The sequence below is a fragment of the Mesorhizobium sp. M0174 genome, from assembly GCF_040322275.1.
Taxonomy (GTDB): domain Bacteria; phylum Pseudomonadota; class Alphaproteobacteria; order Rhizobiales; family Rhizobiaceae; genus Mesorhizobium.
Genome location: NZ_JAMYTB010000004.1, coordinates 54,944 through 165,710, shown reverse-complemented (window position 1 = coordinate 165,710; position 110,767 = coordinate 54,944). Strand labels below are relative to the sequence as shown.

Genomic DNA, 110,767 nt, shown 5'->3' with positions numbered 1-110,767 from the left:
CGGCCACACGCCTTCGTTGAGCCCGCCGACGACCAGCGTGTCGACATCCTGAAGCCGCGCTTCCAGCACCCCCCAGATGGCGATGTTCCTGTCGGTGCCCTGTGCCGGCTTGACCATCTCGGGCGCGATCAGCGCCTCCATCACGTCAGGCCATTCGTCAGCCGCGAAGGAGAACGACACCGAGGCCGCGACCAGCCCGCGCAAGAGCTCGGCAAGCTTTTCGCCGGCATCGCCGGCATAGAGTTCGCTCAGGCTGCCGTCGGCGGCGCGTCCGAGGCTTTCGAGCGCAACGACGCTGGCACGCACAAGCGTGGCAAGATCGGCATTCTCCTCGCCGCGAAAAGCAACCAGCGGCGCCAGCGCAGCCGCTAGCCGGATCAGCAGCTCGCGCGCCTGTTCGATGCGCCTGACCGAGAGGCGCGATCGCCAGAAAGGCGGGCGGCGATTGCCGCCGCCGTCGAATTCGAGGAGCCGCGTGTCGAAGAGCTGCGGCAGCGACGCGACGTCCGGACGCCCGGTGCCACCGCGCAGCGCCACGAGTTCGACGATTTCGGCCGCATGGCGCACGCTTGCCCGCTCTCGGTCGAGGCCAAGCAACGGATGCTTGAGCAGCGACAGCAAGGCGACCGGGTCGCCCGGGCGGAAGGCTGCCTGAAGCGCCAGCCTGAGCAGGCTGGCGGCTGGCGTGTTGATGAGCGGCGTGCCCCCGGAATCGTCGGCGGCGACGCCGAAGCGCAACAGCTCGACCGAGACGCGCCGCGCCAGCGCGCGATCGCCGGTGACCAGCGCGGCGCGCTGGCCGGGCCGTTCGACGGCCTGTTTGAGCGCGACGGCGATCGCCACGGCTTCATCGCGTTCGCTGGCGGCTTCGAGAAGCGTCACGTCAGCGAAGGCCTCGGCAATATCACCGGCCGTAAAGCGGGCGCGCGTCTCGGCCCAGAGCTCGGTAGTCTCCGCCGGGCGAAGCGCTTCGCCGACGAGTGCGGCGCGCAATGCAAGCGGCCGCGGCGCAACAGCAAGGTCCTCGACGTCGGCGCCCGGCACGCCGATCTTGCCGATCAACTTTGCCAGGCCGTATTGCGGGTGGCCAAGCAGGGCCGGGCGCGCACCGAGCGCACTGATGGCGGCAAAGGACGGCTCGTCCAGTGTCCGGTCGAGCCCGGGCAGCACAACGGCGCCATTGGGCAGACCGGCGATCACGGCAAGCAGCTCGGCCGTGGCTGGGATCGATCCTGTGGAGCCGGCGGCGATCACCGGCCCGGCCGGCGGATTGCGCCTGAGCCGCGCCGCCTCCAGCCTTATCAGAGCATTGCGATGCGCGGCGGGATTGGAGCGATGGCGTTCCTCGAGCAGCTTCGGCCAGTTCTCGGTCACGATGCTCAGGAAATCGAGCGTCACCTGCCACCAGCCTGCGAGATTGCCGGTCACAAGGTCGGCGAGCCTCGCCCAATCCGTGCCCTCGGTCTCGATCTCGTCCATCAGCCGCGCCAGGTCGCGCGCCAGCCAGAGGGCGTCGGCGGCGGAAGCCGGGATGACGATCTCCTCGTCGAACAATGCGGCGACATGTGCCGGCAGGCGGCGTTTCCACGCTCGCACCAGCGGCGCAAGCAGCAGCAGGCGCTCTACCGCGGCGATCGGCGGCGCAAGGTCGATGGCGGCCGAAGCTCCTGCCTCGAAGGCAGCTTCATCTTCGTCGAACTCGCCAAGCGGGCGGATGACCGGCAGGATCGCCGAGCGGCTTCCCGAGCGCGAGAGAGCATCGACGAATTCGCCGCGAAGCGCCCGCGCCGCACGGCGCGTCGGCACATAAATGGTGAGATCGGCCAGCATCAGCGGATCGCCATCGTAGGCAAAGCCGGGAACCAGGCGCCCTGCAAGCAGCGCCTCGGCCAGCGTCGGCAGGAACGGCGCTCCGGGCGGAATCGAGAAAACGCGGCGGGAGCCGCTCATTTCGACTCGGTAAGAGCGCCGGGTGCCTCAGCAACAGCATTGGGCGTGCCGGCAAGCGCGGCGGCGACCGCTGCTTCCGCCCGCGGGATCGCGTCAGGTGTGCCGACTGTGATCCAGTGACCCTGCATCTTCATGCCGAACAGGCGGCCGGCGGTGATTGCCGCGTCGAAATAGGCGTTGAGCGACAGCGGGCCGGCCGGCGCATCCTTGAAGATGCGCGGATGGATGATTGCGGCGCCGGCATAGATCAGGCCGGCCGGATTGTTGTTCGCACGCCGCAAGGCGCCGTCCGGCGCCATCAGGAAATCGGTTCCGCCGGTATGTCCGGTTGCCGACTGGAGATCCGCAAGCATCAGCAGAATGTCCCTTGTCGCGCCCTCCCATGCAAGAGCAAGTCGCCTGAGATTAGAAACGCCGCTGTCTATCCAGAAGGTGTCCGCGTTAAGCACATAGAAGGGCGCCCCTAACCAGGGCAATGCCTTAACGATACCGCCGGCAGAGTCGAGCAAGCCGCTGCTCTCATCCGAAATGACGATTCTCGGCGCACTGCGGCGGGCTACATGGTCAACGATCTGTTTCGGCAGGTAATGGACGTTGACGACGGCCTTGGCGACGCCGGCTTCGGCTAGGCAATCCAGCCCCCAGTCGAGCAATGTCTTGCCGGCGATCTTGACCAGCGGCTTCGGCATGGTGTCGGTGATCGGCCGCATGCGCTTGCCGAGCCCGGCGGCGAGCACCATGGCGGTCGTTGGCATCGGTCCCTCGTCCGACACCGCCAGGCCTAAATCCTTAGCCGTCAAATCGAGCGTTCCTCCAGCAAGCCGTGGGCGATGTAGAAATCCTGCAGCCTGGCCAGCGCCGGATGCGCCAGCGCCCGGCGAAGATAGTCGCGGATGCGCGGCAGATGCTTCAGATAATAAGGCTTGCCGTCACGTTTTTCGAGCCGCACGAAGATGCCGAGTACCTTGGAATTGCGCTGTGCGGCCATGATTGCATAGGTTTCGAGGAATTCGTCCTCGTCGAAGACGCCGGCCGCGCGCCGCGCGGCGATATAAGCGGCGAGCGTGTGCTTTTCGATTTCAGGTGAAATGGTGACGCGCGCGTCCATGGCGAGCGATGCGACGTCGTAGGCGGACGGTCCGATCAGCGCATCCTGGACATCGACGACGCCGAGGCGGTCATGACCGGAACGGTCAGCGCGCCAGATCAGGTTGGGCGAATGGAAGTCGCGCAACATAAGCGTGTATTCGCGCCCCTCGAGCCGATCGAGCACCGCATTCCATTCGCTGCGATAACCGGCGCGCAACGCCTCGCTTGGCGGAGCGCGTGAAATCGCCGGGACATACCAGTCGACCAGCAATTCGGCCTCGATCATCATGGCGTCGCGGTCGAAAGGCGGCACCTCGTGGAAGACGCCGGGGCCGGCCTGCATGCGGGCCGGCCATGTTTTGCCGTGCATCATGGCAAGCAGTTCGGCCGCCGCCGCATAACGCTCGGCCACCGGCTGGCCGCGCTTGTCGAGGAAGCCTTGGGAACCAAGATGTTCCAGCAGGAGAAAACCCTGGTCGAGGTCCTGGGCGTGGATTTCCGGGACGCTGACACCGCCGGCCCGCAAGGCCCGATCGATGGCGACGAATGCCGAAACGGATTGCGCCGTGTGGGCGATCTCGGCATAGGGTTTGCCGTCGCGGACTGGCGGTCCGAGCACCAGCCTTGGCGAGTTCATCAGCACGCGCGGCGGAAATCCGGCGAGCGTGACGATCTCGTAGGAGCGAGCCGAGGCATCACCGATGAAATGTCGTCGCTGCGCTTCGCCCCAACCGGCCTGCCCGAGAAAATCGCGCATCGCCAGCGATCGCGCCGCGCGCTCGAAGGCGGCGCCCTCTCCCGACAGTCTCGCCAGTCGGCCGTCGCCCCGCTGGAGAAGTTCGACCAGCACCGAGGTTTTCGGCAAATATGCCTCTGCCCGCTCCGGCCATTCGATCAGCGCAGCCCCTTGGGACAGCGCCTCGTCGAAGCCCAGCTCGTCCAGTTCGGATGCCGTGCCCAAGCGGTAGAGATCGAAATGATGGACCGGCACACGCGTGTCGTAGCTCTGGACCAGCGTGAAGGTCGGGCTCGGCACGTCGAGGCCGGCATCGTCGGCCAGCGCCCTGATCAGCGCCCGTGCCAAGGTCGATTTGCCGGCGCCGAGATCGCCCTTGAGAGCGAGCACGTCGCCAATGCGCAGCGACATGGCAAGATCCTCGCCGAGCCTTGCCGTCGCAGCCTCGTCGGCGAGAAAACGCTCCAGCACCAATACCGCCATCGGACGCGCTACTCGGCCGCCGCACGAATGCCCGACGGCGTGTCGGGAAAAGCGCAAACAACCGTGGTGCCCTTATCCCTGCCGGTCTCGATGCGGACGCTGCCGCCATGGAGTTCGACAAAGCTCTTGACGATCGACAGGCCGAGCCCGGCGCCACGGCGGCGGCCGCCATTGGTGCGCGGCTCGAAGCGCCGGAACACTGACTCAAGCAGGTCCGGCGGCATGCCGGGGCCGTCATCGTGAACGGAAAATTCCACGCCGTCGGCAAGCTGGCGGCAAGCGAGCGTTATGGTGCTCGCCTCCGGCGCGTAATTGGCGGCATTGCTGAGCAGATTGTAGAGTATCTGGCGGACGCGGATCTCGTCGCCGTGGAAGGTCTTCGGCGCGGCAGCCGCGTCGATCCTAAGCTTGATCGCATGTTCCTCCAGCCGATCGGCGACCAGTTCGGCGGCGGCCGTAATGGTTCGATTGATGTGAACTTCGGAAATGTCGAGTTCCATGATGCCGGCATCCACCGTCGCCAGATCGAGGATGTCGTTGACGATGGTGAGCAGGACCGAGGACGACGAGCCGACATGCCCGATATATTCGCGTTGCTTCTGGTTCAACGGACCAGTCGACGGCAGTGAAAGAAGCTCGGTAAAGCCGATGATGTTGGTGAGCGGCGAGCGCAGCTCATAGGAGACGTGCTGCACGAATTCGTTCTTGATCTGGTCGGACTTTTGCAGCGCCTCATTCTTGTCCTTCAGTGCCCGCTCGACATTGACGCTGTCGGTAACGTCGACAAAGGTCATCATCACCTGGCCGTTGGGCAAAGGGATGACGGCGTAGCGCAAAACGGTGCCGTTGTTCAATTCGGTCTGGCCGTGGCGGTCGCGGCGCTCGTCGTCGAAGCCGGTGATGGCGGCAACGAACCCGCCCCATGGACTGTCGACGGCACGGCGGTCGCAAAGTTCGCGGATCGTCGAGACATGGACGTTGGGTTTTGAGGCATCGGCATCCAGCCCCCACAGTGCCGCGAAGGCCGGGTTGGACAATCTCAGCCTGCCGTCGGGGCCGAACACAGCGACGCCTTCGGCAAGGTTGTCGAGCGTCTCACCCTGAACCCGCACAGCGGTCTGATAGCGGCTTTCAAGGTCCATCTTCTCGGTCAGGTTCTCGAATACCCAGGTGACGCCGCCCTTGGGCTGCGGATTGGCGACGACGCGAATGGTTTTGCCGTCCGGCAGATGCCACCAATGCTCCTGCGATTCAACCGCGCGGTAAGCGCCGAGCAGGCTCTCTTTCCAGCGTCGCCATTCGGGCTGCTCGGCGATCTTGCCTTCGCTGCGCAGGCGGTCGAGCAGCAAGGCGTTATCCGGCGCGCTGTGCAGGAAGCCGCTGTCGAGGCCCCATAGTTTCTGGAACGCCTGATTGAAAAACCGCAATTTCTCGTCGGTATCGAAAATCGCCACGGCGGTGTTGAGCTGATCGAGCGTGTCGGCGTGGCTCTGCACGGTCCGCTCATATTCGGCGCGAATGGCCTCGATGGCGCTGATGTCGCAGGCAAGACCAGCCGAACCATCCGCCCCGGCAAAATCGGTCACGGCAAACATACGGCGGTCGCCTTCGATCACCGTGGAGAGCGTCTGTTCGAAGACGGGGTGCGACTTGTGCTGCTCAGCGATCGTGTCGCGCGCCTGGCCTCCGAGGAATTCCTTGCCGTCACGAACCGCCGCTTCGGCATTCTCGGCCTCGACCGCTTCGGCATAGGCCCGGTTGACCCATTTCAGCCGCCCGTCGACGGCCCGCAGCCATGATGGCATCTTGAGCGCATCCAGAAGGCCGATCAGCGTCTCATGGTCGGCGGCTAAGCGCTGGTTCTCGATCTTCAGCCTGGCCTGGCTTCGCTGTGTCTCCGAAAGCGAGACGAAGCGAACCAGCACATGCGCCGCACTCTTGCGGCCGTGAACCTCGAGCGGCTGGCCGGCCTGCGATTCGATGACCAGATCGAACGGCTTTGCCTTGTCCCGCAGTGATGCGACGGCATGTTCGAGTGCGGCCGCCGAACGCGGCATCAGCCAGCGGCCGAAAGCCAGGAAGGCCGCCCGGTCCTCCGGCGCGCCGCTCTCGATCGGCAATGTCCCGACAAGCTCGGGCTTCTTGTTCTCGGCCGCCCATACCACCACGCGCTGATCGCGGGAATGGAGCAGCGCCTCCGAGCGCTGCAGCGCGGCATTGACGTCGGCGATGCGGGTCCTGAGCTCGGCATTTTCCGCCGCGGTGCGCGCCCGTTCGCGGATCAGAAAGATGGCCGACAGCAATGCCGCCCCCATGACGCCGACGAACATGGCGAGTTGCATGACCTCGACCGTGCTGACCGACAGCCCGGCCTTTTGCGCCGCGCGGGTTTGGGCATGTGCAGCAGAGCCAAGCAGCGGACCAACCAGCGCGGACGAAGCAAGCAGCACTCCGATACGGCTGCCGGCACGCCACAAAAGGCTGCCGCCTCTGGCAGCGGAGCCCGTGACCCAATCGTTATGGCCGCCGGAAACGGCCTGTCCCGCGCAAGGCGGGTTATCCCCCGGCATGTCTTGGTCCTCTTCGCCGCCTGAATGCAAGACCGCCCTGATGCGTGCGCCCGGGCCTCGTCCCCGGACCGCGAATCAGCACCATAGCGCTTGCGCGAATCGGCGTGAAGAATCAATCAGCGCAAAAATAAAGCCGGGCGAAAAGTCAATCGCCCGGCTCCAATATCTAGTGGCAAGTTTCGCCGTGGTTAATAGCGGTAGTGTTCCGGCTTGAACGGTCCCTGCGGAGTGACGCCGATATAGGCGGCCTGTTCGCCGGACAGTTCGGTCAGGCGGGCACCGAGCTTGTCGAGATGCAGGCGCGCGACCTTTTCGTCGAGATGCTTCGGCAGGACATAGACCTGGTTCTCGTACTGGCCGGGCTTGGTGTACAGCTCGATCTGGGCCAACACCTGATTGGTGAAGGACGCCGACATGACGAAGCTCGGGTGGCCGGTAGCGTTGCCGAGGTTGAGCAGGCGGCCTTCCGACAAAAGGATCATCCGCTTGCCGTCCGGGAAGGTGATCATGTCCACCTGAGGCTTGATGTTGGTCCATTTCAGGTTGCGCAGCGAGGCCACCTGGATCTCGTTGTCGAAGTGACCGATGTTGCCGACGATCACCATGTCCTTCATCAGGCGCATGTGGTCGAGGGTAACGACGTCCTTGTTGCCGGTGGTGGTGATGACGATGTCGGCCGTCGGCGCCGCGTCTTCGAGCGTGACCACCTCGAAACCGTCCATCGCCGCCTGCAGCGCGCAGATCGGATCGACCTCGGTGACCTTGACGCGGGCGCCGGCGCCCTTGAGCGAAGCCGACGAGCCCTTGCCGACGTCGCCATAGCCGCAGACAACCGCGACCTTGCCGGCCATCATCGTGTCGGTGCCGCGGCGAATGCCGTCGACAAGCGATTCCTTGCAGCCATATTTGTTGTCGAATTTCGACTTGGTGACGGAATCATTGACGTTGATCGCCGGGAACGGCAGCAGGCCTTTTTTCTGCAACTGATAGAGCCGGTTGACGCCGGTCGTCGTCTCTTCGGTGACGCCGCGGATCGCTTCCTTCTGCTTGGTGAAGAAGCCGGGCGATGCCTGCATGCGCTTCTTGATCTGGGCAAACACGATCTCTTCCTCTTCGCTGCCCGGATTGGACAGCACATCCTCGCCGGCCTCGGCGCGGGCGCCGATCAGGATGTACATGGTGGCATCGCCACCGTCATCGAGGATCATGTTGGAGGTGCCGCCATCGGCCCACTGGAAGATCTTGTCGGTGTAGACCCAATAATCCTCCAGCGTCTCGCCCTTGACGGCAAACACCGGAATTCCGGCCTCGGCAATGGCCGCGGCAGCGTGGTCCTGGGTCGAGAAGATATTGCAGGAAGCCCAGCGGATGTCGGCGCCGAGCGCTTTCAGCGTTTCGATCAGCACCGCCGTCTGGATGGTCATGTGCAGCGAACCGGTGATGCGCGCGCCCTTGAGCGGCTTCTTGTCGCCGAATTCCTCGCGGCAGGCCATCAGGCCGGGCATTTCGGTTTCGGCGATCTCGATCTCCTTGCGGCCCCAGCCGGCAAGCGCGATGTCAGCGACCACATAGTCCTTGCTACCCGTCATGGCAGTGCTCCGATGCGAATTGATTGCGGGACGCGCCCGCCCCGAAGGCATTTCGGAGGGCGCGAGTTGCCGGCCTGACTAGCAGATCGGGAGTGGGACGACAATGGGATATAAAGAAATCTTTATCCGTGCATGTCTTCAGCGGCGGCGGCCATGAGAGCGCGCAGAAGGGGTGCTGTCCAAGGTGGCCGTCCCTCAGACCTCAGATCGGCAACACTTTCAAAGCCGGAAACAAAAACCCGCCTCGGCGGGCGGGTCTTCGGGGCCAATTGCCACCATAACGAAATTAGTAGCATAGCTGCCGGCACAAAGCAAGAACAAAATACGCGACGGTCGCGCAAAAATGCGATTTCCTTCACCGCCGCAAGGTTGCGCCCGAACATGCCGTAGCAGGTGCCGTCGGCGAAGCCGTCAGCACTCCTCGCCGAAACGGGAAGCAACTAGTTGCTCCAGCGCATCGATGACCTCTTCGGCCTCCGGGCCGGTGGCGGTGACGCGTATCGAATAACCGGGGCTCGCCGCCAGCATCATCAGGCCCATGATCGAGGTGCCGCCGACCTTGACGCCGTCCTTCTCGACCTGGACCGTGGCGTTGAAGCCGCTGGCGACTTGAACGAACTTGGCCGAGGCGCGTGCGTGTAGGCCGCGCTGGTTGACGATCGGAAAGTCGCGAACGATCTTGTCCTTTTCCGGCAACAGCGCGCTCATTTGCTGCTCAGGAGTTGACTGGCGACATTGATGTATTTACGGCCGGCAGCCTGCGCCTCATCCAGCGCGGCCGTCATGTTGTCGCCCTTGCGAACGCTGGACAGCTTGATCAGCATCGGCAGGTTCATGCCGGCAATGACCTCGATACGCCCGGATTCCATCACGGAAATGGCGAGGTTAGAGGGCGTGCCGCCGAACATGTCGGTCAAAACGATGACGCCTGATCCCGTATCGACGCGGCCGACTGCCTCGATAATGTCGCGGCGGCGCTGTTCCATATCGTCGTCGGCACCGATCGCCACGGTCTCGAAATTGTCTTGTGGCCCAACGACATGTTCCACGGCATTGCGGAACTCGGCGGCCAGTTGACCGTGCGTTACAAGCACGAGTCCGATCATTCTTTGGTGGCTCCCGTCATCGCCGCTTCACAGGCGCATTTTATGCTCGCCGACCGTTCCAGGTGGCGGGAGCGCTATCTTGTCGACGCAAGGCCCGTTGACAAGCCCAAAATTGCGCCGGCCCAAGCCAATTTGACGCATTGCAGCAAAAAATCGAAATCGGATCACAGGAAAGGTGCAATCGACAGGCGCGACATCACTGCCGGCAAGGCCGCCGCTACATTGCGCCCGGCAAGATCGATGCGCGGCACTGGTACGCCGACAACGAGTTCGCTGCAGTCTTCCTGGAAGCGGGCCATTTTGCCGGCTGGCACCAGCCGGATAATGAGGTCGATCACGCAGCTTGGCTCGAACTGTATCGGTTTGGGGCCGAATCCCGGCACCTCGACGAGGCCGGCTATGCTGGCTGGTGCGCGGCAGACCAGCCGCCCGTCGCAATCTGCAGCATAGAGCTGGTCATCGCCGATCAGCCGGGAAAACAGCTCACGCTGGCTGCAATGATCGATCAGGGCGAGCGCCAGCGTCGTCTTGCCCAAACCGGACGGTCCGGTGATGAGAATGCCGCGATCGCCTATCAGGATCGCGGTGCCGTGAATATTTTCAGGCTGCACAACAGGACCAGGCGTGATTGGAATTCATCCGTCAGCCTTCCGCCGGCAGCGTCACCACGAAGCGCGCGCCCTTGATCTCGCCAGGCTTGGTGCCCGGGATGTTCTCGGCGCTCAGCGTGCCGCCATGGGCTTCAACGATCTGCCTGGATATCGACAGGCCAAGGCCCGAGTTCTGACCGAACGCCTCGCCGGCCGGCCGATCGGTATAGAACCGCTCGAAAATGCGGTCGATGTTATCGGCACGGATACCGGGTCCATTGTCGTCGATGGTGACGATGTTGAACTTGCCGGCGCGCGCCAGCGATATGGTGATGTGGCCACGTTCCTCGGGAACGAACGAGCGGGCATTCTCGATCAGGTTGGTGATCACCTGGCCGATCCTCAGATCATGACCGACGACGAAGTAGCCTTTCACGCCCTGTGGCAGTTTGGCGACCTTAAATTCGATCTCGACCGCCTTCTTGTTGCGCGTGGCCTCGCGCGAGACGGCGACCAGATCGGTGATGAACTTCTTGAGGTCGACGGTTCCTGCATCTTCCCGCGCCAGCTCGGCATCGAGACGGGAGGCATCGGAAATATCGGTGATGAGACGGTCAAGCCGCCTCACATCGTGCTGGATGATATCCATCAGCCGGCTGCGCGAATTGTCGTTCCTGGCCAGCGGCAATGTCTCCACCGCGCTGCGCAGCGAGGTAAGCGGGTTCTTCAACTCGTGCGAGACATCCGCGGCAAAACTTTCGATCGCCTCGATGCGGGCGTAGAGCGCGTTGGTCATGTCGCGCACGGCGATCGACAGATTGCCGATCTCGTCCTGGCGGTCGGAGAAGTCGGGGATTTCCTCGCGGTTCTTGACGCCGCGGCGAACCCTGACCGCCGCCGCGGAAAGCCGGCGCAGCGGGTTGGCGATGGTGGAGGCCAGCAGCATCGACAGGATGGCGGTAACCAGGGCGGCAATGCCGAACACGCGCAGGATCGCCTTGCGCTCGGCCGCGACGATCTTGTCGATGTCGCCGCCTTCGGTCGACAGCATCAGCACGCCGAGAACGGCACGGAAGCGCTGGATCGGCACCGCCACAGAAACGATCTGCTCGCCCTGCTCCGAGATCCGCACGATCGTCGACGGGCTGCCGGTAAGCGCCTTGACCACTTCCGGAAACGCGGCGCCGTTGCCACCCGGCTGCTCGCGATAGACAGGCAGCTGCTTGTTGCGGAAGAAATCGAAGACGAATTTCTGGATGCGCTCCAGAAGGTCTGGCTGTTCCTCTTCGACCGGCGGCAAATCGTAGCGAAGGATCTGGCCGCGCGAATAGAGATGGCGGGAATCGAGCAGCAGGTTGGCGTCGCGGTCGTAAATGCGGGCGCGTGTGCGCGTCGGCGAGATCAACCGCCTGAGCACCGGCGCCACGCGCTCCGGATTGATCGGAAAATCGAGGTTGTCGAGCTGATCGGAGCCCGGGCCGAGGCTTTCGCCGGCCTGCAACTCGAGCAGCTTCTCCGGATCGATGCTGATCGAATCGGTCTCGACCGTCGCCGAGGCGGCGATCGCGCCGGCGATGATCTCGCCTTGAGTCATCAGGCTCTCGACCCGGGCGTCGATCAGCCCGTCACGAAAGGTATTGAGATAGAGAATGCCGGTGACCAGGACGGCAAGGCCGGCAAGGTTGAGAAAGAGGATACGCCGCGTCAGGCTGGAAAAGATGTGATGGCCGAGAAACCGGCGCATCGGCACCGTAATTTTCGACACGAAGGCGGGCAGAATCCGCGGCGGGCGCCTGGCGGCGCCCGACCGTCTCACTCGCTCTACTTCCACTGCCATCGAATAGCAGCTCCCGCTCGGTAATTAGTGAGTAGTGAGTAGGCAGCAGGAATAGAGAAATGGTTGGCTGAGATCGCGGCGATGCATGAGTGGCCGCTCGCATCATTCAAAACTGACTACCGACTATTCCCTACTGCCTACTGCCTATTCATGCTTCGCGGAACCGATATCCGACTCCGTAAAGGGTTTCGATCATTTCGAAGTCATCATCAACGGCCTTGAACTTTTTGCGCAGCCGCTTGATGTGACTGTCGATGGTGCGGTCATCGACATAGACCTGCTCATCATAAGCCGAATCCATCAGCGCATCACGGCTTTTTACGACCCCCGGACGCTGTGCCAGCGAATGCAGGATGAGGAACTCGGTGACGGTAAGCGTCACCGGCTCGCCCTTCCAGGTGCAGGTGTGGCGCTCCTGGTCCATGACAAGCTGGCCGCGCTCAAGCGACCGGGCCTGCTGGTTGGGCGCCTTGGCCGCCGCCTCGCGGGTGCTGGCGCGGCGCAGCACGGCGCGGACGCGCTCCACCAGAAGACGCTGCGAGAAGGGTTTGCGGATGAAGTCGTCGGCGCCCATCTTGAGGCCGAACAGTTCATCGATCTCATCGTCCTTGGAGGTCAGGAAGATCACCGGCAGGTCGGATTTCTGACGCATCCGGCGCAGCAACTCCATGCCGTCCATGCGCGGCATCTTGATGTCGAGGATGGCGAGGTTCGGCGGGCGCGCCGCCAGTCCCTCCAGCGCCGATGCCCCATCCGTGTAGGTTTCGACCCGATAACCCTCGGATTCAAGGGCGATCGAAACCGAAGTCAGAATGTTGCGATCGTCGTCGACAAGCGCGATTGTTGCCATTTCAAGCGGCTCCCTCATGAGCTGTCCCTTCTTTCGTCGAGAAGGGGCTTTTGCAGGACAAATTAGGTACAAAATGTGGCACAGGCTGTATCCGCTGTCACGCGCGGCATGTCGACGGCCACAATTGTACCTCGATATGGATTGGACGAATGAACATCGCCAATCCTTTGGGCAACCATCAGTGTTTTTGCACATATAAACGATTTAAACAACTTTCAAAATATTTAAATCGATTAATGATTTGATATCATTCGCCTTTTCTGGTTTTGACGTTTTTAGCTCCTGCAATGGGGGTTCCGGAATTCGCCGGTAAAGACGCGGTAAATCGAAGAAGGGACACCCATGTCGGAAGCCGGCAAACGCAATCCTGCATGTGCAATCGATCGCATCGGCCTGAGAACCACGGGCGTGGTACGCTATAATTTCGGCGCGGCCGCGCTCTACGAGGAGGCAATCCGCCGTGGCGAGGCCCGACTCACCGCGCATGGCGCGCTTGCCGCCGAGACCGGGCAGCACACCGGCCGCTCGCCCAGGGACAAATTCGTGGTGCGCGACGAAAGCACCGCGCCGCATATATGGTGGGACAACAACAAAGCGATTTCGCCGATCCAGTTCGATACGCTGCTTGCCGATTTTCGCGCCCACGCGGCTGGAAAGGACCTTTATGTGCAGGACCTGGTCGGCGGCGCCGACGAGGAACTGAAGCTGCCGACCAGGGTGATCACGGAGCTTGCCTGGCACTCCTTGTTCATCCGCAATCTGCTCATCCGACCGGCCGCCGCCGAACTCGAGCATTTCATGCCCGATTTGACGATCATCGACCTGCCGTCGTTCCGCGCCGATCCCGCCCGCCACGGCACGCGCGGCGAAACGGTGATTGCCGTCGATCTTTCGCACATGATCGTGTTGATCGGCGGTACCTCGTATGCCGGCGAGATGAAGAAGTCGGTGTTCACCGTGCTCAACTATCTGCTGCCGGCAAAAGGTGTGATGCCGATGCACTGCTCGGCCAATGAAGGGCCCGTCGGCGACGCGGCCGTTTTCTTCGGCCTTTCCGGGACCGGCAAGACGACGTTGTCGGCCGACCCGTCGCGCACGCTGGTCGGCGACGACGAGCATGGCTGGGGACCGCACGGCATCTTCAATTTCGAGGGCGGCTGCTATGCCAAGACGATCAAGCTTTCGGCCGAAGCCGAGCCGGAGATCTTCGCCACCACCCAGCGCTTCGGCACGGTGCTGGAGAATGTGGCGCTCGACGCAGGCCGCGTGCCGGATTTCGACGACGGCGGGCTGACCGAAAACACACGCTGCGCCTACCCGCTCCACTTCATCCCCAACGCCAGCAAGACGGGGCGCGCCAGCCACCCGAAGAACATCATCATGCTGACCGCCGACGCATTCGGTGTGATGCCGCCGATCGCGCGGCTGACCCCGGCGCAGGCCATGTACCATTTCCTCTCCGGCTATACCGCCAAGGTGGCGGGGACCGAGAAGGGTGTTACGGAACCCGAAGCGACATTTTCGACATGCTTCGGCGCACCGTTCATGCCGCGGCATCCGTCGGTATACGGCAATCTGTTGCGCGAGCTCATCGCCCGCCACGGCGTCGATTGCTGGCTGGTCAACACCGGCTGGACCGGCGGCGCCTACGGCACCGGCAAGCGAATGCCGATCAAAGCAACGCGGGCGCTGCTTGCGGCGGCGCTCGACGGCTCGCTGAAAGCGGCCGACTTCCGCACCGACGCCAATTTCGGTTTCGACGTTCCCGTGACGGTTGCCGGCGTCGACCGCGCCATTCTCGACCCTAGATCGACCTGGATCGACAAGCCCGCCTACGACCGGCAGGCGGCAAGGCTGGTCGGCATGTTCGTCGACAATTTCGAAAAATTCGAAGCCCATGTCGACGCCACCGTGCTCGGCGCCGCACCACGCATGCAGGTAGCGGCTGAATAGCCGTCGCCCCTGGTGATGCTTCAAGGCCCGGCTTCGATCGGGCCTTTTCTTTTTTCGCCTGCCGCGCCATGAGTGCGGCATGAACGCCGACGACAAGATCATCATTACCGACGATGCGGTGATTAATCCGGGCGACCTGCACGAGGACTTCATCCGTTCGTCCGGCCCGGGCGGCCAGAACGTCAACAAGGTGGCGACGGCAGTGCAATTGCGCTTCGATGCCGCCAATGCGGCTGGCCTGTCGGAGCGGGTGCGCGAACGGACCATCAAGCTTGCCGGCCAGCGCGCCACCAAGGACGGCGTCATCGTCATTGAAGCCGGACGCTTCCGCACCCAGGAGCAGAACCGGGCGGACGCCCGGGCGCGGCTGACGGCACTGGTCGCCAAGGCCGCCGAACCACCACCACCGCCGCGCAAGAAGACCAGGCCGTCCAAAGGCGCGGTCGAAAGACGGCTCAAGAGCAAGGCCGGGCGCGGCTCGATCAAGAAACTGCGCGGCCGGGTCGGGGATGAGTGACAGCCGAAGCGGCTTCCGATCTCAGATCGCCGGTTAAAGCGCGCAGCCACCGTCGGAGGCGGCTTTCGGGTCGCCGTTTTCATTTGACGGTGGCATTCTGATTTCTCCAGACCAACGGATTAAGCGACGCGATGCTCGTACTGCCCAAAGGCGTCCGCCATATGCCCGGCTACCTGTCGCGCGCCATGCAGGAAGTGCTGGTGGAAAATATCAGGCAGGTCGTGCAGAACGCGCCGCTGTTCGTGCCGGCGATGCCGCGTACCGGCAAGGAGATGAGCGTGCGCATGACCAATTGCGGTCCGCTGGGCTGGGTCACCGACAAGGAGCACGGCTATCGCTACCAGCCGACCCACCCGGTGACCGGAAGGCCTTGGCCGCCGATCCCGGAGATGCTGCTCGAACTGTGGCGGGATGTATCTGCCTATGCGCACCCGCCGGAAGCCTGCCTGGTCAATTTCTATTCGCAGGATGCCAAGATGGGTCTTCACCAGGACCGCGACGAGAGCGATTTCTCCGCGCCTGTCGTCTCGGTGTCGCTCGGCGAGGATTGCCTGTTCCGGATCGGCCAGACGACGCGCGACGGCGCCACCAAATCGTTCAGGCTGAGGAGCGGCGACGTCGTCGTGCTTGGCGGCGAAGGGCGGCTCTGCTTTCACGGCGTCGACCGTATCTACCCGTCGACCTCGGCATTGCTCAGGAGTGGCGGCCGCATCAATCTGACGCTGCGACGGGTGACGATGCCGAAATAGGCTGTTCAGGTGGCCGGGGGTGCCAGTAGCACGACCGCCGTTGTAGCGTTTGGCCAGCAGCAGGGCACTGCCCGGCCAGGGTTGCAAGCCCGGAGCCTGGCGGTGCGTTGCATCGTTGCGCGCACGCCAGGCCTGGAGCGCCAACAGCCGATCTCGGGCGGTCCGGGAATCGCATCATCTCGAGCCGTTCCGCAAACCTAGACCAGCACTGGCGAATACCCAGTGGCGAAGCACCACATAGTTGACGAGCGGGACCACGATGCATGTCAGCACAATCGGGATCTGCGCCTGCAGGCCCAGAATCCCGGACAACACGGCGGGCAGAAGAAATGACACCGCCAGACCAAGCAATGTCAGCACGAAAAAGCGAGGCGCCTCGAAACGATGCGCCCCGCTGGACGCGAAGGTAAAATACTTGTGCCCGGCATAGGAGAAGAGGGCGGCGATGGCGTAAGCGAGCACCGAGGCCGAAGCCGGCCGCAGCGACACCGCGTCCCCCATCGAAAATACCGCGGCAAGCAGTGCGTAGAGCAGAGTGGCGCCAAAGCCGATAATCAGGAAACGCGCCGGCTGCTTTGCAAGTCTGAAGCCCGAACCGGCGCTAAACACGGCCGCTGCACACATATTGCGCCCCGAGCGGCAGGTGCGAGACCCAGCCCTCGACCTTGCGCGCGACGGAATTCGCGAAGGGAAACATCAGGAAATGCCTGCCTGCAACCTGTGTGAGGCCGGCCGCCTCCAGGAGACGGCCGGCTTTGCGGCGACTGATCAGGACAGCATCTTCATCGAAGGGGCAGCGGAAGACGGCCAGGCGTGTCAATGGATTGAACGGGTTGTGCTCGATCACCGACACGACGCCGCCGGGCCGGACGACGCGCCGCATCTCGGAAACAAAGCTCGGCCAATGTTCAGGCGGCACATGATGGACGACGCAAACGGCGAATGCGAGGTCGAATGTGCCATCCGCGTAAGGCAGCACGGGAGCCGTGTAGTCGGCATAGGTGACCCAGGGGTTTTCCTCACGCGCCCGGGCGATGGATTCCCTCGAAATGTCGCAGCCATGAAGGTCTGAAAAAAGCGGCTTCACGTAGGGATGCAGTGCGCCGACCCCACAGCCAACATCAAGCGCCCGAACGCAACCGTCGCGCCTTGCAATACCACGCTCGGCGATCAGGTCGGCAAGGAGGACTGACTTCGCCTGCAGGAAGAAGTCATGCTTCAGCCCGGAGAAGCTGATCGAGTCGTCGACAGTCCTGTTATAGGTGGTGCGATATTGATCGAAGAGTTCGGCCATCAACCAAACCTTCTGTCGCGTGACGCCGACAACGTCGCCTCGGTGTTTCGATTGTCGACTTCCGCCCGGAGCGCGTCCTCGAAGCCAGTAAGGCGATCAACGACATAGAGCGGCCGGCGCTTGATCTCGGAGTGGATCCCGCCGACATAGAGGCCGACGATACCGGTCATGAACAGGTTGATCCCGGACAAGAAGGAAACAATCACAACTGTCGACGTCCAGCCTTGGACAACACCGAAACTGAATGCCCAGGAAGCCACGGCAAAGAGCCCGAGCAACGCGGCTACCCCCGAGATAGCGAGCCCGGCCCAGAGCGCCATACGCAATGGTTTTTCCGAAAAGCCGATGACCCCGTGGACAGCCAGGCGGAGCATCTTCCAGAAAGGATACTTTGTTTCACCTGCGGCGCGCGCCGGTCGCTCGAATGAAACCGCCGTCTGCTTGAATCCCATCCAACCGAACATGCCGCGCACGAAACGGTTGCGCTCCGGCATCTGCTTGAACGTATCGAGAGCCTTGCGGCCGATTAGTCGGAAATCGCCAACGTCGCGGGGAATGTCGACCGAAGTCATCTTCTCCATCAGCCGGTAGAAGATGCTGGCTGTCAGCCGTTTGAACCAGGTTTCGCCTTCGCGCCGCATACGCCTCGCGTAGACGATTTCATAGCCCTCCTTCCACTTTTCCACCAGTTGGAGAACGACTTCAGGGGGATCCTGGAGGTCGGCATCCATGACCACCACGGCTTCCCCGGCAGCCGCATCCATGCCGGCCGTAATTGCAATCTGGTGCCCGAAATTGCGCGACAGTTCGATCAGCCGGAAGCGTGGCTCCTCGGCAACCATCCCACGCAGGTAGATCACACTCGTGTCGGTACTGCCGTCGTCGACGAAAATAGCCTCTGCCGGTGCGTCCAGCGCGTCGAGCAGGGCGACTATTCGCCGGATAAGGAGTGGAAGAACCGCCTCCTCGTTGAAGATCGGAATGACCAGGGAATAGCGGGGCTGCCTCGCACGAACTCCGGTACTGCTCGCGTTGATCACAGACTGCTCCCGACAGATCCGCTGGAATTGCCCATCGAACACTAGCCGGGATAGCCTAAGGCGCCGTTAACCGCGCCGTTACAGTTTCCTGAGCGCCACTTCCTCGACCAGATGGTTGGCGCCCTTGCGCAGGATGAGATCGGCTCGGGCGCGGGTGGGCAATATATTCTCGCGCAGATTCTTCAGGTTGATGTTGGTCCACAGGCCCTCGGCGATGGCGCGGGCCGCATCCTCGGAAAGTTGCGAATAGCGGTGAAAGAAGGAGGCCGGGTCGCGGAAGGCGGTTTCGCGCAACCGCATGAAGCGGGCGATATACCAGTGATGGATCAGCGCCTCCTCGGCATCGATGTAGATGGCAAAGTCGAAGAAATCCGACAGGAAAGGCACGATCTTGCCGTCCTTCGGCAGCTTGCCCGGCTGCAGGACGTTAATGCCTTCGAAGATCAGGATGTCGGGCCGGTCGATGGTCTGGAACGCGCCCGGAATGACGTCATAGGTCAGGTGCGAATAGACCGGCGCGCGGACGTTGCGCTGCGCCGATTTGATGCCGGACAGGAAACGCAGCAGCGCGCCGACGTCGTAGCTGTCGGGAAAGCCCTTGCGCTCCATCAGATTGTTGCGGCGCAGGACTTCGTTCGGCAGCAGGAAGCCGTCGGTGGTGACCAGGTCAACCTTGGGACTCGACGGCCAGCGCGCCAGCAGCTCCTTTAGCACGCGCGCCGTGGTCGATTTGCCGACCGCGACGGAACCGGCAATGCCGATGATGAACGGTGTCTTGGCCGCGTCCAGCGCGTTGAAGAAGGCCTGGCGCTGCCTGAACAGGAGTTGACTGGCTTCGACGTGAGCCGACAACAGCCGCGACATCGAAAGATAGATGCGCTCGACTTCGTGGAGATCGACCGGATCGTTCAGCGACCGCAGACGACGGATTTCGTCCTCGGTGAGCGTCATCGGCGTATCGGCGCGGAACCGCGACCATTGCTCGGCCGAGAAGAAACGATAGGGTGAATACTTCTCGGTAGGAGCGAGCTGGTCCATCGAGTTCCTCCGCAGCGATCAGCCCCGGTCCAGCCGAGACGCCTTTTCGGCGATGCCCGAACGACCGGTGCGGCGTTCAAGCTCGTTGAGCACATCGCTCAGCGGAATGTCCGCTATGCCGAGAACGACAAGCCAATGATAGATGAGATCGGCGCTTTCCGAAACAAGCGCGTCCCGGTCGGCGCTGACGGCTGCGATCACCGTTTCGACCGCCTCTTCGCCGAGTTTCTGCGCTGCCTTGCTCATGCCGCGCTGAAAGAGCTTGGCCGTCCACGAATCCGGATCGCCGGAACGCGCGCGTTCGCCAATAATCTTCTCCAGATCGGAGAGCGAGAACTCGGTCATGACGGCGTTTACAGCCTCTTCTTAGCCGGAAAAGGCTCTAGGACCGATTACCCGGTGAGTCCAGCCGCATCGGCAGTCCGGCCTGAGCCATGTGCAGCTTGGCCTCGGCGATGCTGTAGGTGCCGAAATGGAAGATCGACGCCGCCAGCACCGCGCCGGCATGGCCGTCGCGAATGCCTTCGACAAGGTGGTCGAGCGTGCCGACGCCGCCGGAAGCGATGACCGGCACGCGTACGGCGTCGGCGACCGCGCGGGTAAGGGCTATGTCGTAGCCGGCCTTGGTGCCGTCGCGGTCCATTGATGTCAGCAGGATCTCGCCGGCGCCGAGATCGACCACTCGCCGAACGAACTCGACAGCGTCGATGCCGGTCTTCTCGCGGCCGCCATGGGTAAATATTTCCCAGCGGTCGGCCTCGCTCGCAGCGGACACTTTCTTGGCATCGATGGCGACGACGATGCACTGGTTGCCGAATTTGTCCGCTGCTTCGGCGACAAAATTTGGGGTCTTCACCGCCGCCGTGTTGATCGACACCTTGTCGGCGCCGGCCAATAGCAGCTTCCTGATGTCGGCGACCTGACGGACGCCACCGCCAACGGTCAGCGGCATGAAACATTGTTCGGCGGTGCGGGCTACTACATCGAAAATGGTCTGGCGGTTTTCCGACGAGGCGGTGATGTCGAGAAAGCAGAGCTCGTCGGCGCCGGCCGCGTCATAGGCTTTTGCCGCTTCGACGGGATCGCCGGCATCGACCAGGTCGACGAAATTGACGCCCTTGACGACACGGCCGTTCTTGACATCCAGACAGGGGATGACGCGGGCTTTCAGCATCAGATCCTCTCGATCGCCGCAAGAAAGTCGACGAGCAGCTGGCCGACGACGGGCGGAACCTCGGACTGGGAATCAAAGGCCGGGTCGTATGCCGAGAGCGTAACGCCCGCGATCGGGATAGACCTGGCCAGTCCGCAGGCAAGCTGCCGTAACTGTTCCGGGCTCGGACCGCCCGGATGCGTGTAGCGGTTCACCTGCAGCACATTCGGATCGACGACGTCCAGGTCGAGATGCAGATGCGCCCGCACAGTCACTGTCGCCGTGAGCTTTCCGATCATATCGAGTGCACCGGCACATTCGGTGCGCACGATCGGCAAGGTTTCCAGCAGGCGCTTTTCGTCGGGATCGACGTCGCGGGCATCGACCAGCATGCAGCGCGCCGGGTTTATCGGCCGGAACCCCGGAATCGCTGCCGCCATCGGACGCCAGCAGAGCCCGAGAGTCGCCGCCAGCGCCATGCCGTCGAGAAAGCCGTAGGCCGACGTCTCCGGCGTGTTGAGATCGCCATGCTGGTCGATCCAGATGATCGAATCCGCAGCTTCACCGGCAACCGCACCGGCGGCGGTCAGGCAATTTCCAGCAAAGATAATGGGGAAGCGTCCTCCATCGCGGGCGAGGCCAACCTTGGTCGCGACAGCGTTGCAGACGGCGAAGCCGGTTGCGATTTCGCGCCCCTGCTCGTCTCCCACCTTGCCGATATCTTCGACGGCGACTTCATGGCCAGCCACGGTCAGGGCTTCGACGAGCCCACCGCCAACAATGGCGTCCGGACCCTGGCCGCACCCTTCGTGATAGTGCCCGCTGTCATAGGGAGCGAGGATAATCGAGACCTTCACGTTTCACACCCCTGCCATCGGTTTGCCACGCAGGATCGCCAGTGCCTCGGCCGGATCGATGCGGCCGTCGTAGAGCGCGCGACCGGAGATCGCGCCTTCGAGCTTCTGCGCATCGGGCATGGTCATGCGCACGATGTCGGCGATCGAGGCGAGCCCGCCCGAGGCGATGACCGGGATCGAAACCGCCTCCGCAAGATCGATGGTGGCGTCCCAGTTGATGCCGCTCAGCACCCCGTCGCGATCGATGTCGGTGTAGATGATGGCGGCGACGCCGGCGCCTTCGAATTTCCTCGCCAGTTCGATGACGCCGAGACTCGAGGCCTCGGCCCAGCCTTCGACCGCGACCTTACCGCCCTTGGCATCGATGCCGACGGCGATCTTGCCCGGGAATGCCTTGCAGGCCTGCCTGACCAGATCCGGATCGCGCACCGCCACGGTGCCAAGAATGACGCGGGCCAGCCCACGGTCGAGCCAGTCCTCGATCTGCGCCAAGGTGCGGATGCCGCCGCCGAGCTGCACCGGACTGCTCGTCGCCTTGAGGATGGCGCCGACCGCGGCGCTGTTGACGCTCTGGCCCTTGAAGGCGCCGTTGAGGTCGACGACGTGCAGCCATTCGAAGCCCTGCTCTTCGAAGGCGCGCGCCTGAGCGGCGGGATCGTCGTTATAGATCGTCGCAGTTGCCATGTCGCCATGCCTGAGGCGCACACATTTGCCATCCTTAAGGTCTATGGCCGGAAACAGGATCACCTTCAGGCGCCTTCGACGATGACAAAGTGGCCGGTCGAGCCGGCGAGCCTGTACTTCAAGGCCTCCTGGTATTCAGGCGAGCCGTAGCATTCCAGCGCCATTTCATAGGATTCGAATTCCACCAGCACGTGGCGATTGCCTGTCGGTCCTTCCGGGCTGATATACCGCCCGGCGCGCACCGGGAACTTCGCCCCGTATTTCGCGAAAGCCGCGGCATTGGCCTCGATGTACTGCTTGTAGATCTCGGGATCGTGGACATCGACCATTGCCATCCAATAGCCCTTCTTGCTCATGGTTCAGGGCCTCCAGCCTAGGAAATTGGTGATCAGCGCCAGGCCCAGCGCCTGGCTCTTCTCGGGGTGGAATTGCGTTCCGGCCAGGTTGTCGCGGGCGACAGCGGCCGTTACCGGGCCGCCGTAGTCGGCAACCGCCAGCACCTCATCCTCTTTCCGTGCATCGAGATGGTAGGAGTGGACGAAATAGGCGTGCAGTCCCTTGCCGCCCGTCGCAATGCCGGAAAACAGCGGATGCTTGCGCTTCAGGTCAATCGTGTTCCAGCCGATCTGCGGGATCTTCAGTGTCGGATCGGCCGGCGTGATCTCCTTGACGTCGCCGGCGATCCAGCCAAAGCCCTTTGTGACGGTCTTTTCCAGGCCCCGCTCCGACATCAGCTGCATGCCGACGCAGATGCCGAGGAACGGCCGAGCCTTGGCGATCGCCACCTCCTCCACCGCTTCCCACATGCCGGCGACCGCACGCAGTCCAGCGGCGCAATCGGCATAGGCACCGACGCCGGGCAGGACGATGCGGTCGGCGGTCCTGACCCGCTCGGCATCGGCGGTGAGTTCGATCGCGGCGGCAATGCCGGCTTCATGCGCAGCACGCTCGAAGGCCTTGGTGGCCGAGCGCAGATTGCCCGACCCGTAGTCGATGATCGCGACCCTCATCTCAGGGCTTTCCCGGAATATGGTTCAGCCCCAGTGCCAGGCCCATCTGCGCCGGCCGGGCATGTGCTGCGTCTGGGACGATACGCTGCGCATGAGTTTGTGAATCCGAATCCGCAGCGGCTTCCAACACATAGCGGATGTCGGCGTCGTCGAGCCTGTCGGCCTCGACGACACCCCATTCATGCCAGCCGCGGCGACGAAGGGCTGCAATTCGCAAGCCTTGTCCCTCCAGCCCGACAAAGAGCATGACAAGGAAGGATAAAAGCGAGCCGGCTGTTTCCAGGTCCAGCCTTTCGCCCAGCATCGAGAGCAGGCCCATGGCGACAAACGCCAATGCCGCCTCAACCCACAGCCGGTGCCAGGCCAGCCACAGCGGCGGCACCACGAAGCCGAGCCAGGCAAAGCCGTCACGGATAAAGATGGTGTCCACGCTTTCACCGCGGCCTGGCGGCTCCATCACGACATAGATGGCCATGGCGTTACCCTTTCAGGGATCCCTTGGTGGAGGGAACCGCGTCCAGCTGGCGCAGGTCGCGCTCAAGTGCCGAACGCAACACACGCGCCACGGCCTTGAAGCAGGTCTCGGCGATGTGGTGGTTGTTGGCGCCGTAATGATTGGTGATGTGCAGCGTGATGCCGGCATTCTGCGCCAGAGCGTGGAAGAATTCGCGCACCAGCTCGGTGTCGAACGTACCGATCTTCGGCGACGAGAACGAAACATTCCAGACCAGAAAAGGCCGGCCGGAGACATCGATTGCCGCCCGCGTCAGTGTCTCGTCCATGGCGAGGTCGATCGAGGCGTAGCGCATGATGCCGCGCCGCTCGCCCAATGCCTTGGCCAGCGCCTGGCCGAGGGCGATGCCCGTATCCTCGACGGTATGGTGGTCGTCTATATGCAGGTCGCCCTTGGCCTTCACGGTCATGTCGATCAGCGAATGGCGCGACAACTGGTCCAGCATATGGTCGAAGAAGCCGACGCCCGTCGAAATGTCGGATTTGCCCGAGCCGTCGACTTGAACCGACACGGAGATGTCGGTTTCCCTGGTCTTGCGGCTTATCTCGGCGGAACGGGGCGCCATGACCTCATCCTTGTTTCAGATTTGCACGTCAGGCGTTCACAGGCCTGAAAACGAAAGCCTTCTAGCAGCATGATCCGGCGATTGCCAGTTACCGCTGCGGAGCACTATCCGGCCCGGCGGATGGCCGGTTTGCAATCGTCCGGCCTATGCATACATATGGCCGATCAAGTCACTCGTAACGCACCGATCGCCTCGATGGGATCGGTGCTTGTCGGAGCAGGAAATGTCGAATGAACTGACCATGCATGCCACGACCATCCTGACCGTGCGCAAGGGCGGCAAGGTGGTGATCGCCGGCGACGGCCAGGTCAGCCTCGGCCAGACGATCATGAAAGGCAACGCCAAGAAGGTGCGCCGCATCGGCAAGGGCGGCAACGTCATCGCCGGTTTCGCTGGCGCCACCGCCGATGCCTTCACTCTGCTCGAGCGGCTCGAAGCCAAGCTCGAACAATATCCCGACCAGCTGACACGCGCCTGCGTCGAGCTTGCCAAGGACTGGCGCACCGACCGCTATTTGCGGCGGCTGGAAGCGATGATGCTGGTGGCCGACAAGTCGGTGTCGCTGGCGCTGACCGGCACCGGCGACGTGCTGGAGCCCGAATTTGGCGTCATGGCCATCGGTTCCGGCGGCAATTACGCGCTGGCAGCGGCACGCGCGCTGATGGACAGCGACAAGGGCGCAGAGGAGATCGCCCGCAAGGCGATGCAGATCGCGTCAGACATTTGCGTCTACACAAACAACAACTTCGTCGTCGAAACCCTCGATGCCGCCTGAGCGGAGCCTCCGCTATGGTTTTCGGCCGGTGACCCAGAGGGACCTGCCGATGATCGCCGGCTGGCTTGCCGAGCCGCATGTCGCCGAGTGGTGGGACGACCCAGAGACCGAGATTGCGGAGATCCGCGAGCATATCGACAGCATTTCGGTCGAGCCGCTAATTATCGAGCTGGACGGAAAGCCCATCGGCTATTTGCAGAGCTACGATCCGCATCTGGAGGACGGCCATCCCTATAGCGACCAGCCGTTCGGCACGCTCGGCATCGATCTGTCGATCGGCGTGCCGGAGCTTGTCGGGGTCGGCCACGGCTCCGCGATCGTCCGGCAGTTCGTCGAGCAGCTTTTCGAGGAAGGTACGCCGCGCGTCATCATCGACCCGGACCCCGCCAATGCACGGGCTATCCGTGCCTATGAAAAGGCCGGTTTCACGGCTATCGATCGCAGGAAGTCGGAATATGGCGATGCCGTGCTGATGGCGATTGATGCCCCAGAGGGTGATGCCGGACAGGGTGACGCAGAAGAGGGGCAATAGCAGCATGAGCGTATCCAGCGACAAAACCGTCTCGGCCTACGAAGACAGTTGGCGAATGGGGCTCCTGCTGGTTCTCGGCCTGGTTATCTTCCAGGCCGGGGTCCTCTATGGCATGGGGCGGACGCCGATCTGTACCTGCGGCTATGTCAAGCTGTGGCACGGCATCGTGCAAAGCTCGGAGAATTCCCAGCATATTTCCGACTGGTACAGCTTCTCGCACGTCATTCACGGCTTCCTGTTCTATGCGCTGGCGTGGTTCCTTTTCCCGCGCTCGCCGATCGGGCTCAGGCTGGCGTTTGCGGTCGTCATAGAGGGCGGCTGGGAGCTGCTCGAGAACAGCCCTTTCATCATCGACCGCTACCGCGCCGGCACGATCTCGCTCGACTATTATGGCGACAGCATCATCAATTCGGTGTCCGACACGCTGGCCATGGTGCTGGGGTTTGTCATGGCGCGAAGGCTTCCTATATGGGTGATCGTCACCCTCGCCCTCATCTTCGAATTCGGTGTCGGCTATCTCATCCGGGACAATCTGACACTCAACGTGATCATGCTGCTGCATCCGTTCGAGTCCATTCGGCAGTGGCAAAGTGGAATTTAGTGATATGAGCACCTTCTCTCCCCGCGAAATCGTTTCGGAACTCGACCGCTTCATCATCGGCCAGAAAGACGCCAAGCGTGCGGTGGCGATTGCCTTGCGCAACCGTTGGCGCCGCCAGCAGCTCGAGGGCCAGATGCGCGAAGAGGTGATGCCGAAAAACATCCTGATGATCGGCCCGACCGGTGTCGGCAAGACCGAGATTTCACGCCGCCTGGCACGCCTTGCCGGTGCGCCTTTCGTCAAGGTCGAAGCCACCAAGTTCACCGAGGTCGGTTATGTCGGCCGCGACGTCGAGCAGATCATCCGCGATCTGGTCGAGATCGCCATCGGGCTGGTGCGCGAGAAGATGCGCGAGGACGTCAAGGCGCGTGCCCACATCAACGCCGAGGAACGGGTGCTCGAAGCGCTCGTCGGCAAGACGGCGAGCCCGGCCACCCGCGACAGTTTCCGCAAGAAGCTGCGCGACGGCGAGCTCGACGACAAGGAGATCGAGATCGAAGTGGCCGATACCGGCAATGGCGGCATGCCTGGCTTCGAGATCCCCGGCATGCCGGGCGCCAATATCGGCGTGCTCAACATCAACGACATGCTGTCGAAGGCGATGGGCGGCAAGAAGACCAAGTTGCGCAAGACGACCGTCAAGGAGTCCTACGGGCTGTTGATCAGCGACGAGTCCGACAAGCTGCTCGATCAGGACGAAGTGGTGCGCCGGGCCCTCGAATCGACCGAGAATGACGGCATCGTCTTCCTTGACGAGATCGACAAGATCGCCTCGCGCGAAGGCGGCATCGGTGCCGGTGTTTCGCGTGAAGGTGTACAGCGCGACCTGCTGCCGCTGGTCGAAGGCACCACGGTTGCGACCAAATATGGACCGGTGAAGACCGACCATATCCTGTTCATCGCCTCGGGCGCGTTCCACGTCGCCAAGCCCTCCGACCTGCTGCCGGAATTGCAGGGCCGCCTGCCGATCCGCGTCGAGCTGCGGGCGCTGGAGAAGGACGATTTCGTCCGCATCCTTACCGAGACCGAAGCCAGCCTGATCAAGCAATATATCGCGCTGATGAAGACCGAAGGCGTCGACCTGGTCTTCACCGATGACGCGATCGATTCGTTGGCCGGCATCGCCGTCGACCTTAACGCCAGCGTCGAGAATATCGGCGCCAGGCGGCTGCAGACGGTGATGGAACGGGTACTGGACGACATCTCCTATGACGCGCCGGACCGTAACGGCACCTCGGTGACAATCGATGCCGCCTATGTCGAGAAGCATGTCGGCGACCTCTCCAGAAACACGGACTTGTCGCGTTTCATCTTGTAGGAGACTCTTGATTCTCTAAGAGGCCGGGGAATTACCCCCGGCCTCCGTCAAATTCGGCCCGGCATTCCGGAGGTGTGGCCAAATGGAAGCATCCGGCAAGCTTTCGTCCCGTCCGGTGCAGGCGTCTCTCGACTCCCGGTGGAGCATTACCCTAGTTTGCCGCCGATTATTTGGGCGGCGGCGCATGAAAAAACTGATCCTCGTCATTTTGGGGCTGACGCTGGCGACAGCCATGTTCGCCGCGCAAGCGGAAACGATGGTGCCGCCGGGCAACCGCAACACCGAGCAGCCTGACATACCGGGCGCATCGAGCCGGCGCACCCAGGCGACCAACACCACCTTCCAGGCGAAATACCGCAAAGTCTTTGCGCTGCTCCAGAACGATGCCGAGTTGCGCGGCAAGATCAAGCAGGCAGCCGCGGCCTATGGCATCGACCCAATGCATATCGTCGGCGCCATCGTCGGCGAGCACACCTACAATGTCGATGCCTACGACCGGCTGCAGACCTACTACGTCAAGGCGATCTCGTATTTGTCGAGCAAGCTCTCCTTCGCCTATGACGGCGAGGACATCACCGATTTCGTGCAGCGGCCGCAATTCGCCAAATGCGCCGGGAAGTCCGATAGCTACGACCTATGGGAGTGCCGCGAGCAGGTGTGGAACCGGTCGTTCCGCGGCAAGACCGTCAACGGCGAGAGCTTCCCCAACGACCGCTTCGGTGCCACTTTCTTCCAACCTTATTATGCCGGCCAGACTTTTGGCCTTGGCCAGCTCAATCCGTTGACGGCGCTGGAAATGAGCGACCTCGTGCACAAGGTTTCCGGCCTGCCGGAACTCGACGTCGGCGACCCCAACGCGGTCTACAAGACCATCATGGATCCTGACCTGACACTGCCTTATGTCGCAGCAACGATCCGGAAATCGATCGACGCCTATAGAAGCATCGCCGGCTACGACATCTCAGGCAATCCCGGCCTCACGTCGACGCTCTACAATGTCGGCAACCCCGAACAGCGCGCCTATGCGCTGAAGGCCGAAAACGACAAGCGCCGCGCTGCGGGCGAGCCGGAAAAATTGCCTGAGGAAAATTACTATGGCTGGCTGATCAACGACAAGCTGCCGGAGCTGAAAGCGCTGTTTTAGCCGAACGCGTTCGGCCAACTATCCACGCCCTCAGCTCACGCCGCCAGCAGTGACTTCAGCTTGACCGTTTGCGAGCCTAGCGCTTCCGGCGCCGGCTTTGCCTGCTTTGCAATCAGCATCTCGGCCAGCCTTATGTCGCGGGCGACCGCGTTGCCGGGGCCGATGCCGCTTGCCGCAACCAGCCTGCCGTCCTCGGCCAGATGAAACAGGATGAAGGCGCCGTCGCCAACGTCGCGGCGAACGATGCTGCGGCCTTCGTCCGACAGGCCGGCGATCTGCAGGGTCAATCCGTACTGATCCGACCAGAACCAAGGCACCGCCGAATGCGCCTCGCCGGCGCCAAGCATGTTCCTTGCGGCGAGTGCGCCCTGCTCCTGCGCATTGCGCCAGGCTTCCAGCCGCACGCGCCGGCCGCCATAGATAGCGAGCGGAAACGAACAGCAATCGCCGGCTGCAAAGATATCCCGGTCGCTGGTGCGAAGCTCGGCGTCGACGGCGACACCATTGTCGATGGTCAGCCCCGCCTGCCCGGCAAGTCCGGTCACCGGCACGGCGCCGATGCCGATCACGGCAAGATCGGCGACAATGTCGTGTCCACCGGCAAGCGCGATGCGCACTTCGGCGCCGTCATCGGCAATGGCCGCGATGCCCTGGCCGCACAGGATTTTTACGCCTTCGGCTTCATGCGCCTGATGGATGACCTGCGCGATCTCGGCCGGCACGCCGCGCATCAGAATGCGCGGCTGCGCCTCGATGACGGTGACCGCGGCACCCAGCCTGCGCGCCGCCGCGGCGAGCTCGAGCCCGATGAAGCCGCCGCCGACTATGGCGATGCGATTGCCGGCGTTGAGATGGGCACGAATGGCCAGCGCGTCGTTGAAGGTTCGCAGGTAGACGCAGCGCCCGCCAAGGCCCGGCATAGGCAATTTGCGCGGCACAGACCCGGTCGCCAGCAGGAGCTTGTCGTAGGCCAGGGCGGAACCGTCTGACAGGCGCACGACATGCGCCGTGCGGTCGATCGCCACAGCCAGAACCGAATGGATATGCCGGATAGAGCGCTCGGCCAGGATCGCGTCGCTGGCGATCGCCTTGATCAGGGGCGCGTCGGCGACCATCGCGTCTTTCGACAGTGGTGGGCGCTCATAGGGAAGATGCGGCTCGTCGCCGACCAAGGTTACGGGGCCATTATAGCCGAGCTCGCGCAGCGCAAGGGCGGCGCGCCCGCCGCATTCGCCGGCGCCGATGACGACCATTCCCTTCGTCATCATCAACCGATCCGGACAAGGACTTTGCCGGCGCCGACTTTGACCGGATAGGTCCTTAGGTCGACGCAGACCGGCGCGCCCCTGGCAGCCCCTGTCTTGTAGTTGAAGCGGCCATTGTGCTTCGGGCACTCGATGATGTCGTCCATGACCAGCCCGTCGGCCAGATGCACCTTCTCATGCGTGCAAAGCCCGTCGGTGGCGAAATACTCGTCGTCGGGGCTGCGATAGATAGCAAAGGTGCGGCCGCCATGGTCGAAGCGCATCACGTCCTCTCCGTCGATGTCCTCGGCGTCACAGGCCTCGACCCAGTCGCTCATTTACGGTCCCTCGATTTTGGGTGCCTCGGCATAGGCTTGTCATTCGGCAGCCACCGCAGCGGTAGCGTTGTCGTTGTGGAAGTGCTCGCGATAGGGCCTCGCCGTCGGCGGCAGTTCGCGCTTGATGAAATAATCCTCATTGCGCAGCTGGCGCAGGAAGGCCGGTATCATCTCGCGGTAGCCGGCCAGGATGGACGGTGTCGGCGCCGGCAGATCGTGCTTGATCAGCTCATGCAGCCTGGGCAGCGCATGATAGGGCACCATTGGAAACATGTGATGCTCGACGTGGTAGTTCATGTTCCAGTAAATGAAGCGGCTTATCGGGTTCATGTAGACGGTGCGGCTGTTGAGCCGGTGATCGGTGACGTTTTCAGCCAGGCCGCCATGCTGCAGCAGGCCGACCATGACATGGTGCCACGCGCCGTAAAGCCTGGGCAGCCCGACCAGCATCAGCGGCAGGAACGAGCCCGTGTAGAGCGCCAGCACAATGGTCGCGGCATAGACTGTCGTCCAGATGCGGGCAATGCCAATTGCCTTCGGCTGCTCCTGCTCGGGAATGAAGGTTCTTTCGGCCGGGCTGACGACACCGGCTGCATTGCGCAGCATGTCGCTCATCGCATGCCAGGCGTCGAGAATGCCGACGAAGTTGAGCACGACGCGCAGCAGATCGGGCGGACGCATCACCGATATCTCAGGATCGCGGCCGACGATGATGGTATCGGTATGGTGGCGCGTATGGCTCCAGCGCCAGGTCACCGGGTTGCGCATGATCATGAAGCAGGCGATCTGATAGACCACGTCGTTCATCCACTGCGTCCTGAAGGCGGTGCCGTGGCCGCATTCGTGCCAGCGTGAATCGGTGGAGGAGCCGTAGAGGACGCCGTAGACGAAGAAGAACGGCACGCACCACCAGCTGCCCCAGAACCAGACGCCGCCGGCTCCGCTCAGGATCAAGGCGCCGAGCCACATGACCGTATCGCGGATCGCCGGGCCGTCGGAGCGCTGCATCAGCTCCTTCATCTGCTTGCGTGGCACGTCCGTGTGATACCACTCGGCCGCCGCCAGCCCGCTCTCGATGGCGAGCTTCGCGTCGCGGCCGATCAGGCTGTAGTCACGCCGGGACGCTGCTGTGGCGATCGTGTTCCCGGTTCGGAGTCCAATATCCACCATGGCGGAGGCCTCGATCATAGTCGGTCCGCATTCAAATAACGCCGAAGCCTGATAGGCTCAACATCACAAAGATAGTTTCTATCATTTTACATCATAATGGCGTAAAAGCCGAACAATAGAGCGAGGCAGCGATGGCGAAACGGCCGACGATTACCGACCTGGCACGCATTTCGGGGGTCAGCGTTGCCACCGTCGACCGGGTGCTGAACAACCGGTTGCCGGTGCGCGAGGAAACCGCGCGCCGCGTCTATGAAGCGGCGACCAGCATTGGCTATCACGCAGCCGGGCTGATCAAGCAGCGGATGCGCCATGAATTGCCGGAGTATCGGCTCGGGTTCCTGCTGTTGCGGCGGGAGGACGTCTTCTACAGCGAATTTGCCCGCGAGCTTGAACTGGCGGTATCGCAGTCGCCGCGCTTTCGCGGCGTGGCGACCATCGACTTCGCCGGCTCGCTGGCGCCGGACGAGATCGTCGAGCGGATGCGCAAGCTGGCCGCCAAATCCAGGGCCGTCGCCCTGGTCGGGCCTGATCACCCGACGCTGACGGTCGCCGTCGAGGCTCTCAAAGCCAATGGCGTACCGGTGTTCTCCCTGCTTTCCGACTTTGCGTCCGGTATTCGCGAGGGCTATGTCGGCCTGGACAATCGCAAGGTCGGCCGCACCGCCGCCTGGATAATCTCGAAGGTTGCGAAGAGGCCTGGCAAGGTTGCCCTCTTCGTCGGCAGCCATCGCTTCCATGGCCATGAGCTTCGCGAGATCGGTTTTCGCTCCTTCTTTCGCGAGCAGGCGCCGGAATTCACTCTGCTCGAGACGTTGGTCAATCTGGAAGCGAACCAGATCACGCATGATGCAATGATCGAGCTTCTAGCCCGCCACCCTGATCTCGTCGGCTGCTATGTCGCCGGTGGCGGCATGGAAGGCGCGATCTCGGCGCTGAGGGAGGCAAAGCCGGCAGAGGTGCCGGCGGTTGTCTGCAACGAGATCACGCCCGACTCCCGCTCGGCGCTGGCGGATAATTTCCTGACGATGGTCATCTCGACGCCACTGGCAGCGCTTTGCCGCGAGCTTGTCGGGCTGATGGCGCATGCCATCGAGAGCGGCGCTGCGAATGCGCCGGGCCAGACCTTTCTGCCCTTCGACATCTATCTGCCGGAAAACATCTGACGTCGCGGTCATTGGCGGCAGACATGATGTAATCTATCAGAACGCTTTCAGGCTTGGCTTGCCTGAGCGTCCGTCCAAAAGCGCTTGAAATGCCGAAAATCCATCCTTCATGGCGAAATCTCGCTTGACGCCCACGCGAAATGGAATAAATATTTCACCAACTGAGCATTTTGGTTCTTTCGTTCCGGAAGATCTGTTTCAGGCAAATGCCTCCGGAACTACATGGCAATCGGGAGAGAATTCCCTGCGAGATCGGGGATTCCGGGTAGATCGGTGCAGCCGGACACCAATGTGGAGGAGAAATAAAATGAAAAAACTGCTTTTGGGCGTCGCGTTCGCGGCGCTGATGAGTTCGTCCGCCTTCGCTGCCAAGATCGGCGTGTCGATGGCGTTGTTCGACGACAATTTTCTCACCGTGCTGCGCAACGGCATGATCGAGCAGGCCAAGGGCATGGACGGCGTCGAACTGCAGGTGGAGGATGCGCAGAACGACGTCGCCAAGCAACTCGACCAGATCAAGAACTTCGCCGCCTCGGGCGTCGACGCCATCATCGTCAACCCGGTCGACACCTCGGCGACCCAGGCGATGTCGGACGCAGCCGCCGCTGCCAAGATTCCACTGGTCTATGTCAATCGCGAGCCGGTCAACGTCGACACGCTGCCCGACAATCAGGCCTTCGTCGCCTCGAACGAAGCCGATTCCGGCACGCTCGAGACCAAGGAGGTCTGCCGCCTGTTCAAGGAGGCCGGCAAGACTGAAGCCAACGTCTATGTGATCATGGGCGAACTGTCGAACCAGGCAGCAGTGCAGCGCACCAAGGACATTGACGATGTGATCGCCACGCCGGAGTGCAGCTTCATCAAGATCATCGATAAGCAGACGTCGAACTGGAAGCGCGAAGAAGCGCAGAACCTGATGACCAACTGGCTGTCGACCGGCAAGCCGTTCGACGGCGTCATCGCCAACAATGACGAAAGCGCGATCGGCGCCATCCAGGCGATGAAGGCCGCCAACATCGACATGAAGTCGGTTGTCGTCGGCGGCGTCGACGCTACCCAGGACGCGCTTGCGGCGATGCAGGCGGGCGATCTCGATGTGACGGTGTTCCAGGATGCGGCCGGCCAGGGCGCCGGCGCGCTTGACGCGGCGCTCAAGCTGGCGAAGGGCGAAAAGGTCGAGCACAAGGTCTACATCCCGTTCCAATTGGTCACGCCGGCGAATATCGACAAGTTCCTGAAGAAGAACTGAGGCAGCGGACCGGGGGGGGGGGCCCCCCCCGCTCCTCCTTCTCTCTCGGCCTGAAGAGCGGCCGAAAGAGACCGTGGCTGACGGAGGAAGCACGATTGGCACAGACATCTCAAGGCGTCGGCGGGCTCAGCTATAATGCGAAGCGGCGCGCGTGGCCGGCCGAATTCAACGTCTTCCTGGCACTCGTCATCCTGGTCGGCGCTTTCGAGCTGATCGGCCGGGTCTTCCTGGGCGACAGCTTCCTGTTCAATACCCGCGACAATATCGATGCGATCTTCAACGAAGCGCGCCTGCAGATCATCATCCTGCAGGTGTCGATCGTCGGCATCATTGCCATCGGCGTGACGCAGGTGATCATTACCGGCGGCATCGACCTGTCCTCAGGTTCGATCGTCGGCGCCACGGCAATGATCGCCATGAGCTTCGCCCAGGTGGCGACCGTCAACGGCAACCCGAACCCCAAGGCAATGTTCATAGCCCAGGGCTGGACCGACCTGCCGGTGATCGTGCCGGTGCTGGTCGCGATCGGCTGCGGACTGCTGGCCGGCCTGGTCAACGGTGCATTGATCGCCTACACCCGCATTCCGCCGTTCATCGCCACGCTCGGCATGATGGTCACCGCGCGCGGCATCGCCAAATGGTGGTCGAAGGGACAGCCGATCTCGTTTCCGACCGAGAGTTTCGCCGCCATCGGCAAGGGGCTGATGCCGGTCATCATCTTCATATCGCTCGCGGTGCTGTTTCAGCTGATCCTGAGCTACACCAAATATGGCAAGCACTGCTATGCCATCGGCTCCAATGAGGACGCCGCGCGCATGTCCGGCATCAACATCGCCAACCACAAGATCCTCGTCTACGTCATTGCCGGCGTCCTCGCCGCGCTCGCAGCCGTGGTGCTGAGCTCGAAGAATCTCACCGCCCAGGCCGGCATGGGTGTGATGTACGAGCTCGACGCGATCGCCATGGCGGTTATCGGCGGTGTCTCGCTGTCGGGCGGCCGCGGCTCGATTATTGGGACGGTGATCGGCTCGCTGATCTTCGGCGTCATCATCTCCGGCTTCACCTTTCTGCGCCTCGACGCCTATTATCAGGAGATGGTCAAAGGCGTGATCATCGTCGGCGCAGTCGTTCTCGACCAGTGGCGCCAGCGCCTGCGGGCAATGAGGGCTTGACCATGTCGGACATTGTGCTGAAGACGGAAAACCTGACCAAGTATTATGGCGGCGTCCATGCGCTGGAGGGTGCCAACTTCGAGCTGCGCAAGGGCGAGCATGTCGCTATCATGGGCGACAACGGCGCTGGCAAATCGACCTTCGTACGCCAGATCACCGGCGTCGAGCAGCGCACCAGCGGCAGGATGTGGTTCGACGGCAAGGAAGTGAATTTTGCCGGCCCGATCGAAGCCCGCGAGGCGGGCATCGAGACGGTGTTCCAGAACCTGGCGCTCGCCGACGATCTCGACGTGCCGTCGAACCTGTTCCTCGGCCGCGAGCGGGTGCTGTTCAATCTAGGGCCCTTCTCGATCCTCGATCGCAAGTTCATGCGCAAGGCGACCGAGGCAGCCTTGGTCCGCACGGCGGTCAAGATCCCCAATCTTTCCAACACCATCCGCCATATGTCGGGCGGCCAGCGCCAGTGCGTGGCAATTGCCAGAACCGCGACCTTTGCTTCCAAACTCATCATCATGGATGAGCCGACGGCGGCACTCGGCGTGCAGGAGACGATGCAGGTCGAAAACATCATCCGCACGCTGAAGGAAAATGGCGAACCGCTGATCCTGATCTCTCACAACATGCGGCAGGTGTTCGACCTGGTCGACCGCATCGTCGTTTTCCGGCGCGGCCGCATCGTCGCCAATTTGCGCAAGCAAGACACCGACGGCAACGATATCGTCTCCTACATCACCGGTGCCAAGACCGGGCAGGCGGAGCTTGCGGCGTAACGGCAACGAGGCCACCGGCGCTGACACGCCTTCCCTTCCCAACCATCCTCAAAGGAAAATTCTTCATGCCTCTTCGCTTTGCTCTTCTCGGTGCCGGCCGTATCGGCAAGGTCCATGCTCGCGCCGTTGGTTCCAATCCGCAGGCCAGGCTGGTTGCAGTTGCCGACGCCTTCGAGAAGGCGGCGACCGATCTGGCCTCTGCCTATGGCGCCGAAGTGCGCAGCATCGATGCCATCGAGAAGGCCGGCGATATCGATGCGGTCGTCATCTGCACGCCGACCGACACTCATGCCGATCTGATCGAACGCTTCGCCAAAGCGGGTAAAGCGATTTTCTGCGAGAAGCCGATCGACCTCGACGCCGCCAGGGTGGAACGTTGCCTGGCCGTCGTCGACAAGGCCGGCGCCACCCTGATGGTCGGCTTCAACCGCCGCTTCGATCCGCATTTTGCCGCCGTGCGCAAGGCGATCGACGACGGCGCCATCGGCACCGTCGAAATGGTGACGATCACCTCGCGCGATCCCGGCCCGCCGCCGCTCGACTATATCGGCCGCTCGGGCGGCATCTTCCGCGACATGACCATTCATGATTTCGACATGGCGCGCTTCCTGCTCGGCGAGGAGCCGGTGGCGGTCAGCGCGCACGCTTCGGTGCTGGTCGACAAGAAGATCGGCGAAGCCGGCGACTTCGACAGCGTCAGCGTCATTCTCGAAACCGCCTCCGGCAAGCAATGCGTCATCTCCAACTCGCGCCGCGCCACCTATGGCTACGACCAGCGCATCGAGGTGCATGGCTCGAAAGGCATGATTGCGGCCGAGAACCAGCGGCCGGTGTCGATCGAACTCGCCAATGAGAAAGGCTATACGCGGCCGCCGCTGCACGATTTCTTCATGACTCGTTATCTCGACGCTTATGCCAACGAGATCGCTGCCTTCATCGCGGCAGCGACGTCAGGCAAGAAGGCGGCGCCGAGCGGCAAGGACGGGCTGGTGGCGCTCAGGCTGGCAGATGCGGCGCTGAAATCGGCCAAGGAAGGCAAGACCGTCCGCCTCGACAAAACAATCTGACTATCAAACACAGGAGCAAGGCGATGAACGGTTCAGCCGGTCGCAATTCCGAAACATGCGCCATCGTCACCGGCGGCGCACAAGGCATCGGCTTTGCCGTGGCCGAAGCGCTGGCCGATGAGGGCTGCCGGGCGCTGGCGTTGATCGGCCGCTCGCAAGAGAAAGGCGACAAAGCTGTCGCCACTCTCAAGCGCGCAGGCGTCGCTGCCATCTTCATCAGCGCCGACGTCTCAGAGGTGGCCGACTGCAAGCGTGCGGTCGAAATGGCGATTGGCCATTTCGGTACCGTCAACGCGCTGGTCAACGCCGCTGCCACCTCGGCTCGCGGCTCGCTAGTCGAGACCTCCGAGGATCTCTTCGACCAGATATTCCAGACCAATGTGCGCGGCCCGTTTTTCCTGATGCAGGGCGTGGTGGCGCATTTGCTGGCGCGCAAGGCACCGGGCTCGATCGTCAACGTGCTGTCGATGTCGGCGCATTGCGGCCAGTCGTTCCTGGCACCCTATTCGTCGAGCAAGGGTGCGCTGGCGACACTGACCAAGAATGTCGCCAATGCCTATCGCGGCAATCGCATCCGCTGCAATGCGGTGCTGCCCGGCTGGATGGACACCGAGGGCGAAGCGATCGTGCAGAAAAAATGGCACGATGCGCCGGACGACTGGCTGGAAAGGGCCGAGGCCGCGCAGCCGATGGGTCAATTGGTGAAACCGGCACAGCTTGCCAGGTTGATCAGCTATATGATCAGCCCGCAGTCCGGCGTCATGACCGGATCGCTGGTCGACTACGACCAGAGCATCGCGGGGGCGTCGCCGGAATAGTGTCGCGGCGCACCCTGACGCTCTGGTCAATGGGCAGAACGCCCATCGCTTCGTCATCCTGGGGCGGAGCAAGGAGCGAAGCGACGCGGCGCAGACCCCAGGATCCATGCCGCGCCTTCAGAGCGCCGCAACGGTGCAGAATTCTGCTCCGCTGCACCCCTCGGCCAAGGTTACGGCATGGATCCCAGGGTCTTCGCGACGGAGCTTCGCTCCTGCTTCGCCCTGGGATGACGAAGTTGCGGAGGCTTCGACCAATCCCGAATTGGCTGCCAACAGGCCTCCAACCCCTCGGATCCCGTGCGCAGCGCTACTACGCAGCCTCATCACCCACGTGACAAGCGCCCCGGCATCGATTATATGAACCGGATGATCAACCTGACCGCCACGTATTGGTACTTTAGCAGCTCGCTGGCGGCGGGAGGATTGCGCTCGATCTGAAGATTGCAGCATCAAAAATCCGAACAGCCGCCAGACCTGGCGGCTTTTTTGTTTGCCGGCAGGTCTCCTAAAGCATGATCCCGAAAAGTGGCATCCGGTTTTCGGAAAAGATCATGCTCCAAACAAACAGGAGCAGAAAGCCGTGTTGACGACCACAGACGATCTTCGGGTCAAAGAAATAAGGGAATTGAGCACGCCGGACGAGGTGATGCGGGAGATACCGCGCACGCTGACGGCGACGCGCACCGTTGCCGCATCACGCAACGCGATCCACGCCGTGCTGACCGGCGCCGACGACCGGCTGGTGGTTGTCGTCGGCCCCTGTTCGATCCACGACCCGGCCGCTGCCGTAGACTATGCCAGTCGTCTGGCGACGCTGCGCGAAAGCCTGTCGGACCGGCTGGAGATCGTCATGCGGGTGTATTTCGAGAAGCCGCGCACGACGGTCGGCTGGAAAGGCCTGATCAACGATCCCGATCTCGACGGCAGCTTCAACATCGACAAGGGGTTGCGGATGGCCCGCAACGTGCTCTCCGCGGTCAACAATCTCGGCCTTCCGGCGGCCACCGAATTCCTCGACATGGCCACCCCGCAATATATTGCCGACCTCGTCGCCTGGGGCGCGATCGGCGCGCGCACGACCGAGAGCCAGATCCATCGCGAACTGGCGTCAGGCCTGTCCTGCCCGGTCGGCTTCAAGAACGGCACCGACGGCAATTTGCGGATCGCCGCCGAAGCCGTGAAATCCGCCGCCCAGCCGCATCATTTCATGGCGGTGACGAAAGGTGGGCGCAGCGCCATCGCTACGACCACCGGCAACGAGGACTGCCACGTCATCCTGCGCGGCGGTATTGTGCCTAATTATGACGCGGCAAGCATTGCTGCTGCCTGCGCGGAACTCGGCCGGATCGGCGTGGCGCCGCGGCTGATGATCGATGTCAGCCACGCCAACAGCAGCAAGAAGCCGGAAAACCAGCCAGGGGTGGCAGCCGAGGTGGCGGGCCAGGTCGCGGCGGGCGACGAGCGCATCATCGGCGTTATGATCGAGAGCAACCTTGTCGCCGGCCGGCAGGATGTCGTGCCCGGCAGGCCGCTTGTCTATGGCCAGAGCATCACCGATGGCTGCATCGACTGGGCAACCACCGAGACGGTGCTTTACGGCCTTGCCGACGCGGTCGAGCGGCGCCGGTCGGTGCGCCGCGCCATGATATCAAGCCGTCCGGGAGCCGCGTGACCCGGCCGGCGCCGCTGCCATGGACGTTGCGCCCTTCGGGCTCGGAATTCACGCCGCCTTCAAGCCCTCCCAGACGGTGAGCGCCGAAACCGCAACGAGAAGCAGTCCGGCCGCCCGGCCGGCAAGAGCGGTTGCCCTTGGATTGGCGACCAGCAGATCCCGGCTGCGACCGGCGGTAATTGCGAGTCCGCCATAGACAGCGAACTGCGTGGCGATCGTCATCAGCCCCATGATGATCGCCTGCATCCAGATCGGACCGTAATCCGGCCTCAGAAACTGCGGATAGACGGCAAGAACAAAGAGATAGGCCTTTGGATTGATCAGGCAGGTCATGATCCCCTGGCGAAAGGCCTTCCATGCGGAGCGGCTGCCGGCAGGGCCGTCATGGCCGACGGTGATGGAGCTGCGCATCAGCGTGATGCCGATAAAGGCCATATAGGCCGCGCCGGCAATCAGCAGCGGATTGAAGAGGACCGGCAAGAAATGCATGAGCAGGCCGACGCCGAGCGCGCCGTTCAGCGTATGCACCACGCCGCCCAGCATGATGCCGCCGGTCGCCGCAAGCCCTCTGCTGCTGCCGCCGGTCAGCGCATTGGCAAGCACGAAAAGCATGTCCATGCCGGGCACGATGATGATGCCGACAAGGAGGAGAAAGAAGAGCCAGAGGTTTGCCGCGTAGTCCATGTCAGTTGCCTGTCGCCTCATGCAGGCGAGCTGCAGAGGAACTTGTTGATTTTCAATCCGATAGGCGATCCTATAGGTCAGTCCAACTGACGAGGTGTTGTCAGTTGCCTTCGGGCCGAGTGAGGGAATGCGCAAGGCGTCGCGTCTGTTCGAGATTATCCAGATCCTGCGGCTGGCGAGGAAACCGGTGACGGCGGCAATGATCGCCGAGCGGCTGGAGGTGACGGTGCGCTCGGTCTATCGCGACATTGCCGCGCTGCAGGCGATGCGCGTGCCGATCGAGGGCGGGCGCGGCATCGGCTACATACTGCGTCCTGGCTTCGACTTGCCGCCGTTGATGTTTTCGATCGAGGAGATGGAGGCGATCGTACTGTCTCTCGCGCTGCTCGAACGCACGGGCGACAGCGAGCTCAAGCAGGCGGCCAAGCGCGTCAGCGCCAAGATCGCCGGCGCGGTGCCGCCGCCTTTGCGCCAAACGCTCGACGCCAATCAGTTGCATGCATGGGGTTTTGCCGCGCCATCGGCCTCCGCGGTCGATCTGGCGTTGGTGCGCCGTGCCATCCGCGACGAGGCCAAGCTGGACCTTTCCTACCGCGACGAACTGGGCCGAGCCACCGACCGCATCATCTGTCCGATCGCCCTCATCTACTACTCCGAAACCGCCAACATCGTTGCCTGGTGCGAGCTGCGCCAGGCAATCCGCAATTTCCGCAGCGACCGGATCGAGGATTGCCAGGCGACGGGACTATGGTTCAAGGGTGAAGGCGACGGTTTGCGGCAGGTCTGGGTGAACGGGTGGGAAACGGACACCTCAGCCGCAGGCGGCTGAAGCGGCCACTGTGAATCGGATGCCGGGGGAGGGGCTACCTCACGTCCTCCCAGCGGCTCTCACTGAACGACCTGGCCATCGCGTGCACGGTGCGCTCGATCTCCAGGCCTTCGTCGAAGTCGATGATGCGCGCCGGCTTGCCGGCCAGCCGCGTCAAAAGTTCCCTGCATTCGATGATCTTGAGGTCGTTGAAGCCAAGCCCGTGGCCGGGTGCCGGCAGGAAGGCGTCGTAGGGCTTGTGGTGCGGCGCTACCAGGATGGTGCGATAGCCTTGCTCGGTCGGCCGGTCGGCTGTCAGATAGAGCTGGAACTCATTCATCCGCTCCTGATCGTACAGGATCGAGCCCTTCGAGCCAAAAATCTGAATGGCGATCCGGCCTTTGCGGCCCCAGGCCGAACGGTTGACCAGCAGCGTGCCGGCGATGCCGTTTTCGAGATGCATCAGGATGCTGGCGATGTCGTAGGTTTCGACCGCGCGGCGCCCGCCAGAGGCGACGCGGCGTTCGGCATAGGGTTTGGCCATGTCGCACATGACGCGGGCAACGCGGCCGAACAGCACGGCGATGAGCGAAAGCGGATGCACGGCGAAATCGTCGAGCGCGCCGTAACCGGACGCCGCCTCGTGCTTCCAGAAGAACAGCGCTTCCGGATCGGCCATGAAGTCCTCGTCCATCTCGATGCGCAGATGGTTGACCTCGCCGATGATCTTCTCGTCGAGCAGCGCGCCGATATGGCGGATTGCGGGGTTCTGGATGTAGTTATAGCCGAGCGCGGCGACTTTGCCGGACTTTTGGGCTGCCGCAGCCATTGCTTGCGCCTCCGCAAAACTCGGCGCCATCGGTTTTTCACACCACAGATGCTTCCCGGCTTCGAGGATGGCGATGGCCATTTCCGGGTGGAACTGGTTCGGCGTGGTCAGCGAGATGACATCGACGTCGGGATCGTCGACCACCGCGCGCCAGTCACCGGACGCCTTGGCGAAGCCGAATTCGCTGGCACGGCGTTTGGCAAGGTCCTCGTTGACCTCGCCCAGATGAACCAGCCTTGGCTTGGCCACATCGGGAAAGACGGTGCCGACCGCGTTCCAGGCAATGGCGTGGCACTTGCCCATGAAGCCCGTGCCGATAAGACCTACCCCGACCATCCGCTTGCCTCCCTGTGTGCAAAGTTTGTGTGGATGAATTAGTCCATTTTGTCTGCAGGTGGAACGCTTGTCTCATTTTTTATGGTGTTCTTGCACAGGCCCGCTATGATGGGGCACAGAGGGAACCAGACGATGAGCCTGGGCGGAGCGACGATGGACGAACGGGTGCCGCGCGATTTCGAGACGCTGCGGGCGACGATCCTGGAGCGGCGCCAGAGCCTGCCGAAACGTATCGCCCAGATCGCCGCCTATGCGCTCGACAACCCAGACGATATCGCCTTCGGCACCGCCGCCAGCATCGCCGCTTCCGCCGGTGTCCAGCCTTCGACCCTGATCCGCTTTGCCCAGCAGCTTGGTTTTGATGGTTTCACCAGCCTGCAGTTGGTGTTTCGCGAGCGTCTGCGCGAGCGCAACTCGTCCTATGATGAAAGGCTGGCGGCATTGCGCGCCAAGGCCGAGGAAGGCGCCGGCCACCGCGCGATTTTCGATGGTTTTGTTGCCGCAGCCAGCACCTCGCTCAACGACATTTCGCGCACGCTGAATGAAGACCATTTCGAAGATGCTATCGCCGTGCTGGCCAAGGCCGAAACCATTTACGTGCTGGCCAAGCGGCGCTCCTACCCGGTCGCCTCCTACATCGCCTACGCATTGGGCAAGCTCAAGATCCGCAACCAGCTGATCGAATCGGCCGCCGGCCTCAATGCGGAGATGATCGGCTTTGCCTCTCCAAGGGACGCCGTCATCGCCATAAGCTTTTCACCCTATGCCCCGGCCACCATCGAGGAGGCGCGCGTCATTTCGGAACAAGGCGTGCCGATCGTGGCGATTACCGACTCCTCCTTTTCGCCGCTCGCCCAGTTCGCCAGGGTCTGGTTCGAGGTCGCCGAGGCCGATTTCGCCGGCTTCCGCTCGCTGTCGGCGACGATGGCCTTGGCCATGGCGCTGACTGTCGCCGTCGGCGAGAAGCGGCGCGACAGCGGCAGGAAGCGCAAGCCTTAGAGCACCTCTATTGCCGTTTCGCCTCCTGCCAAAAGCCGCGCTGCGTCGCGGGCAGGCGGCGATCCGAACTGGCGGGCATACTCCCGGCTGAACTGGGAAGCACTCTCATAGCCGACAGCGAAGGCGACACGCGCCACGTTGCCCGGCTGGGCAATCAGCAGATGGCGGGCTTCCAGCAAGCGGATTTGCTTTTGATACTGGATTGGGCTCATGGCCGTCGCCGCCTTGAAGTGACGATAGAACGCAGCACTACTCATATGGGCGATTTCGGCCAGATCCCCGACCCGGACCGGCTGATGGGGATGCGAGCGGATCCAGGCGATCGCCTGGCCAATCCGGGACAGATGGCCGTCGGCGCGCGCAAGTTCACGAAGCTTTCCGCCTTGCGGGCCTTGCAGGAGCCGAAACAGCATCTCCCGCTCGAGCATGGCCGCAAGCACGGGAATCTCCGCTGGCCGGTCAAGCAGCCGCAGCATTCGACGCAACGCGTCGAGCAGGTCGTCATCAACGGGAGAGGTGGAGAACCTGTCGCCGCCGAGGACCGGCCCGTGCTCAACGAGGAGCGCGGCGACAGCCTGCAGGTCAAGGGTCAAGCCAATGGCCAGATAAGGACGTGCGGCGCTCGCTTCGACTATCTGGCTGATGCTGGGCGTCTCGACAGTGTAGATGAAATAGCTGGCCGGGTCGTAACGAAGAGCCCGGTCGCCGATCAGAACCGTCTTCGCGCCCTGCAATACGAATAAGACCCCCGACCCCCACACACCCGGCAATGGCGCCGTCGCGACTTCGCTGCGGCCGATCGAAACGCGGGGAATTGCCGTTCTTATTCTTCGCCCGCGCGCATGGCGGCCGGCGATTTCGATCAACTCCTGCAGCGCCTCGCTCATTGCGCCAGCATCGCGCATTCGCACCGGCCGCGCAACAGCGTGAGGGGATTAGGCAAGAGCTGGAGAGTTTCCGGCGCGCGGCGCCCGCTGCCTCGCGCCATTTGTGGGTCTTCGACAGCAAACATGGAGACACGACATGACGACATCGAAAACTGCGCTGGTGACCGGCGCCAACAAGGGTATAGGCCGTGAAATCGCCCGGCGAATGGCGACCATGGGCTTCAAGGTCTGGCTCGGAGCCAGGAGCGCCGAACGCGGCATGGCGGCGGCGCAGGCATTGCGTGCCGAAGGCCACGACGTAGAGTGGCTTGAGCTGGACGTCACGAGGGATGACAGTGTGAAGGCGGCAGCCGAGGCGTTCGGGCAGGCCAGCCGCCGCCTTGACGTGCTGGTGAACAACGCCGGCGTCGCCATCAACTACGACCTGCCGCCGGGCCAGCAGCGGATCGCCGATATCCAGGCCACCTACGACGTCAATGTCTTCGGCCCGATCCGCGTGACCCAGGCATTCCTGCCGCTGCTGCTGGCAGCACCTGCTGCCCGGATCGTGATGGTGAGCAGCTCCACCGGCTCCATCGGCAGGGCGCTGGATCCCGCCACCGCGAACCACGCCATCAATATGATGAGCTACGGCAGCTCCAAGACAGCGTTAAACGCCATCACGGTGGCCTTCGCCAAGGAGCTCGCACCGCAAGGCATCAAGGTCAACGCCGCCGCGCCTGGTTACACTGCCACCGATCTCAACGGCTATAAAGGTCACCGCACGGTGCAGCAGGCGGCCGAGATCGTCATTCACCTGGCGACCTTGGACGCCGATGGCCCGACCGCGGGGTACTTCAACGATGATGGCCCACTTCCTTGGTAAATCAGCTGGTCTCAGGGGTAGACACTTGACGTTCGTCTGACTTCAAAATTTCTGAACGCGCGAGCCTTGCACACTTTTCAGCTTGGGAATGCTCGTTCCATATTGACTATGGATTGGAATTATTATTTCATATTGCTGGCGCCACGCTGCCGCTCGCGCGTGTTACCCAAGACAACAAAGCCGATGGGAGGTTCGAATGGGCGAAGCCGTGGAAGCGAAATATTCGCCGCTCGACATCATCACGATCGGCCGCGCTTCCGTCGATCTCTACGGCCAGCAGATCGGCTCGCGCCTCGAGGACATTACTTCCTTTGCCAAGTCGGTCGGCGGCTGTCCAGCCAATATCGCAGTCGGCACTGCCAGATTAGGCCTGCGCTCGGCGCTGCTCACCCGCGTCGGCAATGAGCAGATGGGCCGCTTCATCCGCGAGCAGCTGACCCGCGAGGGCGTTTCGGTCCAAGGCCTCAAGGCCGATCCGGAGCGGCTGACCGCCCTGGTGCTGCTGTCGGTCGAGGCTGAAGGCGTCTCGCCGATGATCTTCTATCGCAGCGATTGCGCCGACATGGCACTTTCGGAAGACGACATCGATGAGGCGTTCATCGCTTCGGCACGCGCGATCGTCGTCACCGGCACGCATTTTTCACGACCCAACAGCGACGCCGCCCAGCGCAAGGCGATCCGTGTCATGAAAGCCAAAGGCGGCAAGGTGGTGTTCGACATCGACTACCGCCCCAACCTCTGGGGTCTCGCCGGCCACGCCGAAGGCTTCGAGCGCTATGTGAAATCCGACCGCGTCTCGGCGCGGCTGAAGACGGTGCTGCCCGACTGCGATCTCATCGTCGGGACCGAAGAGGAAATCATGATCGCGTCGGGCGCAGACGATTGCCTGAGCGCGCTGAAAACCATCCGATCGCTGTCGGCGGCAATCATCGTGCTGAAGCGCGGCGCCATGGGCTGCATCGTCTATGACGGGCCGATCAGCGATGATCTCGAGGACGGTATCGTCGGCAAGGGGTTTCCTATCGAGGTCTACAATGTGCTTGGCGCCGGCGACGCCTTCATGTCGGGCTTCCTGCGCGGCTGGCTCGGCGATGAAAGCCTGGCGACGGCGGCGACCTGGGCCAATGCCTGCGGGGCATTTGCCGTGTCGCGGCTCCTCTGCGCACCTGAATACCCGACTTTCGAGGAATTGCAGTTCTTCCTGAAAAACGGCAGCAAGCACCTGGCGCTGCGCAAGGACGAGGCGATCAACCACATCCATTGGGCGACCACGCGCCGGCGCGACATCCCCTCGCTGATGGCGTTCGCCTGCGACCACCGCGTCCAGCTGGAGGACGTCGCGGCAAAAGCCGGCGCCGATCCGTCGCGGATCCCGGCTTTCAAGGTGCTGACCGTCAAGGCTGCGGCCAAAGTCGCGGCCGGCCGCGCCGGCTATGGCATGCTGCTCGACGAAAAATACGGACGCGAGGCGATGTTCGAATTCGCCCACCATTCCTTCACCTGGCTCGGCCGGCCGGTCGAGTTGCCGGGTTCGCGGCCGCTTCGCTTCGAGTTCTCGCAAGACATTGGTTCGCTACTGACCGAATGGCCGGTCGACCACTGCATCAAGTGCCTGTGCTTCTATCATCCCGATGATCCGGCGGAGCTGAAGACCGAACAGCAGCAGAAACTGCGCGCTTTGTTCGAGGCCGCGCGGAAAGTGGGCAGAGAACTTCTGGTGGAGATCATCGCCGGCAAGCACGGCAAGCTCGACGACATGACCATCCCGCGCGCGCTCGAGGAACTCTACGCACTCGGCATCAAGCCCGATTGGTGGAAGCTCGAACCGCGGGCATCGCACGGCGCATGGGCAAAGATCGAGGCGGTGATCCTTAAAAACGATCCGTGGTGCCGCGGGATTGTGCTGCTCGGTTTGGAAGCGCCGCAGGACGAGCTGGAAGCGGCCTTTGCCGCCACCGCCAAGGCGCCCATCGTCAAGGGCTTTGCCGTCGGTCGCACCATCTTCATCAACGCGGCCGAACAATGGCTTGCCGGCAAGATGTCGGACGATGAAGCGGTTGCCGACATGGCATCTCGCTTCGAGAGACTGACCGAGGCGTGGCTTGCCGCGCGCGGCCGCAAAGCAGCATAAGAAGGCGCGGCACAAGGACTGCGGAGGAACCGACATGACCAAGACAATCCGCCTGACGATGGCGCAGGCTCTGACCCGCTTTCTTGCTCGACAGATGACCGAGATGGACGGGAAGAAGGTGCCGATCTTCGGCGGCGTCTGGGCGATCTTCGGCCACGGCAATGTCGCCGGCGTCGGCGAGGCGCTGTACCAGGTTCGCGACGAGCTGCCGACCTTCCGTGCCCATAACGAGCAGGCAATGGCGCATGCGGCGATCGCCTATGCCAAAGCCAATTTCCGCCGCCGCTTCCTGGCTGCGACCAGTTCGATCGGCCCCGGCGCGCTCAACATGGTGACCGCTGCGGCGCTTGCGCATGTAAACAGGTTGCCTGTCCTGTTTCTGCCCGGCGACGTCTTCGCCAATCGCATTCCCGATCCGGTCCTGCAGCAGGCCGAGGATTTCTCCGACGGCACGGCGACCGTCAATGACTGCCTCCGGCCGGTGTCGCGCTATTTCGACCGCATCACCCGGCCGGAGCAGATCATGCCGGCGCTCAACCGCGCCATGCAGGTGCTGACCGATCCCGCCGAATGCGGCCCGGTGACGCTGGCGCTGTGCCAGGACGTGCAGGCAGAAGCGTATGACTACCCCGAGAGCTTCTTTGCCGAACGAATCTGGCATCAGCGGCGACCGCGTCCGGATCGCCAGGAGCTGGCCGCCGCGGTGGCGGCTCTTAAAGCGGCGAAGAAGCCATTGGTGATTGCCGGCGGCGGCGTACTCTATTCGCAGGCCTCGGGTGAACTGGCCAGACTGGTGCAGGACGCCGGCGTTCCGGTCTGCGAGACGCAAGGCGGCAAATCCTCGCTGCCCGACGATCATCCGCTGAACATGGCGGCGGTCGGCGTCACCGGCACTTCGGCTGCCAACAGGCTGGCCGAAGAGGCCGACGTCGTGCTTGCCGTCGGCACCCGGCTGCAGGACTTCACCACCGGCTCCTGGGCACTGTTCAAGAATTCCGGCAAGACCATTATCGGACTTAACGTCCAGCCCTTCGACGCCGGAAAGCACCAGGCGCTGACGCTGGTCGCCGATGCGGCGGAAGGGCTCGCCGAACTCGGCGAGGCGCTGAAGGGCTGGAAGGTGCCTGCCGCCTGGACCGACAATGCGATCAAGGGCAAAAAGGAGTGGCAGGCGGAGGCGGGCAAGGTGACTGCGTCGACCAATGCCGCCTATCCGTCCGACGCGCAGGTGATCGGCGCCGTACAGCGCGCCATGGGCTCCGGCGTGGTACTGCTCCATGCCGCCGGCGGCTTGCCCGGCGAGTTGCACAAGCTCTGGCAGGCGGGCGCGCCCGGCTCCTACCACGCAGAATACGGGTTCTCGACAATGGGCTATGAAATCGCCGGCGGACTCGGCGTCAAGATGGCCAAGCCGGACGAAGAGGTAGTCGTGATGATCGGCGACGGCTCCTACCTGATGCTCAATTCCGAGATCGCGACCTCGGTGATGCTCGGCCTCAAGCTGACCATCGTGCTGCTCGACAACCGCGGCTATGGCTGCATCAACCGGCTGCAGATGGCGACCGGCGGCGCCAACTTCAACAATCTGCTGAAGGACGCCCGTCACGAAACCTTGCCCGAGATCGACTTCGCCGCGCATGCTGCGAGCATGGGTGCGATTGCCGAAAAAGTGCCATCGATCGCCGGGCTGGAAACGGCGCTGGCGCAAGCGAAGAAGAACACGCGAACGACCGTGCTGGTCATCGACACCGACCCGCTGGTTTCGACCGAGGCCGGTGGAAGCTGGTGGGATGTCGCAGTGCCGGAAGTCTCGGCACGGCCGCAAGTGAATGCGGCGCGCAAGAAATACGAGGAAGCGCTGAGCGGGCGGGTTCTTTGAACCATCCGCGAACGCGCCTCGAAATGTCCGAAACTGGAGTGACGACTTGAAAGCCAAACTGGGCATGTCCCCCATTGCATGGTGGAACGACGATCTTGCCGAACTCAGCGATGATGTGTCGCTGGAGGAGTGCCTGCGCCAGTCGCGCTCGGCTGGCTTTACCGGCATGGAAATGGGCCGCCGCTTTCCCAACGATCCGCAAATCATGCTGCCGATCCTGAAAGAGGCCGACGTGACACTTTGCGGCGGCTGGTTCTCGGGGACGCTGGTCAATGAAGACATGGCGAAAAACAAGGATCGTATCCAGCCGATGATCGATCTGTTCAAGGCGGTGAATGCGCCCTGCATCGTCTATGGCGAAGTCGGCCGCTCCATCCAGGGCGACCGTTCGAAACCCCTCGCCAGCAAGCCCAGGCTTTCGGACGATGAGATGAAAGCCTACGCGAAGCAGCTCACGCAGTTCGGGGAATGGTGTGCCGAGCAAGGCATGCCGCTCTCCTATCACCATCACATGGCGGCGGTGGTCGAGACCGAGCCAGAGCTCGACGCCTTCATGCGCTATTCGGGAGAAGGCATTCCACTGCTGCTCGACGCGGGTCACCTGGCTTTTGCCGGGGGCGATGTGCTGCGCGCTATTGATAACCACCACCGGCGCATCAACCACGTGCATGTGAAAGACGTGCGCATGGAGGTGATCAACAAGCTGGATCGTAGCAGGCAATCCTTTCTCGATGCGGTGGCGCTTGGTGCCTTCACCGTGCCGGGAGATGGCTCGCTGGACTTTGGCGCCATCGTCCAGAGGCTCGCCGACCATGGCTATGAAGGCTGGTTCGTGGTCGAGGCCGAGCAGGATCCGAAGAAGAACCCGCCGCTCAAGATGGCGCAGGTCGGCTACAAGGAATTGATGCGGGTGATGACAGCGGCCGGCTATACGGTGGAGACACAAGGCTTTCCCAATGCTTGAGGCTCGCGAGGAAGGGCTGATCCGATGCCGGGGGTGATCCGATGAAAGACTCCGAGCACCCGTTTTTCCGGCCGCTGTGGCGGCGCGTTGCCGTTGTCGCGGTCTGCCTGGTCTGGTCGGTGATCGAATTCGCCACCGGCACGCCGTTCTGGGGCGTGATCGCGCTCGGCTTCGCCGGCTATGCCGTCTGGCAATTCTTCTATCTCTACAAGCCGGCTGACGAGGACAAGCCATCGGCGGACGCCAAACCGAAGGAATGACCATGTCTAAGCTGCTCATCAAAGCCAATAAGGGCCACGGCCGCGTCGCTCATGTGACGCCGCAAAACGCCGGCTGGACCTATGTCGGCTTCGATCTGCATCGGCTCAGACCCGGCGAGAGCGCTTCCGGGCAAACCGCGGATCGTGAGGTCTGCCTGGTGTTCGTCACCGGCAAGGGCAAGGCCAAAGCCGGCGGCAAGGATCTCGGCCTGCTGGGCGAACGCATGTCGCCGTTCGAAGGCAAGCCTTGGTCGGTCTATGTGCCGCAGGGGTCGGAGTGGTCGGTGAGCGCCGATACCGATCTCGAACTTGCCGTCTGCTCGGCGCCAGGACTGGGCGGCGGTCTGCTGGTCCGTGTCATCGGGCCCGACGATCTCGGCCAGGAGGTTCGCGGCAAAGGCACCAACACGCGCTACGTCACCAACATCCTGCCGGAGGACAAGCCGGCCGATTCCTTGCTGGTGGTCGAGGTCATCACACCCGGCGGCCACACATCGAGCTATCCGCCGCACAAGCACGACCAGGACAATTTGCCGGCTGAATCCTATCTGGAGGAAACCTACTACCACCGCCTCAACCCGCCGCAGGGCTTTGCTTTCCAGCGCGTCTACACCGACGCCGACCAGAGCGGTGCTCGTTCGCTCGACGAGGCGATGGCTATCGAGGACGGCGACGTCGTGCTGGTACCCAGGGGTTATCACCCCTGCGCAGCCTGCCACGGCTATGATCTCTATTATCTCAACGTCATGGCCGGACCGAAGCGGACGTGGAAATTCCACAACGCGCCCGAGCACGAATGGCTGATGAAGGCCTGACCACTTCCCCTTCGCCCCAACGGCTGGTCCAAGCGAAAAATCGTCGGCTAACTACCCGGCTGCGTGGTTTTGTTACCGAAAACGCCGCAAAGCTTCGTCAATTCGTCATGGAAATCACCTATGGCAGCGGGGCTGACAAGGACTTTCGATGCGCTACGCGATCTATTTCACCCCCCGACAGGACGAACCGCTGGCACGGATCGCCGCCAACTGGCTCGGCCGCGACCCATTCGGTGCCGCCACAAAGCCGGTCGAGGCAGTAGGCGAGTTGTCGGCGGCAGAAGTTGCCTTCCATACCGCTTCGGCGCGCCGCTATGGCTTTCATGCGACGCTGAAGGCGCCCTTTCGACTGGCCTCCAATGAGACGGAAACCTCGCTTCGCGCGGCACTCGACGATTTTGCCGAGGCGACGCCGGTGGTTACGATCCCGCGCCTCGTCGTCAGCCAGATCGACGGCTTCTTCGCGCTGGTGCCGGAAGCACCGCTGCCGTCGCTCAACCGCTTCGCCGATGATGTGGTGCGCGACTTCGACCGCTTTCGCGCGCCGTTGACGGAAGCCGAGATCGAACGGCGCAGCCCCGATTCGCTGAAGCCCGACGAGTTCCGCAATCTCTGCCAATGGGGTTATCCCTATGTGTTCGAGACGTTTCGCTTCCACATGACGCTGTCCGGCCGGGTCTCGTCACAGGAAAGCCCTCGTCTTCGCTTAGCAATCGACAGCCTGTTTGCGGGCGTGCTGCAAAGGCCGGTGCCGGTGGACGCGCTGACGCTGTTTGTGGAAACTGAACCTGGCGCGCCGTTCATGGTGCTGTCCCATCACGCGCTCGGGCGCCGCCCGGCCAGAAGAACTGCCTAATGACTATTTGCTCTAACCGCGTTTGTGCGACGCCAATTGGTTCCAGTTGGCTGCAAAATCCTGCAAGGACTGCTTGAAATGACCGCCGAGACTGTTCTTGACAACGCCCGCATCGTGCTCGCCGATCAGATCGTCCAAGGGTCGATCGTGCTGCGCGACGGCATGATCGCCGCCATTGATGCCGGACCCGGCCGCAGCGGCGAGGACATGGGCGGCGACTTCATCATCCCTGGCCTGGTCGAGCTCCACACCGATCATCTCGAAGGCCATTACGCGCCACGGCCGAAAGTGCGCTGGAACCCGATCGCCGCGGTGCTCGCCCATGACGCGCAGGTGGCGACCGCCGGCATCACCACCGTGCTCGACGCCTTGCGCGTCGGCATGGACGAGGATGCGGACCTGACGGCTGCCGACATACGCAAACTGGCCGACGCGATCGAGGACAGTGTCCAGCAGGACCGGCTCAGGGCCGACCATTTCATCCATCTGCGCTGCGAGGTTTCGGCGCCGGACTGCCTTCCAGCCTTCGCCAATTTCGACGGTGACGAGCGGGTCAGGCTGGCGTCGCTGATGGACCATGCGCCGGGACAGCGGCAATTCGTCGATCTCGAGACCTACGCCTACTACTATCAGCGCAAGCTGAAGCTTACGGACCGCGATTTCCAGAAATTCTGCGAAAAGCGGATGGCTGAATCGGCGAGGAACTCGAGCCCGAACCGCAGCTTCATCGCCGCGGCTTGTCATGAGCGCGGCATCGTGCTCGCCAGCCATGACGACGCGACCGTCGGCCATGTCGACGAAGCGATCGAGCAAGGTGTGCGCGTCGCCGAGTTCCCGACCACCGAGGAGGCAGCGAGGGCTTCGAAAAAGGCAGGGCTCGGCGTATTGATGGGCGCGCCGAACGTCATGCGCGGCGCTTCGCATTCGGGCAATGTCTCGGCCCGCACGCTGGCCGGCGACGGCCTGCTCGATATACTGTCATCGGACTACATTCCGTTCAGCCTGATCCAGTCGGCCTTCTTCCTCGGCGACGTGGTCGAAGGTATCTCGCTGCCGCAGGCTGTGGCCATGGTTTCGAAGAACCCGGCCGAGGCGGTCGGCCTCACCGATCGCGGTGTCATCGAGCCCGGCCGGCGCGCCGATCTGGTTCGCGTGCGCGTCGACGACCATGTCCCGGTCGTCCGCACGGTCTGGCGGCAGGGACGCCGGGTCGCATGATGGTGTCGGCATCGGTCGAGCGTGAATTGTCCGCCGCGGGATTTCCGATCCGCGACGGTGTCTTCGTCGCCGTCGTCGGGCCGAGCGGTGCCGGCAAGGACACGGTGATCGGCTATGCGCGCGCGGTGTTTGCCCGCGAGAGCCGGCTGGAGTTCGTGCGCCGGGTGATCACCCGGCCGAGCGATGCGGCCACCGAGGATCACGATACGCTCGCCGATGCTGCCTTTGTCGAGGCCGAAGCGGATGGCGCCTTCGCCATTTCCTGGGAGGCGCATGGCCTGCACTACGGCATCCCGGCCGAAGTCGACTGGTCGGTCTCCAACGGCCGTGTCGCGATCGCCAACGTCTCGCGCGCGATCATCCCTGCGCTGCGGGAGCGCTACGCCAATCTGGCTGTCGTCGAGATCACGGCTACACCGGATATCCTGGCCGAGCGGCTGGCATTGCGCGGTCGCGAGTCGCGCGGCGAAGTTCTGGCACGGCTGGCGCGCAGTGCCAATGTGGCGCTGTCCGGACCGGGTGTCACCTCGATCGACAATAGCGGCCCTCGTGAAGCCGCCGGCGAGCGCTTCGCCGAGGTGCTGCGCAAGGCCATGGCCTTCTCCGACATGTCGGGCCTTATCTAAAGTAGCGCCCATCCGATGCATTCGGTATGGGCGCTACTTGTCTAACCAATATCTTTGGAAGCCGGTACCCCCTTTTCGGGATTATGGCCTCATGCGGCGTGCCGGTCCCGACCAGCGTGACGAGTATCCGCGGCAGTGGTTATCGAAGGCTTCACTGGCGCATCCGCCGGTGTATCCAGAACTGCAACGTGATGGCGATACACCATTTCCCAGCCCTTCCAGCCGGTGAACAGCAGTATGCAGACCACTATGAACGACAAGAGCACACCCCATGGGCGGACCGCGGCTTCGGCGCCTTGGGCATAGCGAAGATAAAAATTGATCAGTGCCACAACGACCGCGGTCAGGTTGCCCAGCATGTGATACCAGGCGTCCGACAAGGCGCGAATGCGCGGCTCGTTGAGGAAGTCGATAAAACCGGCTGTCGCGGCGAGAAGGGCCATTACGATGGCTGCCCCGATCAGCCACATCGATGCCCGTGCCCAGAAAGCATCGGCAGTTCCCCAGAAAACCAGGTCGGTGACAAAGGCACCGACAAGAAACGCGACAGGAAAAGGTATCAGCATCGGGTGGAGAGGGTGAGTTCCGACCTTTGCGGTACTTACTGGATTCGTGGGCATGGGACGCCTCCGCATAGCAAAGCTTAAATAAACGCTTCGATACGGGTTTCGTTCCAAATGGAGAGATGCCTGCCAATGGCAGTCGGCGCATTTCATCCAGCTATTTTTGCGTCATTCCGCGGCAGCACCCGCCACGCCCTTACGGGTAGCTTCCAGCATCCGCCGCCGCGCCCTGAACACGCCCCATTGCTGGTCGACCAGCACGCCGATGAGGATCACCCCGCCCATGACGGCGAAGTTGAGCGAGGACGGGATGCCGAGCAGGTTGACGAGGTTCTGCAGCTCCTGCAGCAGCACCGTGCCGAGCAGGACGCCGATCAGCGAGCCTTCGCCGCCGCGCAGCGAGAAGCCGCCGAGCACCGCTGCCGCGATGGCGTAGAGTTCGTAGAACTGGCCGTGGCTCGCCGGCGAGATCGAGCGTGTGTACATGGCGAAATAGATAGCCGACAGCGCCGTCAGCACGCCGCAGATGACATAGGCGGCTATGACGATGCGGCCGGTGCGGATGCCGGAATATTTTGCCGCTTCCTCGTTCTTGCCGATGGCGTAGAGATAGCGCCCGAATACCGAACGGTGCAGCACCACCCACATGACGACGGCGATGACGATCAGCGCGATGAAACTGTTCGGCACGCCCCAGGACCGCCCCGCCGTCAGGAATTCGAGTTCCGGGAAGTTCTGCCCAAAGGCAAAGCCGGCGGTGCCGTCGGCAGTGTAGAAGCGCGCCACGCCGCGATAGATCAGCAGGCCGCAGAGAGTGACGACAAACGGCTGCAACTTCAGCCGGGTGATCAGCCAGCCATGCATCAGGCCGATGATGGCGCCGAGCGCGATGATCAGCACGAAGGCCAGCGGCCACTCCATCTCCCGCACGGCGATGAAATCGATGAAAAGCGTACCGAGTAGCGCAACCACCGAGCCGACCGACAATTCGATGCCGCCGGTGATGATGACGAAGGCTTGGCCAATCGACAGGATGCCGAACAGCCCGATCAGGTTCGAGGTGTTGGCGAGATTGATCGGCAGCAGGAAGCGCGGGTTGATGATCGCCACCACCGCGCCGACCACCAGGATCAGGATCAGCAGGCCGAGATCTTTCTTGCTCATCGTCTTCTCCCAACGCCTGCGAATTACTTCGGCTGCTTGCCGACCGCCAGCAGCAGCACGTTTTCCTGGCTGAACCGGTCCTTGTCGAGAATGCCGGAGATCTGGCCCTCATGCATGACGGCAATGCGGTCGGAAACGCCGATCACCTCCTCCATGTCGCTGGAGATCATCAGCACGGCGACCCCGGCATCGGCCAGCGCCCGCATCAGCCCGTAGATCTCGGCCTTGGCGCCGATATCGATACCGCGTGTCGGCTCATCGAGGATCATCACCTTCGGCTTCATCGCCAGCCATTTGGCCAGCACGACCTTTTGCTGGTTGCCGCCCGACAGCGTGCCGGTGCGCGTCTGCACGGAGGGCGCCCTGATGCCGAGATCGGTCTTCTGTTTTTCGGCGGTGGCGGCCTCGGCGCTGGCCGAGACCAGCGAGCGCCGCGAATGCGCCGGCAGATTGGGCAGCGAGATGTTCTGGGCAATCGACAGGTCGAGCAGGATGCCAGTCAGCTTGCGGTCTTCCGGGACGAGGAAAATACCGTTGGCCACTGCGTCGGCGGCCGAACCAAGAACCAGATCTTTTGCGTCAAGCTGGAACGAGCCGCCAAAGCTCCTGTCGATGCCGAACAGCACGCGCGCCAGTTCCGTCCGGCCGGAGCCGACGAGACCGGCCAGGCCGAGGATTTCGCCATGCCTGACGTCGAGGTCGACGGGGCGGTCAGGATAGGCGGCGGTGCGAATGGCCTTGACCGACAGCGCGACAGAGCCAGGCGGGCGCGCCGATTCTGCGGCCTTCTCGCGCTCCTTGAGCATGCGGCCGATCATCAGCTTGACCATCTGGTCGTGATTGATGGCGCTCTTCGGCAAGGTTCCGGCGAGCATTCCGTCCCTGAGCACGACGACGCGGTCGGCGACGCGCTCGACCTCGTGAAGGCGGTGCGAGATGAAAATGACACTGATGCCGTTTGCCTTCAGCGCCTTGATGACACCGAGCAGCTTGTCGGTTTCGGCGATCGGCAGGCTCGAGGTCGGTTCGTCGAGGATAACCAGCCGTGCCTTGATCGACAGCGCCTTGGCGATCTCGACCATTTGCTGCTGCGCCAGCGACAGCGCCGACACCGGCGTATCGGCCGAGAAATTGGCGCCCACGCGTTTGAGCAGCGGCGCCGCCTGCGCTCGCAGCCTGGCGCGGTCGACGAGCTTGAGCGGCCCGGCGCGCAGCGGTTCGCGGCCGAAGAAGATATTGGCGGCCACGTCGAGGTTTTCGAACAGGTTGAGTTCCTGGTGGACGAAAGCGATGCCCGAGCCGATGCTGGCCTCGACAGTCAGCCCGTCATGGGCGACGCCATCGACGGTGATGGTGCCTGTGTCCGGCCTGGTCACGCCACCGAGGATCTTCATCAGCGTCGATTTGCCGGCGCCGTTTTCGCCGACCAGGCCGATGACCTCGCCGGGCCTGACCTCCATCGAGAACCCGTCCAGCGCAACGACGCCGGGATAGGTCTTGCGCACACCGTCGAGACTCAGGAACGGAGCGTCCGCAGATGCAACGATGGATGGGTCGGAATAATTCATCACGCCTGACAGCAGCCGGTGAGCCGTTTGGTCTCAGACTGACGAGCCTCGCGAGGCCCGTCAATAGAACGCCGGCTCAAGGCGCACCTTGAGCCGGCGCAACCTAATTCGCTCAGTTTCCAGACATCGCCTTGAGGCTGGCGGCGTAGGCGTCGACATCGTCCTTGCCGATGATCTTGGTCGGGATGATGATCAGGCCGTCGGCGGGAATGCCCGACTTGTCGCCCTCGAGATAGGCAGCCATCAGCTTCATGCCCTGATAGGCCCATTCGAAGGGCTGCTGCACGACGGTGGCGGCGACGGTGCCTTCCTTGACGCCGCCCAGCGTGATCGGATCGTCGTCGAAGCCGACGACGGTGATCTGGCCGAGCTTGCCGGCATCGCGCAGCGCTTCATAGATGCGCGGCGTGTTGTAGGAATAGAAGCCGACCATGCAGGTGACGTCGGGGCTGGCGACCAGCGCGTCCTCGACGTTCTTCTTGGCGCGAGCCTGATCGATGTCGTCGCCACGCACGTCGACCAATTCGATCTTGGTGCCGGCGAGACCTTCCTTCATGCCCTGGATGCGCTCCTTGGCGTTGTCGGCGCCGAGCAGGCCGACGAAGCCGAGGCACTTGCCGCCGTCAGGCATTGCCTTCTTGGCGATCTCTGCCGCCTGCTTGCCGGCATCGACATTGGACGAGCCGATATAGGCGACACGCTTGGTCTGCGGCGCGTCGCTGTCGGTGGTGAACAACGCCGTTTCCGAGGCGATCTTGTTCAGCCCGTCGGTCGACGTCTTGGGATCGACGGCCGAGACCATGATCGCCTTCACGCCGGCCGTCACCAGATCGTCCATCAGGCGCTGCTGGATGGCGACCGAGGACTGCTCCGGATATTTGAGTTCCAGATTGTAGTTGGGCAGTTCGGCTTGAGCCTTCTTGACGCCGGCTTCCGCCGCCTTCCAGAAATCGGAAGCGCCGTTGACGACGAAGGCCAGTGTCGGCTTGTCGTCGGCCCGCGCAATTGCGCTGGCGGACAGGCCGAGCAGCAGGGCCGCAGCGGCGACGGACGCATTTCGTATCACAGATTTCATATTTAACCTCCCATTTTGACTCAGTAATTTCGCTGATGATGAACGTGCCGGCGCGGCTTGGACGCCCTCCTCCTCAAGGGTTTCCGGCAGCGAAGAACGACGCCATTCCAGCCGCGATCGTCGACTTTAGAGACTCATTCGCCGTTCGTAAATAGTCCGATTTGTCTGACATTTCCCGGAGCGGCAGGCAAGCTTCGGCTGACGGGAACCGTCCGATACCAGGCTGGCTTGCGTTCCGAACATGCGCGGTCCGATGTCGTCCGGGCATGATGGATTGACGTTATAGGGATGCCGGATATTAGTAAAGAGTATTAGTTTGGTCGAGATTCTCGCCACGAAGGAGAGAGGCCTCCCCAGCAACCGTTTTGAACCGGGGACTACATCGCCCAAGAGGTTCGATTATATCTATTAGCGGGGCTTCGCCCTATAAATGCGAGATTCGAGGGACCAATGACATGAACGAACCATTGCGTGATCCCGTCCTTGAGGGTACCAGGCGGCGCAAGCTGTCCGGGAAAAACCCCAAGGGCCGCGTTACCATGACCGACATCGCCAGGGTCGCCGGCTGTTCGCAGGCGACGGTTTCGTTCGTGCTCAACAACACGCCGGGCATCAGGCTGTCGCAGCAAACCCGAGAGCGGGTGATCGAGACGGCGCGAGCACTGGGCTATTCGCCGCCGGTGTTTTCTGCTTTGCGAGCCCCGGTTGCCGCATTCGACGGGCTGGATGGCGTGATCGGCTTCGCCGTCGACCAGTTGGCGACCAGCCCGGAGGCGGTCGTCGCCATTGAAGGGGCGCGGCAAGCCTCGTGGAACGCCGGCAATGTCGTGTTGGTGGCGCAGACCATGGGCGACGAGGTGATGGAGCCCCGGGCCATCGCGGCACTGACCAAGCGGGGCATTTCGGCGCTGATCTACATGACCATCTTCACCCGCGAGATCGTCGCGCCGGACTATCTCTACGGCCTCGACATTCCGGTCATCCTGCTCAACTGCTACACCGCCGACTATGCCTTTCCCGCCGTGGTGCCGAGCGAGATCGCCGGCGGCCAGAGCTCGACCCGGCACCTGATCAGCTATGGCCATCGCCGCATCGCCACCATCACCGGCGAGCCCTGGATGCAGGCGGCCCAGGACCGGCTGAAAGGTTACCGCCGGGCGCTGGCGACGGCCGACATCCCGTTCGACCCGGAGCTGGTCGTCGAAGGCGATTGGTCAGCGAGCGCCGGCTATGCCGCGACCGTCAAGCTCTTGGCGCTGAAGGACCGGCCGACCGCCATCTTCTGCCAGAACGACCGGACCGCGATCGGCTGCTACGAGGCGCTGAAGGAGGCCGGCCTGCACATCCCCGGAGATATTTCGGTGGTCGGCTATGACGACGAGGAGATCGCGCGGCATCTGTTCCCGCCGCTGACGACGTCGATCCTGCCGCATATGGCGATGGGACAATGGGCGATCGAGCAGTTGGAAGTCCCCGCTGCTCCCGGTCGCGGCCGGAGCCGCTATCCCGTAACCAAGCTCGAATGCCCGCTGGTCGAGCGGGAGTCGGTTGGCGCCGTGGCGGGCTGAGGCGAGCGCGCCGGCGATCGACAGTGCACAGGCTTGACATCAGGCCCGCCATATACCCGATTGATTTCATGAGATTGCAAAGCTGCTATAATTTTCAGGACTTCCGCCGGCTGGCAGAACAGCGCCTGCCAGGCCCAATCTTCAACTATATCGATGGCGGCGCGGACGACGAGACGACGCTGCGGCGCAACACGGCGGCTTTCGAGGACTGCGATCTCGTCCCTAACGTCCTTGCCGGCGTTGGACAGGTCGACATGTCGGTCACCGTCATGGGCCAGAAGCTGGCGATGCCGGTCTATTGTTCGCCGACGGCTCTCCAGCGGCTGTTTCACCATAGCGGCGAGCGCGCCGTCGCCGCGGCGGCGGAGAAGTTCGGCACGATGTTCGGCGTCTCGTCGCTCGGCACGGTTAGCCTGGAGGAAGTGCGCAAGCACAGGACGCCGCAGGTCTATCAGTTCTATTTCCACAGAGATCGCGGCCTGAACCGCGCCATGATGGAGCGCGCTAAGGCGTCGGGCGTCGAGGTGATGATGCTGACCGTCGACAGCGTCACCGGCGGAAACCGCGAGCGTGACCTGCGGACCGGCTTTTCTATCCCCTTTCGGCTTACGCTCGGCGGCATGATGCAGTTCGCGATCAAGCCGAGATGGGCTATCGACTATTTGACCCACGAAAAGTTCAGCCTGCCGCAGTTGGACGGCCATATCGATCTCGGCGGCGGAGCGCTTTCCATCAGCCGCTATTTCACGGAGATCCTCGACCCGTCGCTGGATTGGAAGGATGTCGAAGACATGGTCCGCTTCTGGAACGGCCAGTTCTGCCTGAAGGGGATCATGAGCGTCGCCGATGCCAGAAAGGCGGTCGACATCGGCTGCACCGGCATCGTTCTGTCAAATCATGGCGGCAGGCAGCTGGACGGCTCGCGCAGCCCCTTCGACCAGCTGTCCGAGATCGTCGACGCGGTGGGCGACAAGATAGACGTGATCATCGACAGCGGCGTCCAGCGCGGCACGCATGTGCTGAAAGCCCTGTCGTTGGGCGCCAAGGCCGTCGGCGTCGGGCGGTATTATCTGTTCCCGTTGGCAGCCGCCGGACAGGCCGGCGTCGAACGGGCGCTCGGCCTGATGCGAACCGAGATCGAACGCGGCATGCGGCTGATGGGATGCAGGTCGGTGGCAGAGCTTTCCAGGGAAAATGTGCGGTTTAGGTGAGGGAGCCGGGAAGCACAGCATAAGCTTTTCGAAGTGCGAACCCTATACCAACCTGCCGCCCGTTTCGAAGACGGCCTCGCCGGAAACAGCATCCGTATGTCCGCCCTCAAGCTGCCGCTGCGTGTAACGCGCTGTTAACGCCGTTCGGGAGTGACAGGATGTTGGCCGCAGTTCGAAGGTATAGTCTGCGTCTCGCTGTCAGGTGCGGAGGCGAAAATGAATTTGCTTCGGATTGCGCTCTTGTGCACGGCCATGATCGACCTTGGAATGCCGGCCGTTCACGCTGAGGATCGGCCTGTGCCGCCAAACAATAAAGCCGCAACAGCGCAGCCGCCCGTTCATTGTGAAGGCCAAAATTGTCTCCCGCCGGCGAACGATCCTGTGCAGGAATGCACCGGCCAAGATTGCACGCCAGTTCCGCCAACTGAACCAGGTCCGGAGGTCAAGCAGGCCGACTGAGCAGCTTCAGCCGACACCGCTCTTTTGGCAGGGATGGCGCTCACTCCTCGCAATCTTCCGGCCGCAGGCGATAGATTCTGTTACCTATGTTCCCGGGGTGGGCATGAGTTTAATGGCGCCGCATCGGGGCGATGATGAGAACTCTGCCTATTGCCTCTAGAACACTCCCAAATGGGGCGTGAGCCAATCGCGCGGGTTTAGATCCTGTCGCTTCATTCCCGATGCCGCAATGCGTCCACAATAATCTTGAACGCAGGAAGGTTTTGGCGGCGGCTAGGATAATAGAGGAAATAGCCATCGAAGAAGGGCGACCAGTCGTCGAGGACCTGCACCAGCAACCCTGAGGCGACGTGCCGCTCCACGATGTTCTCGGGAACATAGGCGATACCATAGCCACTCACCGCGGCGTCGATCATGGCGTAGGTGTTGTTGAAGGTAAGTTGACCGTCCACACGGACACGCAGCGCCTGTCCATCCTTCTCGAACTCCCATGCGTACAGACCGCCGGCGGTTTCGTGGCGCATGTTGATGCAGATGTGCCGGACCAGATCCTGCGGATGCACAGGCACACCGTGCGCCGCGAAGTATCGCGGCGAAGCCACGGCGACCAATCGCCAGTCCGGGCCGATGCGGACCGCGATCATGTCTTTCTCGACGCTCTCTCCAAGCCGGACACCGGCGTCAAAGCCTTCCTCGACGATGTTGCGGAAGGTGCTGTCCAGGATCAGTTCGACGCCGATGTCGGGATAGGCGCTGAGGACCGGCTTAAGCTTCGGCCAGACCACGCTTTCGAGCGCGTGGTCGGACAGGGTCAACCTGATCGAGCCTGACGGCTTTTCGCGGAACGCCATCAGCGCTGCGATCTCGTCTTCGATTTCACCAATGCGCGGAGCGATCGTCTGTAGCAGCCTTTCGCCCGCAACGGTCGTCGCGACATTACGCGTCGTGCGGGTCAGAAGGCGTATGCCCATGCGTGTTTCGAGCTGCTTGATCGTGTGACTGAGCGTCGATTGCGCGACGCCGAGCTTTGCCGCTGCCTTGGTGAAGCTGCGCTCTTCTGCGACGGCCTGAAACCACGTCAATTGGTTGAGATCGGTTCTGGCCATGAGCTTCCTTCGTTTGCCATCTCGCAACAGATTATTCGATGTGGTCGATTAGTTCATGCCAATTTCGACGGGTAATCGTTTTATGGCAAAACCACTAGGTTTGCACTGCAACAATTCAGCGGGACCGAACCATATGGCGATCGCCGCCACAGCAGATGCAGGTAGCAACCGGACAGGCGATTTCGATCAGCGGCCTCTTCGCGGTGGCTGCGAGCATGGTCATCACCACTGCTCGGTGCCGTGGTCGGCGGGCTGCTGCTGGCTGGCATGTCAATCTTCGCCGCGTTCGTCGGCAGCGTGATTCTGGCCGGCAATGGGCCGCGTCTGCTCAAGCCTGAATGACCAGCAGGATCGGCCAATCTCAAATCCACTCTAACCTTGCAGGAGATCATAGATGCCTACGAACATCCCTGACGCAACAAACCAGAAAGCCCCGGCCCGAAACATTCACCGGCGTGAGTTGATGAAGCTGACCGGAACAGGCATCGCCGCATTCGGCGCGATGTCACTTGGAAACCTAACCTTCGCAAAGGCTCAAGACATGTCCAACGGTGCAAACAATTTCTATACGAGCGATCAGGTGACGCTGCAGAAAGTCACCTTCAAGAGCCAATACCAGATGAATGTCGCGGGGAATCTGCTCGTTCCCAAGGACCTTGACCGCAATGCACGTCATCCGGCCATCGTCGTCGGCCATCCAATGGGCGCGGTGAAAGAGCAAAGCGCGACGCTCTATGCCACCAAGATGGCCGAGCGGGGCTTCATCGCCATGGCGATCGATCTGCCATTCTGGGGCGAGAGCGAGGGCGAAGCCCGACAGATCGTTTCACCGGATGTCTATGCCGAGGCATTCAGCGCGGCGGTGGACTTCCTCGGGACACGCGCGTTCGTGGACCGCAACCGCATTGGCGCGATTGGTGTCTGCGGCAGCGGCAGCTTCGTCATCAGCGCCGCCAAGATCGACCCACGCATGCGCGCCATTGCCACGGTAAGCATGTATGACATGGGCGCGGCGAACCGAAACGCACTCAATCACTCGCTAAGCGTCGAGCAACGCAAGCAGATCATCGCGGCCGCCGCCGAGCAGCGCTACTCCGAATTCGAAGGCGGCCAGATCCAGTATACGGGCGGAACCGATCTCGAACTGACCGCGTCGACGCATCCCATCCAGCGTGAGTTCTACGATTTCTATCGGACACCCCGCGGAGAGTTTACCCCGGCGGGTGTCTCCGACCAGATAACGACCAAGCCGACGCTGACCAGCAATGTCAAATTCATGAACTTCTACCCGTTCAACGACATCGAGACGATCTCGCCGCGCCCAATGCTGTTCATCAGCGGCGATCAGGCGCATTCGAAGGAGTTCAGTGAGGAAGCCTACAGACTGGCAGCCGAGCCGAAGGAACTGGTCTGGGTCCAGGGCGCCGGTCACGTCGATCTCTACGACCGTGTGGACCTGATTCCGTTCGACAGGCTTACCAGCTTCTTCGGTCAGCATCTGGCAGCTTAACAAGGCCGTATTCGTCGAAGGGTGCGGCCGTGTGCCGGAACAATGGATATGGCCGCACCGATTGGGAGACCTTAAATGACACGCGACGCCACATGGCTTTCACGCCGCACCTTGCTGGCAGGCGCTGTCAGCTTCGCGCTTCCCTCTTCGGTGCACTCTCAGACCTCCACAACCCCGGGTACGAAAGGAGCCCCGATGCGCCTGAGATTTGTTTTTGCAGATCAGGATTTCACGGCGACGCTGGAGAACAATCCTTCCGCGCACGACCTGGTCTCGATGCTGCCGCTGGACCTGACGATCGACGACTATTCGTCCAACGAGAAGATCGCCTATCTGCCGCGCAAGCTCACCGAGGAAGGCAACGGTCGCTTCGGGAACGAGGCGGCTGGCGATCTTTGCTACTACGCCCCCTGGGGCAATCTCGCGATGTTTCATGGTCCCTATCGCTGGTCGCGCGGCCTGATCCGGCTCGGGCGACTAGACCAGGGACCTGCGCCGCTTCTGATGCGCGGAGAACATCCGCTGCACGTCGAAATGCTTTCCTGAACCTGGAAGGCCGCTGCGCATCAGGACAATGCCGCGGGTGTCGGAAAAACCCGCATCATTCACCGGGAACAGCAAGAAGCTGCAAACGCAGAAGGAGACGAACATGAAGAAGATTCTCGCTGCCGCTGCAATCAGCACCGCCGGCTTAATGCCGGCCGAGGCCGAGACCATCGAAATCCGCACGAACGGCAGCACGCCGGCCGTGATCGGAACGGCGGACAACTTCACCGGGCAGGCGGTCATCAGTCCGCTCTATCCGCCTACCGACATGACGCGGGCGAGCACCGGACTTGTGAACTTCGCGCCCGGCGCGCGGACGGTCTGGCACAGCCATCCGGCAGGCCAGATGCTTATCATCACGGGCGGTCAAGGCTGGGTGCAGGAAGAGGGCAAGGAGCGGCGAGGCATCAATCCTGGCGATGTGGTCTGGATTCCGGCCGGCGTGAAGCACTGGCATGGAGCGACCGCGATCAGCCCCATGGCGCATATCGCCTTGAGCTACATGCGGGACGGCAAGAACGTCGACTGGTTCGAACCTGTTTCCGACGAGCAATACCGCTGACGGGATACTGAACGAAAGGCTTCATCATGAAAACCTCGACCGTTCTGGCTCTCGCTCTTTCCATGGGAGCCGTCGATGCCGCCGCGCAGGCCGGATCGCAGACCGGCAGCCTGTCCCGCGAGGACGTGCGAACGGTTTCGCCCGCGCTTGAGCGCTACGCCGATGAGAAGCTTGCAAATGGCCTCTGGAAGAGGCCGGGCCTGTCGCTGCGGGATCGCAGCATCGTCACTGTCGCTGCCGTGATCACGCGCAACCAGGACATTCTCCTGCCGGAGCAGGTGCATCTCGCACTCGACAATGGGGTGAAGCCGGCCGAAATCTCAGAGATTATCACGCATCTCGCCTTCTATGCCGGCTGGGGCAATGCGGTTGCCGCGACGGGCATCACGAAGGAGGTGTTCGCGGCGCGCGGTGTCGGACCCGACCAGCTCCCCAAGGCCATGGTTGATTTCCTGCCGCTGGACGAAAAAGCCGAGGCCGATCGCGCCGCCCGCGTCGCGCAAGGCACAGGACCGGCATCGCCGGGATTGGTGAGGGATACGACCGTCGTATTGTTTCGCGACCTGTGGCTGCGGCCCGATCTCGCCCCGCGCGATCGCAGTCTGGTGACGGTCAGCGCCCTGATCTCGGCCGGCCAGGTCGAGCAGATTCCCTACCACCTCAACCGGGCGATGGATAATGGACTGATGCGCATGGAAGCCTCCGAAGCCATCAGCCATCTCGCGTACTACGCCGGATGGCCGAACGCTTTCTCGGCAGCCGCCGTTGCGCGCTCCGTGTTCGAGAAGCGCTCCGCCAACTGAACGCTGCTGGTCGCGATGACTCCTTTGCCCTCATCGTCCAGACCGCCGCCCTCGGCCGCCGTGACGTTGCTGCCGATCATGGCGGCCGTGTTGGCCGGCTTCCTCGTCATCGGCGCGGCCCTGCCGGTGCTGCCGCTGCATGTGAATCAGGATCTCGGCTTCGGAACTTTCGTCGTCGGCCTGGTTGCGGGCTCGCAATTTGCCGCGTCTCTGGTCACGCGCATATGGTCCGGCACCTATTCGGATGCGAATGGTGGCAAACGCAGCGTCGTCCTCGGCCTGATCGCCGCCGCCGGTGCTGGATTGCTGTATCTCCTGTCCTTGACCTTCGTGAGTTCGCCAACCCTCTCTGTTGCGATTCTTCTGGTGGGACGTGCGGTGCTCGGTGGAGCCGAAAGCTTCATCATCACCGGGGGCGTGAGCTGGGGATTGGCAATGGTCGATTCCGGCCATGCGGGGAAGGTCATCGCCTGGGTCGGCACGGCCATGTTCGCGGCGCTCGCCTTCGGCGGTCCGCTCGGCACGATGCTCTTTGTACCGTACGGCTTTGCGGCGATCGGCCTTATCACGACCTTGGCGCCACTGCTCGTTCTGCTGTTCCTATTGCGAGCGCCGAGTCCGCCTGTCCTATCGGCACGGACGAGATCCACTTTTGGCGGCGTGATTGGAGCGGTCTGGCTACCCGGACTTGGCGCGGCGCTTAGCAGCATCGGCTATTGCGCCATTCTCGCATTCAGCCCGCTCCTTTATGTCAATCACGGCTGGCAGCCCGTCTGGCTTGCCTTCACTGCCTTTGGCGCGGCGTTGATCGTGGCGCGAATGATGTTTGGCCATCTACCGGATAAGTTCGGTGGCGCGAGAATCGCCTTGGTGTTCGTTCTGGTGCAAGCGGCCGGATTGATCCTCATGGGATTGGCCCGAAGCATGATGATGGCATCCGCCGGAGCCGCTCTCGCGGGACTCGGCTACTCGCTCGTCTATCCCGGTCTGGGTGTCGAGGCTGTCCGTGACACCTCGCCTGAAAGCCGCGGGCTGGCAATGGGCATCTACACGGTCTTTCTCGATGTCGCGATGGCTCTAGGAAGCCCGGTGTTGGGATGGGCTGCCGATCGAGCAGGTTTGAGCGTTGTGTTCTTTATCAGCGCCGGTGTCACCTTTTGTACGACGGCCATTGCCTTGTATTTAGCCTACAGCACGCACCGAGGCCGACGGGCGCCTGCAAAGAGGTCTTATTGGTAAACTTCGCGGCAATCAGCGGCCTTCTACGTTCGCAACCGAAGTAGATTTAGAGTGAAATGGCTGATGCCACCCAAGTGATATATGGCACGTGCCTGCTGATCAGAAATCAGCCATTCAACCCGAGAGATTCGACCTTTTCCACCGCCTAACGCCGCCGTTTCTACGCCTTTCGCTCGCGGACTATCTCCCGCGATTTGCGCGGGCGTAGTCTGGTGGGAATCGGGCTATATAGTGCGATCGGTGGATATTTGGCGCGCCCGAAGAGATTCGAACTCCTGACCCCCAGATTCGTAGTCTGGTGCTCTATCCAGCTGAGCTACGGGCGCGCAACAGGCCATGCTTTGCATAGCCCCGCGATCCGATCCTGGCGATCGGCCGCGAATGTGAGCTGTTCCCTAGCGACTGAATTTGCGAAAAGCAAGCCGATCCTGGCCAAAAGTTTTGCCGTCATGCGCCGGCCGGCGAAGGCAAGATCGCGTCACGCGGCGGCCGAGCCGATAGGTCGTCGTCTTGGATCAGTCATTTGCCAATCGGAACGGCCCGTAACGAAACACGCCGTTGCACGGCGGCCGAGCCGATGGCTCGTAGTCTCGGACCAACCATTTGCGAATTGAAACGGTCCGTAACGAAACGGTTCGTTACGCCGGGCGGCGCAGACCGTTGCGGGCCTGGTCGAGCCGGACCGGCTGGTCGGGAATGGTGACCGCGAATGTGGTGCGGCCGCCGATCGATTCGACCAGCTCCACCGTGCCGCCATGGGCGCGGATCAGTTCATGGGCGATCGCCAGGCCAAGGCCGGTGCCGCCGCTGCGGGCCGAGCCGCGAAATGCCGCGAACAGGTTTTCTCGCGCCTTTGGCGGCAGGCCGGGGCCGGTGTCGGTGACGACGATGCGGCTGACGCTGCCGATGCGCTCGGCCGATATGGTCAAGCGGCGCACCACGGCGCTCTCGGTGTCGGCCGCCATCGCCTGCACGGCGTTGCGGCTAAGATTGGTGAGCACGCGGAACAGCTGGTCGGAATCGGCGTCGACCTCGAGCACCGGATCGACGGCGTTGACGAATTCGATGCCGCATTCGATGTCGAGCAGGCCCTGGACGTCCTCGACCAGCTGGCGCAGCCGCAGCCTGCGGCGCGACGGCGGCGGCTCCTGGGTGCGGCCATAGGCCAGCACGCCCTCCGAGTAGGACACCGCACGGTCGAGCGCGCGCAGCAGTTTTGGTGCGAAGGCCTGCACGGTCGGGTCCTTGACCTGGCGCAGGCGGTCCGACATCAGTTGCGCCGAGGCGAGGATGTTGCGCATGTCGTGGTTGATCTTCGACACGGCCAGGCCGAGATCGGCCAGGTGCTTCTGCTCGGTCAGCATCTTCTGCAGCCGCTCCTGCATCTGCGACAGCTCGCGTTCGGCGACGCCGATCTCGTCGGCCCGGGCGGCGGGGTGAATGATGCGGCCGGGGTCGTCGGGCGCCTCGGAAAAGGACAGCATCGAGCGTGTCATCGTCCTGATCGGGCCGATCATGATCAGGTCTATCGCGGCGTAGACCAGCATGGCGGTGAACAGCGAGATCAGCAGCGAGACGAAGGCGACGTTGCGCGAATAGATCAGCATGGCATTGCGCAGGCGGTGGTCGGGCATGATCAGCTCGAATTCCTTGTCGCTGTCGCCGACCGGCCCGAAAACGCGCAGCATCCGCTTGCCGCCGAAAAACAGCGTGTCCAGCGCGCCGGTCATACCCTCGATCATGCCGACATTGGCGATATCGATATGCTCGTCGACCTGCGGCGGCATTTCGGCCACGACCAGAAGCCGCGAGACGCCGCCGTCGCGCACGGCGATCGCCTTGGCGCCGATCGCCATCAGTACGTCGTTCTGGGCGGCACGCGACAGCGAGGCAGGTTCGCCCTGCACCAGGACGATGGAAACCGCGGCGGCGGTGCTCAGCCTCTCCTTCAGCCAACTCAGCCTGTAGCTGGCGATCCAGGGCACGAAGATGAGGATTTCGGCCAAGAGCACGAAGACGATGGTGAGCAGCAGCAACTTGGTCGACAGGCCGCGCGCCAGCGGCACCCTGCGGGTGGCCGCCTTCGCCTGGGCGATGCTTTCGTCGGTTGCTGGGACTTCACTCATGCTCGTCGTCACGGCTGCCTGTCATCACGGCTGCTTGTCTTAGGGACTGCTCGTCTTCACGATCGCTTGATCGGGTGAGATTAGGCGATTGCGGCTTTTTTGCCAAATTCATCCTTGGTCGAAGCCGGACAAAGGGCCGCAAGACTTCGATGCCGGTCCGACAATGCCGGCCCGACACGCTGGATTGACTTCCAAAACCCTTCTTTCTATAAGCCCGCTCACGCTCGGGCCATTCGTCCCGGCGCGGTTTCGATCGCGCCAAAACCGGCCCGGCAAAGCTCCTGTTACAAAGTGACAGAATCAAGAAGGGCCGCACCCCGCGGTATTTAAACAAATGAAGCGTACTTACCAGCCGTCCAAACTCGTCCGCAAACGCAGGCACGGTTTCCGCGCCCGCATGGCCACCAAAGGTGGCCGCGGCGTCGTCGCAGCCCGCCGCAACCGCGGCCGCAAGCGTCTCAGCGCCTGAGCACCAAGCGAGAGACAAGATCGTTGCCCGCAACCGGCAAGCCAACGGGTGCCCATCCCAAGCGGCTTCTGAAGCGCGCGGAATTCCTGGCCGTCCGCCGTGGCGAAAAGCGCCGCGGGCGGCTTTTCCTCGTCGAGGTCCTGGGCCGCGGCGACAGCGAGGCGCCGCGCGTCGGCTACACCGTCACCAGGAAGGTCGGCAACGCCGTCGTTCGCAATCGCATCCGGCGGCGGCTCAGAGAGGCCGTGCGCACGCATGCCGCGGATGACATGGCGCCGGGCAATGATTATGTCATCGTCGGGCGCGAAGACGTGCTTACCACTCCGTTCGGCCAGTTGAAGGCCGAACTCTCCCGCAGATTGCGTGGAACACGATAGGCCAAGGGCTTCGATGGAAAACAACCGCAACTTCTTCATCACCATCGCACTGTCGGTGCTGATCCTGGCGCTTTGGCAATATTTCTATGTGATGCCGCGCAGCGAGATGCAGCGCGAAGCCGCCCGCATCGAAGAGCAGCGCGTGGCGGAGCAGAAGAAGGTCGCCCAAAGCACCAGTCCGGGCGCCAGCGAAACACCGGTGCAGCCGGGCGCCATTCCGAGCGCGCCTGGCGGCGAAGCCGTCACCGCGGCTAGCCGCGACCAGGCGATCGCCTCGACCAAGCGCGTCAAGATCGACACGCCGAGCCTCGAAGGTTCGATCAACCTCACCGGCGCGCGCCTCGACGATCTCCGGCTCAAGCATTACAGGGAGACGGTCGACAAGACCTCGCCCGAGATCGCGTTGCTCAACCCGGCGTCCCTGCCAAACGGCTATTTCGCCGAGATCGGCTTTTCCGGCACGCCGGATGTGGGCAGGCTGCCCGGCCCCGACACGGTCTGGCAGACCGACGGCAATGCGACGCTGACACCAGCGACGCCGGTCACGCTGACCTTCACCAACGACAAGGGCCTGGTTTTCAAGCGCACCTTCTCGGTCGACAGCCAATATATGTTCACCGTATCCGACACGGTCCAGAACGGCGGCTCGGCACCCGCGACGTTGTCGAACTATGGCCGAGTCACCCGCTTCGACAAGCCGGCTATCGCCAGCACCTATGTGCTGCACGAGGGCCTGATCGGCGTTACCGGAAGCGAGGGCCTGCAGGAATACAAATACTCCAGCGTCGAATCGGACAAGGAGTACAAACCAGGCAAGTCGAGCGACGGCTGGCTCGGCATCACCGATAAATACTGGGCGGTGACCCTGGTGCCGCCGAGCGGCCGCGAATTTCAGCCCAAATTCTCTTATTTCGAGTTCAAAAGCGGACCCCACCCGCATAGCTACCAATCCGATTTCCTGTCCGATCCGGTCACAATCGCTCCCGGGCAATCGACGACCGTGGAGTCGGAGATATTCGCCGGCGCCAAGGAAGTTTCGACGATCAACGCCTATGAAAAGGACCGTCATATTCGCCAGTTCGACCTGCTGATCGACTGGGGCTGGTTCTATTTCATCACCAAGCCGATGTTCTGGCTGATCGACACGCTCTACAAATTCTTCGGCAATTTCGGCCTGGCGATCCTCGCCACCACCGTCATCGTCAAGGCGCTGTTCTTCCCGCTCGCCAACAAGTCCTATGCGTCGATGGCGAACATGAAGAAGGTGCAGCCCAAGATGCTCGAGATCCGCGAGAAATACGCGGACGACAAGATGAAGCAGCAGCAGGCGATGATGGAGCTGTACAAGACCGAGAAGATCAATCCGCTCGCCGGCTGCTGGCCGGTGGCGTTGCAGATTCCGGTGTTCTTCTCGCTCTACAAGGTGCTCTACATCACCATCGAGATGCGGCACGCGCCGTTCTTCGGCTGGATCCAGGATCTGGCGGCGCCGGACCCGACATCGATTTTCAACCTGTTCGGGCTGATCCCGATCACCTTGCCGCACATGCTGATGATCGGCGTCTGGCCGCTGATCATGGGCGTGACGATGTTCCTGCAGATGCGCATGAACCCGACGCCGCCGGACCCGACGCAGGCGGCGATCTTCACCTGGATGCCCGTGATCTTCACCTTCATGATGGCGGGTTTTCCGGCCGGTCTCGTTATCTACTGGGCCTGGAACAACACGCTGTCGATCCTGCAGCAGGGCGTGATCATGAAGCGGCAGGGCGCCAAGATCGAACTGTGGGACAATCTGGTCGCGCTGTTCCGCAAGAAACCGTCGCCGGCGGAATAGCCGGCGCTCCGATGATGCGAAACCAGAAAGCCCCGGTTCGTCCGGGGCTTTTTGTACAGGCTGGCGGTCTGGATTAAGCGATTGGTACGGCCGGGCGGATCGCGCTATTTTGACCTGGCTGGCAGTTGCCCGACGGAGCTCGATATGACCGGACCCAATCCATCGATCAAGCATCCGATCCCGTTGCACACGCGCGTCGGCTTTCTGAAACCGCTGGTAACGGCGCCGAACATCGAGATCGGCGATTTCACCTACTATGACGACCCTGACGGGCCCGACAAATTCGCCGAAAAATGCGTGCTGCATCATTACCCGTTCATCGGCGACAGGCTGGTCATCGGCAAGTTCTGCGCCATTGCCGAAGGCGCGCGCTTCATCATGAACGGCGCCAATCACGCCATGTCCGGTTTTTCGACCTATCCGTTCAACATCTTCGGTCACGGCTGGGAGGAAGGCTTCGACCCGGCGACATGGTCGAAGGAGGTCCGCGGCGACACGATCGTCGGCAATGATGTCTGGATCGGCATGGAAGCGGTGATGCTGCCGGGCGTGAAGATCGGCGACGGCGCCATTGTCGCGGCAAAGTCGGTGGTGACGCACGATGTGCCGGCCTATGCGATCGTCGCCGGCAATCCGGCCAAGGTGGTAAAGATGCGCTTCGACGACAGGACCATCCGGCGGCTGCTGGCGCTGGCGTGGTGGCACTGGCCGGTGGAAAAGATCAGCCGCAATCTCGATGCCATTCGTGGCAGCAACATTTTTCTTCTGGAGGCAGCGGTTTGAACGCGTTGAACAAGACCACGATCGGCATCGAATTGTTCACGCGAGCCTGGATATTCATCCGCGGCGTGCCGGCGATGAAATTCCTGCCGCCGGAGGGTCCGCCCGAGATCGCCTTTGCCGGCCGCTCCAATGTCGGCAAATCGTCGCTGATCAACGCGCTGGTCAACCAGAAGGGGCTGGCGCGCACCTCCAACACACCGGGCCGCACGCAAGAACTCAACTATTTCGTGCCGGGCGGATTTTCGGGAGAGGGCGCCGACCTGCCGCCGATGGCCCTGGTCGACATGCCGGGCTATGGCTACGCCACGGCGCCGAAGGAAAAGGTCGACGAGTGGACGAAGCTCGTGTTCGACTATCTGAAGGGCCGGGTGACGCTGAAGCGCGTCTACGTGCTGATCGATGCCCGCCATGGCATCAAGGCCAAGGACGACGAGGTGCTGTCGCTGCTCGACAAGGCGGCGGTGTCGTATCAGATCGTGCTGACCAAGACCGACAAGATCAAGGCGGCGGGGGTACCGCGACTGGTCGAGGAAACGCTTCAGAAGATCAAGAAACGCCCGGCGGCCTTCCCCTTCGTGCTCGCCACGTCGTCGGAAAAGAGCGAGGGCCTCGAGGAACTGCGTGCGGCGATCGTGCTCGCCGCCAATGGCGGATAGGCAACGGCCTCCGACGGCTGGTCAGGCGGGACTGGAGGCCCGTTCCTGCTCTGCAAGCTGTTCTGTGCCGTAGGCCTTCAGGAACACGTCGACGCCCGACCTGACGATATGTTCAATCTCGGCCACACTTGGCGCCTTGGTGCGATAGGCGAATATGCACTGGCGGAAAAGACCGGCCAGGCACAGTTCGGTGAACTGATAGGCGGCAAGCTCGACGTCGTCGATCTTCAGCAGGCCACGTTCGATAGCCATGTTGAGGAAAACGACAACCCTGTCATGGCCGCGCTTCGGCCCGCGTTCGTAAAATCGCGCGCCAAGCTCCGGAATCCGTTCCGACGCACCGATCACCGTCCGCTGCGCCAGGATGACCCTGGCCGAAGTGATCTTCATGGATAGCACGATGCCGAACTTCACCAGCGTCTGGCGAAGGTCGCCGATCTGGTCGAGCACCTCATACATATTCTTGAAGATCGTGCCGCGTTCTTCCTCGATCAGCGCTTCGAACAGCTCTTCCTTGTTGGCGAAGTAGACATAGATCGTGCCCTTGGACACGCCGGCCTCGCGCGTAATGTCGTTCATCGACGCGGCTTCGAAGCCCTTGTCGATGAAGACACGGCGCGCACCCTCGATGATCTGGCTTCGCTTGACCGGGTCTTGCCCCGCGGCCGGGCGGCCGCGCGGCAGACTGTCCAGCAGATCGCACTGCTCCTTGCCAGCGCTGGACAATGGGCCTGAATCAGACAAAGGAGCGGCCTTGGGGGCTTCGGCCATAATGTCACACCTCGTAAAATAATTCGAACCATCCGGTTCGATTGCTCTTGATATGGGCCTGTTTAAGCGCTAAGTCAATGTCGAGATCGAACCGAACGGTTCAGTCTGACAACATTCAGCGCCAGTTAATTTAGAGAGATATCATGTCCTCGAACGCGCCTACCAGTGCCGAAGTCCGCCCTTTCCCCAGCGCCAAGGTCCAACCTGCGATCGAAGCGCCGGAAGCCCCTCTCAAGCCCGCCGACATCACCCCGCTGGCTCCCGCCAAAAAGAAGCGCTCGATGCGCTCGATGTTGTTGCCCATCATCGGCCTGGCCCTGCTGGGCGCCGGCGCATGGTATGGCTATGACTACTGGACCGACGGGCGCTTCATGATCTCGACCGACGACGCCTATGTCCAGGCCGACACGGCGTTCATCTCGCCAAAAATCTCGGGCTATGTCGATCAGGTCAAAGTGACCGAGAACCAGCAGGTGAAGGCCGGCGACCCGCTGCTGATCGTCGATGACGGTGACTACAAGATAGCCGTTGCCCAGGCCGAGGCGCAGATCGCCACGTTGAGCAAGACGCTCGACCGCATCGATGCCCAGACCGAAGCGGCCCGCGCCTCGCTCAAGCAGGCGCAGGCGCAGAAGACCGCCGACCAGGCCGCAGCAGACAATGCGAAGCGGGTTCAGGTCCGCGCCGCCCAGTTGCTCAAGACCCGGGTCGGTACCCAGGCCCAGTTGGACGACGCCCAGACGGCGGTCGAGCAAGCCAATGCCGCACTAGCCGGCGCCGACGCGCAGATCGCGGCGGCTCAGGCCAATATCGGCGTGCTCCAGGCGCAGCGGGCGGAATCGGCCAGTACGCTGGCCTCGCTGCAGCTTGCCCACGACAAGGCGGTGCGGGATCTGTCCTTCACCGTACTGCGCGCACCCTATGACGGCGTGGTCGGCAACCGCTCGGTCGAGCAGGGCGACCTGATCAGCCCCGGACAGAAGCTCGCCGTCATCGTGCCAATGGACAAGCTCTACATCGTCGCCAATTTCAAGGAGACGCAACTTGCCCGGCTGGTGCCTGGTGAAAAGGTCAGGGTGTCGGTCGACGCGATCGACGGCCAGGACTTCGAGGGTACCGTGTCGTCGCTGGCGCCGGCTTCGGGAGCAGTGTTCTCGCTGCTGCCGCCGGAGAACGCCACAGGCAATTTCACCAAGGTGGTGCAGCGCGTTCCGGTTCGCATCGACGTGCCCGCGGATGTGCTGAAGACGGGCAAACTGCGCGCCGGCCTGAGCGTCGTCGTCGCCGTCGACAGCCGCACGGCGCCTTCGGCATCGAAGTAAAGCGGAACCGGGAGCAAGGGTCATGGCGACCGCAACCATTACCGCCGGATCGGTGTCGGCCATCCCGGCCCAGACAGATCACATGCCGATCCGCCGCGTCATCGCCTTCCTGGCGATGGTGTTCGGCATGTTCATGGCGATCCTGGACATCCAGATCGTCTCAGCCTCGCTGGCCGAGATCCAGGCGGGCTTGAGCGCCAGCTCGGACGAGATCCCGTGGGTGCAGACGGCCTATCTGATTGCCGAGGTCGTGATGATCCCGCTGTCCGGCTTTCTCAGCCGGATGCTGTCGACGCGCGTGCTGTTCACAATCTCGGCGGCGGGCTTCACCGCGGCCAGCGCGCTGGCGGCAACCGCAACCAATATCGACCAGATGATTGTTTACCGCGCCGTGCAGGGCTTCATCGGCGGCGGCATGATCCCGAGCGTCTTTGCAGCCGCCTTCACCATCTTCCCGCCGTCCCGCCGCGCCGTCGTCTCGCCGATGATCGGCCTGGTGGCGACGCTGGCGCCGACCATCGGCCCGACCGTCGGCGGCTATATCAGCCATGCCATGTCCTGGCATTGGCTGTTCCTGGTCAACGTCGTGCCCGGCATTCTGGTGACCACGGCCGCCTGGTCGCTGATCGACTTCGACAAACCCAATCTCAAGCTGTTCAGCAAGTTCGACTGGTGGGGGCTTGCCGGCATGGCCGCTTTCCTGGGCTGCATGGAATATGTGCTGGAGGAAGGCCCCAACAACGACTGGCTGCAGGATCAGGCGGTGTTCGTCTGCGCCGTCATCATGACCTTCGGCGCGGTGCTGTTCTTCTGGCGCGTGTTCACCGCCGAGGAGCCGATTGTCGATCTGAAGGCTTTCAGGAATATCAATTTTGCGTTCGGCTCGCTGTTCTCCTTCGTGGTCGGCATCGGCCTCTACGGTCTGACCTATCTTTATCCCGTGTTCCTGGGGCGCATCCGCGGCTACGATTCGATGATGATCGGCGAGGCGCTGTTCGTCAGCGGCCTGGCCATGTTCTTCACCGCGCCGATCTCCGGCATCCTGTCGAACAAGATGGACCCGCGCATCATGATGATGATCGGCTTCTTCGGCTTCGCCACGGGAACCTGGTGGATGACGCATCTCACCGCCGACTGGGATTTCTATGAACTGCTGATCCCGCAGATCCTGCGCGGCTGCTCGATGATGCTGTGCATGGTGCCGATCAACAACATTGCGCTCGGAACCTTGCCGCCGGAGCGGCTGAAGAATGCGTCTGGCCTGTTCAACCTGACCCGCAATCTCGGCGGCGCCGTCGGCCTGGCCGTCATCAACACCGTGCTGATCGACCGCAATGCCTTCCACTACGCCAGGCTCTCCGAGCACGTGCAATGGGGAAGTGCCGCTGCGCAACAGAAGCTGCAGAACATGACGCTCAACTTCGAGCAGACCGCCGGGCTCGACGCCTCCAAGGCGGCCATCTCCAAACTGTCAGGCATGGTCCAGCAGCAGGCGTCGCTGCTGTCGTTCATGGACGTATTCTTCATGCTGACGGTTTTGTTCGCGACGCTTGGGCTCTTCACCCTGGTGATCCGCAAGCCAGCCGCTCAGGGCGGCGGTGGCGGAGGCCATTGAGGCGCGCTGGATCCCCCGCCTGGCGCCCTCGCGCATGACCCCGAAAAGCGATTTTCGGGGTCATGCGCAAAATCAACCATTACGAGGTCTTGGAGCGGCGGACACTCCATCGCTCCAACTTTTTGTTTGAGCATCGGATTTTCCCAAAACCGCTTCGCACTTTTGGGTCCGATGCTCTAGCGCGCTCCGACAAAGTAAGGGTCGCAGCCGTCCTCACGCCGTCGCCGGCTTAAAGGTCAAGGCGACGCCATTGATGCAGTGTCGCAACCCGGTCGGCGGCGGACCGTCGTCGAAGACGTGGCCGAGATGGCCGCCGCAGCGGCGACAATGGACCTCGGTGCGGGTCATGCCCAACGATCTGTCCACGGTCTTGCCGATGGAATTCGGGATTTCCTGCCAGAAGCTCGGCCAGCCTGTGCCGGAATCGAACTTGGTCTCAGACGAATAGACCGGCAGGCCGCAGCCGGCGCAAGCGAAGATGCCTTTGCGGTGCTCGTTGAGCAGCGGACTGGTGCCCGGATATTCGGTGCCCTCCTTGCGCAGCACATTGAAGGCCGCGTCGGACAGGATGGCGCGCCACTCGGCCTCGGTCTTGGTAACCTCGAATGTCTCGGCCGCGCGTGCATCCTGGGCTCCGCCCATGCGCAGCGCGGTGGCGCCTGCGACAACGCCAATGGCTGCCGCACCACTCAAAAGAAGCTCGCGACGGTTCATGGCCATTCCTCCTGTTACTGCTTGTGCCAAATTCGACCGCCACACGGAAATCAAAAGCCGGTGACGATCGCTGTCCTCAAAGCGGGACTCCGCGCCTATCCATCTTGCGTGAACGGCGCGGAGTGTGCGCAGGGAGGCCCTAGCGATATCTTCGCCGGCAGCGTGCGTTTGTTACATCTTCGGCAGGAGAACCTTGTCGACGACGTGGATGACGCCGTTGGACTGTTCGACATCGGCGATCGTCACATTGGCGACGTTGCCGTTCTCGTCGGTCACGGTGACCTTGCCGCCGTCGGTCTTGAGCGACAGTTCGCAACCACCGACCGTCTTGACCTTGTGCGTGCCGCCGTCGTGCTTGACCATCTTGGCGACGTCGGCGGCCATCGCTTTGGCGTCGATGACATGGCAGGTCAGGATCTTGACCAGCTTGTCCTTGTTTTCAGGCTTGAGCAGCGTCTCTACCGTGCCGGCTGGAAGTGCCGCAAAGGCCTCGTTGGTCGGCGCGAACACGGTGAAGGGGCCGGCGCTTTGCAGCGTATCGACCAGGCCGCCCGCCTTGACGGCAGCGACCAGCGTCGTGTGGTCCTTCGAGTTGACCGCATTTTCGACGATGTTTTTCTGGGCATACATGGCGGCGCCGCCGACCATCGGGTTTTGGGCATAGGCAATGGTGGCGAGCGCAGAAATGGCGACCGTGCCGGCGAGCAAAAGGGTGGCGAATTTACGCATGATTTCAATCTCCTCGGGTTATCGTTCCCCTTATTCGGGAACGCAAGGAGATACGCGATAGAAAATTCCGGAGTTTCGTCCTCTCCGCAGAAAAATTGTGTCGCCGAAATTTTCCCGGCGCGGATCGACAACCACCAACAAGCTTTGCAGGCGCTTAAATCGCGGAAGATAGATTTTAAGGTCTGCTTCCGGAGATGAGAAGCGGTCAGATGCTCTTCAGATCGCCCGCTGCGACCACCGGTCCAGTCGGCTGGCCGGTCGGTGAACCGCCGGCAGGTTCAACGCTGACCGCAAGCACGGCGCCTTGCGCCAATTTCTCCTGGACGGGGGGCGGGATGGCCAAATGCGCGGTCGCGCCGGCCGGGATGATGCCTATCGACACCGGCGCCTTCTTGCCTTCGATCATCCACAATTCGAAGTCCTTGCCGGCGGCCCGCTCGCCGGAAACGTGGGAAAGACCGACCTCGTGACGGGCGGCATCGTAGACAACGAGATATTTGACGTCGCTGCCTTCGGCCGCCAGCGAGGCGACAAGCCGCGTCTGCGGCGGTTCGGTGGGCGGGCGGAAGTAAGGCACGGCGATGTAGATCGCCAGCGCTGCAATGGCGGCGGCGGCAAGACCGCGCCAGAAGCCAAGGCTCGACCAGAGGCCGGCCCGCGGCTCTGCAGCGAACAGCCGGCGGTCCAATGCTTCCTTGACCCTGATCGGAGGCTCTGTCTCCGGATAGGCGGCGGCCATCGGCGAAAGATGCGCCGCCCAGCTATCGACAAGGCGCGCGAAAGCGGCGTCCGCATCGATGCGGCGCGACGCGATCTCGCGTTCATCGGCGGCTAGAACGCCAAGAACGTATTCGGCGGCGAACAGGTCGTCGCCCCTACGTTCCGGTCCATTGTCGTCAGCCAGCGTCATCTTTCCAGGCATTCTCTCAGTTTCAACAGGCTGCGACGCAGCCAGGTCCGCATCGTGTTCAGCGGTACGCCATAGCGCTCCGCCAGCTCGGCATAGCTTTTGCCATCCAGATAGGCGCCCCGGACGGCCGCCGCCCGGTTACTCTCCAACTCCTCGAGACAATGGTGGATGCGTCCGGACTCACCGCCCACCACGGCCATGGCCTCCGGCCCGGGCGCCGGATCGGCCACGTCGAGCGCGGCATCGATATAGGCGGCAGGTTCTCGCCGCGCTCTGATCCGATCGATCGCATGATTGCGCGCAATGGCCACCAGCCAGGAGATCGGGCTCAGATCCGAAACGGCAAAACGGTCCGCCTTCGTCCATATCTTGACGAAGATCTCTTGAAGCGCCTCTTCTGCATCTCCCCGATCCTTCAATACACGAAGGCAGACGCCGAAAAGTTTCGCGCTGGTCTGCCGGTAGAGCAGATCGAACGCAGCCCGGTCCTTCATCGAAGTCCGGACAATCAGGTTGCTGATGTCCTGCGGCGTCATCGGCCGCCAAATTAGGCGATTGCAATGTATTTGCAACGACTGAAATGGTCTTGCGCACCGGCAGCGCCAGCCTCGATTGCCAATGGAATCGCCGCCCGCTAGCTTGCCATGAGCGGGAGGGCGACCATGTCGATCGAGCGGGTTCTGTGGGAGCATGACGCAACCGGCCAGGCCGCGCTCGTGCACAAGGGAGAGATCACACCGCAAGATCTCGTCGATGCGGCGATCGCCCGGGCCGAGGCCACCCGGCCGGAGATCAATGCCATTGCCGAACCGCTTTTTGAGGCGGCGCGGGCGCGAGCGAAAACCGTCGACCACAAGCTGCCGCTAGCCGGAGTGCCCTTTGCGCTGAAGGACCTCGGCATCGCCATGAAGGGCGTGCCGACGCATGGCGGCAGCCGCATCCCAGCTTTCACCCCCGATTTCAACTCGGTCATGACGGAACGCTATCTGGCCGCCGGCCTGATCCCGATCGCCACCAGCACCGCACCCGAACACGGACTGAGGCTGGTGACCGAGTCGGTGGCTTACGGCGTCACCCGCAATCCATGGGACACCGCGCACACGACCGGCGGTTCCTCGGGCGGTGCGGCTGCGCTGGTCGCGGCCGGCATCGTGCCGGTGGCGCATGCCTCGGACGGCGGCGGCTCGATCAGGGTGCCTGCCGCTTGTACCGGGCTGATCGGGCTGAAAACCTCGCGCGGCCGCGTGCCCTTGACACCGCTCGTCACCGAAAGCTGGTACGGCTTCGTCGTCGACCATGCGTTGGCCCGCTCAGTGCGCGATACGGCGGTGCTGCTCGACCTGACCCACGGGGCTGACCCGCTGTCGCCCTACGCGGCACCGTCGCCGACCGGCAGTTTTGCTGCGGCGGCCGGGCGCGATCCGGGCAAGCTCAACCTCGCCTTCTATCGAAAATCGCCGCTCGGCCTGCCGATATCGGAAGAGACGTTGAAAGCTCTGGATGCGGCGATCGCGCTGGCGCGCGAAGGCGGGCACAGCGTCGAGGAGATCGACCTGCCCTATATCGATCGCGATTTCATCGCCGATTTCGCCAGAACCGTCGCCGCGGCGGTGGCCGGCACGATGCGGGGCGAGGCCTTGCGCGTCGGCCGCTCCATCTCAGGCGACATCGAACGCGCCACGCGCGTCATGAGCCGGTTCGGTGAAATCCTCTCGGCCGGCGAAATCTATGCTGGCCTGCAGCGGCTGCACGCCGCGTCGCGCCGGCTTATCACCGAAACCGCGCACTATGATGCAGTGCTGATGCCTGTCATCGCGCACCCGCCGCTCGCCTGCGGCACCATGGACCCGAAAGGCGTCGACGAATTCATCGAGAATGTCCTGGACAGACTGCGCCTCGCCGGCCTGCTGAAGTTCAAGCCGCTATTCGGCCAGCTGATGGACAAGAGCCTCTGGTTCACCCACTGGCCGGCGATCCAGAACGTCAGCGGGCAACCGTCGATCACGCTTCCGGTCTACGTCACCGATACCGGCCTGCCGCTCGGCGTCCAGGCCGCCGGCCGCCCCGGCGACGAGGAAACGCTTCTGTCGTTCGCCGCGCAGATGGAAAAGATCTCGGGCTGGCTGGGACGGCGGGCGCCGCTGCAGGTGCCGGCATAGACCATGATCCCGAAAGGTGGGAACCGGTTTTCGGACAAGATCATGGTCAAGCAAATAGTAGTACCGATTTGATCGATCGTGACAGCAAAGCCGTTTGCCCCCTGCCGCAATTCCCGCTAAGACGCCGCCGTTCATGCCACGCTGGGAACCACGCCGATGACGGATGTCGCCGCCACCGCCGAAATGCAGGCCGCGCTGCTTTCAAGGGCGCTGCCCTATATGCAGCGCTACGAGAACAAGACGGTCGTGGTGAAATACGGCGGCCACGCGATGGGCGACATCGCGCTCGGCAAGGCTTTCGCCCGCGACATCGCACTTTTGAAACAATCCGGCGTCAACCCAATCGTCGTGCATGGTGGTGGGCCGCAGATCGGCGTCATGCTCAGCAAGATGGGCATCGAATCCAAATTCGAGGGCGGCTTGCGCGTCACGGACCAGAAGACCGTCAAGATTGTCGAGATGGTGCTGGCCGGGTCGATCAACAAGGAGATCGTCGCGCTGATCAATGCCGAGGGCGAGTGGGCGATCGGCCTGTGCGGCAAGGACGGCAACATGGTGTTTGCCGAAAAAGCGCGCAAGACCATGATCGATCCGGATTCCAACATCGAGCGGGTGCTCGACCTGGGCTTCGTTGGTGAGCCTGTCGAAGTCGACCGCACATTGCTCGACCTCCTGGCGCGGTCCGAAATGATCCCGGTGCTGGCGCCGGTAGCGCCCGGCCGCGACGGCCACACCTACAACATCAACGCCGACACTTTTGCCGGCGCCATCGCCGGCGCCTGCCAGGCGACGCGCCTGCTGTTCCTTACCGACGTGCCCGGCGTGCTCGACAAGGACAAGAAGCTGATCGACGAGCTGACGGTGGCCGAGGCCAAGGCCCTGATCAAGGACGGCACGGTCTCGGGCGGCATGATCCCCAAAGTCGAGACCTGCATCGAGGCAATCGAGCGCGGCGTCGCAGGCGTCGTCATCCTTAACGGCAAGACGCCGCATGCGGTGCTGCTCGAGCTGTTCACCGAACACGGCGCCGGCACGCTAATCGTGCCGTGAGGCCGGGTGTCTGAGGGGCTCAAGCGTTTGGCGAAATAGCGGTCACGGACTGACGCGGCAGGCGTTCGACAACCATCGATTCCTCTTCCTCGTCTTGCGGCGAGCCCCAGAATTCGGCGAGCGTCGGGCCATGTTTCAGGCGGCGGTCGCGGACCAGAAAGCCCCAGACTTCGCGGAACCAGACGCGGCGGCCCATTTTGGTGTACCAGCGCATCGAATGCCGTTGCTCCGGATCCTTGTGGAACAGGATACGCGCCAACGCCTTGGGCCGCGACTGCACCGCCAGTTCGATCAGCTTGACGGCGAAGAACAACATCCACGGCTTGAGGCGGGTCATCTGCAGCACCTGATGCTTGTAGTCCCACAGGCGGGCGTCCAGCTGGATCACCTTGCGGTCCCTGGCAATCCTGAAGAACGGCGTCCAGCGATGCGGCGTCACATAGAGCGCCTGGATCTGGTCAGGGTCATAAGCGATCAGTTGGCGGAAGCCGCGCCAGAGGTCGCGCAAGCTTTCGTCCTCGAAACCGGCCACCCAGGTCGCCATCGACAAGATGCCGTTGAGGCGCAGCAGCCGTATCGCCTCGCGGTCGGATGAGGTGCTGCCGCCCTTGCGGATCAATGCAAGCGTCTGCTCGTCGGTATTTTCCATGCCAAGCAGCCAGCGAATGACGCCGGCCTGGCGATAAAGATGCAGGCTGTCGGCGTCGCGGACGATGTCATCGGCGCGGGTGGAGCCGACGATCAGCACCGGCACATTCTCGGCGATCATCACGTCGAGAAAGGCGCGCCAGGCTCTTTTGGACGACGTCGGGTTCTCGTCGGCAAGGTTGATCAGCTCGACGCCATGCTCGCGGTATAGCCAGGCAATCTCCCGCGCGAATTTCATGGGGTCGCGGTGCCGCCAGCGCGTCCAGAAGCCGCGCTGGCCGCAATAGTTGCACAGATGCGGACAGCCTCGCGAGAACTGCATGACCGCCGCGCGCTTGCCTCCCCAGTAGCTGTAGCGACTGAAGTCGATCAGTTCCCAGCCGATGCGGTAGTCGTCTAGGTTGATGATCGTTCTTGCCGGCCGGGTTGCAAAGGGCTGGCGCAAATCGTCAGGAAAGGCGATGCCCGCCACATTCGACAGCGGCTTGCGTTTCTCAAGCGCTTCGACCAGCGCGACGATGGTCGCCTCGCCCTCGCCGCGCACGATAAAGTCGAAAACATTCGTTTCAGCCAGTATGTCGCGCCAATGATAGGTCGGAAACACGCCGCCATAGATCAGGATTGTCGCCGGCTGGATGTCCTTGACCATGCCGGCGATCAGCAGGGCTGTCGGATGCGCAGAGGTCGAGCCGGAATGGCCGATCAGAATGCAGTCGGGATGGTCGCTCAAGGCGTCCCGGACCAGCGTGGCAAGCGCCATCGGCCCGAATTCGGCGTCCACAAGCCGCACTTGATGTCCCGCGTCGATCAGCGGACCGCCCAGTGCCAGCAAACCGAGCGGCGGCAGATGGTCGTCCGGCACACGGCTGCCGATGGCGGTATGCGGCGGGTTGATCAGGACGATTTTCATGGCGGGCCTTATGCGATGGCGGTCCGCATGTCGTAGTCGGCGATCTAGTTCCGGAGATTGGCTCGCTTCAGCAGTTCGTGTGCAGCTTTTCCGCAGAAATGCTATCGTCTGAGATGTGCCAGCGGCACATGGCCGGGTCCCTTGATGTTCTGCAGCACAAGCTGCGTGTGGACGTCGCGCACGCCTTCGAGCCGCATCAACCGGTGCATGACGAAGGCATTGAGTTCGTCGACCGACGGCACCATGACATGCAGCAGGAAATCGTAGTCTCCAGTCATCGTCCAGCACGACGACACCTCGTCCATGCGCTGCACGGCGGCGATAAAGGTTTCGGGCGAGCCGTCGCTGTGGGTCACGAGGCGCACCTGGATGAACACTTCGACCATCAGACCGACGGCGCGGCGGCTGAGTACCGCGGCGAAGCCTTTTATGATGCCCGCCTGCTGAAGAGTCTCGAAGCGCCGCGCGCAAGGTGTCGTCGACAGGCCAATCTGCTGCGCCAATTCCGATACCGGCTTGCGCCCGTCGCGCTGCAGGATGTCGAGCATCTTGATCTCGAATTCGTCAAATTGAGGCATTTTCACTCTCCCAAAGCTCGATCGTGGAGTCTTTTACCTCCAACCCTGCATTTGAGCCACCATCAAAGCTGATTTGCCTCGCGCGATCCGGCTAGAATTTCCGGCAATTCGCTGGTCATGATTTCCAGGGAGAGCAAGCCATGACAATGAACGTTGCCGACTATGCCCGCGAATGCGCGGCGCGAGGCCTTCGCGGCGATTATTCCGTCTGCCGTGCCGATTTCACCGTGGCGCAGGGCTACAATTATAGCGACGAAGAACAGGCGGTGTGGCGCACGCTGTGCGACCGCCAGACGAAGCTGACCAGGAAGCTGGCCCACCACTCCTACCTCGACGGCGTCGCGGCACTCGGCCTTCTCGACAAGATCCCGGATTTCGGTGCGGTCAGCGAGAAGCTGCGCAAGTTCACCGGCTGGGAGATCGTCGCCGTGCCGGGGCTCATCCCCGCCCAGCCGTTCTTCGACCATCTCGCCAACCGCCGCTTCCCGGTCACCAACTGGCTGCGAACCCAAAAGGAGCTCGACTACATTGTCGAGCCCGACATGTTCCATGATTTCTTCGGTCACGTGCCGATCCTGACGCAGCCGGTCTTCGCCGACTTCATGCAGATGTATGGCAAGAAGGCCGATAGCGTGATTGCGCTCGGCGGCGACGAGATGATCACCAGGCTTTACTGGTACACCGTCGAATACGGCCTGATACGCGAGCCGGGCAAGCCGCTGAAGGCTTTCGGCGCCGGGCTGATGTCATCCTTCACAGAGCTTCAGTTCGCGGTCGAAGGCGGCGAGGGACACCATGTTCCCTTCGACTTGGAAACCGTAATGCGCACCGGCTACGAGATCGACAAGTTCCAGCGTGCCTATTTCGTGCTGCCGTCGTTCGACGCCCTGCGTGATGCTTTCGAGACAGCCGATCTTGCGGCGATCGTGGCGCGCCGCAAAGGCGAGCCAGCGATCGACCCGGCGAGCCTATAGGCTGTCGGTTGTCTCCAAGGCCTCGGCCTTCAGCCGGGCCAGCTGGTCGCGCTGAAGGTCGAGGGATGCCGTGACGAAGCGCAGGATCGTGCCGAGTTCAATGTCGGTGAATGTGGCGATCACGTTTTCCCCCTCCTGAGCGATCGCGCCATAATAGCGCGTCGATAGTTCTCGCGTGAGTTCCGTCGCCTCTATGACCACCTTGCGCCTGTCCTCGAGGCTGCGCGTTCGTGTCAGCAGGCCGCGCGCTTCCAGCCGGTCGATCAGCGCGGTGACCGCAGCCGGCGTCAACCCTGTTGCGGCCGCGACCTCGCCAGCCGATCGCGGGCCGCCATAGAGCAGCGCCAAGCAATGGCGTTCCGCCATACTCAGCCCAAGCCTATCGCCCACTGCCTCGTCATAAGCCTGCGTCGCGTCCTGCCAGCCCATAATGGCAAGGCTGATAGCGGTCTTCATGTCTGCCCGATTCATGCTTGACGAATTTATTTCGATCATCTAAATATCAATCTGCCTAACATTATGGCTGTTATAATAATGTGCTGCATCGGGCACAAGGCAAGGCCTATCGCAGCCTGCAAGGAGTGAAAATGAATCAGACCCCGACGCGCGGCCCACTCACACCGGCTGAGGAGTTCAAATACGCCAAGCTGGCGATGGAGTGGTATGGCTGGGGCTCTCCCATTGGCCTTGGCATCGCTCTGGTCGCACTGGCGGCCGCCGCCCTGCTGTTCCGCATCGCCATACTCGGATTTTGACAGTCTGGCCACGGCGCGGTTGAATGCAGACAGGGTGGAACTCTCCCAGCGGAAGGCTCAGGGCCGAGCTCAGGCGGCTTCGGAAATATCGCGGTCGATGATCGACAGATTGCGGCCGCGATGCTTGGCCTCGTAAAGCCGCTGGTCGGCGGCGCGCATCAGCTCCGACACTGCGGCGTCCCTGCCGCAGGTGATGCCGCCAATACTGACTGTCAGCGGAACCGATCGTTCGTCGACCGGCCGGAAACGGATACGCTCGACCTCACGGCGGATGCGCTCAGCGACGCGCCTGGCCTCGTGTTCGGTGGCACCAATCAGAAGGGCGCAGAATTCCTCGCCGCCGATGCGCCCAAGCACGTCGCCGCTGCGCACGCCACGCTCTATCGCCTTTGCGATCAGGAGCAGCGCATCGTCGCCGATCAGATGGCCGTAGCTGTCGTTGATGGTCTTGAAATGGTCGGCATCGACGATCAGCAATGCCCCGCGATCGGACTTACGCCGAGAGCCGTCGAGGGCGGCAAAGAAACTTTCGCGGTTGAGCATGCCGGTCATGTCGTCGCGGCTCGCCTTGTCCGCCAGGCGCCGGTGCGCGGCTGCAAGCTGGGCATGATTGCGAGCAAGGTCGCGGTGCGCGTTCTTCACCTTTTCGCTTTGCCAGAATGCATAGGCGCCGGCGCCCCAGGCCAGAACGAGTGGGCACAGGGTGGATGTCAGCCAGATGGTGCGATTGATCGAAAATCCCATCGCCGGCACAACGATCAGCGTCGGCAGAAGTGAGGCGGCGACGGAGGCGAAAGCGATGGCGGCAGACTTTAGAAATATGTGATTCATCGCTGGCTCCCACTGCTCCGTCTTGGTGTCAGCAAGCGCTGAATGCCACCTTTCGGCGATGCTTAAAATGTTAATCGTTTCGCCATTTTCACCACTCTTGGCGCGTATAGGTTGTGGATAAACCTCCTGTTAGAAAGATCGTTTCGTGCCATAAGGACGGTATGACCACACTTCCCGACCCCGCCCGCTTTGCCCATGTCACCGACTGGGTGTTCGATCTCGACAACACGCTTTATCCGCACCATTCGAATCTGTTCTCGCAGATCGATGTGAAGATGACCGCCTACGTTGGAGAATTGCTGACGCTGCCGCGCGAGGAAGCACGCAAGCTGCAAAAGGAGCTCTACCGCGAATACGGCACGACACTGAACGGATTGATGACGCGCCACGGCATCGACCCCGACGATTTTCTCGAGAAAGTGCACGACATCGATTATTCCTGGCTGGTGCCCGATCCCGTCCTCGGCACCGCCATTCGCCAGCTTCCCGGCCGTAAATTCATCTTCACCAATGGCGATCGCCGGCATGCCGAACGCACCGCGCGGCAGCTGGGCATTCTCGAGCATTTCGACGATATTTTCGATATCGTCGCAGCCGGACTGAACCCCAAGCCGGCGCGGCAATCCTATGAGAGATTTGCCGAACTCCATGCCGTTACCGGGCAAAATGCGGTGATGTTCGAAGATCTCGCCCGCAACCTGTCGGTACCGAAATCGCTGGGCATGACCACGGTGCTGGTGGTGCCGCGCAATTTCGAGCCGACCTTCTCGGAAATTTGGGAACGCGACCCGGCCAACGAGGATGATGTGGACTTCGTCACCGACGATCTCGCCGGCTTTCTCACGGCGATCGTCGAAGTCCCTGCTTGAGGCAGCCTGCGCGCTTCAAGTCCTGCTTGCTTGTCAAAGTTTATAGAAGCGGCTGACGATCCCCCAGGCCTCGTCGGCGGTCTCGACAAAATCGATGATATCCTGGTCGCCGGGAGTGATCGTGCCTTGCTCGGCGAGGAAATCGAGGTCGATTGCCCTTGCCCAGAAAGCCTTGCCGAACAGAATGACCGGCACGCGTTCCATGCGGCCGGTCTGGATCAGGGTCAGCGTTTCGAAGAACTCGTCCATCGTGCCGAAGCCGCCGGGAAATACCGCAACGGCCTTGGCACGCATGACAAAATGCATCTTGCGGACCGCGAAATAGTGGAAGTTGAAGCAGAGTTCCGGCGTCACGTAGGCGTTTGGCGCCTGCTCGTGCGGCAGCACGATGTTGAGACCGATCGACGGCGCGCCAACATCGTCGGCGCCACGATTGCCGGCCTCCATGACGCCCGGCCCGCCGCCGGTCACCACGACGAATTCGCGATAGTACGAGGTGGCCGACTGCTGTGAGCAGAGGCGGGCGAATTTGCGCGCCTCCTCGTAATATTTGCTGTTTTGCTCGAGGTTTTTCTTCTGCGTCTCGTTCTTGGCCGCCCAGGCTTCGCCGCCGGGCTCGGGGATGCGGGCGCCGCCGAACAGGATGACGGTCGATTGGATGCCGCGCTCGGCCAGGATCATCTCCGGTTTCAGCAGTTCGAGCTGCAGCCTGACCGCGCGCAACTCGCGCCGCGTCATGAAATCGGGGTCGTTCCAGGCCAGCCGATATGTCTCCGCGCGCGTTTGCGGCGTGTCCGGCACGCTTCTCGACCGCTCCAGATCCTCGTCCGAATGCGGCAGCGGCGTCCATCCCGCCTTTTCCATGGGAGTCATATTTGCTTTACCCGTCCAATTCATTCACTTGCGCCGTCCCGTGACGCTGCCGCGATTGACCCTCCCCAAGCCTTCACATAGGGTCCGCGCGACTTTCAAACAGGTTAAGGCGCCGGCCCTTAACAGCTTGGTAATGGAGCGAATTCATGTCGAAGCACGATCTCGCGAGCCTCGAGGAGATCATCGAGAACGCCTTCGAGGAACGCGACACGATTTCGACCGCAACCCGCGGCGAGACGCGCGAGGCCATCCAATCGGCGCTCGACCTGCTCGACCGGGGCGTCGCCCGCGTCGCCGAGCGGCAGGCCGACGGCAAATGGCACGTCAACCAGTGGCTGAAAAAAGCGGTGCTGCTGTCCTTCCGGCTCAACCCGATGGAGATCATCAAGGGTGGTCCCGGTCAGGCGGTTTGGTGGGACAAGGTGCCCTCGAAGTTCGACGGCTGGAGCGCCGTCGATTTCGAGAAGGCCGGCTTCCGCGCCGTGCCGTCGTCGATCGTGCGCCGCTCCGCCTATGTCGCGCCCGGCGCCGTGCTGATGCCGTCCTTCGTCAATGTCGGCGCCTATGTCGACAGCGGCACCATGGTCGACACCTGGGCTTCGGTCGGCTCCTGCGCCCAGATCGGCAAGAATGTGCATCTGTCGGGCGGTGTCGGCATCGGCGGTGTGCTGGAGCCGATGCAGGCGGGTCCCACCATCATCGAGGACAACTGTTTCATCGGCGCCCGTTCCGAAGTGGTCGAAGGCTGCATCGTGCGCGAGGGCTCGGTGCTCGGCATGGGCGTCTTCATCGGCCAGTCGACCAAGATCGTCGACCGCGCCACCGGCGAGATCTTCTACGGCGAGGTGCCGCCTAATTCCGTCGTCGTCGCCGGCTCGCTGCCCGGCAAGCCTTTTCCAAACAACGAGCCCGGCCCCAGCCTCTACTGCGCCGTCATCGTCAAGCGGGTCGATGCCAGGACCCGTTCCAAGACATCGATCAACGAATTGCTGCGCGATTGATCTTTCTCAACGAATACGGACGGAATTCGCTTGCCTGATAGATCAGACCTCATCTGGCTTTTCTTCAAAGCTTCGGGCCGGGTCAGCCGCGCGGCCTATTTTCTTGGAGGACTGCTGGTGGCCATCATACAGGCCTTCCCGCTCTACCGTTTCACGCTGGTGCCGGAAGGCACCACCGAGAGCAACATGTGGTCGTTTATTTTCTTCATCGCCTTCATTGCCTCGCTTTGGTCGAACGTGGTGCTGGCGGTCAAGCGGTTGCACGACCTCGACAAGCCGGGCGTTGCGGCGCTGGTGCTTTTCGTACCGGTTGTCTCGATCATCGCTTTCCTGGTGCTTTGCCTGTTTCCAGGGCAACCCGGCCCCAACCGCTACGGCAAGCGCACCAATGCCCCCGGCTGAACCCTGAGCGCCGATCGGACATTTCGTCATGCGCTACCGCTCGCTTGATCCGAAACTGATCCTCGAAACCGCCGAACGGCTGGAAGGGCGCGTCGCCGAGCGCTTTCCCGATGCAGGCTTGCGCGGCGTCGCCGCCGAGCTGGTGTCGCTGTCGCGCGATCTGGCGAAAGCCGCCAAGGCGCTGGAGGCGCCGATCTGGTGGCTGCGCGGCCTCATCATCGCCGCCTTCGTCGCCGGAGCGCTGATGTTCCTGTTCGTCGGCACAATCCTGCCGCTCGGCCGCATCTCGGGAAACCACGATGCCTTCCAGTCGGTGCAAGGAATCGAAGCCTCCCTCAACGTGATCATCCTCGCGGTGCTGGGCTTCCTGGCCCTGATTCGCTCCGAGGAGCGGATCAAGCGCAAGCGGGTGTTTCGCCAGCTCCACGGGTTGCGTTCGCTGATCCATGTCATCGACATGCACCAGCTGACCAAGGATCCGGCCGCACTTTCACCCAGTTTCAATCCGACTGCCCATTCGCCAGCCCGTATCACCAACGCCGCCGACCTTGCCCGCTATCTCGACTACTGCTCCGAAATGCTGTCGATCACCGGCAAGATCGCCGCGCTGTTCGCGCAATCGGTGAATGACGCCGTGGTCATCGACGGCGTCAACGATATCGAGAACCTGGCTTCGAACCTCTCGCGAAAGATCTGGCAGAAGATCACGCTGATCGAAACCCCTCATGGGCAGCCGGCACGTGCGGCGAAGACCGATCCCGAGCAGGGTCCGCCGCGTAGACCTGCAGTCCGCAGACGACCGGGGCCGGCAAGCTAAAACCGGCGACCCGGCGGCAGATCCGCTAGAGCGGCAGAGCGGGGAGTTCCGAAAGCCCGGTTTTGCGCCGGATGCTCTAAGCGAATGTTAATCACCCTGGCCCAGCATGCCGGCGAAGACTGTGTCGACCGGCACGGAGCGCTCGACTGGCAAGCGACCTATCCCTGATCACCAAGGAGCCGCGCAAAACGTGGAGCGCCGCCGCTCGCCTGTTTGCCTGGTTCTCTTCGCCGATGAAATTGGAACCGGAAGCTGTCCGCGCCCGGCTTCTCGACACCACCTTCGACCGCAAATTCGCAGTCCTGTTCGGCACCATCAGCGTTCTGCTGGTTGCGGTCAGCGCCGCTCTCGCCACCGGGGATTGGTGGCCCTACGCCTGGATTGCCGCCGACCTGATGCTTTTCACCGTCCGCGTTCTGCTGATGCGGGAATGCGAACAGGCCCGCAGGCGCGGCTCGAAAGGGCCGCTGGCGGGCCTGATGGCAGCCAGCGGCGTCTGGTCGGTCGTCTTCGGCCTCGGCTGCTATGGCTGTGTTGCCAGCGGGAATATGGCGCTTTCCGTACTTGCCGCCTTGAATGTCGCAGGCGTCGTCGGCGTGGTGTCGTCACGCAATGCGGCGACCCCGCGCTTCGCCATATTCGTCATGTTGGCCGTAAGCCTGCCTTACGTGGCCGGTGCATTGTTTTCTGCGGCGCCCGGAATGCCGATCGTCGGAATTCAAACGCCGTTCTATGTGGCCGGCGTCATCATCGTGCTGCTTCAGAACCACGCAATCAATGCCCGCATGATCCGCGCCGAACTGGACAATCGCGACCTGGCCATCAAGGACGCGCTGACCGGCCTGCCAAACCGCATCTTCCTGCAGGAGAAATTGCGCGACATGTGCCGCGAGCTTGCGGCGCCGGCCGCCAATGGCGGCAAGCCGTTTGCAGTGCTCAGCATGGATCTCGACGGTTTCAAACAGGTCAACGACCGTTTTGGCCACGCCGTCGGCGACGTGCTGCTGCGCAAGGTGGCCGAACGATTGAAGCGCGGCTTCCGTCCGGGGGACGTTGTCTTCCGCATCGGCGGCGATGAATTCGTCATCCTTTTGCCCGCAACCTCGGAGATCGAGGCCACCTACCTGGCAAAGCGGGCCATCGAAAAGGTCTCGGTGCCTTTCGACCTCGGGGTCGGTTCCGCCATCCATGTCGGCCTGAGCGTCGGCAGCGCCTTCGCACCCGCCGACGGCGGCGATCCGGAAATCCTGCTCACCTGTTCCGACCATGCGCTCTACGAAGCCAAGCGCACCGGCAAGGGCCGTTACTGGGCACCTGTGCGGGCTACCATCTGACGGCGGCGACAGGCAAGGCGATCCGCTTCTCTCCTGCCCGGCCGGCCATGCCTTGCGTCGCGCCGCTCTTGACCGCTACTTGCAGCGCCTTCTCGATGCCCGGCCGCCAGCAGAACCATTTGTCGCCCGGCAAGTATCTGGCAGCCGCCGGCGTAGCAGCCGATACTGCCGGCACCGGCGATTACGATTGTCTTGCCATGCGTGATCATGCGATGGCCCTGCCATGGTCGAGAGGCCTTGCCGCAATCATACGACATGAAAACCATAATGTCGGCGGCATGTCTGGCCCTTATGTCTGGCCGTGACAGTCCCTGCGCTTTCGACTATCGCTTTGCCCATGACGCTGCCTACCGATCCGACCAGAAATCTGGCTGCTCTCATCCGCTGCGCTTCCGTGACGCCCGCCGAAGGCGGTGCGCTGAGCGCGCTGGAAGAAATGTTGAAGCCGCTCGGCTTTGCCGTCGAGCGCCCGGTGTTTTCCGAATCCGGCACACCTGACATAGAGAACCTTTATGCGCGGCGTTCCGGCAACGGCCCGCATCTGATGTTTGCCGGCCATACCGATGTCGTGCCGGTGGGCGATGAAACAGCCTGGACGCACCCGCCCTTTGCCGCCGACATCGCCAATGGCGAGATGTTCGGCCGCGGCGCCGTCGACATGAAGGGCGGCATTGCTTGTTTCGTCGCGGCGGTAGCGCGACACATCGCGCAGAAGGGCGGCCCGAAGGGGTCGGTCTCGCTGCTGATAACCGGCGATGAGGAAGGTCCGGCGATCAACGGCACGACGAAACTGCTCGAATGGGCGGCCGCCAAAGGCGAGAAATGGCATGCTGCGATCGTCGGCGAGCCGACCAATCCCGACGCGCTCGGCGATATGATCAAGATCGGCCGGCGCGGCTCGCTATCGGGCACGGTCGTCGTCAACGGCCGCCAGGGACACGCCGCCTATCCGCAGCTGGCCGACAACCCGGTGCGCGGCCTGGTGACGCTGGTCGACGCCTTGCTTCACCCCGTCTTCGACAACGGAACAAGGGATTTCCAGCCGACCAATCTTGAGGTGACCTCCATCGATGTCGGCAATCCTGCCACCAACGTCATCCCGGCGAAGGCGGCGGCTACCTTCAATATTCGCTTCAACGACACATGGACCGCCGAGACGATCCAGGCCGAGATCCACAACCGCCTCGACCGGGCGGCGAAACGCAAGAAATACCGCGCCGGCAAGGCGACGCCCGTCGACTACGAGATCGCTTGGCGCGACGGACCGAGCCACGTTTTTCTGACACGCGACGACAGGTTGATCGAGACGCTTGGCGGCTCGATCAAGGCGGTGACCGGCAGGAAGCCTGCGCTCTCCACCTCCGGCGGCACCTCCGATGCCCGCTTCATCAAGGATTATTGTCCGGTGGTCGAATTCGGCCTTGTCGGCAAGACCATGCACATGGTCGACGAACGCGTGGCGATTGCCGACCTCGAGACGCTGACGCAGATTTATCTGCGCTTCGTTGAAGACTGGTTTGCGCAGGACATATCCTAGTGATGCTTTCAGCGGATGAAACCTACGCTTCGCTTGCCGGTGCCTGGCGGCTGATGCTCGGCAAGGCCGACGGATTTCGCCTGCTCGACCTTTCGGCGGACGGATTCTGGAACTCCTTTTTTGCCATCGTCGTCGCGGCGCCGGCACTGATCGTCGGCTGGGTCGGTATTGCCAACGAGATCGGCGACCCCAACGCATTCGTCGGCCGTTTCAGCATGTTGATCCGCCTGGCCACCGTCGATATCGGCGCCTGGGTGCTGCCGCTCATAGGCCTCGCGCTGGTGGCGCCGCGGGTCGGCGTCGGCGGCCGTTTCGTCCATTATGTCGTGGCCAGCAACTGGGCCTCGGCAATCATCGCCTGGATGATGCTGCCATCGGCGTTGATCCGGCTTTTCCTGACGTCGGCCAACGAAGTCTCCGGACTCGTGTCGCTGCTGTTGTTCGCGCTGTCGATGGTCTTGACCTGGCGGATGACCAACGTTGCGATCGGCAGGGGTGCGGCCGTCGGCAGCGCCGTTTTTGCCGGCATGTTCGTGGCCTCGCTGATCGTCCTGTTCGGACTGCAGGCGCTGCTCGGGATCAGCGTTCCGGATCAGCCAGGCGTCGGATAGTCGACGCCGACGAGAAACAGCCCGTCGGGCGGCGCCACCTGACCGCAGGCCGCACGGTCGCGCGCCTCAAGCGCCGCCTTGAGGTCGGCAACAGTCCAGCCGCCTTCGCCGACGCGTTTGAGCGAGCCGACCATAGAGCGCACCTGGTTGTGCAGGAATGAGCGCGCCGAAGCGCGGACCTCAATGAAATCGCCCGCCCGGCTGACATCCAGCCGGTCGAGCGTGCGGACCGGGCTGGAGGCTTGGCACTGGGTCGAGCGGAAGGTGGTGAAATCATGCCGGCCAAGCAGCACCTTTGCCGCTTCGTGCATGGCCCCGGCATCGAGCTGCTTCGGTACCCACCAGATCTTGCCCTTGTCGAGCGCCGCCGGCGCGCGGCGATTGACGATGCGGTAGAGGTAATGGCGGCCGATCGCCGAGAAACGCGCATCGAAGCCATCCGGCACGACGGCGGCCTTCAGGATGGCGATGCGCGCCTTGGCCGCCTGCAGATGCGCGTTGACGGCGTCGCGCACCTTGTCGCCGGGCCATGCCTTGATCAGATCGACATGCGCCACCTGAGCGGTCGCATGGACGCCAGCATCGGTGCGGCCGGCGGCGCGCAGCGAAACCTGCTCACCACAGAACTTCTCGATCGCCTGCTCGATCGCCTGCTGCACCGATGGCTGGTTGGCCTGGCGCTGCCAGCCGGCGAAGAGACTGCCGTCATATTCGATGTCGAGGCGAAAACGCGGCATTCCCGGATCGAGGCGAAATCAGGCGGCGAGGGCTGAGCCGAAGGCCGAGGCGTAGACCAGCCTGCCGGTCTCCGGCGCCTCGCCCCAGGCAAGCGCCTGCAGGGCTTCGCTTTGATAGTCGCTCTCGAATTTTGCGGCACGGGCGCGGCTGTAGCCGAAACGGCCATAGTAAGCCGGATCGCCGAGCACCACGGCGAGCGTCTCGCCAGCAGCCTTCAGGCGGATATGCGCCTCGCGGACCAGCGCACCGCCGATGCCGGTGCCGTGGAACGACGGCTCGACCGCCAAAGGAGCCAAAGCCACCGCCGGGAAGCTCTTGCCGCCATTCTGCACGAAAAGCCGTGAAAACAGGATATGCCCGACCACTTGCCCGTCTTCGTCCGCCACCAGTTCGACGACGGCATCACCGCCGCTGACCAGCGCGTCGACCAGTCCGGCCTCCGTCTGCTGGCCGAATGCGTGTTCTTCGACAAGGCGGATCGCCTCGCGGTCCCGCGGCGTCGCCGCGCGTATGGACATCATGCTCATGACAATTTCATTCCTTTTTCGAGCTTGGCCCCGCGCAGAAACTCCTGCGCGGCTATGGGCCTTGCGCCCGCACGTTGAACTTCGACCAGCCTGATCGCGCCTGACCCGCAGGCGACCGTCAGCCGGTCATCGAGAATTCCTCCCGGTTCGCCGGCGCCTTGCGAGAGCGTCGAGCGAAGCAGTTTCAGCCGTTCTACACGGCCGCCGATTTCGGCCTCGCACCATGCACCGGGAAAGGGCGACAGGCCGCGAATCTGGTTGTGCACGTCGCCAGCAGGTCGCAGCCAGGCTATGCGAGTCTCCGATTTATCGATTTTCTTGGCGTAGGTCACCCCCACCTCCGCCTGTGTGGTAAATGTCAGCGTATTCCGCTCCAGCCGCTCGAGCGCTTGCACCATCAGCGCAGCACTGAGGACCATCAGCCGGTCGTGCAGATCGCCGGCCGTCATGTCGGGTCCAATGGGACATTTTTCAACCATTGCCACCGGCCCGGTGTCGAGGCCTTCGTCCATCCGCATCACCATCATGCCCGTTTCGGTATCGCCGGCCATGATGGCGCGCTGGATAGGGGCAGCGCCGCGCCAGCGCGGCAATAGCGATGCGTGACCGTTGAGGCAACCGAGCCGCGGCGCCTCGAGAATGGGTTTGGGCAGAAGCAGCCCGTAGGCGACGACCACGGCGACGTCGGCACCCAAGGCGCGGAACGCCTCCTGCTCCGCCTCGCTCTTCAGCGACACCGGCGACCGCACCTCGACGCCCAGCCGCTCCGCCTCACGCTGCACCGGCGACGGCGTCAGTTCGAGCCCGCGCCGGCCGCCGGCGCGCGGCGGCTGCGTGTAGACGGCCGTCAACCCGTGCCCGGCCCCGGCAATCGCCCGCAGCGTCGGCACGGAGAATTCAGGCGTACCCATGAAGATGACACGCAGGGGCATTTCGTCGACGCCTACCCCACCATCTTGCCCGGCGCCTTGTCCCTGGCGAGCTTCTTGAATTTCTTGACCACCATGTCGCGCTTCAGCTTGGAGATGTGATCGATGAACAGCACGCCGTTGAGGTGGTCGATTTCATGCTGCAGGCAGGTCGCCATCAGCCCCTCGGCCTCGATCTCCTGCAGCTTGCCGTCGCGGTCGAGAAACTTCACCCGCACCGCCGCCGGACGCTCGACCTCGGCATAGTAATCCGGGATCGACAGGCAGCCTTCCTCATAGACCGAACGCTGGTCGGAGCTTTCGAGGATTTCGGGATTGATGAAGACGTGCGGTGCCGGCGTCTCGTCCTCTTTGGCCAGGTCGATCACCAGCATGCGCAAGGGTTCGCCGACCTGGATCGCTGCGAGGCCGATGCCGGGCGCGTCATACATAGTGTCCAGCATGTCGCCGGCCAGTTTGCGCAAATCGCCATCGACACGCTCGACCGGTTTTGAAACCTGGCGCAGGACGGGATCGGGGAGGATGATAAGCGGCTTGATCGACATGGCGTCTCACCTAAGACCTCGCAGGAAAAGCGTCAACCGGGACGGCTTCGGGTCGTTCACGTTTTGATCTGTGCCGGCAGACCGAATCATCTATGCTGTCGGCATGAACGATCTGGCCACCATCCTGTCCGAACCTGTCGCCCGCCTCGGCGCCACCACGCTCACGCTCGGCCAAGCCCTGGGTTTCGGCGCAATGCTGTTCCTTGGACTGTTCGTGGCGCTCGTCGTTGCGCTCTGGCGATCGGCCAAGGCGCGTGTGGCGGCCGCCGAAGCCGCCGACCACGCCCGTGACGCCGAGGTGCGGATGGCCGGCATCTTGGCAAGCCAGGCGGAAATGCAAGGCCGCATGGGCGCCATCGCCGAAGTGTTCGGGGCGCGCCAGGCGGAACTGACCCAGTCGATCGGCCAGCGCCTCGATGCCATGACCGGCCGCCTGGGCCAGACCATGACCGAGCAGACGAGATCGACGCATGAGAGCCTCGCCAAGCTGCAGGAACGGCTGGCGGTTATCGATATCGCGCAAGGCAATATCCAGTCGCTGGCCGGCCAGGTCGTGCAATTGCAGGCGATCCTTTCCAACAAGCAGACGCGCGGCGCCTTCGGCCAGTCGCGCATGGAGGCCATCGTCGCCGACGGATTGCCGCACGGCGCCTATGAATTCCAGGCGACCTTGTCGAATGGCAGCCGGCCCGACTGCCTGGTGAAGATGCCGAACGGCGCGCCGTCACTTGCCATCGACGCAAAGTTTCCGCTCGAGGCGTGGAATGCCATCCGTGCCGCCGAAGGCGCCGACCTGCAGAAGTCGGCAGCACAGGCTTTCCGCCGCGACATCGAGGTGCATGTCCGCGATATTTCCGAAAAATACCTGATCCAGGGCGAGACGCAGGACACCGCCTTCATGTTCGTGCCCTCGGAATCGGTGTTCGCCGAAATCCATGAGAATTTCGAGGCCGTTGTCCAAAAGGCGCATCGATCGCGGATCGTCATCGTCTCGCCATCGCTTTTGATGCTGTCGATTCAGGTCATCCAGGCAATCCTCAAGGATGCCCGCATGCGCGAGCAGGCGCACCTGATCCAGGGCGAGGTCATCCGGCTAATGGAAGACGTCTCCCGGCTCGACGAGCGGGTGCGCAAATTGCAGACGCATTTCGGTCAATCGGCCAAGGATATCGACGACATCCTGGTCTCGACATCGAAGGTGACCCGGCGCGGACAAAAGATCGAGGCGCTGGAGTTTGGCGTGCAGCCGGCGGAGGATACCGCTGGTTCGAATGGCAGCGGAGCAAAAGCGGAAAGCAGCCCGCGCGTCGCTGATTCGAAAACCGGGCAGTTGAGGCTAAGGGTCGTCGAAGGCGACGATTGAGAGCTACGCCGGAACCGGAGGCTTCACCCGGATCTGGCGCTACTGCTCCTCGATGATGGTCGTGCCTTCGAATTCCGGCAGCCAATGCAGCGCCGAGCGGTGCCAGATCTGCTTTTTCGGCACCAGTTGCTCGCGTTGCCGTGCCGTGCCGACCCTGATGCCGTAAACCTTCGGTCCCTCGCCCGCCGACGTGGCGTAGAGATGCGAGCCACACTCACCGCAAAACGCCTGGGCGCGCTTGGCGCCGCTCGAACCGGTCTTGATGTAGATTTTCGGCTTGCCCTTGGTGATCCTGTAATTGTCCTGGGACGCCGGCACGGTGACGCGAAAGGCCGTTCCGGTTAGCTTCTGACAATCGATGCAGTGACAAATGGTGGTCTTTTCCGGATCGACCTCGGCCTCGTAAGTGATGGCGCCGCAATGACACCCGCCGTCGATTTTCATCTTCGTTCCTCCCGAGCTTTTGCCTGCGATCATAACCGGGACTGTCCGATGGCGCATCGATTTCCTCAAGCCATTTTCCTTAGGCCGGTTCTTGTCCGGATGCCCCCGCCAAGGCCTTGCTCCGGCGTTCCCAGGTGCCGGTGGTCTGAGGCTTGACGAACAGCCGCGTCACCTCCGGCATCTCCGCTTTCAGCCGCGTCTCGAGGCGTTCGACGCAGGTCTCTATCTCGGGCGCCGACAAGTGGTCCTCGAACTCGATGCTCAGAGCGGCGACGATCTCCTGCGGACCCATATGCAGCGTCAGCGCGCCATTCGCCCGCTGCACCGCCGGGTCCTGCTGGACGATGTCCAATACTTTCATTTGCACCTCGGGCGAAGCCGGCTCGCCGAGCAGCAGGCTTTTGCTTTCGCGCGCCAGGAAGATCGCGGTTGCGCCCAGGATCAGCGCGATGCCGATCGACGCGGCGCCGTCGAGCTTCGGCATGTCCAGCAGTTCCGCCGCCGATATGCCGGCGAAGGCGACAACGAGGCCGAGAAGTGCCGCGCTGTCCTCGAAGAGTACGGTGTAGACGCTCGGATCCTTGCTGAGCTGCACCGCCTCGAGCCAGCCGTGGCTGCCTTTTTGATGGCGGAACTCCTTCAGCGCCACCAGCCAAGAGGTGCCTTCGAAGAGGAAGGAAAGGCCAAGGACAGCGTAGTTCACCTTGGCGTTGGCAATCGGCTCCGGCGTCATGATGTGCGTCACGCCTTCGTAGAACGATATGCCGGCGCCCAGTGCAAAGACGAGGAGCGCAACGATGAAGCTCCAGAAGTACAGCTCGCGGCCATGGCCGAGCGGATGCGTACGGTCGGCCGGGCGCGCGGCACGGTGCATGCCGTAAAGCAGCAGGCTGCCATTGCCGGTATCGACGAGCGAGTGGACGCCTTCCGAGAGCATTGCCGAGCTGCCCGTGAACAAGGCAGCGGCGAATTTGGTCAGTGCGATCGCAAGATTTCCGGCGAGCGCCGCATAGATCACTTTTTTCGACCCGCCATGCGCCGCCACGGTGTGCTGCCTTGGTTGATGCACCGAGATTGGCGGAGCGTCCGCCCACGCTCCACAGCTCTCACAACGCCTGAAGCGCCGAGTTGTTCACAAGGTCAGTTGTCCAAAAGGCCGGCGCGGGGCTATTCGACGACCTCGTCCGTCCAGACCTTGAAGCCAGCCAGCGCGCCCGGCCCGAAAATGTGGGTCAGCGGCACATCGGCGGCATCGCGTCCGGAGGCAATCAGGATGCGGCCGATGCGCGGCGCGTTGTTGCGCGGGTCGAACGCGTGCCAGCGGCCGCCGAGATAGACCTCCATCCAGGCGGCGAAATCCATGTCCGACCACGGCTTTGGCAGGCCGATGTCACTGATATAGCCGGTGCAGTAGCGGGTTGGAATATTCAGGGCGCGGCAGAAGGCAACAGCGAGGTGAGCAAAGTCGCGGCACACACCACTCTGCTCGCGATAGGCCTCGGCGGCGGTGCGCGTCGGCCGTGCATTGAAATAGTTGAAGACGATGTGGTTATGGACGAAGTCGCAGACCGCCTGAACGCGCGGAATGCCGAGCGGGGTGCTGCCGAACAGCCGCCACGCTTCGTTCGACAGCACGTCGCTCTCGCAATAACGGCTGGGCAGCAGGAACAGCAGCGTCTCCGACGGCAGATCGCGCACCTCGTGCTGCCACGCCGTCAGCTCACGCGTCTCGAAGGAGCCGGGGTCGCGGATGACCGCGTCGGTGCCGAAGGCAAAGCGCCCGGCCGGCGCAACGAGACGGTTGCACCAATTGCCGAAACTGTCGCGGTAGCTCTCGATCGGCACCGGCGGGTTCGACGTCAGGAAGTCCGGCCGCTCAAGATCGGATGCGCGCGAATAATGGACATTTAGCATCGCGATCAGCGGTGTTTCCTGCGGGAAGTCGAAGCTCATCTGGCAACCGATGTGGATCCGCATTGTCGTCCTGACCGGCCTGCCTGATCATCAGCCGGCGAAACGCGAGGGCTGATGCTGCAGTGCGAAGAAGACCATGGCACGGACCACTGCGGTTTACGAGGGAATTAGAAACCGGTTGACAGCCATCGGCCAGGGCGACTGCCCGGCAGCGGCCTCTTGCAGTCGAGCGTTTTCTCTTGTTTCACTTCGCCAGACATCAACTGGAGGAACGAATCATGGCTAAGGGTGCGATGAAGGCAGGCAAGGAAGCCCGCAAGCCGAAGAAGGACGCGAAGAAACCCGCTCCGGCGCCGGCCCTGAAGGCACCGCCGGTGAAGGCGATGAAGCTGAAGGACAAGTAGGGCCGCAGCTACCGTTTCGGCTTATTTCGACCGGCCGCAAACGCGGCCGGTATGATTGTTCATTAAGCTCACGCGCATCCCCTATGGATGCGGCGAAGGCAATTTTTGCGCTTTTCAAGAAATCGGCCGGATGCCATCGAAACGGAGCGTTCCGATGTCGTGGATTTTCCTGTTGTTCGCCGGACTGTTCGAGATCGGCTGGGCGATCGGCCTTAAATACACCGACGGATTCTCGAAGCCGCTGCCGACCGTCCTGACGATAGCCTCGATGATCGTCAGCCTGACCTTGCTCGGCCTGGCGCTGAAGGCGTTGCCGGTCGGCACCGCTTACGCGGTGTGGACCGGCAACGGCACCTTCGGCACGGCGCTGTTGGGGGATATGGCTGCTCGGCGAGCCAGCGACGGCGATCAGGCTGGCCTGCATCGCGCTAATCGTCTGCGGCATCATGGGACTGAAGCTCGCGGCTTAGCCGATTCTGACAGACGAACGCGTTCGGGGCCGCTGCAAGGCGGCCCTGATTCTTGAATTCGGCTGATCAGTGCCGGAAGGCGCTATCGCGCGGAGAAGCCGGGCGGCGTCCTGCCGGTGCGCTGCTTGCGCGCGGCATAGCGTGCGTCACGCTTGGCCTTGCGTTCGGCCTCGTCGGCAAGAAAACGGGCGATGCGCTCGTTCTCTTCAGCTTCCCGGATCTTCGCTTCGGCCTGTGCGGCTTCTTCCGCGGCGATGCGTGCCGCTTCGGCAGCTGCCTCGCGCTCGGCCTTTTCGGCCGCTTCGCGCGCCAGCTTTTCCTGCTTCAGCCTGGCCTTTTCGGCCTCGCGTATCGCGCGGGCCTCGAGGATCGCCTTGCGCTCGGCCTGTCGTGCCAGCACCGCTGGATCATCTGCCGCCGGCTTTGCCTTGAAGCGCTCCAGAAGCGCCTTCTTTGCCTCGTTTGCGGCATTGCGCCGCTCGAAAACGTCTTTTTCCCTATAGATAGCCAAGTCCACTTCCCTGAAGTCAATTTGCGAGGCTTACATACGCGCGAAAACCGAGAGTTCAAGCGCCAAAACGGTATGCCAGCCATGAAATTCTGATCTGTTGCAGCCGGGAGACGCCATTTCGATTGAATTCGGCTGAAAGGCACCCGCACTGTTCACCATCCAGGCATCTGGCGGGGCGGCGGACTGATCGCTACGTGTAGCGCCAAGACAAAACGCTGAGATGACACACTATGGAACTCGGTCTCTACACCTTCGCCGACGTCAGCCCGGAACCAGGTCCCGGTGCGATCGGTGCGCATGAGCGGTTGCGCAACCTGATCGAGGAGATCGAGCTCGCCGACCAGGTCGGGCTGGACGTCTTTGGTCTCGGCGAGCACCACCGTCCCGACTATGCTGCCTCGGCTCCGGTGGTGGCGCTGGCGGCGGCGGCCGAACGGACCAAGCGCATAAGGCTGACCAGCGCTGTCACCGTGCTGTCCTCCGACGATCCGGTGCGCGTCTTCCAGCAGTTTGCCACCCTCGATCTTCTGTCCGGCGGCCGTGCCGAGATCATGGCCGGGCGCGGCTCGTTCATCGAGTCCTTTCCGCTGTTCGGCTACAATCTCGAAGATTATGACGAGCTCTTCGCCGAGAAGCTCGACCTGCTGCTCGCCATCCGCGATCATGTCAAGGTGACCTGGTCGGGCAGTCTGCGCGCGCCGATCAACGACCGCGGCGTCTACCCGCGGCCCTTGCAGGACAAATTGCCGATCTGGATCGCCGTCGGTGGAACACCGCAATCCGTCGCCCGCGCCGGCGTGCTCGGGTTGCCGCTGGCACTGGCGATCATCGGTGGCGAGCCGGCGCGGTTCGCACCGCTGTTCGACATCTACAGGGATGCAGCCAGGCGCGCCGGCAACGATCCGGCAAGCCTTGCCACCAGTCTCAACGTCCACGGCTTCATTGCCGACACCACGGACCAGGCAGCCGACGATTTTTACGCGCCGCAGGCCGAGGTGATGAACCGCATCGGCCGCGAGCGCGGCTGGGGGCCGACATCGCGGGCGCATTTCGACCAATCGCGCCGCCCAAACGGCGCGCTGTTCGTCGGCAATCCAGAACAGGTGGCCGAGAAGATCATTGCCCAGCACAGAATATTCGGCAACGACCGCTTCCTGCTGCAAATGGCGATCGGCACCATGCCGCACGCCAAGGTGATGAAGGCCATCGAACTCTACGGCACCAAAGTGGCGCCGATCGTGCGCCGGGAAACTGCGAAGGCCGTTCCCGCCGTGGCGGCGCCGGTTGCCTGATTCCCGGTCACCTGATTCATTGCCAAGGCCGCGAGGCGGCCTTGCCGGTGACGCCAGCTAACGGAACCTTGAAGCGACAGAGGCGTTTTCGCCAACGGTCTGCACCAATCGCGGTGTGCCGCCGAGGGTCAGAATGAAAGCCGAACCCGACGCTTCGGGCGCAAGCGCTGCCGAAAGCCCGGATCCGCGCGTCGAGGCGCGGGCGGATGCGCATCTGATGCGTTCGCTGCTCGTCGGCATCTTCATTCTCATGGCGATCTACGCGCTTTACTTCGCGCGCGCCTTCTTCATGCCGGTCATTCTGGCTTTCCTGCTGGCGCTGACGCTGACGCCGATCGTTCGCTTCCTGCGCAAGCATGGCATGCCCGATGTCATTTCAGCGACACTGTTGGTGCTGCTTTCGTTCTGCCTCGTCGCCGTCGCGGGATATCTGCTCAGCGGCCCGGTCATCGACCTCATCAACAACACCTCGACGATCGGCCAGCAGCTTACCGAACGTCTGGCACAACTGCGCCGTCCGTTCGAACGGATCGTGGAGATTTCGCGCCAGATCGAGGGCCTGACACAGACATCCCAGGAGCCGGGCGTTCAGAGGGTAGCGATGGCGCCATCCGGTATTCTCTCGCAGGCGGCCGGCAATGTGCTGTCGGCTGGCGTCAGCGTTACCATCGTCTTCGTCCTGTCGCTGTTCCTGCTCGCCTCGGGCACGATGTTCTATGAAAAGATCGTCCAGTCCTTCCCCAGTCTCAGCGAAAAGAAGCGGGCGCTGCGCGTCGTCTACGACGTCGAACGTGAAATCTCGCATTATCTGCTTACCGTCACGGTCATCAATACATGTCTCGGCATTGTCATCGGGCTCGGCCTTTGGGCGCTCGGCGTGCCCAACGCGCAGGTCTGGGGCGCGGCAGCGGCTCTGCTCAATTTCCTGCCTTATATCGGGGCGCTGACCACCATCACGCTGGTCACGATCATCGCGCTGATCAGCTTCGACACGATTTCCTATGCGCTGCTGGCACCGGCCTTCGTCCTTATGTGCGATGTCGTCGAAGGCCAGTTCGTGACGCCGACGGTGGTCGGCCGCCGTCTCGAGATCAACGCAGTGGCGATCCTCATCGCCATCGCCTTCTGGTCGTGGCTGTGGGGTTTCGTCGGCGCGTTGCTGGCGGTGCCGCTGCTGGTCGTCATCAAGGTGTTCTGCGATCATTTCGACGGCCTCAGTCATGTCGGCAATTTCCTCGCGGCGCAGCATACGGCGGTGATCGAGGACGAAGAAATTCACGAGGCGAAAAAGTAGCGGCGTAAAAGGCTAAGCGCGTCATTGATTAGTGTGCAGATCAACGACCTTGCATCGGTCGCACGTCCGTTGTGCCGCAGTGCTCAATCAACATTTTGAATTTGCCGCCTCGGCAACGGCTTCCTACATCCGTTCGGCCCACAGGAAACCCGCGCCGATGACCGCTCTTTCCGTTCTCGACCTGTCGCCGATCGTCGAAGGCAGCAACGCTTCGCAGTCACTCGCCAATTCGCTCGATCTCGCCCGCCATGCCGAGCGGCTGGGTTACCGGCGCTATTGGCTGGCAGAGCATCACAATATGCCGGGCATCGCCAGCGCCGCCACCTCGGTGGTCATCGCCCATGTGGCCGGCGGCACCAACACGATACGCGTCGGCGCTGGCGGCATCATGCTGCCCAATCATTCGCCGCTGGTCATCGCCGAGCAATTCGGCACGCTCAATGCTCTGCATCCTGGTCGCATCGATCTCGGCCTCGGGCGGGCGCCCGGCACCGACATGGCCACGGCACGGGCGCTGCGCCGCAACCTCGACGCTGGCGCCGACAATTTCCCGCAGGACGTCGTCGAGCTGATCGGTTACTTCCAGCCGGCCGAAGACGGCCAACGCATCCGCGCGGTGCCCGGCGAAGGCGAAAAGGTGCCGATCTGGATTCTCGGCTCCAGCCTCTACGGCGCGCAGCTTGCCGCCATGCTCGGCCTGCCCTACGCCTTTGCTTCGCATTTTGCACCGGCCGAGCTCGATCATGCGCTGGAGATCTACCGCTCGCGTTTCCAGCCTTCGGAGCAGCTCGACAAGCCTTATGTGATGCTCGGCCTCAACGTCTTGGCCGCTTCTTCCGATGCCGAGGCGCGGCTGCTGTTCACCTCGCTGCAGCAGGCCTTCGTCAATCTGCGCACCGGCCGGCCCGGCCGATTGCCGCCGCCGGTCGAAGGATATGAGCGCGACCTCGATCCAATGGCCAAGACCATGCTCGGCCAAGCGCTTTCCTGCGCCGTCGTCGGCTCTCCCGAAACGGTCAGGCAAGGCATCGAGGCCTTCGTGCGCCGCACCGGCGCCGACGAGCTGATGGTCACAGCGCAGATTTTCGACCATGCGGCGCGGGTGCGCTCGTTCGAGATCCTGGCCGACGCTCACAAATCGCTGTCGGAAGCTGCCTGAGAGTTGGTTCGCCACTTGCCACTGTTGCGGGCAAGGCCGGCCTTAGGCAGGGAACATCGCGAACCGGTGTGCGAAGACATAGCGAACATTTCCCGCGTTTTACGCGGAGGTTTTCGATCCGTCATGCTCGTTAGCGGGTTCATGAGTCCGCCCTCCATATGGGCCGGTATAATGCGGCCTCGCTTCTGCTCGCGCACGATCATCGCAGACGGCGCGCTCCAATCCGGCCATTCGCGCTTCCTCGCAACGTGAGCAGTGCCATGCCACTCGAAGCCCGCCTTGCCAACGCCGATTCCGTAGCGCAGCGCCTGACCGTCTCCCAACACGTAGTAGAGGAACTTCGCTCCTGTATCGACAATGATGGTGCCCGGCGCCTCTTCAGTCGCATAAGGTACTGTCTGCCGATGGAACTTTGGGTCAACCTTGTAGATCGGAACCGGCGGAACGCGAAAACCGGCGTCGGTGAGGCCGCCATAGGCCGAGGGGAAAGTCTTTAATGCGCCGCCGGTGGTGCAGCCGAAGAATACGGCCATCCCAGCAAGAACCAACCCGATTAGGATCGATTTCACGCGCATGACTCAAGCCGGCGCCCGTGTGAACGATCATCCGCATCTCGTCATATTCCTAATCCGACATGCTTCGATTGCCAAGATTTTCCTGACTGTCGGCTGGCTGATCGTTGGCCACTTGGCTCGATCGGCGCCGCCTCCTTCAATTCCTCGGTTTTCGAACGACGAACGCCCGTAGTGGCTGCGAAGGCCCGGGTCGGCAGGACAGAGGGAGCGCTGGTCCGTCCGGCATTGCAAAGTTTCTGAACGGAGCCCTACGCGCTGACGCTCTGCGCAGTCGCACCTAGCGGACGGCATGAATTGCGGATCATCAGGCGTCCCTTGAGCGTCAGCTTGCGCGGCGGCGCATCCCTGTTTCCGGCGAGCCGGTCGAGCAGCAGATTGGCCGCCTGTTCGCCAATCGCCTGCACCGGCTGTGCGACCGTGGTCAATTGCGGCCGGAACACATCCGACCACGGAAAGTCGTCGAAGCAGGCGACCGAAATATCCTCCGGACAGGACAGGCCGATATCGCGAATGGCCTTCATCGTGCCGATCACCATCGGGTTGTTGGCCGAAAAGATGGCGCTCGGCCGGTCGTGCAGCGAAAGCAGCTGCATGGTGGCGTTGTAGCCGTCGACTTCATGGAAGTTGCCGAAGCGGACGAGCTCGGGTTCGGCCGGCAGGCCGGCGGCCTGGAGGGCCTCGCGGTATCCCGCCATGCGGTCATGCATCGGCGAGATATCGAACGAGCCGGAGATGTAGCCGATGCGCCGATGGCCGAGATCGATCAGGTAGGTGATGGCGTCGAACACCGCGCGCTGATTGTCGAGAACGACGGCATCGGTATCGACACCCTGGCAAACACGGTCGAGCAGCACGACCGGCACGTTGGCGTCGTCGACAATCCGTTTGAGGATCGCGCCGTCGCCGACACGCGCGACGATCAGTCCGTCGACCATGCGGTCGAGCAGCAGTCTGATCTGGTCGTCCTGCGTGTTCAGGTGCTCGTCGGTGCAGCACAGCATGACGGCGTAGCCGGCCCTGTCGAAAGCCTGCTGGATGACCGAAACCACGTCGGTGAAGAACGGGTTGGTGATGTGTGGGACGGTGAGCCCGATGGTGCGTGTGGTGCCCATCTTCAGGCTGCGGGCAATGGCGTTGCGCTTGTAGCCGATGTCGCGGATCGCCTGTTCGATGCGCTGGCTGAGCTCGGGGCTGACGGTCGCGGTGCCGTTGATCAGCGCCGACACGGTGGCCACGGAAACACGCGCGGCCTCGGCCACGTGAAGCATGGTCGGAGCAGTGAATTTGCGCTGCTTTTTTCGTCCTGACGCTGTCATTTTCGAAACGTTTCACCACTCCACGGTAGCAATACGTACGGAATCTTATGATTTTGCGCAAGAATTGAAATGGAACAATCTCAGGCTCCAGATATTGCCTTGACATGATCGAAACGTTTAGATTAGCGTTTGAGGTGTTCGGTGACGACGGAGGGAGGCCGTCCTTATCATGCAGCACGGCAATTCCATCCCTGCGCAAGGCGTTGTGGCGGACGGCTCGGCGATCGTGCTGAGCGCCGAGCACATCTCCAAGTCCTTCGGCGGTATCGCCGCGCTTGTCGATGTCGGCTTCGAACTGCGGCGCGGCGAGGTCCATGCGCTGATGGGCGAGAACGGCGCCGGCAAGTCGACGCTGATGAAGATCCTGTCCGGCGTCTATACGGACTATAACGGAACGGTCAGTATCGATGGCCATCCGGTGCGCTTTGCCGGCGTCCGCGAAGCCGAGCGCGCCGGCATCGCCATCATCCACCAGGAGCTGAACCTCGTTCCCGAACTTAGCGTCGCCGACAATATCTTTCTCGGCCGCGAGAAGCTGATCGCCGGGCTGATCGTCGACCGCAAGGCGAGCAGCCGCGCTGCCGGCGCGCTCTTGCAAAGGCTCGGCATCGAGCTCGACCCGGATGCGCGCGTCGGTGCCTTGCGCGTCGGCGAACAGCAGCTGGTCGAGATCGCCAAGGCGCTGTCGATGTCGGCGCGCATTCTGATCATGGACGAGCCGACCTCGGCGCTTTCGCCGGCCGAATGCCAGCGGCTGTTCCGCATCATCCGCCAGCTCGCCGACAGCGGCGTGGCGATCGTCTACATTTCGCACCGCATCGACGAGGTCATGCATCTGGCCAGCCGCGTCACCGTGTTTCGCGATGGACGCCACGTCCTGACGCGGGTGATGGACAAGCTCGACGAAGACGCCATAATTTCGGCGATGGTCGGGCGAAACCTGCTTGCTTCCTCCCAGGAGCACCGCATCCCCGGTGGCAACACGGTCCTGTCCGTAAGCGAGCTGTCGTTGTCGAAGCCCAATCGCCATGGTTGGCGCACCGTGCTCGACGGCGTCAGCTTCGATCTTGCCGCAGGAGAAATCCTCGGTATCGGCGGGCTGCTGGGCTCGGGCCGTACCGAAATCCTGGAAACCATCTTCGGGTCCAGCGGCGGACGTGCCGGCGGTGAGATCAGGCTCGATGGCGAGGCAGTAGAAATCCGTTCGCCGCGCGATGCGCGCCGGCTCGGCATCGCCCTGGTCACGGAAGACCGCAAGACGCAAGGCCTGCATCTCGAGGCCTCGATCACCGACAATGTCGCGCTGCCGCTGGTCGGCGCGCTGGCGCGGTTCGGCGTGCGCTCGCTGGCCGGTGAGCAAGGGCTGGCACGGGACGCCGTCAAGGCGCTCGGCATTCGCTGCGAGACCGTCGAGCAGCCGGCCGGCACGCTGTCCGGCGGCAACCAGCAGAAGGTCGTCATCGGCAAATGGCTAGCGACGAGGCCGCGGGTGCTGCTGCTCGACGAGCCGACACGCGGCATCGATGTCGGTGCCAAGCGGGAAATCTACGATCTCATCTTCAAGCTGGCGCGAGACGGGCTGGCGATCGCCGTCATCAGCTCGGAATTGCCGGAACTGCTGCATCTTTCCGACCGTATCCTCGTCATGGCCGACGGCCGCCAGACGGGAATCCTGTCCCGCGCGCAAGCCAGCGAGGAGGCCATCATGCGGCTTGCGGCGCCGCGACGGACGATGACGAGGCCTGCCGCATGAGCATTTTGCATATCCTGTCCCGGACGAAGCTCTATTGGGGCCTGATCGCCATCTTCCTGATCGGCGTGCTCGGCTCGCCGATCAGCTCCAAGGGCAACAACATCTTCCTGTCCTACGGCAACCTGCTCGACGTGCTGCGCCAGGTGTCGACCACCGGGCTGATTGCCACCGGCATGACTGCGGTGATCATCACCGGCGGTATCGACCTTTCCGTCGGCTCGCTGATGGCTATCTGCACGGTCGTCTGTGCCATGCTGCTGACGGTCCCCGGCGTGACGCCGGCGGTGGTGCTGGGGGTGCCGACAGTTGCCCTGGCAGCCCTTTGCCTCGGCATTCTCGTCACTCGTTTCATCCTGCTGAACATCGAAAAATCCCGCGCCGGCGCGCAGGCCACGCACGACATCAGGTTGGACAGCGTTCGCGGGCTGGTGACACCCGGCATTGTCGGGGTGATCCTGTGCAGTCTGGTGCTGTGGTTCCTGCTGCCGCAGGTAGGCTCAAAATTCGGCGTGCTCGGCGTGCTGCTGGTGGCGCCTTGCGTCGGCCTGCTGTTCGGCGCGCTCAACGGCTTCATCATCGTCGCGGGGCGGCTGCAGCCCTTCATCGTGACGCTGGCGATGATGGTTACTGCGCTCGGCATCGCCCGGCTGACAGCCGGCCAGAACAATGCGGTGCTGCCGGTCTATACCGGCTCGAACGCCACGGCCGATTTCGAAATGCTGCGCTCGCTGGTATTCGGCGTGATCCCGATGCCGGGCCTCTTCTTCCTCGGCGCCATCCTGATCTACGGCGCCGTGCTGCGCTTCACCCCGTTCGGCCGCTATGTCTATGCAATCGGCGGCAATGAGGAGGCGGCGCGGCTGTCGGGCATCGCCGCAGGCCGCGTGAAGATCGCCACCTATGCCGTGTCAGGGCTGCTGGCCGGCATCGCGGCGGTGCTCTATGTCGCGCAGTACCGGCAAGGCAAGCCGGACGCCGGCGCCGGCCTGGAGCTCGACGCGATTGCCGCCGTGGTCATCGGCGGCACCAGCCTGATGGGCGGACGCGGCAGCCTCACCGGGACGTTCTGCGGCGTGCTGATCTTCGGGCTGCTCTCCAACATCCTGCAGCTGCACAACATCAATTCGAACCTTCAGC

113 protein-coding genes, 1 tRNA gene and 1 pseudogene (2 of these 115 cut by a window edge) are annotated in these 110,767 nt (G+C 62.7%); 60 read left to right on the top strand and 55 right to left on the bottom strand.

Annotation, left to right across the window (positions count from 1 at the left end; all coding sequences use genetic code 11):
• The 10 genes from addB to NKJ13_RS10240 all read right to left on the bottom strand — a co-directional run.
• Nucleotides 1-1,950 carry the 5' portion of a double-strand break repair protein AddB gene (addB, locus tag NKJ13_RS10285; protein ID WP_352777711.1) on the bottom strand. Its footprint begins 1,188 nt before the window's first position, so the window shows 1,950 of its 3,138 coding nt (coding positions 1-1,950); the start codon lies at nt 1,948-1,950; its stop codon lies off the left edge, out of view.
• Nucleotides 1,947-2,705: a nucleotidyltransferase family protein gene (locus NKJ13_RS10280; RefSeq protein WP_352736774.1), complete on the bottom strand. Its 759-nt coding sequence runs from the start codon at nt 2,703-2,705 to the stop codon at nt 1,947-1,949. The genes addB and NKJ13_RS10280 overlap by 4 nt, the downstream gene beginning before the upstream one ends.
• A 41-nt stretch (nt 2,706-2,746) precedes the next feature.
• On the bottom strand, nt 2,747-4,258 hold the full coding sequence (tsaE, locus tag NKJ13_RS10275; protein WP_352736772.1) for a tRNA (adenosine(37)-N6)-threonylcarbamoyltransferase complex ATPase subunit type 1 TsaE: 1,512 nt from the start codon (nt 4,256-4,258) through the stop codon (nt 2,747-2,749).
• Between the two features lie 8 nt (nt 4,259-4,266).
• Complete coding sequence (locus tag NKJ13_RS10270; RefSeq protein ID WP_352736770.1) at nt 4,267-6,828, bottom strand: sensor histidine kinase; 2,562 nt, start codon at nt 6,826-6,828, stop codon at nt 4,267-4,269.
• A gap of 188 nt (nt 6,829-7,016) precedes the next feature.
• Complete coding sequence (gene ahcY / locus NKJ13_RS10265; RefSeq protein WP_352736769.1) at nt 7,017-8,417, bottom strand: adenosylhomocysteinase; 1,401 nt, start codon at nt 8,415-8,417, stop codon at nt 7,017-7,019.
• A gap of 411 nt (nt 8,418-8,828) precedes the next feature.
• A complete protein-coding gene (locus tag NKJ13_RS10260) occupies nt 8,829-9,125 on the bottom strand; it encodes an HPr family phosphocarrier protein (RefSeq protein ID WP_352736768.1) in 297 nt (98 codons plus the stop codon).
• Entirely contained in the window at nt 9,122-9,523 is a 402-nt protein-coding gene (locus NKJ13_RS10255) for a PTS sugar transporter subunit IIA (protein WP_023677550.1), read from the bottom strand. The genes NKJ13_RS10260 and NKJ13_RS10255 overlap by 4 nt, the downstream gene beginning before the upstream one ends.
• Nucleotides 9,524-9,687: 164 nt before the next feature.
• Nucleotides 9,688-10,134 carry an HPr kinase/phosphorylase gene (locus tag NKJ13_RS10250; RefSeq protein WP_352736767.1) on the bottom strand — a complete coding sequence of 149 codons (447 nt, stop codon included), beginning with the start codon at nt 10,132-10,134 and terminating at the stop codon, nt 9,688-9,690.
• Nucleotides 10,135-10,165: 31 nt separating this feature from the next.
• Nucleotides 10,166-11,950: a sensor histidine kinase gene (locus NKJ13_RS10245; RefSeq protein WP_352736766.1), complete on the bottom strand. Its 1,785-nt coding sequence runs from the start codon at nt 11,948-11,950 to the stop codon at nt 10,166-10,168.
• Between the two features lie 148 nt (nt 11,951-12,098).
• On the bottom strand, nt 12,099-12,800 hold the full coding sequence (locus tag NKJ13_RS10240; RefSeq protein ID WP_023677547.1) for a response regulator transcription factor: 702 nt from the start codon (nt 12,798-12,800) through the stop codon (nt 12,099-12,101).
• A gap of 342 nt (nt 12,801-13,142) precedes the next feature.
• Here NKJ13_RS10240 and NKJ13_RS10235 point away from each other — a divergent pair, with 342 nt between their 5' ends.
• From NKJ13_RS10235 to NKJ13_RS10225, 3 genes are all read left to right on the top strand, one after another.
• Nucleotides 13,143-14,753, top strand: coding sequence for a phosphoenolpyruvate carboxykinase (locus NKJ13_RS10235; RefSeq protein ID WP_352616808.1), 1,611 nt, complete (start codon nt 13,143-13,145; stop codon nt 14,751-14,753).
• 79 nt (nt 14,754-14,832) lie between these two features.
• On the top strand, nt 14,833-15,270 hold the full coding sequence (arfB, locus tag NKJ13_RS10230) for an alternative ribosome rescue aminoacyl-tRNA hydrolase ArfB (RefSeq protein ID WP_023677545.1): 438 nt from the start codon (nt 14,833-14,835) through the stop codon (nt 15,268-15,270).
• Between the two features lie 131 nt (nt 15,271-15,401).
• The gene (locus tag NKJ13_RS10225; RefSeq protein WP_352736764.1) at nt 15,402-16,019 is read left to right on the top strand and encodes an alpha-ketoglutarate-dependent dioxygenase AlkB family protein; all 618 of its coding nucleotides are present in this window, start codon (nt 15,402-15,404) and stop codon (nt 16,017-16,019) included.
• A 174-nt stretch (nt 16,020-16,193) separates the two neighbouring features.
• Here NKJ13_RS10225 and NKJ13_RS10220 read toward each other — a convergent pair whose 3' ends face one another.
• The 12 genes from NKJ13_RS10220 to hisB all read right to left on the bottom strand — a co-directional run bounded on the left by NKJ13_RS10220 (nt 16,194) and on the right by hisB (nt 24,174).
• On the bottom strand, nt 16,194-16,643 hold the full coding sequence (locus tag NKJ13_RS10220; protein ID WP_352736762.1) for a GtrA family protein: 450 nt from the start codon (nt 16,641-16,643) through the stop codon (nt 16,194-16,196).
• Entirely contained in the window at nt 16,621-17,313 is a 693-nt protein-coding gene (locus tag NKJ13_RS10215) for a class I SAM-dependent methyltransferase (RefSeq protein WP_352736760.1), read from the bottom strand. Before NKJ13_RS10215 ends, NKJ13_RS10220 begins: the two co-directional genes overlap by 23 nt.
• Entirely contained in the window at nt 17,313-18,353 is a 1,041-nt protein-coding gene (locus NKJ13_RS10210) for a glycosyltransferase family 2 protein (protein ID WP_502896114.1), read from the bottom strand. The genes NKJ13_RS10215 and NKJ13_RS10210 overlap by 1 nt, the downstream gene beginning before the upstream one ends.
• Nucleotides 18,354-18,431: 78 nt before the next feature.
• Complete coding sequence (gene coaA, locus NKJ13_RS10205; RefSeq protein WP_352480184.1) at nt 18,432-19,391, bottom strand: type I pantothenate kinase; 960 nt, start codon at nt 19,389-19,391, stop codon at nt 18,432-18,434.
• 18 nt (nt 19,392-19,409) lie between these two features.
• Nucleotides 19,410-19,736: a phosphoribosyl-ATP diphosphatase gene (locus tag NKJ13_RS10200; protein WP_254815934.1), complete on the bottom strand. Its 327-nt coding sequence runs from the start codon at nt 19,734-19,736 to the stop codon at nt 19,410-19,412.
• 37 nt (nt 19,737-19,773) lie between these two features.
• Complete coding sequence (gene hisF / locus NKJ13_RS10195) at nt 19,774-20,568, bottom strand: imidazole glycerol phosphate synthase subunit HisF (protein ID WP_352506058.1); 795 nt, start codon at nt 20,566-20,568, stop codon at nt 19,774-19,776.
• The gene (locus NKJ13_RS10190; protein WP_352736759.1) at nt 20,565-21,401 is read right to left on the bottom strand and encodes an arginase family protein; all 837 of its coding nucleotides are present in this window, start codon (nt 21,399-21,401) and stop codon (nt 20,565-20,567) included. Before NKJ13_RS10190 ends, hisF begins: the two co-directional genes overlap by 4 nt.
• A 3-nt stretch (nt 21,402-21,404) precedes the next feature.
• Nucleotides 21,405-22,148 carry a 1-(5-phosphoribosyl)-5-[(5-phosphoribosylamino)methylideneamino]imidazole-4-carboxamide isomerase gene (gene hisA, locus NKJ13_RS10185; RefSeq protein ID WP_254815932.1) on the bottom strand — a complete coding sequence of 248 codons (744 nt, stop codon included), beginning with the start codon at nt 22,146-22,148 and terminating at the stop codon, nt 21,405-21,407.
• A gap of 2 nt (nt 22,149-22,150) precedes the next feature.
• Complete coding sequence (locus NKJ13_RS10180; RefSeq protein ID WP_254815931.1) at nt 22,151-22,441, bottom strand: DUF1330 domain-containing protein; 291 nt, start codon at nt 22,439-22,441, stop codon at nt 22,151-22,153.
• A gap of 3 nt (nt 22,442-22,444) precedes the next feature.
• Nucleotides 22,445-23,095 (bottom strand): imidazole glycerol phosphate synthase subunit HisH, encoded by a 651-nt coding sequence (gene hisH, locus NKJ13_RS10175; protein ID WP_352505976.1) that lies wholly within the window; start codon nt 23,093-23,095, stop codon nt 22,445-22,447.
• A 1-nt stretch (nt 23,096) separates the two neighbouring features.
• Nucleotides 23,097-23,570, bottom strand: a complete 474-nt coding sequence (locus tag NKJ13_RS10170) for a DUF2628 domain-containing protein (RefSeq protein WP_352736757.1) — start codon at nt 23,568-23,570, stop codon at nt 23,097-23,099.
• A gap of 4 nt (nt 23,571-23,574) precedes the next feature.
• Nucleotides 23,575-24,174, bottom strand: a complete 600-nt coding sequence (gene hisB, locus NKJ13_RS10165) for an imidazoleglycerol-phosphate dehydratase HisB (RefSeq protein WP_352505978.1) — start codon at nt 24,172-24,174, stop codon at nt 23,575-23,577.
• Nucleotides 24,175-24,397: 223 nt separating this feature from the next.
• Between hisB and hslV the strand changes: the two genes are divergently transcribed.
• The 5 genes from hslV to NKJ13_RS10140 all read left to right on the top strand — a co-directional run bounded on the left by hslV (nt 24,398) and on the right by NKJ13_RS10140 (nt 28,544).
• On the top strand, nt 24,398-24,949 hold the full coding sequence (hslV, locus tag NKJ13_RS10160) for an ATP-dependent protease subunit HslV (protein ID WP_254815927.1): 552 nt from the start codon (nt 24,398-24,400) through the stop codon (nt 24,947-24,949).
• Nucleotides 24,939-25,481: a GNAT family N-acetyltransferase gene (locus tag NKJ13_RS10155; protein ID WP_352477085.1), complete on the top strand. Its 543-nt coding sequence runs from the start codon at nt 24,939-24,941 to the stop codon at nt 25,479-25,481. The genes hslV and NKJ13_RS10155 overlap by 11 nt, the downstream gene beginning before the upstream one ends.
• A gap of 4 nt (nt 25,482-25,485) precedes the next feature.
• Nucleotides 25,486-26,082 carry a DUF2585 domain-containing protein gene (locus NKJ13_RS10150; protein WP_352505979.1) on the top strand — a complete coding sequence of 199 codons (597 nt, stop codon included), beginning with the start codon at nt 25,486-25,488 and terminating at the stop codon, nt 26,080-26,082.
• A gap of 4 nt (nt 26,083-26,086) precedes the next feature.
• The gene (hslU, locus tag NKJ13_RS10145) at nt 26,087-27,400 is read left to right on the top strand and encodes an ATP-dependent protease ATPase subunit HslU (RefSeq protein WP_254815924.1); all 1,314 of its coding nucleotides are present in this window, start codon (nt 26,087-26,089) and stop codon (nt 27,398-27,400) included.
• A gap of 184 nt (nt 27,401-27,584) precedes the next feature.
• The gene (locus tag NKJ13_RS10140) at nt 27,585-28,544 is read left to right on the top strand and encodes a DUF1402 family protein (RefSeq protein WP_352505980.1); all 960 of its coding nucleotides are present in this window, start codon (nt 27,585-27,587) and stop codon (nt 28,542-28,544) included.
• A 35-nt stretch (nt 28,545-28,579) separates the two neighbouring features.
• Here the strand turns inward: NKJ13_RS10140 and NKJ13_RS10135 are convergent, their stop codons facing one another.
• From NKJ13_RS10135 to NKJ13_RS10125, 3 genes are read right to left on the bottom strand one after another with little or no spacing between them, the layout of a single operon-like run.
• Nucleotides 28,580-29,809, bottom strand: a complete 1,230-nt coding sequence (locus NKJ13_RS10135; protein ID WP_352506059.1) for an NAD(P)/FAD-dependent oxidoreductase — start codon at nt 29,807-29,809, stop codon at nt 28,580-28,582.
• Between the two features lie 2 nt (nt 29,810-29,811).
• Entirely contained in the window at nt 29,812-30,126 is a 315-nt protein-coding gene (locus NKJ13_RS10130; protein WP_352505981.1) for a MocE family 2Fe-2S type ferredoxin, read from the bottom strand.
• A 39-nt stretch (nt 30,127-30,165) separates the two neighbouring features.
• Entirely contained in the window at nt 30,166-31,296 is a 1,131-nt protein-coding gene (locus tag NKJ13_RS10125; RefSeq protein ID WP_352777780.1) for a fatty acid desaturase family protein, read from the bottom strand.
• Between the two features lie 131 nt (nt 31,297-31,427).
• Here NKJ13_RS10125 and NKJ13_RS10120 point away from each other — a divergent pair, with 131 nt between their 5' ends.
• The 7 genes from NKJ13_RS10120 (at nt 31,428) to NKJ13_RS10090 (ending at nt 39,207) form a co-directional block, all read left to right on the top strand.
• The gene (locus NKJ13_RS10120; RefSeq protein WP_352505982.1) at nt 31,428-32,459 is read left to right on the top strand and encodes a LacI family DNA-binding transcriptional regulator; all 1,032 of its coding nucleotides are present in this window, start codon (nt 31,428-31,430) and stop codon (nt 32,457-32,459) included.
• A 307-nt stretch (nt 32,460-32,766) separates the two neighbouring features.
• A complete protein-coding gene (locus NKJ13_RS10115; protein ID WP_352505983.1) occupies nt 32,767-33,708 on the top strand; it encodes a sugar ABC transporter substrate-binding protein in 942 nt (313 codons plus the stop codon).
• A gap of 95 nt (nt 33,709-33,803) precedes the next feature.
• Nucleotides 33,804-34,880, top strand: a complete 1,077-nt coding sequence (locus NKJ13_RS10110; protein WP_352505984.1) for an ABC transporter permease — start codon at nt 33,804-33,806, stop codon at nt 34,878-34,880.
• 2 nt (nt 34,881-34,882) lie between these two features.
• On the top strand, nt 34,883-35,650 hold the full coding sequence (locus NKJ13_RS10105; RefSeq protein WP_254815918.1) for an ATP-binding cassette domain-containing protein: 768 nt from the start codon (nt 34,883-34,885) through the stop codon (nt 35,648-35,650).
• A gap of 65 nt (nt 35,651-35,715) precedes the next feature.
• Complete coding sequence (gene iolG / locus NKJ13_RS10100) at nt 35,716-36,717, top strand: inositol 2-dehydrogenase (RefSeq protein ID WP_352505985.1); 1,002 nt, start codon at nt 35,716-35,718, stop codon at nt 36,715-36,717.
• Between the two features lie 23 nt (nt 36,718-36,740).
• The gene (locus tag NKJ13_RS10095) at nt 36,741-37,535 is read left to right on the top strand and encodes an SDR family oxidoreductase (RefSeq protein ID WP_352505986.1); all 795 of its coding nucleotides are present in this window, start codon (nt 36,741-36,743) and stop codon (nt 37,533-37,535) included.
• Between the two features lie 580 nt (nt 37,536-38,115).
• A complete protein-coding gene (locus NKJ13_RS10090) occupies nt 38,116-39,207 on the top strand; it encodes a 3-deoxy-7-phosphoheptulonate synthase (RefSeq protein WP_352736747.1) in 1,092 nt (363 codons plus the stop codon).
• Between the two features lie 48 nt (nt 39,208-39,255).
• Here the strand turns inward: NKJ13_RS10090 and NKJ13_RS10085 are convergent, their stop codons facing one another.
• Nucleotides 39,256-39,891, bottom strand: a complete 636-nt coding sequence (locus tag NKJ13_RS10085; RefSeq protein ID WP_352505988.1) for a LysE family translocator — start codon at nt 39,889-39,891, stop codon at nt 39,256-39,258.
• 127 nt (nt 39,892-40,018) lie between these two features.
• Between NKJ13_RS10085 and NKJ13_RS10080 the strand changes: the two genes are divergently transcribed.
• Nucleotides 40,019-40,720, top strand: coding sequence for a helix-turn-helix transcriptional regulator (locus tag NKJ13_RS10080; RefSeq protein WP_352505989.1), 702 nt, complete (start codon nt 40,019-40,021; stop codon nt 40,718-40,720).
• 34 nt (nt 40,721-40,754) lie between these two features.
• Here NKJ13_RS10080 and NKJ13_RS10075 read toward each other — a convergent pair whose 3' ends face one another.
• Nucleotides 40,755-41,864, bottom strand: coding sequence for a Gfo/Idh/MocA family protein (locus tag NKJ13_RS10075; protein ID WP_352736741.1), 1,110 nt, complete (start codon nt 41,862-41,864; stop codon nt 40,755-40,757).
• 153 nt (nt 41,865-42,017) lie between these two features.
• Here NKJ13_RS10075 and NKJ13_RS10070 point away from each other — a divergent pair, with 153 nt between their 5' ends.
• Nucleotides 42,018-42,863, top strand: a complete 846-nt coding sequence (locus NKJ13_RS10070) for a MurR/RpiR family transcriptional regulator (RefSeq protein WP_352464792.1) — start codon at nt 42,018-42,020, stop codon at nt 42,861-42,863.
• Here the strand turns inward: NKJ13_RS10070 and NKJ13_RS10065 are convergent.
• Nucleotides 42,860-43,750: an AraC family transcriptional regulator gene (locus NKJ13_RS10065; RefSeq protein WP_352686663.1), complete on the bottom strand. Its 891-nt coding sequence runs from the start codon at nt 43,748-43,750 to the stop codon at nt 42,860-42,862. The genes NKJ13_RS10070 and NKJ13_RS10065 overlap by 4 nt on opposite strands.
• A gap of 136 nt (nt 43,751-43,886) precedes the next feature.
• Between NKJ13_RS10065 and NKJ13_RS10060 the strand changes: the two genes are divergently transcribed.
• The 9 genes from NKJ13_RS10060 (at nt 43,887) to phnN (ending at nt 53,364) form a co-directional block, all read left to right on the top strand.
• Nucleotides 43,887-44,615, top strand: a complete 729-nt coding sequence (locus NKJ13_RS10060; RefSeq protein ID WP_352686481.1) for an SDR family oxidoreductase — start codon at nt 43,887-43,889, stop codon at nt 44,613-44,615.
• Nucleotides 44,616-44,811: 196 nt separating this feature from the next.
• Nucleotides 44,812-46,746, top strand: a complete 1,935-nt coding sequence (locus NKJ13_RS10055; RefSeq protein ID WP_352686478.1) for a bifunctional 5-dehydro-2-deoxygluconokinase/5-dehydro-2-deoxyphosphogluconate aldolase — start codon at nt 44,812-44,814, stop codon at nt 46,744-46,746.
• A 34-nt stretch (nt 46,747-46,780) separates the two neighbouring features.
• Nucleotides 46,781-48,625 (top strand): 3D-(3,5/4)-trihydroxycyclohexane-1,2-dione acylhydrolase (decyclizing), encoded by a 1,845-nt coding sequence (gene iolD, locus NKJ13_RS10050; protein ID WP_352686475.1) that lies wholly within the window; start codon nt 46,781-46,783, stop codon nt 48,623-48,625.
• 46 nt (nt 48,626-48,671) lie between these two features.
• Nucleotides 48,672-49,589, top strand: coding sequence for a myo-inosose-2 dehydratase (gene iolE, locus NKJ13_RS10045; protein WP_352686472.1), 918 nt, complete (start codon nt 48,672-48,674; stop codon nt 49,587-49,589).
• A gap of 41 nt (nt 49,590-49,630) precedes the next feature.
• The gene (locus NKJ13_RS10040) at nt 49,631-49,849 is read left to right on the top strand and encodes a DUF3329 domain-containing protein (RefSeq protein ID WP_254815905.1); all 219 of its coding nucleotides are present in this window, start codon (nt 49,631-49,633) and stop codon (nt 49,847-49,849) included.
• Nucleotides 49,850-49,851: 2 nt separating this feature from the next.
• Nucleotides 49,852-50,664, top strand: coding sequence for a 5-deoxy-glucuronate isomerase (gene iolB / locus NKJ13_RS10035; protein ID WP_352686469.1), 813 nt, complete (start codon nt 49,852-49,854; stop codon nt 50,662-50,664).
• A 148-nt stretch (nt 50,665-50,812) separates the two neighbouring features.
• Nucleotides 50,813-51,520: a DUF1045 domain-containing protein gene (locus tag NKJ13_RS10030; RefSeq protein WP_352477065.1), complete on the top strand. Its 708-nt coding sequence runs from the start codon at nt 50,813-50,815 to the stop codon at nt 51,518-51,520.
• 78 nt (nt 51,521-51,598) lie between these two features.
• Nucleotides 51,599-52,738 carry an alpha-D-ribose 1-methylphosphonate 5-triphosphate diphosphatase gene (locus NKJ13_RS10025; RefSeq protein WP_352505998.1) on the top strand — a complete coding sequence of 380 codons (1,140 nt, stop codon included), beginning with the start codon at nt 51,599-51,601 and terminating at the stop codon, nt 52,736-52,738.
• Complete coding sequence (gene phnN, locus NKJ13_RS10020) at nt 52,735-53,364, top strand: phosphonate metabolism protein/1,5-bisphosphokinase (PRPP-forming) PhnN (RefSeq protein WP_352736739.1); 630 nt, start codon at nt 52,735-52,737, stop codon at nt 53,362-53,364. Before NKJ13_RS10025 ends, phnN begins: the two co-directional genes overlap by 4 nt.
• 89 nt (nt 53,365-53,453) lie before the next feature.
• Here phnN and NKJ13_RS10015 read toward each other — a convergent pair whose 3' ends face one another.
• From NKJ13_RS10015 to NKJ13_RS10000, 4 genes are all read right to left on the bottom strand, one after another.
• On the bottom strand, nt 53,454-53,984 hold the full coding sequence (locus NKJ13_RS10015; protein ID WP_352505999.1) for a DUF2231 domain-containing protein: 531 nt from the start codon (nt 53,982-53,984) through the stop codon (nt 53,454-53,456).
• A gap of 111 nt (nt 53,985-54,095) precedes the next feature.
• A complete protein-coding gene (locus NKJ13_RS10010; protein ID WP_254815901.1) occupies nt 54,096-55,091 on the bottom strand; it encodes an ABC transporter permease in 996 nt (331 codons plus the stop codon).
• A 23-nt stretch (nt 55,092-55,114) separates the two neighbouring features.
• Nucleotides 55,115-56,659 carry a sugar ABC transporter ATP-binding protein gene (locus NKJ13_RS10005; protein WP_352777707.1) on the bottom strand — a complete coding sequence of 515 codons (1,545 nt, stop codon included), beginning with the start codon at nt 56,657-56,659 and terminating at the stop codon, nt 55,115-55,117.
• Between the two features lie 112 nt (nt 56,660-56,771).
• On the bottom strand, nt 56,772-57,734 hold the full coding sequence (locus NKJ13_RS10000) for a sugar-binding protein (protein WP_254815899.1): 963 nt from the start codon (nt 57,732-57,734) through the stop codon (nt 56,772-56,774).
• Nucleotides 57,735-58,273: 539 nt separating this feature from the next.
• Here NKJ13_RS10000 and NKJ13_RS09995 point away from each other — a divergent pair.
• Nucleotides 58,274-59,302: a LacI family DNA-binding transcriptional regulator gene (locus NKJ13_RS09995; protein ID WP_352736927.1), complete on the top strand. Its 1,029-nt coding sequence runs from the start codon at nt 58,274-58,276 to the stop codon at nt 59,300-59,302.
• A gap of 68 nt (nt 59,303-59,370) precedes the next feature.
• The gene (locus NKJ13_RS09990; protein ID WP_352736737.1) at nt 59,371-60,513 is read left to right on the top strand and encodes an alpha-hydroxy acid oxidase; all 1,143 of its coding nucleotides are present in this window, start codon (nt 59,371-59,373) and stop codon (nt 60,511-60,513) included.
• A 671-nt stretch (nt 60,514-61,184) separates the two neighbouring features.
• Here the strand turns inward: NKJ13_RS09990 and NKJ13_RS09985 are convergent.
• On the bottom strand, nt 61,185-62,078 hold the full coding sequence (locus tag NKJ13_RS09985; RefSeq protein ID WP_352736735.1) for a LysR family transcriptional regulator: 894 nt from the start codon (nt 62,076-62,078) through the stop codon (nt 61,185-61,187).
• 394 nt (nt 62,079-62,472) lie between these two features.
• On the opposite strand from NKJ13_RS09985, the gene NKJ13_RS09980 reads away from it, so the two are divergent.
• From NKJ13_RS09980 to NKJ13_RS09960, 5 genes are all read left to right on the top strand, one after another.
• Complete coding sequence (locus NKJ13_RS09980; RefSeq protein ID WP_352736733.1) at nt 62,473-63,588, top strand: alpha/beta hydrolase; 1,116 nt, start codon at nt 62,473-62,475, stop codon at nt 63,586-63,588.
• A gap of 75 nt (nt 63,589-63,663) precedes the next feature.
• Complete coding sequence (locus tag NKJ13_RS09975; protein ID WP_352736731.1) at nt 63,664-64,134, top strand: cyclophilin-like fold protein; 471 nt, start codon at nt 63,664-63,666, stop codon at nt 64,132-64,134.
• Between the two features lie 103 nt (nt 64,135-64,237).
• Nucleotides 64,238-64,696 (top strand): (R)-mandelonitrile lyase, encoded by a 459-nt coding sequence (locus tag NKJ13_RS09970; RefSeq protein WP_352777705.1) that lies wholly within the window; start codon nt 64,238-64,240, stop codon nt 64,694-64,696.
• A gap of 26 nt (nt 64,697-64,722) precedes the next feature.
• Nucleotides 64,723-65,499: a carboxymuconolactone decarboxylase family protein gene (locus NKJ13_RS09965; protein WP_502899781.1), complete on the top strand. Its 777-nt coding sequence runs from the start codon at nt 64,723-64,725 to the stop codon at nt 65,497-65,499.
• A 15-nt stretch (nt 65,500-65,514) separates the two neighbouring features.
• On the top strand, nt 65,515-66,738 hold the full coding sequence (locus NKJ13_RS09960) for an arabinose transporter (protein WP_352736728.1): 1,224 nt from the start codon (nt 65,515-65,517) through the stop codon (nt 66,736-66,738).
• A 249-nt stretch (nt 66,739-66,987) separates the two neighbouring features.
• Here NKJ13_RS09960 and NKJ13_RS09955 read toward each other — a convergent pair.
• Both NKJ13_RS09955 and NKJ13_RS09950 read right to left on the bottom strand, forming a co-directional pair.
• Nucleotides 66,988-67,064: transfer RNA gene (locus tag NKJ13_RS09955), tRNA-Arg, on the bottom strand.
• A gap of 312 nt (nt 67,065-67,376) precedes the next feature.
• Nucleotides 67,377-68,864 (bottom strand): ATP-binding protein, encoded by a 1,488-nt coding sequence (locus NKJ13_RS09950; protein ID WP_352455990.1) that lies wholly within the window; start codon nt 68,862-68,864, stop codon nt 67,377-67,379.
• Between the two features lie 334 nt (nt 68,865-69,198).
• Here NKJ13_RS09950 and rpmH point away from each other — a divergent pair, with 334 nt between their 5' ends.
• From rpmH to yihA, 5 genes are all read left to right on the top strand, one after another.
• A complete protein-coding gene (gene rpmH, locus NKJ13_RS09945; RefSeq protein WP_008833937.1) occupies nt 69,199-69,333 on the top strand; it encodes a 50S ribosomal protein L34 in 135 nt (44 codons plus the stop codon).
• Between the two features lie 23 nt (nt 69,334-69,356).
• On the top strand, nt 69,357-69,710 hold the full coding sequence (gene rnpA / locus NKJ13_RS09940) for a ribonuclease P protein component (RefSeq protein ID WP_352539960.1): 354 nt from the start codon (nt 69,357-69,359) through the stop codon (nt 69,708-69,710).
• Nucleotides 69,711-69,723: 13 nt separating this feature from the next.
• On the top strand, nt 69,724-71,547 hold the full coding sequence (gene yidC, locus NKJ13_RS09935) for a membrane protein insertase YidC (protein WP_352736727.1): 1,824 nt from the start codon (nt 69,724-69,726) through the stop codon (nt 71,545-71,547).
• 144 nt (nt 71,548-71,691) lie between these two features.
• A complete protein-coding gene (locus NKJ13_RS09930; protein ID WP_352452996.1) occupies nt 71,692-72,330 on the top strand; it encodes a CatB-related O-acetyltransferase in 639 nt (212 codons plus the stop codon).
• Entirely contained in the window at nt 72,327-72,986 is a 660-nt protein-coding gene (gene yihA, locus NKJ13_RS09925) for a ribosome biogenesis GTP-binding protein YihA/YsxC (RefSeq protein WP_352472343.1), read from the top strand. Before NKJ13_RS09930 ends, yihA begins: the two co-directional genes overlap by 4 nt.
• 21 nt (nt 72,987-73,007) lie before the next feature.
• On the opposite strand, the gene NKJ13_RS09920 is transcribed toward yihA, so the two are convergent.
• Entirely contained in the window at nt 73,008-73,757 is a 750-nt protein-coding gene (locus tag NKJ13_RS09920) for a TetR/AcrR family transcriptional regulator (RefSeq protein ID WP_352506014.1), read from the bottom strand.
• Between the two features lie 143 nt (nt 73,758-73,900).
• Here NKJ13_RS09920 and NKJ13_RS09915 point away from each other — a divergent pair, with 143 nt between their 5' ends.
• On the top strand, nt 73,901-75,079 hold the full coding sequence (locus tag NKJ13_RS09915) for an HlyD family secretion protein (RefSeq protein WP_352686454.1): 1,179 nt from the start codon (nt 73,901-73,903) through the stop codon (nt 75,077-75,079).
• 22 nt (nt 75,080-75,101) lie between these two features.
• Nucleotides 75,102-76,694 (top strand): DHA2 family efflux MFS transporter permease subunit, encoded by a 1,593-nt coding sequence (locus tag NKJ13_RS09910; RefSeq protein ID WP_502901899.1) that lies wholly within the window; start codon nt 75,102-75,104, stop codon nt 76,692-76,694.
• Nucleotides 76,695-76,907: 213 nt separating this feature from the next.
• On the opposite strand, the gene msrB is transcribed toward NKJ13_RS09910, so the two are convergent.
• The 4 genes from msrB to NKJ13_RS09890 all read right to left on the bottom strand — a co-directional run bounded on the left by msrB (nt 76,908) and on the right by NKJ13_RS09890 (nt 79,583).
• Complete coding sequence (gene msrB / locus NKJ13_RS09905; RefSeq protein WP_352477048.1) at nt 76,908-77,408, bottom strand: peptide-methionine (R)-S-oxide reductase MsrB; 501 nt, start codon at nt 77,406-77,408, stop codon at nt 76,908-76,910.
• A gap of 171 nt (nt 77,409-77,579) precedes the next feature.
• On the bottom strand, nt 77,580-78,137 hold the full coding sequence (locus NKJ13_RS09900; RefSeq protein WP_352736726.1) for a fasciclin domain-containing protein: 558 nt from the start codon (nt 78,135-78,137) through the stop codon (nt 77,580-77,582).
• 205 nt (nt 78,138-78,342) lie between these two features.
• Nucleotides 78,343-79,047, bottom strand: coding sequence for an anti-sigma factor (locus NKJ13_RS09895; RefSeq protein WP_352686657.1), 705 nt, complete (start codon nt 79,045-79,047; stop codon nt 78,343-78,345).
• A complete protein-coding gene (locus tag NKJ13_RS09890; RefSeq protein WP_352506016.1) occupies nt 79,044-79,583 on the bottom strand; it encodes a sigma-70 family RNA polymerase sigma factor in 540 nt (179 codons plus the stop codon). The genes NKJ13_RS09895 and NKJ13_RS09890 overlap by 4 nt, the downstream gene beginning before the upstream one ends.
• Nucleotides 79,584-79,709: 126 nt before the next feature.
• On the opposite strand from NKJ13_RS09890, the gene NKJ13_RS09885 reads away from it, so the two are divergent.
• Both NKJ13_RS09885 and argB read left to right on the top strand, forming a co-directional pair.
• Nucleotides 79,710-81,206, top strand: a complete 1,497-nt coding sequence (locus NKJ13_RS09885) for an amidase (RefSeq protein ID WP_352736724.1) — start codon at nt 79,710-79,712, stop codon at nt 81,204-81,206.
• Between the two features lie 156 nt (nt 81,207-81,362).
• Nucleotides 81,363-82,256, top strand: coding sequence for an acetylglutamate kinase (gene argB / locus NKJ13_RS09880; protein WP_352736722.1), 894 nt, complete (start codon nt 81,363-81,365; stop codon nt 82,254-82,256).
• 19 nt (nt 82,257-82,275) lie between these two features.
• On the opposite strand, the gene bchE is transcribed toward argB, so the two are convergent.
• Both bchE and NKJ13_RS09870 read right to left on the bottom strand, forming a co-directional pair.
• Nucleotides 82,276-83,814, bottom strand: a complete 1,539-nt coding sequence (gene bchE / locus NKJ13_RS09875) for a magnesium-protoporphyrin IX monomethyl ester anaerobic oxidative cyclase (RefSeq protein WP_352777703.1) — start codon at nt 83,812-83,814, stop codon at nt 82,276-82,278.
• Nucleotides 83,815-83,915: 101 nt separating this feature from the next.
• On the bottom strand, nt 83,916-84,392 hold the full coding sequence (locus NKJ13_RS09870) for an Lrp/AsnC family transcriptional regulator (protein WP_254815887.1): 477 nt from the start codon (nt 84,390-84,392) through the stop codon (nt 83,916-83,918).
• Between the two features lie 140 nt (nt 84,393-84,532).
• On the opposite strand from NKJ13_RS09870, the gene phhA reads away from it, so the two are divergent.
• Nucleotides 84,533-85,366 (top strand): phenylalanine 4-monooxygenase, encoded by an 834-nt coding sequence (gene phhA, locus NKJ13_RS09865; RefSeq protein WP_352736718.1) that lies wholly within the window; start codon nt 84,533-84,535, stop codon nt 85,364-85,366.
• Here phhA and NKJ13_RS09860 read toward each other — a convergent pair.
• Nucleotides 85,361-85,861, bottom strand: a complete 501-nt coding sequence (locus NKJ13_RS09860) for a MarR family winged helix-turn-helix transcriptional regulator (RefSeq protein ID WP_352736716.1) — start codon at nt 85,859-85,861, stop codon at nt 85,361-85,363. The genes phhA and NKJ13_RS09860 overlap by 6 nt on opposite strands.
• A 92-nt stretch (nt 85,862-85,953) precedes the next feature.
• On the opposite strand from NKJ13_RS09860, the gene NKJ13_RS09855 reads away from it, so the two are divergent.
• Nucleotides 85,954-86,121: a hypothetical protein gene (locus NKJ13_RS09855; protein ID WP_352686439.1), complete on the top strand. Its 168-nt coding sequence runs from the start codon at nt 85,954-85,956 to the stop codon at nt 86,119-86,121.
• 69 nt (nt 86,122-86,190) lie between these two features.
• On the opposite strand, the gene NKJ13_RS09850 is transcribed toward NKJ13_RS09855, so the two are convergent.
• The gene (locus NKJ13_RS09850) at nt 86,191-86,952 is read right to left on the bottom strand and encodes a GGDEF domain-containing protein (protein WP_352700997.1); all 762 of its coding nucleotides are present in this window, start codon (nt 86,950-86,952) and stop codon (nt 86,191-86,193) included.
• Nucleotides 86,953-87,113: 161 nt separating this feature from the next.
• Here NKJ13_RS09850 and NKJ13_RS09845 point away from each other — a divergent pair, with 161 nt between their 5' ends.
• Complete coding sequence (locus tag NKJ13_RS09845) at nt 87,114-87,821, top strand: pyrimidine 5'-nucleotidase (RefSeq protein WP_352477037.1); 708 nt, start codon at nt 87,114-87,116, stop codon at nt 87,819-87,821.
• 33 nt (nt 87,822-87,854) lie between these two features.
• On the opposite strand, the gene NKJ13_RS09840 is transcribed toward NKJ13_RS09845, so the two are convergent.
• Nucleotides 87,855-88,694 (bottom strand): LOG family protein, encoded by an 840-nt coding sequence (locus NKJ13_RS09840; protein ID WP_352506025.1) that lies wholly within the window; start codon nt 88,692-88,694, stop codon nt 87,855-87,857.
• Nucleotides 88,695-88,840: 146 nt separating this feature from the next.
• On the opposite strand from NKJ13_RS09840, the gene dapD reads away from it, so the two are divergent.
• From dapD to NKJ13_RS09805, 7 genes are all read left to right on the top strand, one after another.
• Nucleotides 88,841-89,695 (top strand): 2,3,4,5-tetrahydropyridine-2,6-dicarboxylate N-succinyltransferase, encoded by an 855-nt coding sequence (gene dapD / locus NKJ13_RS09835; protein WP_352506026.1) that lies wholly within the window; start codon nt 88,841-88,843, stop codon nt 89,693-89,695.
• Nucleotides 89,696-89,725: 30 nt separating this feature from the next.
• Nucleotides 89,726-90,097, top strand: a complete 372-nt coding sequence (locus NKJ13_RS09830) for a DUF805 domain-containing protein (RefSeq protein ID WP_352700998.1) — start codon at nt 89,726-89,728, stop codon at nt 90,095-90,097.
• A 28-nt stretch (nt 90,098-90,125) separates the two neighbouring features.
• Nucleotides 90,126-90,914 carry a hypothetical protein gene (locus tag NKJ13_RS09825; protein ID WP_352700999.1) on the top strand — a complete coding sequence of 263 codons (789 nt, stop codon included), beginning with the start codon at nt 90,126-90,128 and terminating at the stop codon, nt 90,912-90,914.
• A 233-nt stretch (nt 90,915-91,147) separates the two neighbouring features.
• The gene (locus NKJ13_RS09820) at nt 91,148-92,248 is read left to right on the top strand and encodes a GGDEF domain-containing protein (RefSeq protein ID WP_352701000.1); all 1,101 of its coding nucleotides are present in this window, start codon (nt 91,148-91,150) and stop codon (nt 92,246-92,248) included.
• 68 nt (nt 92,249-92,316) lie between these two features.
• Nucleotides 92,317-92,553, top strand: coding sequence for a hypothetical protein (locus NKJ13_RS09815; protein WP_352701001.1), 237 nt, complete (start codon nt 92,317-92,319; stop codon nt 92,551-92,553).
• Between the two features lie 32 nt (nt 92,554-92,585).
• Nucleotides 92,586-93,785, top strand: a complete 1,200-nt coding sequence (gene dapE, locus NKJ13_RS09810) for a succinyl-diaminopimelate desuccinylase (RefSeq protein WP_352701002.1) — start codon at nt 92,586-92,588, stop codon at nt 93,783-93,785.
• A 2-nt stretch (nt 93,786-93,787) separates the two neighbouring features.
• Nucleotides 93,788-94,396, top strand: coding sequence for a transporter (locus tag NKJ13_RS09805; protein WP_254815875.1), 609 nt, complete (start codon nt 93,788-93,790; stop codon nt 94,394-94,396).
• Here NKJ13_RS09805 and truA read toward each other — a convergent pair.
• The 4 genes from truA to def are packed head-to-tail and all read right to left on the bottom strand — an operon-like array spanning nt 94,378 to nt 97,135.
• Nucleotides 94,378-95,133 carry a tRNA pseudouridine(38-40) synthase TruA gene (truA, locus tag NKJ13_RS09800; RefSeq protein ID WP_352701003.1) on the bottom strand — a complete coding sequence of 252 codons (756 nt, stop codon included), beginning with the start codon at nt 95,131-95,133 and terminating at the stop codon, nt 94,378-94,380. The two genes, NKJ13_RS09805 and truA, sit on opposite strands and share 19 nt — an antisense overlap.
• A gap of 18 nt (nt 95,134-95,151) precedes the next feature.
• The gene (locus tag NKJ13_RS09795; protein WP_352701004.1) at nt 95,152-95,661 is read right to left on the bottom strand and encodes a GNAT family N-acetyltransferase; all 510 of its coding nucleotides are present in this window, start codon (nt 95,659-95,661) and stop codon (nt 95,152-95,154) included.
• Nucleotides 95,658-96,587 (bottom strand): methionyl-tRNA formyltransferase, encoded by a 930-nt coding sequence (fmt, locus tag NKJ13_RS09790; RefSeq protein ID WP_352736924.1) that lies wholly within the window; start codon nt 96,585-96,587, stop codon nt 95,658-95,660. The genes NKJ13_RS09795 and fmt overlap by 4 nt, the downstream gene beginning before the upstream one ends.
• 17 nt (nt 96,588-96,604) lie before the next feature.
• Nucleotides 96,605-97,135 carry a peptide deformylase gene (def, locus tag NKJ13_RS09785; RefSeq protein ID WP_023676950.1) on the bottom strand — a complete coding sequence of 177 codons (531 nt, stop codon included), beginning with the start codon at nt 97,133-97,135 and terminating at the stop codon, nt 96,605-96,607.
• A gap of 103 nt (nt 97,136-97,238) precedes the next feature.
• Between def and NKJ13_RS09780 the strand changes: the two genes are divergently transcribed.
• Nucleotides 97,239-98,498 (top strand): DNA recombination protein RmuC, encoded by a 1,260-nt coding sequence (locus NKJ13_RS09780; RefSeq protein ID WP_352777701.1) that lies wholly within the window; start codon nt 97,239-97,241, stop codon nt 98,496-98,498.
• A gap of 39 nt (nt 98,499-98,537) precedes the next feature.
• On the opposite strand, the gene NKJ13_RS09775 is transcribed toward NKJ13_RS09780, so the two are convergent.
• From NKJ13_RS09775 to NKJ13_RS09765, 3 genes are all read right to left on the bottom strand, one after another.
• Nucleotides 98,538-98,942, bottom strand: a complete 405-nt coding sequence (locus NKJ13_RS09775; RefSeq protein WP_352506031.1) for a GFA family protein — start codon at nt 98,940-98,942, stop codon at nt 98,538-98,540.
• A gap of 79 nt (nt 98,943-99,021) precedes the next feature.
• Complete coding sequence (locus NKJ13_RS09770) at nt 99,022-99,987, bottom strand: cation diffusion facilitator family transporter (protein ID WP_352477025.1); 966 nt, start codon at nt 99,985-99,987, stop codon at nt 99,022-99,024.
• A gap of 122 nt (nt 99,988-100,109) precedes the next feature.
• Complete coding sequence (locus NKJ13_RS09765; protein WP_254815869.1) at nt 100,110-100,919, bottom strand: transglutaminase-like domain-containing protein; 810 nt, start codon at nt 100,917-100,919, stop codon at nt 100,110-100,112.
• A 215-nt stretch (nt 100,920-101,134) separates the two neighbouring features.
• Here NKJ13_RS09765 and NKJ13_RS09760 point away from each other — a divergent pair, with 215 nt between their 5' ends.
• Nucleotides 101,135-101,260, top strand: a complete 126-nt coding sequence (locus tag NKJ13_RS09760; protein WP_013528464.1) for a hypothetical protein — start codon at nt 101,135-101,137, stop codon at nt 101,258-101,260.
• Between the two features lie 154 nt (nt 101,261-101,414).
• Nucleotides 101,415-101,730, top strand: a pseudogene (gene sugE, locus NKJ13_RS09755) (quaternary ammonium compound efflux SMR transporter SugE).
• An 82-nt stretch (nt 101,731-101,812) separates the two neighbouring features.
• Here the strand turns inward: sugE and NKJ13_RS09750 are convergent.
• Nucleotides 101,813-102,241: a DUF6481 family protein gene (locus tag NKJ13_RS09750; protein WP_023718183.1), complete on the bottom strand. Its 429-nt coding sequence runs from the start codon at nt 102,239-102,241 to the stop codon at nt 101,813-101,815.
• 230 nt (nt 102,242-102,471) lie between these two features.
• On the opposite strand from NKJ13_RS09750, the gene NKJ13_RS09745 reads away from it, so the two are divergent.
• The 3 genes from NKJ13_RS09745 to NKJ13_RS09735 all read left to right on the top strand — a co-directional run bounded on the left by NKJ13_RS09745 (nt 102,472) and on the right by NKJ13_RS09735 (nt 105,986).
• Nucleotides 102,472-103,533, top strand: a complete 1,062-nt coding sequence (locus tag NKJ13_RS09745; RefSeq protein ID WP_352736712.1) for an LLM class flavin-dependent oxidoreductase — start codon at nt 102,472-102,474, stop codon at nt 103,531-103,533.
• 133 nt (nt 103,534-103,666) lie between these two features.
• Nucleotides 103,667-104,827 (top strand): AI-2E family transporter, encoded by a 1,161-nt coding sequence (locus NKJ13_RS09740; protein ID WP_352736710.1) that lies wholly within the window; start codon nt 103,667-103,669, stop codon nt 104,825-104,827.
• Nucleotides 104,828-104,984: 157 nt separating this feature from the next.
• Nucleotides 104,985-105,986 carry an LLM class flavin-dependent oxidoreductase gene (locus NKJ13_RS09735; RefSeq protein WP_352736709.1) on the top strand — a complete coding sequence of 334 codons (1,002 nt, stop codon included), beginning with the start codon at nt 104,985-104,987 and terminating at the stop codon, nt 105,984-105,986.
• Here the strand turns inward: NKJ13_RS09735 and NKJ13_RS09730 are convergent.
• Complete coding sequence (locus NKJ13_RS09730) at nt 105,959-106,561, bottom strand: L,D-transpeptidase (protein ID WP_352777700.1); 603 nt, start codon at nt 106,559-106,561, stop codon at nt 105,959-105,961. The genes NKJ13_RS09735 and NKJ13_RS09730 overlap by 28 nt on opposite strands.
• 248 nt (nt 106,562-106,809) lie before the next feature.
• Nucleotides 106,810-107,829 carry a LacI family DNA-binding transcriptional regulator gene (locus tag NKJ13_RS09725; protein ID WP_254815864.1) on the bottom strand — a complete coding sequence of 340 codons (1,020 nt, stop codon included), beginning with the start codon at nt 107,827-107,829 and terminating at the stop codon, nt 106,810-106,812.
• A 217-nt stretch (nt 107,830-108,046) separates the two neighbouring features.
• Here NKJ13_RS09725 and NKJ13_RS09720 point away from each other — a divergent pair, with 217 nt between their 5' ends.
• A complete protein-coding gene (locus NKJ13_RS09720; RefSeq protein WP_352472367.1) occupies nt 108,047-109,630 on the top strand; it encodes a sugar ABC transporter ATP-binding protein in 1,584 nt (527 codons plus the stop codon).
• On the top strand, nt 109,627-110,767 hold the 5' portion of the coding sequence (locus NKJ13_RS09715; RefSeq protein WP_352736705.1) for an ABC transporter permease. 173 nt of this gene lie beyond the right edge of the window; only the first 1,141 of its 1,314 coding nucleotides appear in the window; the start codon lies at nt 109,627-109,629; its stop codon lies off the right edge, out of view. The genes NKJ13_RS09720 and NKJ13_RS09715 overlap by 4 nt, the downstream gene beginning before the upstream one ends.

Bases quoted from the DNA above. Each gene is read 5' to 3' on its own strand.
- phnN (WP_352736739.1), top strand. From the start codon at position 52,735: ATGATGGTGTCGGCATCGGTCGAGCGTGAATTGTCCGCCGCGGGATTT.
- NKJ13_RS09780 (WP_352777701.1), top strand. From the start codon at position 97,239: ATGAACGATCTGGCCACCATCCTGTCCGAACCTGTCGCCCGCCTCGGC.
- NKJ13_RS10215 (WP_352736760.1), bottom strand. From the start codon at position 17,313: ATGGCCGAACTCTTCGATCAATATCGCACCACCTATAACAGGACTGTC.
- NKJ13_RS09985 (WP_352736735.1), bottom strand. From the start codon at position 62,078: ATGGCCAGAACCGATCTCAACCAATTGACGTGGTTTCAGGCCGTCGCA.
- NKJ13_RS10155 (WP_352477085.1), top strand. From the start codon at position 24,939: ATGCCGCCTGAGCGGAGCCTCCGCTATGGTTTTCGGCCGGTGACCCAG.
- NKJ13_RS10180 (WP_254815931.1), bottom strand. From the start codon at position 22,441: ATGAGCAAGAAGGGCTATTGGATGGCAATGGTCGATGTCCACGATCCC.
- bchE (WP_352777703.1), bottom strand. From the start codon at position 83,814: ATGAAAATCGTCCTGATCAACCCGCCGCATACCGCCATCGGCAGCCGT.
- argB (WP_352736722.1), top strand. From the start codon at position 81,363: ATGACGGATGTCGCCGCCACCGCCGAAATGCAGGCCGCGCTGCTTTCA.
- phhA (WP_352736718.1), top strand. From the start codon at position 84,533: ATGACAATGAACGTTGCCGACTATGCCCGCGAATGCGCGGCGCGAGGC.
- NKJ13_RS09990 (WP_352736737.1), top strand. From the start codon at position 59,371: ATGAGATTGCAAAGCTGCTATAATTTTCAGGACTTCCGCCGGCTGGCA.
- NKJ13_RS09915 (WP_352686454.1), top strand. From the start codon at position 73,901: ATGTCCTCGAACGCGCCTACCAGTGCCGAAGTCCGCCCTTTCCCCAGC.
- NKJ13_RS10105 (WP_254815918.1), top strand. From the start codon at position 34,883: ATGTCGGACATTGTGCTGAAGACGGAAAACCTGACCAAGTATTATGGC.
- NKJ13_RS10055 (WP_352686478.1), top strand. From the start codon at position 44,812: ATGGGCGAAGCCGTGGAAGCGAAATATTCGCCGCTCGACATCATCACG.
- NKJ13_RS09765 (WP_254815869.1), bottom strand. From the start codon at position 100,919: ATGCGGATCCACATCGGTTGCCAGATGAGCTTCGACTTCCCGCAGGAA.
- NKJ13_RS09805 (WP_254815875.1), top strand. From the start codon at position 93,788: ATGCTTTCAGCGGATGAAACCTACGCTTCGCTTGCCGGTGCCTGGCGG.
- def (WP_023676950.1), bottom strand. From the start codon at position 97,135: ATGTCGATCAAGCCGCTTATCATCCTCCCCGATCCCGTCCTGCGCCAG.
- NKJ13_RS10200 (WP_254815934.1), bottom strand. From the start codon at position 19,736: ATGACCGAGTTCTCGCTCTCCGATCTGGAGAAGATTATTGGCGAACGC.
- NKJ13_RS10170 (WP_352736757.1), bottom strand. From the start codon at position 23,570: ATGGCCATCTATGTCGTGATGGAGCCGCCAGGCCGCGGTGAAAGCGTG.
- NKJ13_RS10065 (WP_352686663.1), bottom strand. From the start codon at position 43,750: ATGAGCGAGGCGCTGCAGGAGTTGATCGAAATCGCCGGCCGCCATGCG.
- arfB (WP_023677545.1), top strand. From the start codon at position 14,833: ATGAACGCCGACGACAAGATCATCATTACCGACGATGCGGTGATTAAT.
- NKJ13_RS09740 (WP_352736710.1), top strand. From the start codon at position 103,667: ATGAAAGCCGAACCCGACGCTTCGGGCGCAAGCGCTGCCGAAAGCCCG.
- NKJ13_RS09730 (WP_352777700.1), bottom strand. From the start codon at position 106,561: ATGCGCGTGAAATCGATCCTAATCGGGTTGGTTCTTGCTGGGATGGCC.
- NKJ13_RS09725 (WP_254815864.1), bottom strand. From the start codon at position 107,829: ATGCTTCACGTGGCCGAGGCCGCGCGTGTTTCCGTGGCCACCGTGTCG.
- NKJ13_RS10135 (WP_352506059.1), bottom strand. From the start codon at position 29,809: ATGACGAAGGGAATGGTCGTCATCGGCGCCGGCGAATGCGGCGGGCGC.
- truA (WP_352701003.1), bottom strand. From the start codon at position 95,133: ATGCCGCGTTTTCGCCTCGACATCGAATATGACGGCAGTCTCTTCGCC.
- NKJ13_RS10115 (WP_352505983.1), top strand. From the start codon at position 32,767: ATGAAAAAACTGCTTTTGGGCGTCGCGTTCGCGGCGCTGATGAGTTCG.
- NKJ13_RS09860 (WP_352736716.1), bottom strand. From the start codon at position 85,861: ATGATCGAAATAAATTCGTCAAGCATGAATCGGGCAGACATGAAGACC.
- NKJ13_RS09895 (WP_352686657.1), bottom strand. From the start codon at position 79,047: ATGACGCTGGCTGACGACAATGGACCGGAACGTAGGGGCGACGACCTG.
- NKJ13_RS10025 (WP_352505998.1), top strand. From the start codon at position 51,599: ATGACCGCCGAGACTGTTCTTGACAACGCCCGCATCGTGCTCGCCGAT.
- iolD (WP_352686475.1), top strand. From the start codon at position 46,781: ATGACCAAGACAATCCGCCTGACGATGGCGCAGGCTCTGACCCGCTTT.
- NKJ13_RS10150 (WP_352505979.1), top strand. From the start codon at position 25,486: ATGAGCGTATCCAGCGACAAAACCGTCTCGGCCTACGAAGACAGTTGG.
- hisB (WP_352505978.1), bottom strand. From the start codon at position 24,174: ATGGCGCCCCGTTCCGCCGAGATAAGCCGCAAGACCAGGGAAACCGAC.
- NKJ13_RS09980 (WP_352736733.1), top strand. From the start codon at position 62,473: ATGCCTACGAACATCCCTGACGCAACAAACCAGAAAGCCCCGGCCCGA.
- NKJ13_RS10070 (WP_352464792.1), top strand. From the start codon at position 42,018: ATGGACGAACGGGTGCCGCGCGATTTCGAGACGCTGCGGGCGACGATC.
- NKJ13_RS10080 (WP_352505989.1), top strand. From the start codon at position 40,019: ATGCGCAAGGCGTCGCGTCTGTTCGAGATTATCCAGATCCTGCGGCTG.
- NKJ13_RS10260 (WP_352736768.1), bottom strand. From the start codon at position 9,125: ATGAGCGCGCTGTTGCCGGAAAAGGACAAGATCGTTCGCGACTTTCCG.
- NKJ13_RS09745 (WP_352736712.1), top strand. From the start codon at position 102,472: ATGGAACTCGGTCTCTACACCTTCGCCGACGTCAGCCCGGAACCAGGT.
- NKJ13_RS09720 (WP_352472367.1), top strand. From the start codon at position 108,047: ATGCAGCACGGCAATTCCATCCCTGCGCAAGGCGTTGTGGCGGACGGC.
- coaA (WP_352480184.1), bottom strand. From the start codon at position 19,391: ATGGACCAGCTCGCTCCTACCGAGAAGTATTCACCCTATCGTTTCTTC.
- NKJ13_RS10130 (WP_352505981.1), bottom strand. From the start codon at position 30,126: ATGAGCGACTGGGTCGAGGCCTGTGACGCCGAGGACATCGACGGAGAG.
- NKJ13_RS09825 (WP_352700999.1), top strand. From the start codon at position 90,126: ATGCGCTACCGCTCGCTTGATCCGAAACTGATCCTCGAAACCGCCGAA.
- dapE (WP_352701002.1), top strand. From the start codon at position 92,586: ATGACGCTGCCTACCGATCCGACCAGAAATCTGGCTGCTCTCATCCGC.
- ahcY (WP_352736769.1), bottom strand. From the start codon at position 8,417: ATGACGGGTAGCAAGGACTATGTGGTCGCTGACATCGCGCTTGCCGGC.
- NKJ13_RS10270 (WP_352736770.1), bottom strand. From the start codon at position 6,828: ATGCCGGGGGATAACCCGCCTTGCGCGGGACAGGCCGTTTCCGGCGGC.
- NKJ13_RS10060 (WP_352686481.1), top strand. From the start codon at position 43,887: ATGACGACATCGAAAACTGCGCTGGTGACCGGCGCCAACAAGGGTATA.
- iolB (WP_352686469.1), top strand. From the start codon at position 49,852: ATGTCTAAGCTGCTCATCAAAGCCAATAAGGGCCACGGCCGCGTCGCT.
- NKJ13_RS09775 (WP_352506031.1), bottom strand. From the start codon at position 98,942: ATGAAAATCGACGGCGGGTGTCATTGCGGCGCCATCACTTACGAGGCC.
- NKJ13_RS10220 (WP_352736762.1), bottom strand. From the start codon at position 16,643: ATGTGTGCAGCGGCCGTGTTTAGCGCCGGTTCGGGCTTCAGACTTGCA.
- dapD (WP_352506026.1), top strand. From the start codon at position 88,841: ATGTCGAAGCACGATCTCGCGAGCCTCGAGGAGATCATCGAGAACGCC.
- NKJ13_RS09900 (WP_352736726.1), bottom strand. From the start codon at position 78,137: ATGCGTAAATTCGCCACCCTTTTGCTCGCCGGCACGGTCGCCATTTCT.
- NKJ13_RS09950 (WP_352455990.1), bottom strand. From the start codon at position 68,864: ATGAGTGAAGTCCCAGCAACCGACGAAAGCATCGCCCAGGCGAAGGCG.
- NKJ13_RS10255 (WP_023677550.1), bottom strand. From the start codon at position 9,523: ATGATCGGACTCGTGCTTGTAACGCACGGTCAACTGGCCGCCGAGTTC.
- hslU (WP_254815924.1), top strand. From the start codon at position 26,087: ATGAGCACCTTCTCTCCCCGCGAAATCGTTTCGGAACTCGACCGCTTC.
- NKJ13_RS10010 (WP_254815901.1), bottom strand. From the start codon at position 55,091: ATGAGCAAGAAAGATCTCGGCCTGCTGATCCTGATCCTGGTGGTCGGC.
- hisH (WP_352505976.1), bottom strand. From the start codon at position 23,095: ATGAGGGTCGCGATCATCGACTACGGGTCGGGCAATCTGCGCTCGGCC.
- NKJ13_RS09855 (WP_352686439.1), top strand. From the start codon at position 85,954: ATGAATCAGACCCCGACGCGCGGCCCACTCACACCGGCTGAGGAGTTC.
- iolG (WP_352505985.1), top strand. From the start codon at position 35,716: ATGCCTCTTCGCTTTGCTCTTCTCGGTGCCGGCCGTATCGGCAAGGTC.
- NKJ13_RS10015 (WP_352505999.1), bottom strand. From the start codon at position 53,984: ATGCCCACGAATCCAGTAAGTACCGCAAAGGTCGGAACTCACCCTCTC.
- NKJ13_RS09975 (WP_352736731.1), top strand. From the start codon at position 63,664: ATGACACGCGACGCCACATGGCTTTCACGCCGCACCTTGCTGGCAGGC.
- NKJ13_RS09885 (WP_352736724.1), top strand. From the start codon at position 79,710: ATGTCGATCGAGCGGGTTCTGTGGGAGCATGACGCAACCGGCCAGGCC.
- NKJ13_RS09735 (WP_352736709.1), top strand. From the start codon at position 104,985: ATGACCGCTCTTTCCGTTCTCGACCTGTCGCCGATCGTCGAAGGCAGC.
- NKJ13_RS09920 (WP_352506014.1), bottom strand. From the start codon at position 73,757: ATGGCCGAAGCCCCCAAGGCCGCTCCTTTGTCTGATTCAGGCCCATTG.
- NKJ13_RS09795 (WP_352701004.1), bottom strand. From the start codon at position 95,661: ATGAGCATGATGTCCATACGCGCGGCGACGCCGCGGGACCGCGAGGCG.
- NKJ13_RS10240 (WP_023677547.1), bottom strand. From the start codon at position 12,800: ATGGCAACAATCGCGCTTGTCGACGACGATCGCAACATTCTGACTTCG.
- NKJ13_RS09910 (WP_502901899.1), top strand. From the start codon at position 75,102: ATGGCGACCGCAACCATTACCGCCGGATCGGTGTCGGCCATCCCGGCC.
- NKJ13_RS09870 (WP_254815887.1), bottom strand. From the start codon at position 84,392: ATGCCTCAATTTGACGAATTCGAGATCAAGATGCTCGACATCCTGCAG.
- NKJ13_RS10005 (WP_352777707.1), bottom strand. From the start codon at position 56,659: ATGAATTATTCCGACCCATCCATCGTTGCATCTGCGGACGCTCCGTTC.
- NKJ13_RS10235 (WP_352616808.1), top strand. From the start codon at position 13,143: ATGTCGGAAGCCGGCAAACGCAATCCTGCATGTGCAATCGATCGCATC.
- NKJ13_RS09840 (WP_352506025.1), bottom strand. From the start codon at position 88,694: ATGACTCCCATGGAAAAGGCGGGATGGACGCCGCTGCCGCATTCGGAC.
- NKJ13_RS10225 (WP_352736764.1), top strand. From the start codon at position 15,402: ATGCTCGTACTGCCCAAAGGCGTCCGCCATATGCCCGGCTACCTGTCG.
- NKJ13_RS09845 (WP_352477037.1), top strand. From the start codon at position 87,114: ATGACCACACTTCCCGACCCCGCCCGCTTTGCCCATGTCACCGACTGG.
- NKJ13_RS10095 (WP_352505986.1), top strand. From the start codon at position 36,741: ATGAACGGTTCAGCCGGTCGCAATTCCGAAACATGCGCCATCGTCACC.
- tsaE (WP_352736772.1), bottom strand. From the start codon at position 4,258: ATGGCGGTATTGGTGCTGGAGCGTTTTCTCGCCGACGAGGCTGCGACG.
- NKJ13_RS09890 (WP_352506016.1), bottom strand. From the start codon at position 79,583: ATGACGCCGCAGGACATCAGCAACCTGATTGTCCGGACTTCGATGAAG.
- NKJ13_RS10245 (WP_352736766.1), bottom strand. From the start codon at position 11,950: ATGGCAGTGGAAGTAGAGCGAGTGAGACGGTCGGGCGCCGCCAGGCGC.
- NKJ13_RS10000 (WP_254815899.1), bottom strand. From the start codon at position 57,734: ATGAAATCTGTGATACGAAATGCGTCCGTCGCCGCTGCGGCCCTGCTG.
- NKJ13_RS10140 (WP_352505980.1), top strand. From the start codon at position 27,585: ATGAAAAAACTGATCCTCGTCATTTTGGGGCTGACGCTGGCGACAGCC.
- NKJ13_RS10125 (WP_352777780.1), bottom strand. From the start codon at position 31,296: ATGGTGGATATTGGACTCCGAACCGGGAACACGATCGCCACAGCAGCG.
- hslV (WP_254815927.1), top strand. From the start codon at position 24,398: ATGTCGAATGAACTGACCATGCATGCCACGACCATCCTGACCGTGCGC.
- NKJ13_RS10120 (WP_352505982.1), top strand. From the start codon at position 31,428: ATGGCGAAACGGCCGACGATTACCGACCTGGCACGCATTTCGGGGGTC.
- NKJ13_RS10280 (WP_352736774.1), bottom strand. From the start codon at position 2,705: ATGCCAACGACCGCCATGGTGCTCGCCGCCGGGCTCGGCAAGCGCATG.
- NKJ13_RS09965 (WP_502899781.1), top strand. From the start codon at position 64,723: ATGAAAACCTCGACCGTTCTGGCTCTCGCTCTTTCCATGGGAGCCGTC.
- rpmH (WP_008833937.1), top strand. From the start codon at position 69,199: ATGAAGCGTACTTACCAGCCGTCCAAACTCGTCCGCAAACGCAGGCAC.
- yidC (WP_352736727.1), top strand. From the start codon at position 69,724: ATGGAAAACAACCGCAACTTCTTCATCACCATCGCACTGTCGGTGCTG.
- NKJ13_RS09995 (WP_352736927.1), top strand. From the start codon at position 58,274: ATGACCGACATCGCCAGGGTCGCCGGCTGTTCGCAGGCGACGGTTTCG.
- NKJ13_RS10075 (WP_352736741.1), bottom strand. From the start codon at position 41,864: ATGGTCGGGGTAGGTCTTATCGGCACGGGCTTCATGGGCAAGTGCCAC.
- NKJ13_RS10085 (WP_352505988.1), bottom strand. From the start codon at position 39,891: ATGGACTACGCGGCAAACCTCTGGCTCTTCTTTCTCCTCCTTGTCGGC.
- NKJ13_RS09760 (WP_013528464.1), top strand. From the start codon at position 101,135: ATGGCTAAGGGTGCGATGAAGGCAGGCAAGGAAGCCCGCAAGCCGAAG.
- NKJ13_RS09960 (WP_352736728.1), top strand. From the start codon at position 65,515: ATGACTCCTTTGCCCTCATCGTCCAGACCGCCGCCCTCGGCCGCCGTG.
- NKJ13_RS10030 (WP_352477065.1), top strand. From the start codon at position 50,813: ATGCGCTACGCGATCTATTTCACCCCCCGACAGGACGAACCGCTGGCA.
- NKJ13_RS09850 (WP_352700997.1), bottom strand. From the start codon at position 86,952: ATGAATCACATATTTCTAAAGTCTGCCGCCATCGCTTTCGCCTCCGTC.
- NKJ13_RS09970 (WP_352777705.1), top strand. From the start codon at position 64,238: ATGAAGAAGATTCTCGCTGCCGCTGCAATCAGCACCGCCGGCTTAATG.
- NKJ13_RS10040 (WP_254815905.1), top strand. From the start codon at position 49,631: ATGAAAGACTCCGAGCACCCGTTTTTCCGGCCGCTGTGGCGGCGCGTT.
- NKJ13_RS09930 (WP_352452996.1), top strand. From the start codon at position 71,692: ATGACCGGACCCAATCCATCGATCAAGCATCCGATCCCGTTGCACACG.
- NKJ13_RS09820 (WP_352701000.1), top strand. From the start codon at position 91,148: ATGAAATTGGAACCGGAAGCTGTCCGCGCCCGGCTTCTCGACACCACC.
- msrB (WP_352477048.1), bottom strand. From the start codon at position 77,408: ATGAACCGTCGCGAGCTTCTTTTGAGTGGTGCGGCAGCCATTGGCGTT.